The 108,019-nt window shown below is 71.4% G+C and carries 99 protein-coding genes, 2 pseudogenes and 1 riboswitch; of the genes and pseudogenes, 51 read left to right on the top strand and 50 right to left on the bottom strand.

Annotated elements, in window-relative coordinates:
• Positions 1 to 155 precede the first annotated feature (155 nt).
• From AB0C62_RS25805 to mgrA, 3 genes are all read right to left on the bottom strand, one after another.
• On the bottom strand, positions 156 to 833 hold the full coding sequence (locus AB0C62_RS25805; protein ID WP_362976906.1) for a DUF5134 domain-containing protein: 678 nt from the start codon (positions 831 to 833) through the stop codon (positions 156 to 158).
• A 58-nt stretch (positions 834 to 891) separates the two neighbouring features.
• Positions 892 to 2,373: a PepSY-associated TM helix domain-containing protein gene (locus AB0C62_RS25800; protein ID WP_362976904.1), complete on the bottom strand. Its 1,482-nt coding sequence runs from the start codon at positions 2,371 to 2,373 to the stop codon at positions 892 to 894.
• Between the two features lie 297 nt (positions 2,374 to 2,670).
• On the bottom strand, positions 2,671 to 3,720 hold the full coding sequence (gene mgrA, locus AB0C62_RS25795) for an L-glyceraldehyde 3-phosphate reductase (RefSeq protein ID WP_362976902.1): 1,050 nt from the start codon (positions 3,718 to 3,720) through the stop codon (positions 2,671 to 2,673).
• Positions 3,721 to 3,961: 241 nt separating this feature from the next.
• Here mgrA and AB0C62_RS25790 point away from each other — a divergent pair, with 241 nt between their 5' ends.
• From AB0C62_RS25790 to AB0C62_RS25775, 4 genes are all read left to right on the top strand, one after another.
• The gene (locus tag AB0C62_RS25790) at positions 3,962 to 4,681 is read left to right on the top strand and encodes a DinB family protein (protein WP_362976900.1); all 720 of its coding nucleotides are present in this window, start codon (positions 3,962 to 3,964) and stop codon (positions 4,679 to 4,681) included.
• Between the two features lie 92 nt (positions 4,682 to 4,773).
• On the top strand, positions 4,774 to 5,343 hold the full coding sequence (locus tag AB0C62_RS25785; RefSeq protein ID WP_362976898.1) for a hypothetical protein: 570 nt from the start codon (positions 4,774 to 4,776) through the stop codon (positions 5,341 to 5,343).
• A 205-nt stretch (positions 5,344 to 5,548) separates the two neighbouring features.
• Positions 5,549 to 6,550: a helix-turn-helix domain-containing protein gene (locus AB0C62_RS25780; RefSeq protein ID WP_362976896.1), complete on the top strand. Its 1,002-nt coding sequence runs from the start codon at positions 5,549 to 5,551 to the stop codon at positions 6,548 to 6,550.
• Positions 6,551 to 6,749: 199 nt separating this feature from the next.
• Positions 6,750 to 7,169, top strand: coding sequence for a CBS domain-containing protein (locus AB0C62_RS25775; RefSeq protein ID WP_362976894.1), 420 nt, complete (start codon positions 6,750 to 6,752; stop codon positions 7,167 to 7,169).
• A gap of 45 nt (positions 7,170 to 7,214) precedes the next feature.
• Here AB0C62_RS25775 and AB0C62_RS25770 read toward each other — a convergent pair whose 3' ends face one another.
• On the bottom strand, positions 7,215 to 7,841 hold the full coding sequence (locus AB0C62_RS25770; RefSeq protein ID WP_362976892.1) for a sugar O-acetyltransferase: 627 nt from the start codon (positions 7,839 to 7,841) through the stop codon (positions 7,215 to 7,217).
• A gap of 236 nt (positions 7,842 to 8,077) precedes the next feature.
• Between AB0C62_RS25770 and AB0C62_RS25765 the strand changes: the two genes are divergently transcribed.
• A complete protein-coding gene (locus tag AB0C62_RS25765; RefSeq protein ID WP_362976890.1) occupies positions 8,078 to 8,281 on the top strand; it encodes a hypothetical protein in 204 nt (67 codons plus the stop codon).
• A gap of 60 nt (positions 8,282 to 8,341) precedes the next feature.
• On the opposite strand, the gene AB0C62_RS25760 is transcribed toward AB0C62_RS25765, so the two are convergent.
• Positions 8,342 to 9,619: an MFS transporter gene (locus tag AB0C62_RS25760; protein ID WP_362976888.1), complete on the bottom strand. Its 1,278-nt coding sequence runs from the start codon at positions 9,617 to 9,619 to the stop codon at positions 8,342 to 8,344.
• A gap of 78 nt (positions 9,620 to 9,697) precedes the next feature.
• Between AB0C62_RS25760 and AB0C62_RS25755 the strand changes: the two genes are divergently transcribed.
• The 3 genes from AB0C62_RS25755 to AB0C62_RS25745 all read left to right on the top strand — a co-directional run bounded on the left by AB0C62_RS25755 (position 9,698) and on the right by AB0C62_RS25745 (position 11,735).
• Positions 9,698 to 10,255: a TetR/AcrR family transcriptional regulator gene (locus tag AB0C62_RS25755; protein WP_362976886.1), complete on the top strand. Its 558-nt coding sequence runs from the start codon at positions 9,698 to 9,700 to the stop codon at positions 10,253 to 10,255.
• A 176-nt stretch (positions 10,256 to 10,431) separates the two neighbouring features.
• Positions 10,432 to 10,803: a BlaI/MecI/CopY family transcriptional regulator gene (locus AB0C62_RS25750; RefSeq protein WP_362976884.1), complete on the top strand. Its 372-nt coding sequence runs from the start codon at positions 10,432 to 10,434 to the stop codon at positions 10,801 to 10,803.
• Positions 10,800 to 11,735, top strand: a complete 936-nt coding sequence (locus tag AB0C62_RS25745) for a M48 family metalloprotease (protein WP_362976882.1) — start codon at positions 10,800 to 10,802, stop codon at positions 11,733 to 11,735. The genes AB0C62_RS25750 and AB0C62_RS25745 overlap by 4 nt, the downstream gene beginning before the upstream one ends.
• A gap of 39 nt (positions 11,736 to 11,774) precedes the next feature.
• Here the strand turns inward: AB0C62_RS25745 and AB0C62_RS25740 are convergent, their stop codons facing one another.
• The 4 genes from AB0C62_RS25740 to AB0C62_RS25725 form a co-directional block, all read right to left on the bottom strand.
• A complete protein-coding gene (locus AB0C62_RS25740) occupies positions 11,775 to 12,704 on the bottom strand; it encodes a TauD/TfdA family dioxygenase (RefSeq protein ID WP_362976880.1) in 930 nt (309 codons plus the stop codon).
• Between the two features lie 86 nt (positions 12,705 to 12,790).
• Positions 12,791 to 13,546, bottom strand: coding sequence for an ABC transporter ATP-binding protein (locus tag AB0C62_RS25735; RefSeq protein ID WP_362976920.1), 756 nt, complete (start codon positions 13,544 to 13,546; stop codon positions 12,791 to 12,793).
• Positions 13,547 to 13,610: 64 nt separating this feature from the next.
• Complete coding sequence (locus AB0C62_RS25730) at positions 13,611 to 14,624, bottom strand: ABC transporter substrate-binding protein (protein WP_362976918.1); 1,014 nt, start codon at positions 14,622 to 14,624, stop codon at positions 13,611 to 13,613.
• A gap of 182 nt (positions 14,625 to 14,806) precedes the next feature.
• The gene (locus AB0C62_RS25725) at positions 14,807 to 15,682 is read right to left on the bottom strand and encodes an ABC transporter permease (protein ID WP_362976878.1); all 876 of its coding nucleotides are present in this window, start codon (positions 15,680 to 15,682) and stop codon (positions 14,807 to 14,809) included.
• A gap of 548 nt (positions 15,683 to 16,230) precedes the next feature.
• Between AB0C62_RS25725 and AB0C62_RS25720 the strand changes: the two genes are divergently transcribed.
• The 5 genes and pseudogenes from AB0C62_RS25720 (at position 16,231) to AB0C62_RS25700 (ending at position 22,867) form a co-directional block, all read left to right on the top strand.
• Entirely contained in the window at positions 16,231 to 16,719 is a 489-nt protein-coding gene (locus AB0C62_RS25720; protein ID WP_362976876.1) for a carbonic anhydrase, read from the top strand.
• Positions 16,720 to 17,028: 309 nt separating this feature from the next.
• Positions 17,029 to 18,012 (top strand): annotated as a pseudogene (locus AB0C62_RS25715) (ABC transporter permease).
• Between the two features lie 61 nt (positions 18,013 to 18,073).
• On the top strand, positions 18,074 to 18,964 hold the full coding sequence (locus tag AB0C62_RS25710; RefSeq protein ID WP_362976916.1) for an ABC transporter permease: 891 nt from the start codon (positions 18,074 to 18,076) through the stop codon (positions 18,962 to 18,964).
• Positions 18,961 to 21,045 carry an ABC transporter ATP-binding protein gene (locus AB0C62_RS25705; RefSeq protein ID WP_362976874.1) on the top strand — a complete coding sequence of 695 codons (2,085 nt, stop codon included), beginning with the start codon at positions 18,961 to 18,963 and terminating at the stop codon, positions 21,043 to 21,045. Before AB0C62_RS25710 ends, AB0C62_RS25705 begins: the two co-directional genes overlap by 4 nt.
• 139 nt (positions 21,046 to 21,184) lie before the next feature.
• Positions 21,185 to 22,867 (top strand): ABC transporter family substrate-binding protein, encoded by a 1,683-nt coding sequence (locus tag AB0C62_RS25700; RefSeq protein WP_362976872.1) that lies wholly within the window; start codon positions 21,185 to 21,187, stop codon positions 22,865 to 22,867.
• A gap of 64 nt (positions 22,868 to 22,931) precedes the next feature.
• On the opposite strand, the gene AB0C62_RS25695 is transcribed toward AB0C62_RS25700, so the two are convergent.
• The 5 genes and pseudogenes from AB0C62_RS25695 to AB0C62_RS25675 form a co-directional block, all read right to left on the bottom strand.
• Positions 22,932 to 23,303 (bottom strand): DUF2255 family protein, encoded by a 372-nt coding sequence (locus tag AB0C62_RS25695; RefSeq protein ID WP_362976870.1) that lies wholly within the window; start codon positions 23,301 to 23,303, stop codon positions 22,932 to 22,934.
• Positions 23,304 to 23,506: 203 nt separating this feature from the next.
• Positions 23,507 to 25,042, bottom strand: a complete 1,536-nt coding sequence (locus tag AB0C62_RS25690; RefSeq protein WP_362976868.1) for a CYTH and CHAD domain-containing protein — start codon at positions 25,040 to 25,042, stop codon at positions 23,507 to 23,509.
• A 113-nt stretch (positions 25,043 to 25,155) separates the two neighbouring features.
• On the bottom strand, positions 25,156 to 25,953 hold the full coding sequence (locus AB0C62_RS25685; RefSeq protein WP_362976866.1) for an SDR family oxidoreductase: 798 nt from the start codon (positions 25,951 to 25,953) through the stop codon (positions 25,156 to 25,158).
• A gap of 106 nt (positions 25,954 to 26,059) precedes the next feature.
• Positions 26,060 to 26,595: pseudogene (locus AB0C62_RS25680) on the bottom strand (VOC family protein).
• A 59-nt stretch (positions 26,596 to 26,654) separates the two neighbouring features.
• Positions 26,655 to 27,671 (bottom strand): phosphotransferase, encoded by a 1,017-nt coding sequence (locus AB0C62_RS25675; protein ID WP_362976864.1) that lies wholly within the window; start codon positions 27,669 to 27,671, stop codon positions 26,655 to 26,657.
• A 507-nt stretch (positions 27,672 to 28,178) separates the two neighbouring features.
• Between AB0C62_RS25675 and AB0C62_RS25670 the strand changes: the two genes are divergently transcribed.
• The gene (locus AB0C62_RS25670; protein ID WP_362976862.1) at positions 28,179 to 28,784 is read left to right on the top strand and encodes a hypothetical protein; all 606 of its coding nucleotides are present in this window, start codon (positions 28,179 to 28,181) and stop codon (positions 28,782 to 28,784) included.
• 99 nt (positions 28,785 to 28,883) lie between these two features.
• On the opposite strand, the gene AB0C62_RS25665 is transcribed toward AB0C62_RS25670, so the two are convergent.
• Together AB0C62_RS25665 and AB0C62_RS25660 are read right to left on the bottom strand one after the other, a co-directional pair.
• Positions 28,884 to 29,735 carry an aldo/keto reductase gene (locus tag AB0C62_RS25665; protein WP_362976860.1) on the bottom strand — a complete coding sequence of 284 codons (852 nt, stop codon included), beginning with the start codon at positions 29,733 to 29,735 and terminating at the stop codon, positions 28,884 to 28,886.
• Positions 29,736 to 29,967: 232 nt separating this feature from the next.
• Entirely contained in the window at positions 29,968 to 30,945 is a 978-nt protein-coding gene (locus AB0C62_RS25660) for an aldo/keto reductase (protein WP_362976858.1), read from the bottom strand.
• A 205-nt stretch (positions 30,946 to 31,150) separates the two neighbouring features.
• Here AB0C62_RS25660 and AB0C62_RS25655 point away from each other — a divergent pair, with 205 nt between their 5' ends.
• Positions 31,151 to 32,083: a helix-turn-helix transcriptional regulator gene (locus AB0C62_RS25655; RefSeq protein WP_362976856.1), complete on the top strand. Its 933-nt coding sequence runs from the start codon at positions 31,151 to 31,153 to the stop codon at positions 32,081 to 32,083.
• Positions 32,084 to 32,090: 7 nt separating this feature from the next.
• Here AB0C62_RS25655 and AB0C62_RS25650 read toward each other — a convergent pair whose 3' ends face one another.
• The gene (locus tag AB0C62_RS25650) at positions 32,091 to 32,894 is read right to left on the bottom strand and encodes a DUF427 domain-containing protein (protein WP_362976854.1); all 804 of its coding nucleotides are present in this window, start codon (positions 32,892 to 32,894) and stop codon (positions 32,091 to 32,093) included.
• Between the two features lie 172 nt (positions 32,895 to 33,066).
• Here AB0C62_RS25650 and AB0C62_RS25645 point away from each other — a divergent pair, with 172 nt between their 5' ends.
• The gene (locus tag AB0C62_RS25645; protein ID WP_362976852.1) at positions 33,067 to 33,840 is read left to right on the top strand and encodes a class I SAM-dependent methyltransferase; all 774 of its coding nucleotides are present in this window, start codon (positions 33,067 to 33,069) and stop codon (positions 33,838 to 33,840) included.
• Between the two features lie 55 nt (positions 33,841 to 33,895).
• Here the strand turns inward: AB0C62_RS25645 and AB0C62_RS25640 are convergent, their stop codons facing one another.
• The 4 genes from AB0C62_RS25640 to AB0C62_RS25625 form a co-directional block, all read right to left on the bottom strand.
• Entirely contained in the window at positions 33,896 to 34,828 is a 933-nt protein-coding gene (locus tag AB0C62_RS25640) for a hypothetical protein (protein ID WP_362976850.1), read from the bottom strand.
• A 221-nt stretch (positions 34,829 to 35,049) separates the two neighbouring features.
• Positions 35,050 to 35,499 (bottom strand): response regulator, encoded by a 450-nt coding sequence (locus AB0C62_RS25635; RefSeq protein WP_362976848.1) that lies wholly within the window; start codon positions 35,497 to 35,499, stop codon positions 35,050 to 35,052.
• Positions 35,496 to 37,115, bottom strand: a complete 1,620-nt coding sequence (locus AB0C62_RS25630; RefSeq protein WP_362976846.1) for a CHASE3 domain-containing protein — start codon at positions 37,113 to 37,115, stop codon at positions 35,496 to 35,498. The genes AB0C62_RS25635 and AB0C62_RS25630 overlap by 4 nt, the downstream gene beginning before the upstream one ends.
• A 44-nt stretch (positions 37,116 to 37,159) precedes the next feature.
• Positions 37,160 to 38,380 carry a fused response regulator/phosphatase gene (locus tag AB0C62_RS25625; protein WP_362976844.1) on the bottom strand — a complete coding sequence of 407 codons (1,221 nt, stop codon included), beginning with the start codon at positions 38,378 to 38,380 and terminating at the stop codon, positions 37,160 to 37,162.
• Between the two features lie 235 nt (positions 38,381 to 38,615).
• Between AB0C62_RS25625 and AB0C62_RS25620 the strand changes: the two genes are divergently transcribed.
• Positions 38,616 to 39,290, top strand: coding sequence for an alpha/beta fold hydrolase (locus AB0C62_RS25620; RefSeq protein ID WP_362976842.1), 675 nt, complete (start codon positions 38,616 to 38,618; stop codon positions 39,288 to 39,290).
• A 449-nt stretch (positions 39,291 to 39,739) separates the two neighbouring features.
• Positions 39,740 to 40,630, top strand: coding sequence for a glycoside hydrolase family 19 protein (locus AB0C62_RS25615; RefSeq protein WP_362976840.1), 891 nt, complete (start codon positions 39,740 to 39,742; stop codon positions 40,628 to 40,630).
• A 138-nt stretch (positions 40,631 to 40,768) separates the two neighbouring features.
• On the opposite strand, the gene AB0C62_RS25610 is transcribed toward AB0C62_RS25615, so the two are convergent.
• Positions 40,769 to 41,308, bottom strand: a complete 540-nt coding sequence (locus AB0C62_RS25610) for an HAD domain-containing protein (protein ID WP_362976838.1) — start codon at positions 41,306 to 41,308, stop codon at positions 40,769 to 40,771.
• 532 nt (positions 41,309 to 41,840) lie between these two features.
• Here AB0C62_RS25610 and AB0C62_RS25605 point away from each other — a divergent pair.
• Positions 41,841 to 42,260 (top strand): VOC family protein, encoded by a 420-nt coding sequence (locus AB0C62_RS25605; RefSeq protein ID WP_362976836.1) that lies wholly within the window; start codon positions 41,841 to 41,843, stop codon positions 42,258 to 42,260.
• A gap of 92 nt (positions 42,261 to 42,352) precedes the next feature.
• On the opposite strand, the gene AB0C62_RS25600 is transcribed toward AB0C62_RS25605, so the two are convergent.
• From AB0C62_RS25600 to AB0C62_RS25575, 6 genes are all read right to left on the bottom strand, one after another.
• On the bottom strand, positions 42,353 to 44,299 hold the full coding sequence (locus tag AB0C62_RS25600; protein WP_362976834.1) for a cellulase family glycosylhydrolase: 1,947 nt from the start codon (positions 44,297 to 44,299) through the stop codon (positions 42,353 to 42,355).
• 129 nt (positions 44,300 to 44,428) lie between these two features.
• Positions 44,429 to 45,010: a sugar O-acetyltransferase gene (locus tag AB0C62_RS25595; RefSeq protein WP_362976832.1), complete on the bottom strand. Its 582-nt coding sequence runs from the start codon at positions 45,008 to 45,010 to the stop codon at positions 44,429 to 44,431.
• Between the two features lie 75 nt (positions 45,011 to 45,085).
• Positions 45,086 to 45,706 (bottom strand): endonuclease, encoded by a 621-nt coding sequence (locus AB0C62_RS25590; protein WP_362976914.1) that lies wholly within the window; start codon positions 45,704 to 45,706, stop codon positions 45,086 to 45,088.
• Positions 45,707 to 45,950: 244 nt separating this feature from the next.
• Entirely contained in the window at positions 45,951 to 46,385 is a 435-nt protein-coding gene (locus tag AB0C62_RS25585) for a hypothetical protein (protein ID WP_362976830.1), read from the bottom strand.
• Between the two features lie 118 nt (positions 46,386 to 46,503).
• Positions 46,504 to 46,803 carry a DUF5133 domain-containing protein gene (locus AB0C62_RS25580; protein ID WP_362976828.1) on the bottom strand — a complete coding sequence of 100 codons (300 nt, stop codon included), beginning with the start codon at positions 46,801 to 46,803 and terminating at the stop codon, positions 46,504 to 46,506.
• A gap of 31 nt (positions 46,804 to 46,834) precedes the next feature.
• Entirely contained in the window at positions 46,835 to 47,689 is an 855-nt protein-coding gene (locus tag AB0C62_RS25575) for a SigB/SigF/SigG family RNA polymerase sigma factor (protein ID WP_362976826.1), read from the bottom strand.
• 376 nt (positions 47,690 to 48,065) lie between these two features.
• Here AB0C62_RS25575 and AB0C62_RS25570 point away from each other — a divergent pair, with 376 nt between their 5' ends.
• From AB0C62_RS25570 to AB0C62_RS25555, 4 genes are all read left to right on the top strand, one after another.
• Positions 48,066 to 48,683, top strand: a complete 618-nt coding sequence (locus tag AB0C62_RS25570) for a DNA polymerase ligase N-terminal domain-containing protein (RefSeq protein ID WP_362976824.1) — start codon at positions 48,066 to 48,068, stop codon at positions 48,681 to 48,683.
• A 184-nt stretch (positions 48,684 to 48,867) separates the two neighbouring features.
• Positions 48,868 to 49,428 (top strand): 2Fe-2S iron-sulfur cluster-binding protein, encoded by a 561-nt coding sequence (locus AB0C62_RS25565; RefSeq protein ID WP_362976822.1) that lies wholly within the window; start codon positions 48,868 to 48,870, stop codon positions 49,426 to 49,428.
• Positions 49,425 to 50,417, top strand: coding sequence for a xanthine dehydrogenase family protein subunit M (locus AB0C62_RS25560; RefSeq protein WP_362976820.1), 993 nt, complete (start codon positions 49,425 to 49,427; stop codon positions 50,415 to 50,417). The genes AB0C62_RS25565 and AB0C62_RS25560 overlap by 4 nt, the downstream gene beginning before the upstream one ends.
• 47 nt (positions 50,418 to 50,464) lie before the next feature.
• On the top strand, positions 50,465 to 52,561 hold the full coding sequence (locus AB0C62_RS25555) for a xanthine dehydrogenase family protein molybdopterin-binding subunit (protein WP_362976818.1): 2,097 nt from the start codon (positions 50,465 to 50,467) through the stop codon (positions 52,559 to 52,561).
• Between the two features lie 238 nt (positions 52,562 to 52,799).
• On the opposite strand, the gene AB0C62_RS25550 is transcribed toward AB0C62_RS25555, so the two are convergent.
• Positions 52,800 to 53,591 carry a SigB/SigF/SigG family RNA polymerase sigma factor gene (locus AB0C62_RS25550; protein WP_362976816.1) on the bottom strand — a complete coding sequence of 264 codons (792 nt, stop codon included), beginning with the start codon at positions 53,589 to 53,591 and terminating at the stop codon, positions 52,800 to 52,802.
• Between the two features lie 339 nt (positions 53,592 to 53,930).
• On the opposite strand from AB0C62_RS25550, the gene AB0C62_RS25545 reads away from it, so the two are divergent.
• Positions 53,931 to 54,119 (top strand): hypothetical protein, encoded by a 189-nt coding sequence (locus AB0C62_RS25545; RefSeq protein ID WP_358816011.1) that lies wholly within the window; start codon positions 53,931 to 53,933, stop codon positions 54,117 to 54,119.
• Entirely contained in the window at positions 54,116 to 54,385 is a 270-nt protein-coding gene (locus AB0C62_RS25540; protein ID WP_362976814.1) for a DUF4190 domain-containing protein, read from the top strand. Before AB0C62_RS25545 ends, AB0C62_RS25540 begins: the two co-directional genes overlap by 4 nt.
• 37 nt (positions 54,386 to 54,422) lie before the next feature.
• On the opposite strand, the gene AB0C62_RS25535 is transcribed toward AB0C62_RS25540, so the two are convergent.
• Together AB0C62_RS25535 and ligD are read right to left on the bottom strand one after the other, a co-directional pair.
• A complete protein-coding gene (locus tag AB0C62_RS25535; RefSeq protein WP_362976812.1) occupies positions 54,423 to 54,701 on the bottom strand; it encodes a hypothetical protein in 279 nt (92 codons plus the stop codon).
• 250 nt (positions 54,702 to 54,951) lie between these two features.
• Entirely contained in the window at positions 54,952 to 55,881 is a 930-nt protein-coding gene (gene ligD / locus AB0C62_RS25530; RefSeq protein WP_362976810.1) for a non-homologous end-joining DNA ligase, read from the bottom strand.
• 340 nt (positions 55,882 to 56,221) lie between these two features.
• On the opposite strand from ligD, the gene AB0C62_RS25525 reads away from it, so the two are divergent.
• The 8 genes from AB0C62_RS25525 (at position 56,222) to AB0C62_RS25490 (ending at position 64,674) form a co-directional block, all read left to right on the top strand.
• A complete protein-coding gene (locus AB0C62_RS25525) occupies positions 56,222 to 57,256 on the top strand; it encodes an NADP-dependent oxidoreductase (RefSeq protein WP_362976808.1) in 1,035 nt (344 codons plus the stop codon).
• Between the two features lie 77 nt (positions 57,257 to 57,333).
• A complete protein-coding gene (locus AB0C62_RS25520; RefSeq protein WP_362976912.1) occupies positions 57,334 to 57,705 on the top strand; it encodes a MerR family transcriptional regulator in 372 nt (123 codons plus the stop codon).
• A 232-nt stretch (positions 57,706 to 57,937) separates the two neighbouring features.
• Positions 57,938 to 58,048: riboswitch (SAM riboswitch) on the top strand.
• 31 nt (positions 58,049 to 58,079) lie between these two features.
• Positions 58,080 to 58,199, top strand: a complete 120-nt coding sequence (locus tag AB0C62_RS25515; RefSeq protein WP_362976806.1) for a putative leader peptide — start codon at positions 58,080 to 58,082, stop codon at positions 58,197 to 58,199.
• Positions 58,200 to 58,486: 287 nt separating this feature from the next.
• Positions 58,487 to 60,109, top strand: a complete 1,623-nt coding sequence (locus AB0C62_RS25510; RefSeq protein WP_362976804.1) for an ABC transporter substrate-binding protein — start codon at positions 58,487 to 58,489, stop codon at positions 60,107 to 60,109.
• 8 nt (positions 60,110 to 60,117) lie between these two features.
• Positions 60,118 to 61,077: an ABC transporter permease gene (locus AB0C62_RS25505; protein WP_362976802.1), complete on the top strand. Its 960-nt coding sequence runs from the start codon at positions 60,118 to 60,120 to the stop codon at positions 61,075 to 61,077.
• Entirely contained in the window at positions 61,074 to 62,021 is a 948-nt protein-coding gene (locus tag AB0C62_RS25500) for an ABC transporter permease (RefSeq protein ID WP_362976800.1), read from the top strand. The genes AB0C62_RS25505 and AB0C62_RS25500 overlap by 4 nt, the downstream gene beginning before the upstream one ends.
• Positions 62,022 to 62,146: 125 nt before the next feature.
• Positions 62,147 to 63,853 (top strand): ABC transporter ATP-binding protein, encoded by a 1,707-nt coding sequence (locus AB0C62_RS25495; protein ID WP_362976910.1) that lies wholly within the window; start codon positions 62,147 to 62,149, stop codon positions 63,851 to 63,853.
• Positions 63,850 to 64,674: a DUF1684 domain-containing protein gene (locus tag AB0C62_RS25490; RefSeq protein WP_362976798.1), complete on the top strand. Its 825-nt coding sequence runs from the start codon at positions 63,850 to 63,852 to the stop codon at positions 64,672 to 64,674. Before AB0C62_RS25495 ends, AB0C62_RS25490 begins: the two co-directional genes overlap by 4 nt.
• A 136-nt stretch (positions 64,675 to 64,810) precedes the next feature.
• On the opposite strand, the gene AB0C62_RS25485 is transcribed toward AB0C62_RS25490, so the two are convergent.
• The gene (locus AB0C62_RS25485) at positions 64,811 to 65,125 is read right to left on the bottom strand and encodes a WhiB family transcriptional regulator (RefSeq protein ID WP_362976796.1); all 315 of its coding nucleotides are present in this window, start codon (positions 65,123 to 65,125) and stop codon (positions 64,811 to 64,813) included.
• 270 nt (positions 65,126 to 65,395) lie between these two features.
• Positions 65,396 to 66,094, bottom strand: a complete 699-nt coding sequence (locus tag AB0C62_RS25480) for a YoaK family protein (protein ID WP_362976794.1) — start codon at positions 66,092 to 66,094, stop codon at positions 65,396 to 65,398.
• 323 nt (positions 66,095 to 66,417) lie between these two features.
• On the opposite strand from AB0C62_RS25480, the gene AB0C62_RS25475 reads away from it, so the two are divergent.
• Positions 66,418 to 67,650 (top strand): low temperature requirement protein A, encoded by a 1,233-nt coding sequence (locus tag AB0C62_RS25475; RefSeq protein WP_362976792.1) that lies wholly within the window; start codon positions 66,418 to 66,420, stop codon positions 67,648 to 67,650.
• Positions 67,651 to 67,744: 94 nt separating this feature from the next.
• Here the strand turns inward: AB0C62_RS25475 and AB0C62_RS25470 are convergent, their stop codons facing one another.
• The gene (locus AB0C62_RS25470; protein ID WP_362976790.1) at positions 67,745 to 69,016 is read right to left on the bottom strand and encodes a transposase; all 1,272 of its coding nucleotides are present in this window, start codon (positions 69,014 to 69,016) and stop codon (positions 67,745 to 67,747) included.
• 134 nt (positions 69,017 to 69,150) lie between these two features.
• Here AB0C62_RS25470 and AB0C62_RS25465 point away from each other — a divergent pair, with 134 nt between their 5' ends.
• The 3 genes from AB0C62_RS25465 to AB0C62_RS25455 all read left to right on the top strand — a co-directional run bounded on the left by AB0C62_RS25465 (position 69,151) and on the right by AB0C62_RS25455 (position 70,254).
• Positions 69,151 to 69,408 (top strand): hypothetical protein, encoded by a 258-nt coding sequence (locus tag AB0C62_RS25465; protein WP_362976788.1) that lies wholly within the window; start codon positions 69,151 to 69,153, stop codon positions 69,406 to 69,408.
• A 290-nt stretch (positions 69,409 to 69,698) separates the two neighbouring features.
• A complete protein-coding gene (locus AB0C62_RS25460; RefSeq protein WP_362976786.1) occupies positions 69,699 to 70,055 on the top strand; it encodes a PRC-barrel domain-containing protein in 357 nt (118 codons plus the stop codon).
• A 25-nt stretch (positions 70,056 to 70,080) separates the two neighbouring features.
• On the top strand, positions 70,081 to 70,254 hold the full coding sequence (locus AB0C62_RS25455; protein ID WP_362976784.1) for an HIG1 domain-containing protein: 174 nt from the start codon (positions 70,081 to 70,083) through the stop codon (positions 70,252 to 70,254).
• Between the two features lie 69 nt (positions 70,255 to 70,323).
• On the opposite strand, the gene AB0C62_RS25450 is transcribed toward AB0C62_RS25455, so the two are convergent.
• The 4 genes from AB0C62_RS25450 to AB0C62_RS25435 all read right to left on the bottom strand — a co-directional run bounded on the left by AB0C62_RS25450 (position 70,324) and on the right by AB0C62_RS25435 (position 75,294).
• Positions 70,324 to 71,826: an aspartate aminotransferase family protein gene (locus tag AB0C62_RS25450; RefSeq protein ID WP_362976782.1), complete on the bottom strand. Its 1,503-nt coding sequence runs from the start codon at positions 71,824 to 71,826 to the stop codon at positions 70,324 to 70,326.
• A complete protein-coding gene (locus tag AB0C62_RS25445; RefSeq protein ID WP_362976780.1) occupies positions 71,826 to 73,190 on the bottom strand; it encodes an MFS transporter in 1,365 nt (454 codons plus the stop codon). The genes AB0C62_RS25450 and AB0C62_RS25445 overlap by 1 nt, the downstream gene beginning before the upstream one ends.
• On the bottom strand, positions 73,187 to 73,846 hold the full coding sequence (locus AB0C62_RS25440; RefSeq protein ID WP_362976778.1) for a TetR/AcrR family transcriptional regulator: 660 nt from the start codon (positions 73,844 to 73,846) through the stop codon (positions 73,187 to 73,189). The genes AB0C62_RS25445 and AB0C62_RS25440 overlap by 4 nt, the downstream gene beginning before the upstream one ends.
• A gap of 224 nt (positions 73,847 to 74,070) precedes the next feature.
• On the bottom strand, positions 74,071 to 75,294 hold the full coding sequence (locus AB0C62_RS25435; protein ID WP_362976776.1) for a serine hydrolase domain-containing protein: 1,224 nt from the start codon (positions 75,292 to 75,294) through the stop codon (positions 74,071 to 74,073).
• Between the two features lie 316 nt (positions 75,295 to 75,610).
• Here AB0C62_RS25435 and AB0C62_RS25430 point away from each other — a divergent pair, with 316 nt between their 5' ends.
• On the top strand, positions 75,611 to 76,951 hold the full coding sequence (locus AB0C62_RS25430; RefSeq protein ID WP_362976774.1) for a GAF domain-containing SpoIIE family protein phosphatase: 1,341 nt from the start codon (positions 75,611 to 75,613) through the stop codon (positions 76,949 to 76,951).
• 175 nt (positions 76,952 to 77,126) lie between these two features.
• Positions 77,127 to 78,128 carry a zinc-binding dehydrogenase gene (locus tag AB0C62_RS25425; RefSeq protein WP_362976772.1) on the top strand — a complete coding sequence of 334 codons (1,002 nt, stop codon included), beginning with the start codon at positions 77,127 to 77,129 and terminating at the stop codon, positions 78,126 to 78,128.
• 15 nt (positions 78,129 to 78,143) lie between these two features.
• Here AB0C62_RS25425 and rox read toward each other — a convergent pair whose 3' ends face one another.
• The gene (gene rox, locus AB0C62_RS25420) at positions 78,144 to 79,568 is read right to left on the bottom strand and encodes a rifampin monooxygenase (protein ID WP_362976770.1); all 1,425 of its coding nucleotides are present in this window, start codon (positions 79,566 to 79,568) and stop codon (positions 78,144 to 78,146) included.
• Between the two features lie 524 nt (positions 79,569 to 80,092).
• Here rox and AB0C62_RS25415 point away from each other — a divergent pair.
• Together AB0C62_RS25415 and AB0C62_RS25410 are read left to right on the top strand one after the other, a co-directional pair.
• Positions 80,093 to 81,904, top strand: coding sequence for an arabinofuranosidase catalytic domain-containing protein (locus AB0C62_RS25415; RefSeq protein ID WP_362976908.1), 1,812 nt, complete (start codon positions 80,093 to 80,095; stop codon positions 81,902 to 81,904).
• Between the two features lie 265 nt (positions 81,905 to 82,169).
• Entirely contained in the window at positions 82,170 to 83,564 is a 1,395-nt protein-coding gene (locus AB0C62_RS25410) for a PhoX family protein (RefSeq protein ID WP_362976768.1), read from the top strand.
• A gap of 81 nt (positions 83,565 to 83,645) precedes the next feature.
• Here the strand turns inward: AB0C62_RS25410 and AB0C62_RS25405 are convergent, their stop codons facing one another.
• The 3 genes from AB0C62_RS25405 to AB0C62_RS25395 form a co-directional block, all read right to left on the bottom strand.
• A complete protein-coding gene (locus AB0C62_RS25405; RefSeq protein WP_362976766.1) occupies positions 83,646 to 84,383 on the bottom strand; it encodes a YoaK family protein in 738 nt (245 codons plus the stop codon).
• 257 nt (positions 84,384 to 84,640) lie between these two features.
• Positions 84,641 to 86,236, bottom strand: a complete 1,596-nt coding sequence (locus tag AB0C62_RS25400; protein ID WP_362976764.1) for a glycerol-3-phosphate dehydrogenase/oxidase — start codon at positions 86,234 to 86,236, stop codon at positions 84,641 to 84,643.
• Complete coding sequence (locus tag AB0C62_RS25395; protein WP_362976762.1) at positions 86,233 to 86,841, bottom strand: helix-turn-helix domain-containing protein; 609 nt, start codon at positions 86,839 to 86,841, stop codon at positions 86,233 to 86,235. Before AB0C62_RS25395 ends, AB0C62_RS25400 begins: the two co-directional genes overlap by 4 nt.
• Before the next feature lie 84 nt (positions 86,842 to 86,925).
• Between AB0C62_RS25395 and AB0C62_RS25390 the strand changes: the two genes are divergently transcribed.
• Together AB0C62_RS25390 and AB0C62_RS25385 are read left to right on the top strand one after the other, a co-directional pair.
• Entirely contained in the window at positions 86,926 to 88,515 is a 1,590-nt protein-coding gene (locus AB0C62_RS25390; protein WP_362976760.1) for an FAD-binding oxidoreductase, read from the top strand.
• Between the two features lie 69 nt (positions 88,516 to 88,584).
• Positions 88,585 to 89,466 carry a diacylglycerol kinase family protein gene (locus tag AB0C62_RS25385; RefSeq protein ID WP_362976758.1) on the top strand — a complete coding sequence of 294 codons (882 nt, stop codon included), beginning with the start codon at positions 88,585 to 88,587 and terminating at the stop codon, positions 89,464 to 89,466.
• A 34-nt stretch (positions 89,467 to 89,500) separates the two neighbouring features.
• On the opposite strand, the gene AB0C62_RS25380 is transcribed toward AB0C62_RS25385, so the two are convergent.
• Positions 89,501 to 90,454 (bottom strand): L,D-transpeptidase, encoded by a 954-nt coding sequence (locus AB0C62_RS25380; RefSeq protein WP_362976756.1) that lies wholly within the window; start codon positions 90,452 to 90,454, stop codon positions 89,501 to 89,503.
• 171 nt (positions 90,455 to 90,625) lie between these two features.
• Positions 90,626 to 90,892, bottom strand: coding sequence for a hypothetical protein (locus AB0C62_RS25375; RefSeq protein ID WP_362976754.1), 267 nt, complete (start codon positions 90,890 to 90,892; stop codon positions 90,626 to 90,628).
• 510 nt (positions 90,893 to 91,402) lie between these two features.
• Between AB0C62_RS25375 and AB0C62_RS25370 the strand changes: the two genes are divergently transcribed.
• Entirely contained in the window at positions 91,403 to 93,319 is a 1,917-nt protein-coding gene (locus AB0C62_RS25370; RefSeq protein ID WP_362976752.1) for an NAD-binding lipoprotein, read from the top strand.
• A 442-nt stretch (positions 93,320 to 93,761) separates the two neighbouring features.
• On the top strand, positions 93,762 to 94,550 hold the full coding sequence (locus tag AB0C62_RS25365) for an SAM-dependent methyltransferase (RefSeq protein WP_362976750.1): 789 nt from the start codon (positions 93,762 to 93,764) through the stop codon (positions 94,548 to 94,550).
• A 61-nt stretch (positions 94,551 to 94,611) separates the two neighbouring features.
• Here the strand turns inward: AB0C62_RS25365 and AB0C62_RS25360 are convergent, their stop codons facing one another.
• Positions 94,612 to 95,010: a DUF4440 domain-containing protein gene (locus AB0C62_RS25360; RefSeq protein ID WP_362976748.1), complete on the bottom strand. Its 399-nt coding sequence runs from the start codon at positions 95,008 to 95,010 to the stop codon at positions 94,612 to 94,614.
• Between the two features lie 83 nt (positions 95,011 to 95,093).
• Between AB0C62_RS25360 and AB0C62_RS25355 the strand changes: the two genes are divergently transcribed.
• Complete coding sequence (locus AB0C62_RS25355; RefSeq protein WP_362976746.1) at positions 95,094 to 95,444, top strand: hypothetical protein; 351 nt, start codon at positions 95,094 to 95,096, stop codon at positions 95,442 to 95,444.
• A 22-nt stretch (positions 95,445 to 95,466) separates the two neighbouring features.
• On the opposite strand, the gene AB0C62_RS25350 is transcribed toward AB0C62_RS25355, so the two are convergent.
• Positions 95,467 to 96,084 (bottom strand): AAA family ATPase, encoded by a 618-nt coding sequence (locus AB0C62_RS25350; protein ID WP_362976744.1) that lies wholly within the window; start codon positions 96,082 to 96,084, stop codon positions 95,467 to 95,469.
• Positions 96,085 to 96,202: 118 nt separating this feature from the next.
• Complete coding sequence (locus AB0C62_RS25345; RefSeq protein WP_362976742.1) at positions 96,203 to 97,132, bottom strand: alpha/beta fold hydrolase; 930 nt, start codon at positions 97,130 to 97,132, stop codon at positions 96,203 to 96,205.
• Between the two features lie 138 nt (positions 97,133 to 97,270).
• On the opposite strand from AB0C62_RS25345, the gene AB0C62_RS25340 reads away from it, so the two are divergent.
• Positions 97,271 to 98,302: an Lrp/AsnC family transcriptional regulator gene (locus AB0C62_RS25340; RefSeq protein ID WP_362976740.1), complete on the top strand. Its 1,032-nt coding sequence runs from the start codon at positions 97,271 to 97,273 to the stop codon at positions 98,300 to 98,302.
• Between the two features lie 666 nt (positions 98,303 to 98,968).
• Here AB0C62_RS25340 and AB0C62_RS25335 read toward each other — a convergent pair.
• Positions 98,969 to 99,673 carry a DUF2470 domain-containing protein gene (locus AB0C62_RS25335; protein WP_362976738.1) on the bottom strand — a complete coding sequence of 235 codons (705 nt, stop codon included), beginning with the start codon at positions 99,671 to 99,673 and terminating at the stop codon, positions 98,969 to 98,971.
• A gap of 153 nt (positions 99,674 to 99,826) precedes the next feature.
• Here AB0C62_RS25335 and AB0C62_RS25330 point away from each other — a divergent pair, with 153 nt between their 5' ends.
• On the top strand, positions 99,827 to 100,543 hold the full coding sequence (locus AB0C62_RS25330; RefSeq protein ID WP_362976736.1) for a hypothetical protein: 717 nt from the start codon (positions 99,827 to 99,829) through the stop codon (positions 100,541 to 100,543).
• 7 nt (positions 100,544 to 100,550) lie between these two features.
• Here the strand turns inward: AB0C62_RS25330 and AB0C62_RS25325 are convergent, their stop codons facing one another.
• On the bottom strand, positions 100,551 to 101,069 hold the full coding sequence (locus AB0C62_RS25325; RefSeq protein WP_362976734.1) for a DUF6328 family protein: 519 nt from the start codon (positions 101,067 to 101,069) through the stop codon (positions 100,551 to 100,553).
• 258 nt (positions 101,070 to 101,327) lie between these two features.
• On the opposite strand from AB0C62_RS25325, the gene AB0C62_RS25320 reads away from it, so the two are divergent.
• Together AB0C62_RS25320 and AB0C62_RS25315 are read left to right on the top strand one after the other, a co-directional pair.
• Positions 101,328 to 102,635, top strand: coding sequence for an ATP-grasp domain-containing protein (locus tag AB0C62_RS25320; RefSeq protein ID WP_362976732.1), 1,308 nt, complete (start codon positions 101,328 to 101,330; stop codon positions 102,633 to 102,635).
• A 71-nt stretch (positions 102,636 to 102,706) separates the two neighbouring features.
• The gene (locus tag AB0C62_RS25315) at positions 102,707 to 104,809 is read left to right on the top strand and encodes a CocE/NonD family hydrolase (protein ID WP_362976730.1); all 2,103 of its coding nucleotides are present in this window, start codon (positions 102,707 to 102,709) and stop codon (positions 104,807 to 104,809) included.
• A 3-nt stretch (positions 104,810 to 104,812) separates the two neighbouring features.
• Here the strand turns inward: AB0C62_RS25315 and AB0C62_RS25310 are convergent, their stop codons facing one another.
• Positions 104,813 to 106,975 carry a zinc ribbon domain-containing protein gene (locus AB0C62_RS25310; protein ID WP_362976728.1) on the bottom strand — a complete coding sequence of 721 codons (2,163 nt, stop codon included), beginning with the start codon at positions 106,973 to 106,975 and terminating at the stop codon, positions 104,813 to 104,815.
• Positions 106,976 to 107,295: 320 nt separating this feature from the next.
• Here AB0C62_RS25310 and AB0C62_RS25305 point away from each other — a divergent pair, with 320 nt between their 5' ends.
• Positions 107,296 to 107,475 (top strand): hypothetical protein, encoded by a 180-nt coding sequence (locus AB0C62_RS25305; protein ID WP_362976726.1) that lies wholly within the window; start codon positions 107,296 to 107,298, stop codon positions 107,473 to 107,475.
• Positions 107,476 to 108,019: the final 544 nt, after the last annotated feature.

Genomic DNA, 108,019 nt, shown 5'->3' with positions numbered 1-108,019 from the left:
CCCTGGCTGCGGCTGCGGAAGCGCGCCGCCGCGTACCGGACGAGGGAGAGGTTCATCTCGATGAGGGTGTTGCGCGGGCCGACTGCTCGGGGTGGTCGGGACGGTGCCCATCATCGTCCGCCGGCCGCGTCAACGCCCCCTGGCCGCAGGCCGGTTCAGAGGAGCAGGACGAACATCGCCGCCATCCCGAGTGCCATCGCGGCATGACACGCGGGGCCCAGCGCCGCTTCGCCGCCGCCCGGCGCCGGGCCGGTCGCAGTCACAGTCGCAGTCGCAGTCGCAGTCGCGGGAACGGCCCGGGCACGGTCGAAGGCCAGCGTCAGCCACCACAGCGCGAACCCCGTCGACGCGAGGGCGAGGAGTGCTGCCGCTGCCTTGGGACCGGCGTCGGTGAGCGTCATGGTGGCCGCCCCGGCGCTTCCCGACATGTCCATTCCCGGCATGCCCTGCATGGCGCCGCCTCCCCCGGCCCCGTCGCCCATGCCTCCGGAGTCCATCAGCGTCACCATCCATGCCATGGCCCCCATCAGGACGGCTTGGGCCAGCGCGCCGGGCATCCCCTTGAGTCGGGCCCCGTCGCGGCTCCGGAACGGCGCGGCGCACACGAACCAGAGGGCGCCGGCGCCGAAGACCGCGACCTGCGGTCCCGCCGCGAGGTCCATGCCCCACGGCCAGACCATCGCGATCATGGCGAGCCCCATGGCGGTGTGCAGCGCGTGGTCCACCCGATCGGCTCTGCCGGTCCTGGGCATGACGGCGCGCCAGAACCCGTGGGCCGTGGTCAGGGCGAACACCAGGGTGAGGGTCCAGCGCAGTCCGCTCGCCGCGATCACGAGTCCGCTCCTGACCGTCGTACGACGTCGGTGTTCCGGTCCGGTGCGGGATCGCTCGTCACGGTCGACCTCCGGAGGACGTCGGTGCGGTCGGCGTGGCCCGGCCGCGGCGTACGACCCCGGTGACGAGGTCGACCACGAGGAACGCTGCCAGCGGGATGCCGAACAGCGGCAGTGCCCAGCCGAGCGCCACGACGGCGACGACACCGACGGCCAGGCCCGCCGACGGCACACCGCGCCAGGCACCGCGGGCGGGCGGCGCGCCGAGGGGAGCACGGCGGTCGGCGCGGGTGGGACGGCGCTGCCACCACATGCGATAGCCCCAGATGATCACGGAGATCAGACCGGCGGCCAGGACGGCCAGCAGAACCTGGTTGGCGAGGCCGAAGAGGGTGCCCATGTGGACGTTGATGCCCCAGCGCGTCAGCTTGGACAGCAGTGGCCAGTCGGCGAAGTCCACCCGGTCGACGACCTGGTCGGTGGAGGCGTCGACCGCGAGGCTGTCGCGACCGACGGGCCAGAGGTCGCGGGTCTGCGAGACGGTCCACGCCGTGGCGCCGTCCTGCGGTACGGCGATCTCGACCGGGCCGGCCAGGCCGTCGTCGCGGGCCGCGTCGAGGACGCCGTCGACGGCGGCGGGGTCGACCCCGTTGGTCTTGTGGGGGTCCGTCCCGCCGCCGTCGTGGTCGTGGCCGCTCGTCGCACCGGCCGAGGAGCCGGACAGGGTGGTGGACACGCCGGGGGTGCCGGACCGCAGCGAGTCGAGCGCCTCGGAGAAGTGCTCGCCGGCGAAGCGCGACCAGGTCAAGCCGGTCGCGGAGAGGGCGAGCAGGCCGACCCCGAGCCACACACCCGTCACGGCGTGCAGGCTTCTGGTGCGCCGTACCCCCTGCTTCGCCGTCCGGTCCGGCAGCAGCAGTCGACGTGCCGTCCGGGTTCCGCGTTGCCTGCGCCACCACAGGACCAGCCCGCCGAGCACCAGGACCCACAGCCAACTGGCGGCGAACTCCGAGTAGTACCGGCCGGCCGTGCCCAGGTGCAGGTTCCGGTGGAGGTCGTCCAGCCACGTCGTCAGCGGAGTGCTGCCGTACCAAGTGGTCAGCTGCCCCGTCACCGCGTCCGTGTACGGGTCGACGTAGACCGTGTGCGCCTTCTCGCCCAGCTCGGGCAGTGCGAAGTCCACCTGCGTGGTCGCGTCGCCCGTTCCCGGCCGGACGGCGATCAGCGTGCCGGTGGGGTGCTCGGCCCGCGCGGCGGCCACCTGTCCGGCGAGCGGCCTGGTGCTGTCGCCGGTCTGGGCGACGCTCAACTCCTTGTCGTAGACGAACGCGTCGAGCTGCGGCGTGAAGGTGTACAGGAGGCCGGTCACCGCGGCGACGAGCAGGAACGGCGCCACCAGGACACCGGCATAGAAGTGGAGCCGCAGCAGGAGCGCGCCGAGGCCCGTCCGGCGCCCCGCCGGTGCGGGCGGTCGGACTCCGGTCTCCGGTCTTTCGGTGCCCGCGCCGGGCAGGTCGGGTATCTCGGAGCTGACGGACATGGTCGGACCTCGCTCTGTCGGCGGCGCACAAGGCGCCGTCAGCGTTCAGGCAGAGCGACGTCCGCGGAAGATCCGCCGCGACGACGCCCCGCACCGGCCGCACTTCGGCCGCTGCCCTCAGACAGTCGTCCGCAGACACGAGCGAGTTCCCGGGCAGGTCCACGTTCCTTTCCGATGGGCCACCACTGACGCGTGGTGCCCCCGTACGCGTGCGTACGGGGGCACCGGAGGCGGGCGGAGCGTCGGAGCCGTTCGGCCCGCCGTCGGCTCGTTCGACGACGGGGGGCGATCGGCGGGTCAGCTGTCGAGAGTGCCCTGGCGGGCGTCGCTCCACAGGTCGACGCTGAAGCTGCCGACGGTCAGCTCGTCGATCTCGCGCAGCTCTTCCTCGGAGAAGTCGAGGTTGTCGAGCGCCGCGACGTTCTGCTCCAGCTGTTCGGTACGGGAGGCGCCGATCACGAGGGAGGTGACCCGCTCGTCGCGCAGCGCCCAGGCGAGTGCCATCTGGGCGAGGCTCTGGCCCCGCCGCCCGGCGATGTCGTTGAGGGCCCGCAGACGGCGCAGGGTCTCCTCGGAGAGCCACCCCGTGTCGAAGGACTTGTCCTGGGCGGCCCGCGAGTCCTTCGGGACACCGTCGAGGTAGCGGCCGGTGAGGAGCCCCTGTGCGAGCGCGGTGAAGCCGATGACACCGAAGCCCTCGTCGTCGGCGGCGTCGAGGAGACCGTCGGTCTCGATCCACCGGTTGAGCATGTTGTACGAGGGCTGGTGGATCAGCAGGGGCGTGCCCAGTTCACGCAGGATGGCGGCCGCCTGGCGGCTGCGCTCCGTGTCGTAGGAGGAGATGCCGACGTAGAGGGCCTTGCCCTGGCGGACCGCGGTGTCGAGGGCGGTCATCGTCTCCTCCAGCGGCGTGGTGGGGTCCAGCCGGTGGGAGTAGAAGATGTCGACGTAGTCCAGGCCCATTCGGCTGAGGGACTGGTCCAGCGAGGCGAGCACGTACTTGCGGGAGCCGCCGCCCTGGCCGTACGGGCCGGGCCACATGTCCCAGCCGGCCTTCGTGGAGACGACCAGCTCGTCGCGGTACGGCTTCAGGTCCTGCCGCATCAGCCGGCCGAAGTTGATCTCCGCCGAGCCGTACGGCGGCCCGTAGTTGTTCGCCAGGTCGTGGTGCGTGATCCCGAGGTCGAACGCCCGCAGGGCGATCTCCCGTTGTGTCTCGAACGGCTTGTCGTCGCCGAAGTTGTGCCAGTACCCGAGGGACAGGAGCGGCAGGTCGAGTCCGGAGCGGCCGGTGCGCCGGTAGCGCATGGTGCCGTCGTAGCGCTTGGGATCAGGGACGTGGCTCATGGTGTGTTCTCCGCCGGCGACAGGTATCGGCCCTTTTCGCTGTTCGAAAGGGGTACGAGTCAACTCTGCGCCGCCTCCGGGGCGAAGTCCAACCGCTGGGTCCGCTGCGATTCAGCGGTGCGGGTCATGAATCGCGACGCCTGGCTCCGGGCGGGAAATGGGTCGCGTCCCCGCGCCGCGAGCCGTTAGGTTCCGCCCTGCCCTGTGTGGGGCACGACACGCGACCGCGGAAGGGCCGGACATGGGGACCGAGGGCACGCGCACGGATCGCTTGGGCCTGTTGCTGGAACAGTTCGACAAGGCGAGGGAGGCGGCCCAGGTTCGGCTCACGGGACTCGGTGACGAGGAGTACCTGTGGGAGCCGGTGCCGGGAAGCTGGTCGCTCCGCCCCCGTGCCGAGGCGACGACGCCCAGGGCGTTCGGGCCGGGCGCGTGGGTGATGGACCTGGGCGCCGCGGACATCCCGGCGAGCGAGTACGCCGAGGTCGCCCGGCAGGCGGCGGACGGCATGACGGTCGACAAGATCGCTGAGGACTGGAGTGTGAGCGTCGAGCGGGTGCGGGAGGTCCTCGCCCACACCGGCGAGCCGGAGCCCGACGAGACGCCGGTCACGACCATCGCGTGGCGCATCGCCCACCTGCACTTCCACTTCCAGGGCGGCTGGGAGTGGACCTTCGGCGAACGGCGCCGGGAGCCGAGGCAGCTGGTCGATTTCACTCCCTCGGCTGCCCTCGCCCTCGAACGGTTCTGGGCGCTGATCGACCGCTGGCGCGACAGCGTCGCCACGGTCACGGAGGAGCAGCTCGACACGGTCGGCTTCTCGCAGTACCCGTACGGCTCCGACCCCGACGATCCGTACGTCTCGGTCCTGGCCGGGGCCAACCTCGAGTTCATCCACCACATGGCCGAGATCGCCCTGCTCCGCGACCTGTGGCGGGCCCGCTCGACGACCACCGAGTAGGCCCTGCCCGAGTTGCGGTCGCGACCGCTCCGTGCTCTGCGTCACCCGTCCGGCGGTGCTGGGCGCGGGCGTCCGGCTGGAATCCATCCAGCATGCAGCTCTCTCCCTGCGCGACACCGGCCCCGGTCCCGACAGATCCGCCGAGCGGCGCCCCGCCGCCCCCCGACAAGAGCCCCGAACACAGCCGCCTCCACGGGCTGGAGGCACGGTTGGAGGCCGTGAAGCGGCATATGGACGCCCGGCTCACGGTGGCGGCGGTGGCCTACGAGGTCAACACCGCGCACATCGACACGGTGCCGGTCGACTGGTCCCGGATCGCACCCGCTCCCACCGCGCCGGCGTGGACCCCCGGTCCGTACGCGACGCCGGTCGCGGGGCTCCTGCACCGAGCCTCCCTGCGGCTGCGGGAGGCAGGCTGGTGCGCGGGAGCGCTGGTCGACGAGGACGGGGCCCTGTGCTCGCAGGGCGCGATCCGCAGGGAGTCCGGCGGCGACCGCCGTCTGGAGGCGCAGGCCATGGAGGTGCTGCTGGAGGCGATCCGCCGCAGGTTCGGTCCGTCGGTGGAGTCGGTGCCCACCTTCAACGACGCCTGGGCCGACGGCCGTGAACCGACCCGCATGATGGAGCAGGCGAGTGTCCTGGCGGACGCGCGGGGAATCTGAACGGACTTGGTGGGCAGGGGCGTTCACTGCCTACCGGGCCTCCACCATGCCCCCTGCGGGCACCGGCAGAGCCGACCACATCCGTGCGCCGGTCCCGGCGTCACTGGGACCGCCCCGGCATCTCTGGCCTGATTGATCGTTGCGCGGATCGCCACCCTGAACCGAGACTGCTGTGTGTACGACGGCACAGCGGACGGGGCACTCGGTGAAGCGGATCCATTTCACTGCCGAGGACCTCATGCGGACCCGGGTGGCCCCCACCATCGGTGTGGCTGCTGAGACGTTCGACAGCGTGCGGATGCTGATGGACCGCGGCGGCGGTCTCGCCTTCCGGCGCTGGCAGGTGGCGGTCCGGGGCCGGCTGGGCGAACAGGCCCTCCCACTGGCCGCGTTGATGCCGTCCCGAGGACCCCTGGTCGACGTCGTGAGTCTGGCGGGCCGTTCGTCGTCCATCGACGAGGCGGTGGAGCATCTGCTCGGAGCACCGCGCGAATTGGTGCGCATCGAGCTCGAGAACATCGACTTCCATCCCGCGTACCGGTCCTTCGCGCGGAACCTGGTGGACGGCGACCGTGAGGCCCGGCTCCAGGTCGCGTCGGCTCTGCGGGCCTGTCACGGCCTGACCGTCGCGCCGTACTGGGCCAAGGTGCGCGCCCATCTCACGGAGACCCGCGCGGGGTACGTGAGTTCCCTGGCCGAGGGGGGGGTCGACCGTCTCCTCGCGTCCCTCTGCGGGCCGCTTGTCCGCTGGCGGCCACCGGTGCTCGAAATACGGCATCCGCGGGACGCGGACGTGTACTTGGGCGGTCGGGGTCTCGTCATCGCACCGACCTTGTTCTCCTCCCAGGAGATCGAACTCCTCCAGGCGCCGCTGGACCCGGACCAGCCACCCGTCCTGGCCATCCCGAGCGTGCGGGACACGCTCGACGGCACCACCTTGTGGGAAGGGATCGGCGAACCCGGCGCCGACCCGCTCGACGACCTGCTGGGACGCACCCGGACCGCGGTCCTGCGCGCCACCGTCGGCGGCTGCGGAACGACGGACCTGGCCCGGCGCCTGAGGATCTCGCCGGCGACAGCGAGCCACCACACGTCCGTCCTGCGCAAGGCGGACCTGATCACCAGTCGGCGCGACGGGAAGACGGTCGTCCACACGGTCACTCCACTGGGCCTGGCACTGCTGGATCCGGGGGCGCGGCTGATCTGAGGGCGGTTGGGGGCCTCCGGCCGCGCGGAGCCGGGAACTCCGTCGCCGCCCGTCCCGACTGCCGACGCCGTCCGTGGGCACTTGTGCTTCTCGAGGCACAGGCCGACCGGGTCCAGGCGGAGCAGTGATCGACGAAGTCGAGGGGGCCGGACGGCTGTTGGAAGCGAAGAGAGCTGTCTTCATGGCGAAAGGCGATGCGATGACCGAGGCAGTGCGCGACGTGATGACCGGACCCCCGCGGTCGGTCTCGCCCCGGACTCCCGTCACCGAGGTCGCCCGGTACATGCGCGACGAGGACATCGGCGCCGTGCTGGTCACCGAGCGCGGGCGGCTCCGCGGTGTCGTCACCGACCGGGATCTGGTGGTCCGTGTGATGTGCCAGGGCGGGAACATCGACCAGGTGACGGCGGAGCAGGCCTGCAGTGACGTACTGGTCACCGTCTCCCCCGACGACGACCTCGACCGGGCGATCGGCCTCATGCGTCAACGCGCCGTCCGGCGCATCCCCGTCGTCGACGACGGGCTCCCTGTCGGCATCGTCACCCTCGGGGACATCGCCGTCGAGAGCGAGCCCGACTCCGTCCTCTCCGCGATCACCAACGCCGCGCCCAACGAATGACGGACGGGGCGCCGGTGACGCGTACGCGGGCCCCCGCCGCCCTTCTCAGCTGTCGAGGTCGCCGACGGCGCGTGTCCTCAAGTCCTCGTCCGTGACCTGACGGAGCACGCGGCACGGGGTTCCGACCGCGACGCTCATGGGCGGGATGTCGCGGCTGACGACACTGCCGGCGCCGACGACCGATCCGTATCCGACGCGGACGCCGGGCAGGACGACCGCGTTGCTGCCGATCCAGACCTTGTCCTCGATCACGATCGGCTCCGAGAACCTGGCGAAGTCCACACGTCGGGCGGGGTGTACGGGGTGTCCGGTCGTGGTCAGGGTGACGCTGGGCGCGATCATGACGCTGTCGCCGATGCGGATGCCCACGTCGTCGACGAACGTCAGGTTCACGTTGCCGAAGAAGTCGTCGCCGATGTGGACGTTGCTCCCGAACCCCGCGTGAAAGGGGGGCAGCAGGACCGTGCGCTCTCCCACGGACCCCAGGATGGCCAGGAGCAGGGCCCGCCGCTTCTCCGGCTCACTCGGCGGTGTGTGGTTGTAGGCGAAGATCTCGTCGGTGCGGCGCCGTGCGTTCTGGAACGCCGCTTCGGACTCCGTGTAGACAAGTCCCTTGGCGATGCGGGCCAGGACCTCTTCCTCGTCCGCCCGCGATCCAGCGGAACGCTCCATCGGTCCGACCTCCCCGGCGCAGGAACAGCGCACTTCTCGTCAACTCCGCCTGTGAGCCTACGCGTTGGACGGAGTCGGGCGCATCGGCGTTCCGGGCGACTGTCCGACGCGTTCGCCGCTGTGCCCCCTGCGCCCCGTCCGTCGGTCACCGAACCTCCACGCAATGGGTTCAGTGATAACGGCGACTCCGGGGCACCCGCCGGTCAACGTCGACCGAAGGGGGGATGGTGGTGATCGTGGTCGCTCTTCTGTTGCTGCCGGCCCAGGGAGCCCTGCTCTACGCGATGGACCGTCTCGAAGACCGGGTGCTGAACGACGCGCCGACGCACGCGGCACGGCACGCGCGCACTCGACATCTCCGCCTGATCAAGGGCGCCAAGGCGGACGCCGCCGTGCCCGAGCGGAACCGGCGGAGCGAGCGGCAGACCGACGCGGCCTGACACCCGCCGGGCAGGCGGACATCAGGCTGCGTGTCCCGCGTCAGGCCCCGCCGGGGTCCGTCACGCCTGCGGGCTGGTGCGCCGGGCCGGTGTGCGCTGCGAGCGGAGCCACTGGGCGATCAGGGCGAGGGCGGCCAGGAACGCGACCGTCCCGGCGTAGACGACAGAGGTCTCGTGCAAGCCGGTGTGGGTGACGGCGATCCCGGCGATCACGGCGGGCACGCTGAAGGACACGTACGAGATCACGAAGGCGACGGAGAGCAGTTCGCCGCGTTCGGCCGGGGCGGCTATCCGGGCCAGGGTGCCGAAGCTGGCCAGCGCCGAGGCGCCGAAGCCGACGCCCGCGATGACGGTGCCCAGCGCCGCCAGGGTCAGGGAGTGCTCCTCGACCCCGGACAGGGCGACGGCGGTGCCGGCGAGCAGGAGGCTCGCGCCGAGCGCCAGGGTGCGCCCGACGGGCCAGCCGCGCAGCGCCAGTGCGGTCAGGGACGCCGGCACGGTCAGGAGTGTGACGACCAGGCCGCCGACGACGTGGTTGGAGAGTCCGAACAGCCCGGCGGCGACGGACGGCCCCAGCGAGAGGTAGAGGCCACCGAGCGCCCAGCTCGCGACGAGGATCGGCACCAGCCCCAGCAGGTCGGCCCGCAGGTGCGTGGCGACCTTGAGGCGAGGCTGCAGGGAGCGGGCGGCACCGGGGCGGCGGAGCGAGGTCTCGGGAAGCGCCAGGAGCAGCGCCCCGGCGACGACCAGACCGGCCAGCAGCAGCGCGTACACGAGACGGGTGGGGTGCGGCCCGTACTGGACGAGGAATCCGCAGCCGAGCGCGCCCAGTCCGAGCCCGAAGGTGGGAGCGGCGCCGGTGACGACGCCGGCCCGGTGTGGCGCGTGGGCGGGGTTGAGGTCGGCGAGCGCGGCACCGAGGGCGGTCATGGCGGCGCCGGTCGCGATGCCCTGGACCAGTCGCGCGACCATCAGCGGGCCGATGTCGTCCGCGGTGAGGAACAGGACCATGGACACCGCTTCGAGGGCTATGGCGGACAGCAGCACTGGACGGCGGCCGAGGTGGTCGGAGAGGGCGCCCAGCACCAGGAGGGCCGCGATCATCCCCAGCACGTAGACCGCGAAGACGGTGGTGAGGGTGGTCGCGGAGAAGTGCCATTCCTGTTGGTAGACGACGTAGAGCGGGGACGGCGCACTGGACGCGGCCATGAAGAGGACGAAGACGACGGCCAGCGCGACGAAGGCGGCCGGGCGGCCGAGCTCGCGACGGCCACGGCCGGGCGGGGCGTCGACGGTGACCGGGGAGGTCGTGCTCTGGGGCGGGGCGGAACCGGGCATGGCGACTCTCTCCAAACGCAGCGATCAATGCGTTAACGACGCTAGCACTAACGCAGCGATCAGTGCGATAATTCCGTCATGGTTGACGTTTCAGCTCAGGTACGTCCCGGTGGCCGCTCCGCGAAGGTGCGGGCGGCCGTCCATCGCGCCGTCGGCGAACTCCTCGCGGAGGAGCCCTCCGAGGCCCTGACGATCCCGGCCGTCGCCGCCCGCGCGGGCGTGCACGCCACGACCGTCTACCGACGCTGGGGCTCGGCCGCGCAGCTGCTGAACGACGTCGCCACCAGCAGGTTCAGCGGTGACGTGGTCGTGCCGGACTCCGGTTCGCTCAGCGGCGACCTGGAGCGATGGATGGAGGACGTGGCGACCGACCTCACCGACCCGGACACACTCGCGCTCATGCGCGCCACGATCGGCTCCGGGCCGGAGGGCGGCTGTGCCTGCACGGCGGACCGGCACGAACAGCTCAGCGCCATCATCGAGCGCGAGCGTTCCCGGGGCGGTGACGCGCCGGACGTCGAGAGCGCCGTGGACTCCCTGCTCGGCCCGCTGTACTACCGGGCGATCTTCAGCGCCCGGCCCGCTTCGCCCGACTGGGCACGGCGGCTCGTGGACACGTTCCTCGCGGCGTCCTGACCGATCCCGGGCCCGCGGATCGAGTCGGGCGACCGCTCTCCGATTGACGCCTCGTAGGCCGTCGGCCCGGTGAAGCGGGGTGTTCCGCTCCTCCGCGGCCCGCCCGGCGAGCCGAGCGTCTACCATTTTGTAGTCGGCGCACGGTGCCGCAGGCGATATCGGGGAAGGACCAAGCGATGACGGACTCCGACGGTGAGCGCAGGCCGGCGGGCGAGCTGGAGGCCAGCGTGCTCGCGGCCCTGTGGGCCGCGGGGAAGCCGCTGTCGGCCGCGCAGGTCAGAGCCGCCATACCGCAGTCCCTGGCCCGCACGACGGTGGCCACCCTCCTCGTCCGTCTGTACGAGAAGGGCGCGGTGGGCCGCGACCCCGCCGCACGCGGGTACGCCTACTTCCCCGTCGCGGACTCCCACGGCCTGACCGCCCGGAGGATGCACCGCGAACTCGACCAGGACGGCGACCGGAGCATCGCGCTGGCCCGCTTCGTCGAGCGCCTCAGCCCCGACGACGAGGCGGAGCTGCGACGCCTTCTGGAGGGGGGCGGGCGGTGATCGCCCTCCTGCTCGTTCCGCTCGTCCTGCCCTTCGCGCTGCCGCCGCTGGCCCGGCGCGTCGTCGACCGGATCCGCCCGGAGACGGCCCTGTGGGCCCTTACCTCCGCATCCGCGGCGCTGGCCGTGGGAGTACTGGCCTGCCTGGGCGTCCTGCTGCTTCCCCTGGCCCTCTCGGTCCCGGCCGTCGCCGGCCTCGCGCATCTGGTCCACCCGCTCGACGCCGGACCCGCGGGCCCGGTCCTGGGCGTCTCGGTCCTCGCGGGCGCCGCCCTGGCCGTCCTGTGCGTCACCGGCGTACGCAGCGCCCTTTCGGAGGTACGTCGGCTGCGCGCGGCGCGCCTCGACATCGCCGGCGTCCCGGACGCCGGCGGTCTCTGTGTCATCGACGACGCCCGGCCCGACGCCTACGCCCTGCCCGGTGGCCGTCGCGGTGCCGACCGCATCGTGGTGACCACCGGCATGCTGCGCGCGCTGAACCCCGGCGAGCGAGGAGTCCTGTTCGCCCACGAGCGCGCCCACCTCGCCGGACGGCATCACCTCTTCCTCGCCGCCGCGCAGCTGGCCGGCCGGTGCCACCCGGCCCTCGCGGCCGTCACCCGTCACGTGTCCTTCGCCGCCGAGCGCGCGGCGGACGAGGCCGCGGCGCGCACCGCCGGTGACAGAACCCTGACCGCGCACGCCGTCGGACACGCGGCGCTGGCCACCACCCGCGCACGCACCGTGCGGCCCGGTTTCACCCCGGGCGCCGTCAGCGGACCGGTCCCCGCGCGTGTGAAGGCTCTCCTCACCCATGCACCCGCCCGCCGCCTGGTCCCTGCCCTGCTGATCGTCGCGACCGTGATCGGCCTGGCCGGCGGCTCCGCCCTGGCCGGGGCCGTCTCGGTGCACCGCGGCGTGGAGATCGCCCAGGGCGAGCTTCCGTCGGACTGACACCGGCGGCCCCTTCGGGGCGGGAGCACTCGGCCAGCCCTAGCCCCCGAAAGCCGGGGACGGTGTCGTCGTAGGACCGACGGGTACGTCGCCGCGCAGGGTGATGCGGTGCATGACCCGGTGCCGGTCGCCGTAGTCGCGGTTGGCGTAGTGGGAGGTGGCGCGGTTGTCCCAGATCGCCACGTCGCCGGGCTGCCAGCGGTGGCGGACGGTGTGCTCGGGCTTGGTGAGGTGGGCGTAGAGGATGTCGAGGATGCCGCGGCTCTCGTGCTCGGAGACCCCGGCGATGTGTGAGGTGAAGCCGGGGTTCACGAACAGACCCTTGCGTCCGCTCTCCGGATGCACGCGGACCACCGGGTGCTCCACCGGGACCAGGTCCGTGAACACCTCTCCCTCCCACAGGTTTCCGCGGCCCTTGCGCTGCTGGGCGAGGTAGTAGCCGAACTCGCGGCTGCCGTCGTGCACGGCGGTGAGCGGGTCGATCAGCGCGCGCACTCCGGGCGTCAGCGACTCGTAGGCCAGCTGGCTGTCGGCCCACGACGTGTCGCCGCCGCGGGGCGGAAGGACCACGGCGCGCAGGACGGAGACGGCCGGGGGGCGGCGTACGAACGTCACGTCGGTGTGCCAGACGTCGGCGAAGCCGTTGTCCTGGCTGTCGAGGGAGTACACCTCGTCGGGCACGTCGCCCGAGTCGTGGACCGGGTGGCCGACGGTCAGCTCGCCGAGTCGCCGTCCGAAGTCGATCTGCGCACGGTCGTCGATGTCCTGGCCGGGGAGGAAGAGCACCTTGTGCGTGACCAGTGCTGTCCGCAGCGCCGCGACCTGGTCGTCGTCCAGTCGGCCGAGGTCGACGTCGTGCACCTCGGCGCCGAAGCTCGGCCCGAGCGGGACGACGCGCAGTCCCGCGCTGTCGCTCCGGTGTGCCGGGATCGGCTCTGCCTCGTGCGTCTGCTCGCTGATGACGGTCATGCCGTCGCTCCTTCCATCGGGTTGGTACTCGTTCGGTTGGTACTCGTTCGGGTTGGTCACTCGTTCTCGTCGGCCGCCGGGTGGCCTCAGGCCGCGGCGGCCTTGACCTCGTGCGCGACGCGCTTGCGCAGTTCGGCGAACTCGCCGGAGGCGCGCAGTTCCTCGGTGTCGACATCGCCCCGCGGCAGGGGGACGGGCAGGTCGAGGACGACCGTGCCGGGACGCCTGCTGAGGACCACCACGCGGGATCCGAGGAAGACGGCCTCGTCCGCGGAGTGGGTGACGAACACCGCCGTACGGCCGGTCTGGGCCGTCACCCGGCGCACATCGTCCTGAAGGCGTTCGCGGGTCAGGGCGTCCAGCGCGCCGAAGGGTTCGTCCAGGAGGAAGAGCGGGTTCTCGGCGGCCAGGGCGCGGGCTATGGCGACGCGTTGCTGCTGACCGCCGGAGATCTCCCAGACCCGCCGTCTGTCGGTGCCTTCGAGCCCGACCCGTTCCAGCAGCTCGGCACGGCGCGGCCCCCACTGGTCCCTGGGCACTCGCGCGTACCGCAGCGCGAGGTCGACGTTGCCGCCGACCGTGCGCCACGGGAAGAGGCGTGGCTGCTGGAAGACGATGCCGGCGGCCCGGCCGGGCCGGGGCTCGGCGCCCGAGACGCGGACGGTGCCCTGTGTGGGCCGCTCGAACCCGGCGATCAGGCGCAGCAGCGTGCTCTTGCCGCAGCCCGACGCCCCGACGAGGACGAGGAACTCCCCCGGCGGGACGTCCAGTTCGACCGGGCCCACCGCGGTGACGGCCTCGGCTCCCCTGCCGTAGCGGTGGGTGACGTTCGTGAGCCGCACCCCGCCAGGACGTTCGCCGGCTCGCGGGACGTCGGTCTCCGTGGTCCGATCCTTGCGGCGGGCCTCACTTGACGCCATCGGGCAGCCCCTTGAGGTAGAACGCCTTGCGGACGGTGTCCGCGGAGGGCGCGGTGCCGATCTGCTTCTGACCGGCGAGGAACGCTCCCGTGTCGGTCAGGTAGGAGGCCAATCTGCCGGGGTTGCCGTCGGTGCCGAGCCAGTCGGCCGAGGCGACCTGGCGCGGGGTGAGGAAGACCCCTTGCGTCAGTTGGGCCTTGGCGTCGGCGAGGCTGATGCCGAGTTCGTTGGCGATGGCCTTGGCCGACCCCTCGGGGTCGGACTTCAGCCGGCGCAGGCCGTCGGCCTCGACACGACGCCACGTCTCGATGGCCCGGGGATCCTTCGCGATCAGCGCTTCTGACACCACGGCCAGGTCGAGTGTGGGCTTTCCGCGCGATCCGATCTCCTTGCTGCTCACCAACTGCACGCCGGTCTTGCGCAGTTCGTCGAGGGTCGGCAGCCACACGTAGGCCGCGTCGATGTCACCGCGCTGCCAGGCGGCGAGGATGGGCTGCGGCTGGAGGTCGATCAGTTTCACGTCGGAGGCCTTGAGACCGGCTTCGTCCAGCGCGGCCAGCAGGCTGTAGTGCGAGGTCGAGGCGAAGGGAGTGGCGATCGTCTTTCCCTTGAGACCCGCCACCTCGGTGATTCCGGCGTCCTTGCGGGCGACCAGTGCCTCGTTCTCGCCGGCCACGTCGAGGACGAACGCGACCTTGTACGGAATCGGTGCCGAGCCGGCGATGCCACGGGCGAACGGGCTCGACCCGAGGGCGGCTATGTCGAGGGAGCCGCCGATGAAGGCCTGGTTGACGCTGGCGCCCGAATCGAACTTGATCCAGCTGATCCTGTGGTCCGGCAGCGCCTTCTCCAGCAGCTTCTGGTTCTTGACCAGCAGGTCGCCGCTGGGGAAGGCGAAGTAGCCGATGCGCAGGCGCTTGGACGCGCCCGACGATCCGCCGTCGTCGGACGAGCAGCCGGCGACGGCGACGGAGGCCGCGCCGAGAGCGGCGGCGAGCAGGGCGCGGCGGGTCGGCCGGCCCGCAGAGGTGCCGTTGAGGGCTCTGGACGCCGAAGAACTCATGGGAAGCCGTTTCTGGGGAGGGGCGGTGCCGCGCCGGGCGGCGGGAGCGGACGGAGCTGCGGGTAGACACGGTGTCTGTGGGGGCGAGCGTCTTAGGGGGGAGCGCGGACGGGCGGCTGTCAGCCGTGGCCGCGCCAGGGCACGACGGTGCGTTCGAGCCACAGCAGCAGTCCGTCGATGACCAGGCCGGAGACACCGATGGCGGCGATCCCGACCAGGACGACGGGGGTGTTGTTGTAGTTGGCGGCGTCCTTGACCATGCCGCCGATGCCCGGCAGGCCGTTGACCAGTTCGGCGGCGACGAGGGACGAGTACGCCACCCCGACGGCGAGCCGGACGCCGGTGAAGATCTCCGGAAGGGCGGACGGCAGGACGACGTCCCTGACGACTTCTCCGCGCGAGGCACCGAGTGCACGGGCCGCCTCCTGGAGGTGGCGGGGCGCGGCGGCGACGGCCGTGGTGGTGGCGACCGCGACCGGAGGGAAGGCCGCCACGGCCAACAGCGTGATCTTCGGTTCCTCGTTGATGCCCAGCCAGACGATCAGGAGGGAGAAGTAGGCCAGCGGCGGCAGCGTACGCAGGAAGGTGATCCACGGCTCGAACAGCGAGCGCACCCAGCCGATCGTGCCCATGACCAACCCGAAGAGCACGCCGAGCACGATGCCGATGCCCGCTCCGAACGCGATGCGGCGCAGGCTGATGCCCAGATGCTCCACGAGGTAGGTGCCGTTGTAACCGCGCACCCCGTCGTGGGTCGTGGACACGTCGACGAACGCGGCCCACACCTTGGCCGGCGGAGGGACGAGTGTCTCGCTCCACGCGCCGCTCGCCGCGACCGCCTGCCAGCCGAGGAGGAACAGCAGGAGGGAGCCGACGGGCAGCGCGAGTCGACGGGACGTGGCGAACAGCCGGGACGGAGCGCGGCGGCGGACGCCGGGCGGCTCGGTCTCGGTGGTGTCGCGCAGGACTTCGGGCACAGCGGGTGCCGTGGGCACGGAGGACCTCCACGGGCCTCGGAAGGGGATGGGCGAACGCGCCCGCGCGCACGGCGGGGCGGAACCCGGGGACGGGCGATGCGGCCGGGCGACGGCAGCCGGAACGAGGCCTACCGCGCCGGGACGTGTCCCGGACGGTTGCGGTGCCTCAGGCGTGGAGGATCAACAACACGAAACAGCACGGCGGCACAGGTCGACGACCAGGCGGCGCACCAACGTTTCGTGGATCACGAGGAAAGTTGTACAGCAGCGGGACGGCATCGCACCAGGAGCTGTCCACGCTGTGGAACCGTGGCGTATCACGGCGTATCACGGCGTGTCCGGGTCGCCCGAACACGCATCGCATTGCCGATGCGGTCGCCGGGGAGTTCACTGGAGTGATGCATCCCTTTGCCACCACGCTGACGGGCTTCTGGCCCTCGCGTCGTGATGATCTCTACGACGGGCTGTGTCGCCGGGGAGTGTGACCACACCCCGCGGTCCGGGCGCCCCGGAGCCGCGGGTGCCCCCTCCCCGCCCGATCCGCATCACGAGAACCGAGGTCCGTCATGTCCGTGACCGATGAGCTCCTGGCCAACAACGCCCGCTACGCCGAGACCTTCTCCGGCCCCCTGCCCCTGCCGCCCGCCAAGCAACTCGCCGTCGTGGCGTGCATGGACGCCCGGCTGAACGTGTACGACATCCTCGGCCTCGGGGACGGCGAGGCCCACGTCATCCGCAACGCCGGAGGAGTGGTCACCCCGGACGAGATCCGCTCGCTCGCCATCAGCCAACGCCTCCTGGGAACCGAGGAGATCATCCTCATCCACCACACCGACTGCGGCATGCTGACCTTCACGGACGACGGGTTCAAGGACACCGTCCAGAAGGACACCGGCATCCGTCCGCCGTGGGCCGCGGAGGCCTTCGACGATCTGGACACCGACGTCCGGCAGTCGATCGCCCGGATCAAGGCGGACCCGTTCATCGTGCACAAGGACGGGATCCGGGGCTTCGTCTTCGACGTGGCCACCGGCAGGCTCGCCGAAGTCCTCTGACGCCGGGGGCCGTTCGCACGCCGCCGACCGAAGCGGCCCCGGCGTGCGAACGACCGTTCACCTGACGGCCGGACGTGTCAAGATCATCCAATGTGCGTTGTACGCCGGATTGTTTGCTACGGCAACATGACGGGCTCATGGCAGGACCTGCGAAAACCTGGTGGCCGCCACAAAGTACGGACCAAGGTGGAGCCCGCCCCCTCGTGGCTCCGATCCGTACGCGCAGAAAGCTCCACCACGCATGCACTCGTCCTGTCTCCCCAGCGCTCCCCAGGCGCACCTCTCGTGTGTGGTGAGGGGGTGCCGCCCGTGCTGCGCCATGTGACGCGCAAAGCGGCCGGCTGGCTCCTGATGATCGTGGTCGCCACCAACGCGACCTACTTCCTGGCCAGTTGGTTCCTCGACCCACGGTCCAACTTCAAGGAGCTGCGCCCCGTGCGCAGCGAAGCCCAGATCGACCGCGCCCTCGCGCCGTACAACCTGGATCCGCGCGTGCCGCTGATCCACCGCTGGTGGGACTGGCTCACCTCGGTGACCCTGCACTTCGACTGGGGCAGGTCCCCCACCGGCGTCTCCGTCAACGGCGAGGTCGGCTACCGCTCCCTCGTCAGCGCGGAGTTGGTCGTCGTCGCGACCGTCCTGTCCGTGGTGATCGGCGTCGCGCTCGGGGTCCACACCGCCGCACGCCAGTACGGCTGGGCGGACCGGATCTCGCAGGCGGTGTCCATCGCGGTGTTCAACGTCCCGACGTCCGTCGCCGCGCTCGCCGTCGTCTTCGTCGCCATCTGGCTGAACCAGCACGCAGGGCTGCACTTCCTCTACGTCGCGGGCGAGAACTCCCCCGACGTCCATGGACTCCTCCCGACGATCGGGGACCGGCTCCTGCACCTGATCCTGCCGACCCTGACGCTCACGCTGATGGGGTACGTCGGCTACCACCTGACGCAGCGGTCCCTGCTGTTGGACACGATCAACGCCGACTTCGTGCGCACCGCGCAGGCCACGGGGCTCACGCGGACCAAGGCGATCCGCAGGCACGCGCTGAGGACCGCGCTCATCCCCACCGCGGCCTCCGTGGCGTTCAGCGTCCCCGCCATCTTCACGGGCGCCATCATCACCGAGACGATCTTCGGCTGGAACGGCATGGGCCGCTAGTTCATCCAGACCATCAGCAAGAACGACGTACACGGCACGGTCGCGACGGCCGCGTTCGCCGCGGCGCTCACCGCGGTCGGCGCGATCCTCGCCGACATCGCCACCGTCTTCCTCGACCCGAGAGTGCGGGTGAGCTGACGTGGCCGCGAACACGGCGACGAACTCGTCAACCCGCGCGGCAGGCACGCCGATCGAGGAGATGCCCCGCCCTGCGGGCAGGCGCACCGACCTCGGTCTCGGCCGGCTCTACGCGCGGCGGTTCCTGCGCAACCGTCTCGCGGTCGCGGGCGTGGTGATCCTCTTCCTGCTGGTGCTGTTCAGTGCCGTAGGGGGACTGTTGACCTCCTACGCCCATACCGATGCCGACTTCACCGCGCTCACCCAACCACCGAGCGCCCGGCACTGGTTCGGTACCAACCAGGGCGGCAACGACATGTACGCGTGCGCCGTGCACGGTCTCCGGCGCTCCCTGACGATCGCCGTGAGCGTCTCCGTGCTCACGATCGTCGTGGCCGCGGTCATCGGCTCGGGTGCCGCGTACTTCGGGGGCCGCGTCGAAAGGGTGACGCTCGCCGTCATCCACTTCCTGCTGATCGTGCCCTCGTTCCTCATCCTCGCTCTCGTCTCGCACCGCCTGGCCGGCGACTGGCGCGTCCTCATCGTCGTCCTGACCGTGTTCGGGTGGATGTCGACGGCGCGCGTGATCTGGTCCGTGTCGACCTCACTGCGGGAACGGGACTATGTCACGGCGGCGGAGTTCATGGGCGTCCGCCCGATGCGCGTCATCCTCCGTCACATCATTCCGAACCTGGGATCGCTCCTGATCGTCAATCTGACGCTCGGTGTCGTCGCGACCGTGCTGAGCGAAACCGCCCTGTCCTTCCTCGGGTTCGGGGTCCAGACCCCGGACGTGTCGCTCGGCACGATGCTCGCGGACGGGGCGAGCTCCGTCACCAGCGCTCCCTGGCTCTTCGCCTTCCCCGCGGGGTTGGTCGTCCTGCTCACCGTGTCGATGACGTTCATCGGCGACGGCCTGCCCGACGCCCTCGACCCCACCGCGGTGACCGGCTCGGCAGGAGGCCGACGATGACGCTCGCGACCCCTCTGCTCGACCCGGTGCCGCCGGCCGACGCCACCCCCGTGCTGTCCGTACGAGACCTGCGGATCTCCTTCCCGTCCGAGGCCGGGACCGTCGAGGCGGTACGCGGCGTGAGCTTCGACCTGCTGCCCGGCCGGACCCTCTGCATCGTGGGCGAGTCCGGCTCGGGCAAGTCCGCGACCGCGATGGGCATCATGGGCCTCCTGCCGCCCTCGGCCGCTCTGAGCGGCCGGGTACTGCTCGACGGGCGCGACCTGGTCGGCCTCGGCGACAAGGCGCTGTCGGAGGTACGGGGCGACTCCATCGGCATGGTGTTCCAGGACCCCCTGTCCGCGCTCACTCCCATCTACTCCGTGGGCCGGCTCCTCTCCGACGCCCTGCGGGTCCATCAGAGCCTGACGAAACGGGCGGCCTGGGAACAGGCGGTGGCGCTGCTCGACCTCGTCGGCATCCCCGACGCGCGGGGCCGGGCCGCCTCCTTCCCGCACGAGTTCTCCGGCGGCATGCGGCAGCGCGTGGTCATCGCCATGGCGATCGCCAACAAGCCGTCCGTGCTGGTGGCCGACGAACCCACCACGGCGCTCGACGTCACCGTGCAGGCGCAGATCCTGGACGTACTGCGCCTGGCCCAGCGGGAGACGGGAGCCGGGCTCGTCCTGATCACCCACGACCTCGGGGTCGTCGCCGGTCACGCGGACGACGTCGCGGTCATGTACGCGGGCCGCTTCGTGGAGCGGGCCGGCGTCGAGGAGTTGTTCCGCCGCCCCACGATGCCCTACACCGCGCGGTTGCTCGGCGCGGTTCCGACCGTGGACGGCGGCGTCCGTCGGCCGCTGGTCCCCATCGGCGGGGAGCCGCCCGCCCTGGTGGGCCTCCCGGACGGCTGCGCCTTCGCCAGGCGCTGCGCGGTCGCCGTCGACGCGTGCCGCTCCGGCGAACCGGAACTGCGGCACGTCACCGGACACGGACACGTGGCCTGTCTGCGGGCCACGGACATCGCCGAGGGCACCCTCGATCCCACGGGCGGCGTGGCACCCGTCGAGTCGCCCGAGGGCTCGGGCGGTCCGCAGGTGGGCGAGGTCGTGCTCCGTGTCGAGGACCTCGTCAAGACCTTCCCGGTCACCAAGGGTGCCCTCCTCAAGCGCCGCGTCGGAACGCTGCAGGCGGTCAACCGGGTCGGTTTCGAGCTGCGTGCCGGGGAGACCCTGGGCCTGGTCGGCGAGTCCGGCAGCGGCAAGACGACGACTCTGCTGGAGATCCTCCGGCTGAGGCGACCGGAGGGCGGCCGGATCGAGATCGCGGGCACCGATGTCGGCAGCCTCCGTTCCGCCGCAGGGGTAAGGGAGTTGCGCCAGGACGTACAGATCGTGATGCAGGACCCCCTCGGAGCCCTGGATCCGCGGCTGCCCGTCTTCCAGTTGCTCGCCGAGCCGCTGCGAGCCGTCGGGCGGGACCGCGCGTCGATCCGCTCGCGGGTCCGTGAACTGCTGCGTCTCGTCGGTCTGGACGACACGGTGAGCGACCGCTTCCCGGCCGCGCTGTCCGGCGGACAGCGCCAACGGGTCGGCATCGCCCGCGCCCTGGCCACAGAGCCGAAACTGCTCGCCCTCGACGAGCCGCTCTCGGCACTGGACGTATCGGTGCAGGCCGGCGTGATCAACCTGCTGGCCCGCCTCAAGCGCGAACTCGGCCTGGCCTACCTCGTGGTCGCGCACGACCTGGCCGTGGTCCGGTACATCTCGGACCGTATCGCGGTGATGTACCTGGGCCACATCGTCGAGACGGGCGAAACCGAGACGATCTTCTCCGATCCGCGGCACCCCTACACCCGGGCACTGCTGTCGGCGATCCCCGTGCCCGACCCGGTGCGCGAACGCACCCGCGAACGTGTGGTGTTGGAGGGCGAGCAGCCGAACGCGGCGCGCCTTCCCGCCGGATGCGTCTTCGTCGACCGCTGTCCGCTGTACCGCGTCGCCGAGGACGACGTACGCCAACGCTGCCGTACGGAACGCCCGTCGCCGACGCGGGTGACCGGGCAACCCCACCACGAGTACGCCTGTCACGGCGCCTGAACTGCCTTCACCCGTCCTGCGGCCGCCCACCACCCCGGCCCAGGCGGACTTGACCGTCCATCACCGCACCCGGGGCCCCCTCCTGGGCCACCGGGTCCCGCCCGCACCCCCTTCACCGACCAAGAAGGAACGATCCCCCATGCGCACCAGACTGGGCCTGCCCGTCGCTCTCGTCGCCGCCGTCTCCGTCGCCGCCACCGCGTGCCAGTCCTCGTCCGGCGAGGGCTCCACGGGCCCGGACGCGAAGCACGCACCGTCGGCCGCCTCGGCCGCCGCCGACTACAACCCCACGCCCTACGACAGGATCAAGGACGGCGGGACGTACACCACGGTCGGTACCTTCGACGACCAGGGCAACCCGTTCAACGTCAACGCCACCCTGACCGCGGCACGCGTCTGGGCCTGGTACAACGCCGACGCGATCACCTACACGCCGACCGGCGAGGTGAAGTACAACCCGGACTACTACAGCGACGTGAAGGTGTCCGTCACGGGCGGCCGTCAGAAGGTGACGATCACGATCAACCCGAAGGCCGCGTTCAACGACGGCACACCGATCGACTGGACCGCGATCAGGGCGACCTGGAAGGCCAACAACGGTTCCGACAAGGACTACGCCGCGTCGTCCACGGATGGCTACGACCGGATCACCTCGGTCGAGAAGGGCGCGGACGCCAAGCAGGCCGTCATCACCTTCAAGGGTGTCGACGCGTCCTGGTCCAGCCTGTTCACCACCTTCCTGCATCCCAAGGCGGCCACGGTGGGCAACTTCAACAAGGCGTACGTCAAGAAGGCCCACCCGGAGTGGGGCGCGGGACCGTACACGGTCGGCACCTGGGACACCCACTCGGGGAACATCACCTTCGTCCGCAACCCGAAGTGGTGGGGCAGGAAGGGCAAGCTCGACAAGCGCGTCTACGTCAACCTGGAGTCGACCGCGGCGGTCAACGCCTTCAAGAACGGCCAGTTGGACTACGTCTCCGCTGTCGACGCCGAAAGCCTGAAGCAGGTCAAGGGGCTCAAGGGTACGGAGATCCGCAGCGGCGGAAGCCCCTTCGAGTACTCGCTCTACTTCAACACCGAGTCCCCCGTCCTCGCGGACAAGGACGTGCGCAAGGCGCTGGAGCAGAGCATCGACCGCGCGCAGATCGCGAAGATCCAGTTCCAGGGACTCGACTACACGGAGCCGCTGCCCGGCTCGGCGGTGCTGTACAGCTTCCAGAAGGGCTACGAGGACAACGTCTCGTCCGTCCTGAAGTACGCGCCGGACAAGGCCGAGAAGGCGCTCGACGCGGCGGGTTGGAAGCCCGGCGGTGACGGCGTCCGGGTCAAGGACGGCAAGCGGCTCGAGGTCGGCTACACGCTCCTCGGCGACGACCCGCTGGACAACGCCACCGCGGGCGCCTTCGCCGCGATGCTGAAGCCGGTCGGCGTCCGCCTCGCCATCAAGAAGGCCGACGAGGCCGATTTCTCGAACATCCTCAGCGAGCGCAAGTTCGACCTCTTCCTCTCGGGTAACCGCTCCATGGACCCGTTCGGCGCCCGCTACCTGTGCGACTTCTACTGCTCCGACCGTGACTCCAACATCACCGGCGCGGGTTCGCCCGAGCTGGACAGGAGGATCCGCGCGACCACCGACATCGCCGACCTCGCCGAACAGGCCGAGGCGGCCAACAAGGTCGAGCGCACGGCACTCCAGGAGTACGCCTTCCTTCCGCTGTTCAGCGGACCGTCGACCTACGCAGTCAAGAAGGGCCTCGCCAACGTCGGCGCGACCATCTTCTACAACCCGCTTCCGGAGACGGTCGGCTGGGAGAAGTAACCCCGTCTCCCGTCGCGCGCCGATCCGCCGGTGTCCGTCGGCCAGGAGGCCGGCGGACAGGCCGTCAGCGGGGAGCCAGCCGTAGCGTGGAGGTGCGGGCCTGCTCGGTGAGGACGTTCTCGATGATCGTCGTGTAGTGCCCGTACTTGGCGCGGTAGGCGGCGTCCACATCGGCGTACTCGCCGGACCCGGCGTCGACGAAGGTGACGTCCTTCCGGACACCGCCCGCCTCGACGACGCCCTCGTGGCGGGACTGCGTCCCTCGGTACCAGGGGCCGTCGGTGCCCTTGACCGAGCGGACGTAGAGCTGGTCGCCGACACGGACCACCCACATGGTCACCGGGGTGCGCAGCGTGCCGTCGGCGCGTTCGGACCGCAGGTCGAGTTCCTCGGCGGCGCCGATCTTCCCCAGCTCGCTGTCGTTCCACTTCGTCATGCTGGTTCCTTCCGAGTCGTACGCGGTCTCACGGACGGCGTCCCAGCCCCGGCGGCGACACCTGTGCCGCCCGCCTCTGCCCGTCAGCCCCACCGTCACCCGTGGCCGCCGGGCTCGCCAGCGGAAGGCGCACCGTGCGACGCGGCCCGGCCTGCGATCTCGCGTCCGCGCTGACCGACCGGGCCGCAGGGAAGAGCACGGGGTCAGCCGCGCAGGTTCTTGGGGCGGGCCGCCCCGCGCACCCGGGCCCACGCCTCGGGAAGCCGGCGTTCACGGGACCTCGCCGAGCCCCGCTCCTGGCCGTACAGGAGGCCCCACGTGAACCCCGGTTCCCCGGCCGCGTGCGCCGCGACAGCCAGGTCTCGCAGTACGCCGCAGGTCACCACACTGTCGTGCTGGGCACCGCTGACCTGCTGCACGACCTTGGCACGCTTGCCCAGACGTGCGGCAGGCTTCCCCAGGGCGGGGCGGGCCGCTTCCGCCGCGTAGCGCAGCCTCTTGGCGGCCTTGCGGGCGTCGTGGATCGCGGCGTCCCGCTTCGGGCCGGGCGTCATGTCGAGAGCGGGCTCCATGCGGGCCGCGAGCCGCTCGTACTCCTTCAGGAGTGCCTTGACCAGGACCTTCTCGGGTTCACCGGCCGCCTTGGCGCGCAGCGGCGGGGCGTCGGTCAGGGCCCGCAGGTTCTCCAGGAGGTTCAGGTAGCGGGGCGAGGCGAGCGTGTCGAGGGTGCGGCGACGGGCCTCGGTCCGTTGCGCCGCGTCCCAGGCCTGCAGGCGCGCCTCGACCGGGCCGAGGACCAGTTCCCCGGGTAGTTCGCCCACTCCGGTGGTCAGCCGCTCGCGGAGCACCTCGTGGTCGCGTTCCACACCGAGTTCGTTGGCGAGCCATTTGAGGTCCTGCCGGACGGGTTCGGTGGCCTCGCGGTCGAGGACGGAACGGTAGGAGCGCAGGCAGCCTCGCAGGCGGCGAGCCGTGGTCCGCATCTGGTGGACGGAGTCGGGCAGCTCGCGCCGCACGGCCGGATCTAGGTCCCTGAGGATCCCGGCCAGGCGGTCCATGTAGGCGAGTACGTGGTCACCGGCCGATCCCGGGGTGACGGCGCCGCGCGGGTCCGTCGTGTCGTTCAGCAGGGACGTGGTCTCGCGCAGTCCGCGGGCCACCTTGGACGGGCTCTGGGCGCGGTCGACCCCGTGCTCGCGCAGCGCCTTCTCGACCGTGTCCAGAAGGGCGGGATCGCCGTCCTCGGCCAGTTCGACCTCCATCTCCCTCCACGTCGCGTGCCCGCCGTCGTCGAGCAGCGCCTCGGCGGACACCTCGTCCACGCTGAGTTCGGCGAGGACCTCGCCCTCGGCGTCGAGCAGGTGGTGCAGGGAGCGGGTCGAGCGGATCCTGATCACCGGGCGGAGCGGTGCGCCGCGGGTGCGGGAGAACGCGAGGTCGCGCAGTTCCTCCGGGACCTCCTCCGAGGACAGGGGCGCCTGGATCTCCTCGCGGCTGTCGCCCGGCAGCGGCAGCTTCAGATGCCAGCCGGCGTCGGTGCCGCCCGTCCTGCGCCGCAGGGACGCGCGGCTGCGGGAGAGGCGCAGGTCCTCGGTGTCGTAGTACACGGCGTCCAGGTCCTGCACCCCCTGGTCCACGAGCTCGACGACGGGGCCCACGCCCGCCAGGTCGGGCAGCCAGGCCATGCCCTCGGCGGGCGGCGCGTACTTGCGTTCTGTCTCGCGGGTCGAATGGGCCATACCCATCGCGTAGACCTGTGGGCGCGGATCAAACCCGTACGTACGTCCGTTTCTGGACGGCGACGCACGCGCAGCCGCTTCGTCAGGGCGTACGGGGCCTCGTCCCGCGCCGGCTACCCGATGCCGCCGTTGCTCTGAACGAGCTGGCCGTTGATCCATCCTCCGTCGGGCGAGCAGAGGAACGTCACGAGACGCGCGCAGTCCTGCGGCAGTCCGAGGCGCCCCAGCGGTGTCGCGGCGATCAGGTCGGCCTTCTGGGCGTCGGTCATCCACCCCGTGTCCGTCGGCCCCGGATTGATCGCGTTGCAGGTGACGCCGAGGTGGGCGAGTTCGCGGGCGGCGGCCAGGGTGATCCGGTCCATCGCACCCTTGCTCGCTCCGTACGGCAGGTTGCCGGCGGTGTGGTCGCTGGTCAGGCCTATGATCCGACCGCTTCCGTGCCGTCCCCGGAAGCGAAGCCCGTACTCCCGGATCAGCAGCCATGTGGCCCGCGCGTTGACGGCGAAGTGCCGGTCGAAGCTCTCCACGGTGGTGTCGAGGAGCCCGGAGTCGACGGACTCGCAGTGGCAGAGGATCAGCGCGGTCACGTTCCCACGCTCGCGCTCGACGGTGTCGAAGAGGTGGGCGGGGGCGGCCGGGTCGGACAGGTCCGCCTCGACCGCCAGGGTGCGCGCGCCGAGTGCGGTCGCCGTTTTCTCCAGCTCCCCGGGCGCATCGCCCTCCACGCCCCACTCCATCCGGGCGTCGTACGGAGCCCAGTACGTGAAGGCGACGTCCCAGCCGGCCCGCGCGAGATCGAGCACCACGGAGGCGGCGATGCCCGCGGAACGGCTCGCGCCGGTGACCAGAGCCAGCGGGCGCCCGGACTCCGCCCCGCCCTGGCGACTCTGCTCGTGCGTCCCGTCGGTCATGATCTCCATGGTGGCAGGCACGGCTGCTCCGATCACCCGGATTCGTCAGGGAACCCGACCGGATCGAGGCGCCAGGAGAGCGCCGGGCCCGGTCGGGACCACGGCCTCAGTCCCTCGGTCTGACCGGTGCGCTGCCCCGCCCCTGGGCCCGGCCGCCGAGTTCAGCGTCGAGGGTTTCTCCTGGGCCACGCGCATTGCGTCGGCGTAGGCAGGTTCCCGCAGCCGCTTCCACATCACGTCCTCAGGGACGTCCTCGATGTGGCCGACCACCCACCAGATGTTGCCGAAGGGGTCCTTCACGCGTCCGCCGCGCTGTCCGAAGGCGTCGTCGGACAGCGGCGTGACGACCTCGCCGCCGGCTGACACGGCCCGTGTCATCGCCGTGTCCGCGTCGGCGACGAAGACGCGCAGCAGGCTCGGCAGGGTGGGCCAGTCGCTGTGCCGGTCGAAGGCCAGGACGACGGTGTCCCCGATCCGGATCTCGCCGTGGCCGATCAGGCCGTCCTCGGTCGTCACCCGGCCGAGTTCCTCGCCGCCGAACGCCTGGGTGACGAAGTCCAGGAACGCGCCCGTGTCGTCGGTGACGACCCAGGGGGCCACGGTGGTGTAGCCCGTCGGAGCGGCGCTGCTGTGCTCGGACATCACGGTCGTCTCCCAGCTGTCGGTCACGGCTTCAGCGGCGACGACAGACGCGCACTGGGTCAGAAGCTGTCCGCCTTGGCGGCGGGCAGGAACGTCAGTGCCTCCCGGAGGTTGTGCTCGGCGATTCCCCGCATGAAGTCGCGGTCGGGAAAATCCCCGTCCAGGAGGCGCAGCGGCCCGGCGACGAGGGACAGGTGCATCGCCAGGGTGTAGAAGGTCATGCGGTGTTCGTCCAGGTCGCCGCTGCCCAGCCCGGCGTAGTGCTCGCCGAAGCGCAGGCGGAGGAAGGCGTGTTCCCACTCGACATCGAAGAACATCAGACCTTCGATGTCGATGAGGACGGGTTGCCCGTTCGCGTCCACCAGCACGTGGTCCGGGCCGAGTTCGCCGTGGACGAGCCCGTAGCGCGAGCGCGTACGTATCCTCGCCGCCAGATCGCCGACGACGGAGCGCAGTTGGTCGTGGGACGCTGCCATACGCGGGTCGCGGGCGGCCGCTTCGGACAGGTCGTCGAGGGCTCGGTCCAGAACGACCTGTTCGCAGGAGGCGCCATCGGAGGAGCCGCCTCCGTCGATCAGGGCGACCTTCCCGAAGCGTGACCCGCGATGCCGCCCCATCGCGCTCAGAGCCTCGGCCAGTCGGGCCATCGCGGGGGCAGCCCCGTCCGGGTCCTGACGAAGCAGAGACTCCAAGTTGTCCCCGGGCACGTCCTCGACCACCGCGACGTCCGCCGGGTAGCGGCTCCCGCTCCGGTCGGCCAGCAGCAACCGAGGTGTCCGGATGCCGAGTTGACGCAGATGCCGGTGGGCGGCCTCGAAGAGGTCGAGGCCGGAGGCCGGCGAGAACGGGTCCCCGAGGTGGTCGCTCTTTGCTCCTGTGGTGGGCCAGTAGTTCTCGGACGCGTCCCAGATGTAGGCGACGGCGGTGGAGTCGTCGTCGAAGGCGAGGCGGTACACGCCCTTCTTGCTGCCGCCCCGCAGGCGCGAAACGCCGGTCAGGTGTAGCCCGTTCCCGAAGACCGCGCGTGCGACGCCGTCCAGGTCGTCCCGGGTCACCACCCTGCGTACGGTGTCCATGTCCCGCCTCCCCCGCCGGCCGTCGTCGGCGCTCGGGGCAGCCTACTGACCCCGACGGGCGAACGGGCCGACCGCCGGACACGTACGTACCGGCCGACCCGCGGCACGATCGGAGCCGGCGCCACGAACGGGACGGGTACCGGGGCCGCGACCGGGCACACTCTTCCCGACAGGCGCACGGGACCGGGCGGGAGCGGCGGGACATCACGGTGAGAACAGCTCGGTCCACCGGGTACGGCACCGCCCCCGAGGGGGTCCGTCGATGTGGTCGGGCGCGGGGCATCGGGGCCTTCTCCCTGGACGCCGGTCGGCCGGCGGATGCCCGTGTCGGCCCGTCGGTGGAGGACCCGACCGGTCCTGGGCGCGCGTACCCCGATATCGTCCGCGCGTCCCACGTACCGTCAAGCCACCCGCCGATCCTCGCCGTCACCCCCGCAGGCACGACTTCCGTGCCACCGGGCCGGAGTCGGCCTTCCTCGATGTCACCGTCGGAACAGGAGCACGTCCATGCGTCTCTACGCCCAGACCCCAGCGCGCCGGGGTCGTCAGCTGATCGCGGATCTGATCGCTCTGCTCCTGATCGCGATCACGGTGCAGTTCGCCCTGGTCGTCCGTGACGCGATCCTGACGCTGGCCGAGCCCGGGCGGAAGGCCGAGAGCGCGGGCGACAGTCTTGCCTCCGGTCTCGACGACGCCGGCGACGCGGCCTCGAAGGTCCCGTTCGTCGGGGACTCGTTGAAGAAGCCGCTCAAGTCCGCGGCCGACGCCGGCACCAGCCTCGCCGATGCCGGGCAGTCCTTGCAGGACACCGTGGGCCATGTCGCCACCCTCACGACGATCGCCCTGATCGTCCTCCCGACCGCCGTCATCCTGGTGTTGTGGCTCCTTCCACGGCTGCGGTGGATCCGGCGTTCCGCCACCACTCGTCGCCTTCTCGACGCCCCCGGTGGCGCCGACCTCCTCGCGCTGCGTGCGCTCACCGGGCCGCAGCGGCCGCTGGCCGCGATTCCCACGCCGCCGGGCGGCCTGGCCGACGCCTGGCGTCGTGGGGATCCGGACGTCATCGCCGACCTGTCGACGCTGACGCTCCGACGCGCGGGTCTTCGGCCCTGACGGGGGGCGAGCAGGCGGCGAGCCGGGGGCGCCTTTGAACCCGGACCGGTCAGGCCGCGCGCAGCCATCAGGCGGCCCGGGCCGGTCAGGTGCTCCGGCTCAGGCGTCCAGGCGTCGTTCGGCGAGCCACCCCACGGCCTCGGGGTCGCGGTGGTCGAAGAACAGTGACGTGCCGTTGTCCAACGTGGCGATCGCGGCCATCTGGTCGTCGGTGAGTTCGAAGTCGAAGACGGCGATGTTCTCCGCCATGCGCTCGGCGCGGACCGACTTGGGGATCGCGACGACACCGCGCTGGACGAGCCAGCGCAGCACGACCTGCGCCACGGACTTGCCGTGGTCGGCGCCGATCTCGCTCAGCAGAGCGTTGGTGAAGAGGTCGTTCCTGCCCTCGGCGAAGCCTCCCCACGACTGGATCTGAACGCCGTGCTCCCGCATGAGGTCCTGGTCGGCGACGCGCTGGAAGAACGGGTGGGTCTCGATCTGGTTGACGGCGGGGGTGACGTCGTTGTTGACGACGAGGTCGAGAAGCCGGTCGGGGTAGAAGTTGGCGACGCCGATGGCCCTGGCCAGGCCTTCACGGTTCACTGCCTCCATGCCGCGCCACTGTCCGTAGACGTCACCGAAGGGCTGGTGCATCAGGTACAGGTCGACGTGGTCCAGGCCGAGCTTGGCCAGGGACGTCTCGATGGCGCGCCGTGTGTTCTCCTCGGCGGGGGCGTCCTGGATCCACAGTTTGGTGGTGACGAACAGCTCCTGCCGCGGGACGCCGCTGCTCTTGATGGCGCGGCCCACGGCCTCCTCGTTGCCGTAGGCCGCCGCGGTGTCGAGCAGCCGGTAGCCGGCGGCGAGGGCGTCGGAGACCGCCTGTTCGGTCTCCTCCGGCGGGATCTGGTAGACGCCGAAGCCGAGGATCGGCATCTCGACGCCGTTGTTCAGGGTGACGTGCTGCATGGCGGTACCTCTTCTTCGTGCGGATTCATCGCGGGAGGGGGTGGGGGTCGAGGCCGTCGACCCGTGCTTCAGGGCTGCTGGGCCCTCGGATCAGGACGGTCCTCGACGCGGACGTCTCCGGCTCCGTGCATGAGTGCTGCGCGCATGGAAGGTGCTCCTGCTTCTGGACCGGAAGGGGCCACCGGTCGCGGCGGCCGCGCGGGCCCGGTTGCCCGCCCCCTCCGAGGGGGCGTCAGCGTTCGAGCATCCGCGCCTGCTCCTCGGTGTGGGTGTCGCCGGCCGCGGGAGGCAGGCTGCTGAGCTTGTCGACCTGCTCGGGGGTGAGCGTGACGCGGTCGGCCGCGGTGTTCTCCTCGACGCGGTGGACCCGCTTGGTGCCGGGGATCGGCGCGATGTCGTCACCCTGGGCGAGCAGCCAGGCCAGCGCGACCTGTGCAGGAGTCGTCCCCGCCTCGGTGGCGATCGCCTTGACCTCGTCGGCCAGCCGCAGGTTCCGTTCGAAGTTCTCGCCCGTGAAGCGGGGGTTGCCGCGCCGGAAGTCGGAGGCGTCGAACTCGTCCGCCGAGCGGATCGTGCCCGTGAGGAACCCGCGTCCGAGCGGGGAGAAGGGCACCAGACCGATGTTCAGTTCCCGCAGCACCGGCAGCACCCGGTCCTCGACGCCGCGCGTCCACAGGGAGTACTCGGACTGGACGGCGGTGACGGGGTGGACCGCGTGGGCGCGGCGGATGGTGTCGGGCCCCGCCTCGGAGAGGCCGAACGCGCGGACCTTCCCCTCCGCGACCAGGTCTCCCACCGCGCCCGCGGTCTCCTCGACGGGCGTGTTCGGGTCGACTCGGTGCTGGTAGTACAGGTCGATGTGGTCGGTGCCCAGCCGCTTCAGCGAGCCTTCGACCGCGGCACGAATGTTGGCCGGGCCGCTGTCGAGGTTCCAGGGACCGTCACCGGCGTGCGAGACCAGGCCGAACTTCGTCGCCAGCACGACGTCGTCGCGGCGGCCCTTCAGCGCCCGGCCGAGCAGTTCCTCGTTGGTGTAGGGGCCGTAGATCTCGGCGGTGTCGATCAACGTGACGCCCAGTTCAAGGGCCCGGTGCACGGTCCGGACGGACTCGGCGTCATCGGTGCCGGAGCCGGTGTAGCCGTGGGACATCCCCATCGCACCGAGCCCGATCCGGGAGACCTCCAGGTCACGCAGCTTGATGTACCGCATCAGCTCTCTTCTCTCCGGGTTCATCACCGCACGGCGTTCTCCACTGTGGCCCGGTCGTCCCCGGACCGCTCGCGGGGAGCCGCGTGGTGTCGTGCCTCCACCCTCGCGCTCTTTCGTCGACGGCGGCAGGGCGGGCTCTTCGGGGGTCATGACAGGGCCCCCCACCGCGCTCCCGGCCAGGTCACGGCGGGGTGACACTGAAGCCATGGCATCTGAGCGCACGCGCGGCAGTGGCGGAAGCGAGGGAATGGAGCTGGGCCTGTTCCTACGGGCCCGGCGCACCCAGACCACGCCGGAACAGGTCGGCCTCACGGTCGGCGGCGGTCTGCGCCGCACTCCAGGACTGCGCCGGGAGGAGCTGGCCACCCTGTCGGGGATCAGCATCGACTACTACGTACGTCTGGAGCGCGGCAAGGAGACCCGGCCCAGCCCCTCCGTCGTGGACGCGCTGGCCCGTGCCCTCCAGCTCGACGACCAGGAGCACCACCACCTGCGGGAGCTGGCCGCCCGCGCCGCGCGCTACGCGCCCGAACCGCCGCCCGCGCCGAGCAGGACCATCCGGCCGCACGTGCACCAGTTGCTGGAGACCCTGCGGCCCCATCCGGCGTACGTCCTGAGCCGCAGCATGGAGTTCCTCGCGTCGAACCGGAGCGGGCTCGCGCTGTACGCCGGGCTCGGCGACTGGCCCGCGAAGCAGCGCAACCTCGCGCGCTACCTCTTCCTGCACCCCACCGCCCGCGCGTTGTTCCCCGACTGGGACAACCAGGTCCGCGGTTGCGTCGCCCGCCTGCGCGCGGTCGCCGGGACCGCGCCCGACGCGCCCGACCTCACCAACCTCGTCGGCGAACTCGTCCTGAAGAGCCCGGACTTCGCCAGGCTGTGGGAGCGCTACGACGTCACGGGCCGCAAACCCGCGCACAAGACGTTCCACCACCCGCACGTCGGCACGATCACCCTCACCGCCCAGGCCATGCATCTGGAGGGCACCCCCGGCCAGCGCCTCGGCGTCTACCTCGCCGAACCGGGCACCCCCGACCACGACGCGCTGCTCCTGCTCGACCTGACGGCACCGCAGTCCGCCCAGCCGCCGGCCGCTCAGGATGTGCGGGACGCGCGGCAGTCGGGCCCGGACCTCTGACCTCGGCCTAGCCGGGGCGCTTCGACGTGAACGGGGTGACGGGCCGGTCCTGCCGTTCGCCGTCCACGGTGATGTCGACCGCCTCGTTGTAGAAGGCGAGGAGGTCCTTGACGGCGGCCACCGCGGGCAGGGGCTCCGGGTAGCTCCACACGAGGTTCGCGGGCTCGTCGCCGTCGCCCTGCCACGCCCAGTACGTGGCGGTGCCCTTGTACGGGCATCCCGTGCTCAGCTCGCTCGGCTGGAGCAGGTCGAGCCGGACGTCCTCGCGCGGCATGTAGTAGCGGGTCGGCAGGCCGGTCTCGAAGAGGAGGACCGGACGGCGGGTGTCGGCGACGAGGGTGCCGTCGATCTCGACCTGGACATGGCGGCTGCTGGGGACTGCGTCCACGCGCTTGTACGGGTCGCGGGGGTGGATGAAGATCTCCTCGTCCTCCTCGTACCAGTGCTCCAGCCCCCGGCCGGCCCGCCGGAACCATTCGAACGCGATGTGTCCGGCAAGGTCGTCTGCGGGGAACGTCCAGGCGGCGTTCTCCAGCAGCTCGCCGTCCAGTTCGACGTCGTAGAAGATCCGCGATCCGGTGTGGGTGCCCGTGCGGGGGTTCTTCGCCGGGCGGAGGAGGTCCTCTCGGACGTCTCCGCGAGGGAAGGCGTAGAGCGGGACCGGCACCCCGGGCTCCCAGACGAGGGCGGGGTGTCTGCTGTCCACGACGGTGATCTCACCGGTGCGGCCCCGCACCCAGCGCTCGCTCGGCGCCCACAGAAGGCCTTCCGGGGTGGTCCTGACGTCACGGGCGGCGGGAATCGTGGTCATGAGCGGCTCTCCTTCGGACGGCTCACCGGCTCACTACCACCCTGCCACGGGTCGGTGATCGGAGCAGGGCGTTACCGGACCGCGCCCGGAGGCCGTCCGGTTCGCTTGGCGCGTCGCTCGCGGCACCAACTGAGGCCTGTCATGCGGATCATGTGACTACTAGGCTGCGTCGATGGAACCCGCAACCGACGTGCCCGAGAGCCTCCCCCGGTCCGTGGATCGGGACCCGGTGAACGACTACGACCGTTTCGCCGCGGCGTACGCGGCGGAGAACGAGAACAGCCTCGTCAACGCCTACTACGAGCGCCCGGCGATGCTGGCCCTGGCCGGAGACGTGGCCGGCCGTCGGATCCTGGACGCCGGCTGCGGCTCGGGCCCGCTGTCCGCCGCGCTCCGCGACCGCGGTGCCGTCGTCACCGGCATCGACGTCAGCGCCGGAATGCCGGCGCTGGCCGGACGGCGGCTCGGTGACGACGTGGACCTGCACGTGGCCGACCTGAGCGAACATCTTCCGTTCGGCGACGGTGCGTTCGACGACGTGGTCGCCTCGCTCGTGCTGCACTACCTGGAGGACTGGGCGCCGGCGCTGGCCGAACTGCGGCGCGTGCTCAGGCCGGGCGGTCGGCTGATCGCGTCGGTGGAGCACCCCTTCGTGGCCTACACGTTCCAGGAACCTCGGCCCGACTACTTCGCGACCACCAGCTACACCTTCACCTGGACGTTCGACGGGCAGTCCGCGCCGATGAGGTTCTGGCGCAAGCCGTTGCACGCGATGACGGAGGCTTTCACCGCCGCGGGCTTCCGTCTGACCGCCATCGACGAACCGCAGCCCGACCCGGCCGCCCGAGAGCTGTTCCCCGACGCCTTCCACGACCTCGCGACCAGGGCCACCTTCCTGTTCTTCGTCCTGGAGGTCCCCCTGTCGACCGACGGCTCGGACGACTGACGGGCGCTGGGCTGCTCTCCCTGAATGAGCTGACGAACGCCGCGTACCGAGCGGGTCAGGCTCCCGACAGCGTCACCGTCCCCGACGCCACGTCCCGCCCTTCGGCCGTGACGAGGAACCGTGCCCCGTTCTCCTCCGGCGCCACGTCGATCACCGCTCCCCGGCACGGCACCGGGCCACGGAGCTGGGCGGCGAGCCCGACCACGGCAGAGGCGGGGCGTCCCTGGTAGAGCAGGGTCGCCTGCCGGCCGGCTTCGAGCACCGCGTGCAGGGGCAGCTCGCGTGGGTTGCCGTGGAGCAGCACCGGGTGGGTGGGGTCACGGGGAACAATCACCAGGCGCCCCTGCGGTGCTCGCGCCAGCAGCACGTCGGGGTCGGCTGCCGCACCCACCGCCGGGGCCGCCGGATGCAGCAGGCTCGTGAGCGTCCCCGCCCCGGGTTCCTGGACGGCGTGCGAGGTGGTGGCGAAGACCATGGAGCACACCCCGAATCGCCGGCCCGCGTGGAAGTACTCGGCCGTGATCCGGTAGCCGGTCAGCCGGCCCGAGCGCACGGCGAGGTCGCTCGTCGTGACCCGCACGGCGACGTCGGTGGCACCGCCCGTCTCGACCGGCTGCGTCTCCGGATCCGTTCCCAGGGCGACCGACGTGGGCCGCAGGGGGGTGGTGTCGGTGGCCGGCAGATACCGGCTCTCGGCCAGCGCGGCGAGCTGGCGGGTCGACTCCACGATGATCAACGGGTGGTGCGTCACCGCGAGGGAGTGTTCGTTGAGGGGATGCCAGCGCGGCCACTGGCAGACGGCCTGGAACGAGCGGCTTCCCGCGCGGCTCAGAGAGACGACGAGCATCGCGGACATGGACGACAGCCCGAGGTCACGCCACTGCGGCGGGGCGTCCGGCGCCTGGACAGGCTCTGGGGGGCCCTCGGTGCGGGGCAGGGCGTACGACTGTTGCGCCGGGCCCGCCTCGATCGTCGCGGTGGCCTGCATCAGTGCCTCCTCGATGAGGACGAGGCAGGACGCCGTGGTCGGCGTCTCCGCCCTTCGCGTGGTGGTCCACTGACCACCTTTTCCGCGACGGGCGGCCGACCGGATGCGGGGTGCGCCGACGGGTCACCGCCACCGGCAGGCCGCGCGACCACCTGGAGGACCTGGCCCGGGCGAGCGGGCGGTCGGCTGATCGACGCCGGCTGATCCGGCGTACGCCTGTGTCAGCCGTTGTGCCGCGGCAGGCGGACCACCTGGACGAAGAAGTCGTCGATCTGGCGTACGGCGGCGATGAACTGGTCCAGGTCGACCGGCTTGGTGACGTAGGCGTTGGCGTGGAGCTTGTAGCTGCGCAGGATGTCCTCCTCCGCCGCCGAGGTGGTGAGCACCACGACCGGGATGTGCGACAGCGCCGGGTCCGACTTGATCTGCTCAAGGACCTGCCGGCCGTCGTACTTGGGCAGGTTCAGGTCAAGGAGGATCAGGTCGGGCTGCGGGGCGCCGGTGTGGGCGCCCCGCTTGTAGAGGAAGTCGAGCGCCTCCTCGCCGTCCCGGACGACGTGCAGGGTGTTGCCGATCTTGTTGTCCTCGAACGCCTCCCGGGTCATCAGCTCGTCGCCCGGGTCGTCCTCGACGAGGAGGACGTCGATAGGGGTGCCGGAGGAGGTCGTCATGTCAGGGCCTTGTCCTCGGAGTGCGCGGGAGTGCTGTCCGCCATCTCGGCGGCCGGCAGGGTGAAGCAGAAGCGTGTGCCATCGGTGTGACTGGTGTCGAGCCAGATGCGGCCGCCGTGGTACTCGACGATCTTCTTGCACAGCGCGAGGCCGATGCCGGTGCCGCCGTACGAGTCGCGGCTGTGCAGGCGCTGGAAGATCACGAAGACCTTCTCCTCGAACTCGCCGGGGATGCCGATCCCGTTGTCCGTGACGCACAGCCGCCAGGCACCGGAGTCGTCCGGATCGCGTTCGCAGGTGATCCGGACGTGCGGTGCCCGGTCGGGGTGACGGAACTTGACGGCGTTGCCGATGAGGTTCTGCCAGAGCATCGCCAGGAGGGTCGGGTCGCCGACGATCTCGGGCAGTTCGTCCGGCCGGTCGACGCGCGCCCCGCTCTCGGTGACGGCGCTGTCCAGGTTGGCCAGCGCCTTGGTGAGCCCGAGGCCCAGGTCGACCGGGAGGCGGGCGTCGTTGACCCGGCCCACCCGGGAGAACGTGAGCAGGTCGTTGATGAGGACCTGCATGCGTTTGGCACCGTCGACGGCGAAGTCGATGTACTGCTTGGCGCGGTCGTCGAGCTGGTCCCCGTAGCGCCGCTCCAGCAGCTGGCAGAAGGAGGCCACCTTGCGCAGTGGCTCCTGGAGGTCGTGCGAGGCGACGTAGGCGAACTGTTCGAGTTCCGCGTTGGAGCGGCGCAGTTCCACGGCCTGGGCGTCGAGATCCGCGGTCTGTCGGGCCAGGATGTCGCGCTGTTCGCGCGAGGAGTCCAGTTCGTCGACGATCCGCTGGCGCATGCCCTCGACGTCCGCCGCCACCGCCCGCAGGTCCACCGGTCCGGCGCCGGTGATGGCATGGTCGAACTCGCCGCGTGCCACCCTGCGGGTGGCGGTCTGCAGGGCTTCCAGCGGCCGCGCGACCAGGAGGCGTACGAGGAACGTCAGGGCCACCCCGGCCAGCAGGAAGGCCACGACCATGGCGACGAGTACGGCGTCGCGGACCTTCCGGGAATGGTCGAGTCGTCTCTGGCCGTCGTCGACCGCTGCCGTGAGTCCGGCGTTCTGCTTGGCCGCTGCCTTGCGGATCTCGTCGAAGGCATTCTTGCCGCGTTCGGCGGACGCCCGGTCGACGGTGCGCGGCTCGCCCGGTGTGACGCGGGCCACGAGGGGCTCAGCGTAGGTGCGCCGCCACGCCTCGGCGCGCTTCTCGACCGTGGCGAGGTCGGCGACGAGTGCGGGACGGCCGCCGATCAGGGCGCGGATGCTGCCGGCGGCGCGCGCCTCGTCCTTCTTGCCCTGCTCGTAGGGGTCGAGGAACTGGCGGTCGGCCGCGATGGCGTAGCCGCGGACACCCGTCTCCTGGTTGACGAGGGAAGCCTGCAGCCGGTACGCCTCGGTCTGCGCGGGCTTGACGTCCCGCAGCATCTGGTCGGTGACCGTGGCCGTCTGCTGCAGCATCACCGCGCCGATCACGGCGCCCACCAGCACCAGCAGGGCCATGAGGCCGAGCACGAGCCGGAACCAGCCCTGCACCGTCAGCCGGTGTCCGGCCCACCGCTCGCCGGTCATCTTCGCCATCCCATCCTCGGAAACACTCTGCTGTCGCACGCTCTCCACGTCGGTCACCGCCAGCGCAGGTAGAGCACGGCGACGTCGTCGGCCAGGCCGCCCTGCTGCTCGGCGAGCAGCTCGGCCCGCTCGATCAGCCCGTCGACGAACGGGGCGGGCGCCAGGGCGGCCAGCTCGCGGGCGACACCCAGCAGCCCCTCCTCGCCCAGGCGCTCGATGCCGCGCCCGACACGCCCTTCGAACAGCCCGTCGGTGAACAGGACGATCGCGGCGCCCTCCGGGACGGTCAGCTCCTCCACGGGCCAGGACGCCCCGCCGGGAACGATCCCGAGGGCGGGCCCGCCCCGGACCTCCACCCACTCGACGTCGTCCTCGCCGACCAGCAGCGCGCCGGGATGACCTGCCCGCACCATGCGGACGCGTCGCTCACCGGGACCGATCGAGAGGATGACCAGGGTGGCGAAGACTCCCGCCTTGGCCCGCTCCGCCAGGAGGATCTCCTCCAGCCGGCCCACCTGGTCGGCGCCGGTGACGCCGCTGAGCACGAGGGTGCGCCACGCTATTCGCAGTGCGACCCCGAGTGCGGCCTCGTCCGGACCGTGTCCGGAGACGTCACCGATCATCGCGTGCACGGTGCCGTCGGCGCTCTGCACGATGTCGTAGAAGTCACCGCCGAGCAGGGCGTGCGCGCGGCCGGGACGGTAGCGGGTGACGACTTCGACGTCGTCGCCGCGCAGCAGCGGGCGCGGCAGCAGCCCACGCTCCAGGCGTGCGTTCTCCCGCGCCTGCATCAGGCTCGCCTGCAGCGCCACGGCGTTCTGCTCGGCCTGCTTGCGCTGGATCGCGTAGCGGACCGCCCGTCCGAACAGTTCCGGCTCGACGCGACCCTTGACCAGGTAGTCCTGCGCACCCGCGGCGACAGCGGCGAGCCCGGTCCCCTCCTCGGCGAGACCGGTGAGGACCACGATGGCGACGTTCTCGGCACGCTCACGGATCCGGGACACCGCCTCGAGACCCTGGGCGTCCGGCAGGTGCAGGTCGAGCAGCACACAGTCCGGCACCTCCGAGGCGAGCACGTCACAGGCCTCGGCCATCGATCGCACCCAGCGCAGCCGCATCCCGAGCGCGCTGTCGGCGACCAGTTCCTCCACGAGCAGGGCGTCACCGGCGTCGTCCTCGACGAGGAGGACAGACGGCTGCTCGACCCCCCAGGCCGCTGCACGGTCCAGCGCGGGAGAAGCCACGCCGGCAGCCCCTGGCTGCGACGTCATCATTGAGAGAACCCCCCACCCACCACCATTCCGCCGCTGCCTGACGGATAACTCCGCGAGCATACTCAGGCTCGCCGTGAAGCACCTCATGGGGAGAGTCACTGACGTCGGACGGGTGCGTGCGAGGGTCCGGGACACGGTGTGAGGTGTGTCTCGGGCAGGTCGGTGTCGGGCACCGATGAGTCGCGTCGTCCGCGAGGGTCCGAGGAGTGCGAGAGTGAAGCGGACGGAAGCGAGGGTGACCGTGTTTGTCCTGATTCCCGGTGCCGGCGGCGCGGCCTGGTACTGGCACCGTGTGGTGTCCGAACTGCGCGTCCGGGGGCACGAGGCCCTGGCTGTCGATCTGGACGGCGCGGACGAGTCCTCGGGACTGCCCGAGTACACCGACGCCGTGGTGGCCGCGATCGGCGGTCATGACGGGGTCGTCCTGGTGGCCCAGTCCATGGGCGGCTTCACCGCACCGATGGTCTGCGCCCGCGCCTCCGTCGGCGAGCTGGTGTTCGTCAACGCGATGATCCCGCTGCCGGGCGAGACACCCGGGCAGTGGTGGGGTGCCACGGGATCGGAGGCGGCCCGGGTCGCGGCGGCCGAGGCGGGCGGGTACACGACCGAGATCGACCTCGACACCTATTTCCTGCACGACGTCCCGGCTGAGGTCGCCGCGGGCGGCGCCGAGCACGAGCGGCCCGAGGCCGAGATCGCGTTCGGCCAGCCCTGTGCCGTCGAGCGGTGGCCCGAGGCGCCGACCCGGGTGCTCGCCGGAGCCGAGGACCGGTTCTTCCCGGCGGAGTTCCAGCGCCGAGTGGCCCGCGAGCGTCTCGGGGTCGACGCCGAGATCGTCCCCGGTGGCCATCTGGCCGCACTCTCGCACCCGGGGCCTCTCGTCGACCGCCTGCTCGACCGGACGCCCTGAGGGACGGACCGCGCCCGAGCGATCCTCGGCTTTCCCACCGCGGAGTACCACGGCCTCTGCCGGAGGGCGGTCCGGTGGCCCGGGCGTAGCGATTCGTATCCATCCCGCGCGAACGTCGTTGAAGTGGTCGTCGCGCTGCCACCCCCGAGGACGCGCGACACGTGAGGGCCCGACATCCCCGCCCGGTCTCGGGCCCTCACTCCCCTGCCCCGAGCGGGCTTCGCAGGTCGCGGCGGTCTCCTCGCCGCGCTTCCGCGCCTGGCTTGCCAACGTTGTCGTGGATGACTGGTCTACACCCTTGACTGGTACAGACCAAAGCGGTTGAGTGTGGCAGCACACCCCCCACCGCGGCCGCTCCGGAGACCGTGACGTCGGTCAACACCGGCGTGTGCACGCAAGGTCGTGCCTTGCCTTCCGGTGCGGCCCCGCCGTGCAAAGGAATTGATCCTGTGTCAAAACGACGCGTCTCTTCCCTCCTCGCCGCCCTGCTGATCGGAACCGCGGCGCCGGTGCTCCTGCCGACCGCCGACGCCTCCGCCGCATCCTGTTCGAGCTACCCGAGTTGGGTGGCCGGGAAGTCGTACGTCACCGGCAACATCGTCCGGTACACCGACGGCAAGGCCTACATAGCCGAGCATGACAACCCGGGCTACGACCCCGTCATCAGCACCTGGTTCTGGGAGCCCTACGCCTGCGACAGCGGTCCGACCAACCCCTCCGAGGGCTTCGTCGTGAACGAGTCGCAGTTCAACCAGATGTTCCCGAACCGGAATTCGTTCTACACCTACAACGGGCTCAAGGCCGCGCTGAGCGCCTACCCCGGCTTTACCAACACCGGCAGCGACACGGTCAAGAAGCAGGAGGCCGCGGCCTTCCTCGCCAACGTGAACCACGAAACCGGCGGTCTCGTCTACGTGGTGGAGCAGAACACCGCCAACTACCCCACGTACTGCGACTGGAGTCAGTCGTACGGCTGCCCGGCGGGCCAGTCGGCGTACTACGGGCGCGGCCCGATCCAGCTCAGCTGGAACTTCAACTACAAGGCCGCGGGCGACGCCCTCGGCATCGACCTGCTGGGCAACCCCTGGCTGGTCCAGAACGACTCGGCCGTGGCCTGGAAGACCGGCCTCTGGTACTGGAACACGCAGTCGGGCCCCGGCAGCATGACCCCGCACAACGCGATGGTCAACGGAGCCGGCTTCGGCCAGACCATCCGCAGCATCAACGGGTCGCTGGAGTGCGACGGCAGGAACCCCGCACAGGTGCAGAGCCGCGTGGACGCCTACCAGCGCTTCACCTCGATCCTCGGGGTGACGCCGGGAGGCAACCTCTACTGCTGACCCGGCACGCCGGACCGGTCCGGCGTCACGCTTGACCCACCTCTTCGGCGCCTGCCGACCTCGACGAAGGTCGGCAGGCGCCGTCGCGTGGGCGCGCGGCGCGCGGGCCCTTCACCGGACGACGAGACCGTCAGAGGCCTACTGCCCGCCCCTCCAGTCCGCTTCCCCCCGCAGCCAGCCCTCAAGGGCGACGAAGTCCCCCTCGGTGAGGCCCCGTCGGGGATCGACGCGGAGGAGCAGGGCCGCCCCTCGGTGGTGCTCGGCGACCCAGGCCCGGTCGGTGTCCGTGATCTCGTCGTCGACCCAGGCGAAAGCTCGTCCGGCCGCCCGGCCCACGAGGGTGCGCGTCTTCCAGTGCAGCCCCCTCCGCTCGTCCTGTTCGTCGACGGCGGACGGCTCCGGCCAGGCCACCACGGGCAGCTCCGGCAGGCTGAGCACCGGGGCCACGCACGCGTTCGCGTCGTCCATCCAGGTCGTCGCCCAGATCAGTTCGCACGGAAGGGCGGCCGGCCGACGACCGAGTTCGGGATCGATCCGGGCGAGCAGCGGGTTCGGGTGTCCCCCCTCGTACGTGCTGCCGTGCTCGTAGGTCCGATACGCCGAGGACGCGGCGCCGAAGGGGATGAGAGGTCCGTCGACGTCGAGGAAGAGGAGCGGGCGGGGCGGGGAACCGGGCATGGCCGCAGGCTAGCGGTGTGTCCGGTGCACAGCGACGTGGCCCGTCGTTCGGGGGATGTCGACGGGCCACGCCTTCTTTCACGGTCCCACGGACAGGACGAAGATGCGCGCATTGCGGGCAAACCGGCTATCCGGCCCGGCGCTGAACGCCGCGAGGCCCAGGCTGCGGGGTGGGGTCAGGAACTCCGCGCGAAACGCCAAGAGTGATCTCTTCCGTCAGAGCATCGATCACCGCCGCCGCGAGCCGGCAAGGGGCTCCCTGGTCAGCGGCACGTGCTCGCCCCCCCCTTCGCCGGCCCCAATCCCTCGGGTCCTCGTGAACACGGCGTGCGAGGACACGCCCGCCCACCCGTCGCGGTTCGCGGGGCAAGCCGTCACCGGCGGGTTCGTGGCAGACGTCGGACGGGCAGCCCGCAGGCCGTGAGGGAGACGGCACTTCCTGATGAGGGCGGGGCTCGGCGCGGATGCCCGTCGGGCGGGAGATCCGGGGCTAGTGTGCGGTCCTGACGAACCGTCACGAAAGGATCTTGCTGTGGGCTCTCGCCTCAACCCCTACATCAGCTTCTCCGGTGATGCCAGGCAGGCCATGACCTTCTACCAGGACGTCTTCGGCGGCGAACTGACGGTGCACGAGTTCGGCGCCTTCGGCTCCGACGCGCCTCCCGGGTACGCCGACAAGGTCATGCACGGCATGCTGGAGGCCCCGAACGGTTTCGTCCTCATGGGCGCCGACGTCCCGCCCGGCATGGAGCGACGCACCGGCAACAACTTCGCGGTGAGCCTGAGCGGCGACGACACCGACGAGCTGAGCGGCTACTGGGAGAAGCTGTCCGCGGGCGGCACGGTGGCGGTCCCGCTGGAGAAGCAGATGTGGGGCGACACGTTCGGCATGTGCACGGACCGGTTCGGTGTCGACTGGATGGTCAACATCGCGGGGGCGTCAGGGGCCTGACGCGTCCCTGCGGAGTCGACTCGGGGTGTGCGGTGCGGCAGGCGAAGTCCGCACCGCACACCCCGTCGTTCCGACCGTCGACGGGCGGGTGATCAGTTCAGCGTGCGGCACAGCAGCGCGGCCGGGCCCGGGCGGGATCCCAGGCGCGTGGTGAAGGCGATTCCGGCCGCGTACTCGTCGTCCGCGCACTGGCCCTTGTAGTCGCCGGAGGCGAAGTCACCGCCGGAGGCACCGACGGGCCGGTTGTCGGAACGGTCGAACCACACCGTTCGCCCGGCTCCCGCCGGCGCGTGGGCCGCCGGTACGCAGAGCGCGGCCGACGTCCGGCCACCACGACGGCTGTGGCCGACGAGGAAGTCGCCCGCCGGACACTGCAGTTTGGTGTAACCGGACGCCCAGTCACCGCCCGGGGGAACATGGCGCTCGTCGGTGACGACGGTCCGGGTGTCGCCAGCCGCGCGGAGGTCGCCGGTGGACACGTCGGTGCACAGCGTGCGCACCCCGCTGTGGCCGAGTCCGATCAGCCGCTCTCCGTCGGGACAGACGGCCTTGGTCGCGCCGGCGTCCCAGTCGCCGCCCGCCCGTACTCGGAGGGACTGCACCTGGTCGCCGTGGTCGGTGGCGAGCATGTCCCATTCGGGCACCGGGTCGACGGAACCGGTACGCGACGGGGCGCTCATGAGCCTGTTCCACGCGGCTGCCCGCCAGTCGGCCTGGTCGAGGACGCCGTGGCGGTCGCCCGCAGTGTCGTAGCGCAGGAGTGACCAGTCGTCGTGTCCGTCCCAGCCGACGAGGGGCCAGTAGGCGAAGTCGGCGTCGTGGTCCGCGAAGTAGTCGGTGATGTTGCCGGACCATGCGCGGGCCGCGGTTCCGGTCTCGCCGGCGCCGATCCCGAACTCGCTGATCCACACGGGTGCGCTGAAGTGCTGGTTCGCTTCGTCGGAGACGAAGAACGCCTGGTCGTGCAGCACTTGGGCGAGCTGGTCGCGGGTGAGGTCCTGGTAGCGGGCGTCGTGGGTCTCGCCGATCCCGGTGGCGCCGCTGTGCCGGGGACCGGTGTATCCGTAGAAGTGGGCCGAGTACACCAGTTTGTGCGCGGCGACGAGGGTGTGGGACAGCGTGTGGGCGGGGGTGAGGGTGGGCCGGCCGTGCGGGAGTCCGTCGACCGGCAGGCCGGTCCAGTTGATCCCTTCGATGACGATGAGGAGGTCGGGGTCGGCCTCGGTGAGGATGCGGTCGGCGGCGAGCTGTGCCGCCGCGTACCAGTCGTGGGCGTCACCGAGGCCCCAGTTGGGGTCGTCCAGGACGTCACGGCGTACCTCGTTATAGAGGTCGGCGCCCACCACGCGTGGGTCGTCGGCGTAGCGGCGGGCCATGAAGACCCAGTCGTCGGCCCACTGCTGGGTGGACTGGCCGCTGTTCCACCGTTCGTTGCCGTCGATGCCGCAGCACCAACGCGACGTGTTGGTGTGGTTGTTGAGGATGACCGCGAACCCGCTCCGGGTGAGGGCGGTGACGACGGCGTCGTAGACCTGCAGAGGCGTCTTTCCGCGCAGCTCCGGGTTGGCCGTGACGGCGGCGGCGGGGACGCCTGCGGTCGCGTGGATCATCTCGTTGGAGAACGGCAACCGGATGCTGTTGATCCCGAGTTGGTGAAAGTCGCTCAGCAACTGGGGCAGGGGGACGCGGTCCAGCCCGAGGGGGATGCCGTGGGAGTTCTGGCCCGCGTGATGGTTGGCCGGGTCGTCGATGCTGCCACTTCCGGTCCAGGAGCCTTGCGCGCCGTCCCAGTTGGCGGACTTCAGACGGAAGCGGTTCCCGTCGGCGTCGACGACGTAGCGCCCCCGCGTGGACAGCGGCGGCTGCCATGTGTCGGCCGTCGCCTCGACGGCCGAGGCCGCCGACGTGCCCGAGGAGGCAGCGGGGGCGGCGACCGCCCCGGGAACGATGGGCGTGGCGACCGCCCCGGGAGCGGTGGCTAACAGCAGGAGGATCGCGCTCGCTAATGTCAGGTACTTGCCAAGCCTGCGAGTGGGCATCGGACCTCGGGGTGCGTGGAGAGGGGTGGGCGCCCGAGCCTAGCGGGACGACCCGGCCGGCAGCGATGGTGCGGACCCGACGCCGGGACCGCACCGCCGAAACGCCTCCGGGCCCGCGCACATCAGGCCCTAGAGCTCGCGTACCGGGCGTGCCGGGTTGCCGACGGCCACGACGCCGGAAGGGATGTCCCTGGTGACCACCGCTCCGGCGCCGATGACGCTGTTGTCGCCGATGGTCACGCCCGGGCACACGATGGCTCCGCCGCCGAGCCACACGTTGTTCCCGATGGTGATGGGGCGGGCGGCTTCGAGCTTGTCCCGGCGCGGCTCCGGCTCCAAGGGGTGCGTGGGGGTGAGGAGTTGGACGTTCGGCCCGAGCTGGCAGTCCTCTCCGATGGTGATCGCCGCTACGTCCAGCGCGGTGAGGTTGTAGTTGACGAAGGTGCGCGCCCCGACGGTGATGTTGCTGCCGTAGTCGACGTACAGCGGTGGCCGCAGGTCGACGTCCTCACCGACGGAGCCGAGCAGTTCGGCCAGGAGCGGCCGGGAGCCGACGGTGTCCTCCAGGTAGGCGGCCTGATAGCGGGCGGCCAGGCGCATGGCGCGTTGCTGTCGCTTCGCGATCTCGGGGTCGTCGGCGATGTACAGGTCGCCCGCGAGCATGCGCTCCAGGTTCGAGCGCGGGTCGTCGGCGAAGTAGTCGGGCGGCATGCGGACGAACGTACACGCCGGGGACCCTGGCGAAGGAGAGCGCCTCGGGCCCTCCCGGCGCCGGTGCGGGCTCTGTCAGGCCGCCTCGGCCGCCGCGCGCACCTCGTCGGCCACCGCCTTGTCCAGGGCGGCGTGCACGAGTCCGTCGGCGAACCGCGGCAACTCGTCTGCGGTGACGAGACCGCTCAGTCTTCGGGGCGAGACGGGCAGCCCGAGCCTGCGTGCCCCGTCCTGGGCCTTGCCGTCGATGTACGGCGCGAACTCCGGCCACACGCCCTGCACGGCACGCAGGAAGATGTCGGCTCCCGTGGGACCGATCCCGGGGACGTCCAGCAGGGCCTTGTTCGGGTCCGTCTCCTCGCGCAGTCGGCGCAGGTCCCCTCCGTAGCGCTCCAGCAGCAGTTCGGCTCCCTCCCCGAGCTGCGTCGAGGTCCGCTCGTCGTAGCGCCGGTAGCCGCCCTGCCCGAGGGCGTCGACGCGCTGCTGCCAGGACGCCTTCGCCATGGACCGCGCGTCGCGCAGACCGGCGTCGAACAAGGCCCTGGCCGCCGCCACCGCGATGTCGGTCCGGATGCGCGCGCTGAGCAGGAGGGCGAGGACGAGGGTCTGGTAGAGGGGCGCCGGGGTGTCGCGCAGCCGGATGCCCGCCTGCGCCGCGTAGGTGCGCCGCTGCCGTTCGAGCAGGGCGGCCACCAGGGCTCGGTCCGTCGGACCGGTCGCCCGCTTGCGGGACCTCCGCTCGGTCCGGTCCGTGCCGTCGGTCCGGGGCTTGCCGGTGGTCCTGGCCTTGCCGGCGGTCCCGGTGTCGGCCTTCGCGCTCGTCGCCTGATGCGGCACGGCGCACCTCCCTCGGGGAAACAAGTGGCGTCGCTGACGCGGTGCACAGAGGTCGCGTAGCCCTCACCGGCCACGCCAAACAGGACCCGGCCCGACGCTTTCCTTACGAGGCGGCGTGATCGGGGTGGCCGCCGGTCCGGCGCTTCTCCTTCAGCTCGGCCTCGAACAGGTGATCCACCCCGGCCGCCAGCTCCCCGCGGATCTCGGCCTCTACGTCCTTGAACGGTTCGTAGTACGTGGCGTTGTACGCCTCGACGATCTGGAACGTCCAGTGGCCGGGGATGACGTTGCGTCCCACGATCTCCCGCTCGACACGGTCGGCCCACGCGGCGTGGCCCGCCTCACGGAGCAGCCTCACCACACGGTCCAGTTCGAAGTCGGCGCCGCCCGTCAGCTGATGGAACTCGTACAGGTGCCCGCGGGCCCGTTCGGTCGTCTCCAGCGCCTTCGACAGCGCCCCGAGTGCCTCCACCGTGGCATCGGAGACGCCACTGGGGCGCTGGTGCACCGGGGTGGCGCCTGTGTCGTGTTCGTTCATGGATCCATGGTGTCCCGATCGGCGCGATCCTCACCTGTCGACGCCCGATCGGGCCCATATGCCCTTCCCCTACGACCCGGCGGACCACCGCTCGGTCCCGGTGAACCGTCGAACGCGCTCACAGGGGTGTGCGCTCGGTCTCCCGCGGAAGGGCCGCCGCCCGCAGGGCGGGATCCGCCGCCCCGGCCGTCACCGTGCGGCGGACGTGGACCGGCGGGGCGTCCGCCGTCGCCAGGTAGGCGTGCGCCCGAGTGAGCGCGTCGGCGATCTCGCGGGTCCCCGTGGACACGCAGAGCGTGTAGGCGAGATCCCGCAGCCGGGCTCCGGGCACCGTGACCCCGGCGAGCGTCTCCTCGGCCAGGAGCGTTTCGTACTCCTCGACAAGCCGGTGCAGGGTGGTGGGGAGGGGCATCAGCATCGGTGCGACTCCTTGCATGCGGACGACGGTGTCATGAGGTGGAACGGCCGTGGGAGAACTGCCCCAGGGCCTCGTTGCGCACCTGGGCGCAGCTGCGGCTGATGAGCCGCGACACGTGCATCTGCGAGATGCCGAGGCGGTCGGCTATCCCACTCTGCGTCATGTCCTCGAAGAAGCGCATGTACAGGATGGCCCGCTCCCGCTCCGGCAGCCTGCGCAGTTCGTTCTTGGCGGCCTCGCGGTCCACGACGATGTCGTACGAGGAGTCGGACTCGCCCAGCGTGTCGCCGAGGCTGTAGCCGTCGTCGCCGGCGGCGAGTTCGGCGTCCAGCGAGAGCGTGCTGAAGCTCTCCAGTGCTTCGAGGCCGGCGGCGACCTCCTCCTCGGTGAGTCCCGTGTGGGCGGCGAGGTCCGCGGGGGTGGGTTCGCGGGTACCGGGGCGCTCCAGAAGGTCGCGGCGCGCCACACGGACCCGGTTGCGCAGTTCCTGCACCCGGCGCGGTACGCGTAGGGCCCACATCCGGTCCCGGAAGTGCCGCTTCACCTCGCCGGTGATGGTGGGCACCGCGTAGCTCTCGAAGGCGCCCCGGACCGGGTCGAACCGGTCCACCGCCTTGACCAGCCCGAGCGCCGCGACCTGGCGCAGGTCCTCCATGGCCTCGCCGCGATCGCGGAAGCGACCGGCGATCCGATGGGCCATGGGCAGCCAGAGGGCCACGACCTCGTCGCGGAGGGCGTCCCGCTCGGGGCCGTCGTCCAGTTCCACCAGCCGCTCGAAGAGCGCGGTGGCCTCGGGGGAATCATCATGGGTACGCCGCGCCGGCGAGGAGGGCGAGGCGGAGGCGTCGTGGGTGTCCGGACGGGCTGTGGTCAGATGAGCAGGCACGCGGATTCGCTCCTGAACGGGAGTCTCAGGACGCGCCCGGGACGTACTCCGGACACGACCCGAACGGAAGGTCTGGGTCACCGCGCGAGGAGTTGTCCGGCCCACGACGAGGTCGCAGCCAGCCAGGGGGATCCCCGCTCGGCTTGCGCCTCCAGTCCGAAGCACGAACTTCCGGGTGCCCCGTCGTCCCACCCGCAAACGCCGCGTTCGCCGCCGAAGGCGAGCCGCACACCGTGGGGCGCGTTCCGCGAACGGGTCACGGCGACTCCCCCACCCGGTTCCACACCGGCTCATGGGCAGGCCGTGGGGTACTCCGTAGGGGACAGCGTGGGTGCCTTCGGACCGTGGAGTCCGTCCGCCGGGAAAGGAGCGAGGGATGGCTGACCAGGACGCCTTGGGGCGCTATCGCGGCAAACGCGACTTCACTCGGACCGGGGAGCCCCGGGGCGGCGGAGAGGGCGGGGACGAGGAGCCGCACTTCGTCGTGCAGATCCACGACGCCCGCCGCATGCATTTCGACTTCCGCCTCCAGGTCGGGGACGTGCTGAAGTCCTGGGCCGTCCCGAAGGGGCCTTCCACGGATCCGAGGGACAAGCGGCTCGCCGTGCCCACCGAGGACCATCCGCTGGAGTACGAGGACTTCGAGGGCGTGATCGCCCGGGGCGAGTACGGCGGCGGAACGGTCATCGTCTGGGATCACGGCACCTACCAGCCGCGAAGCCACGACCGCCGCGGAACGCCCGTACCGTTCGACGAGTCCCTCGACCACGGGCACGCCACCTTCTGGCTCAACGGTTCGAAGCTGCGCGGCGAGTACGCCCTGACCCGGTTCCGCAGTGGCGAGGACGGCGGGGACGAGGAGGCCTGGCTGCTGGTGAAGGCGAAGGACGACCACGCCGGGACCGGGCACGGGACACCCGATCCGCACCGCGCCCGCTCGGCACGCTCCGGACGCACGCTGCGCCAGGTCGCGGACGAGGCCGCGGAGTCATGAGGCACCTCTGTGCCGCCTCGGAAGCACGGGCCGCCGCCGTCCGGGTCGGTTTCTGAGCGGCGCAGCCTGTTCGGCCGTACGCCAAAAGCCGGAAAGTGTGGTTTGTGCCAGCCTGGTCGCAGTACCGACCGGGTGAACGGCACGGGCCGTCGTCCGAACGTCCCTCACAGAGGCGAGGCCTGACATGAATTCCGGCTCGGCACGCGGCTCGTCCCTTCCCCCCGACCGTCATGAATCGGAAATCACCCTGCGGGTGAACGGCGCACCGCACGCCCTCACCGTCGACCACCGTTCGGTTCTCCTGGACGTCCTCCGCGAGCGTCTCGGTCTCGTCGGCGCGAAGAAGGGCTGCGATCACGGCCAGTGCGGGGCCTGTACGGTCCTGGTCGACGACCGGCGGGCCAACAGCTGTCTGCTGCCCGCGGTGGCCCTGGACGGATGCCGGATCACGACCGTCGAGGGGCTGTCCGGGGACTCCGAGGACCTGCATCCGCTTCAGCGCGCCTTCGTCGACCGCGACGCCCTGCAGTGCGGATACTGCACCCCGGGCCAGATCTGCAGTGCCGTGGGCGCGCTCGGCGAGGCGGAGAAGGGGCATCCCTCGCACGTCACGGACCCGGCCTCGCCCTCCGGCCGTTCGGTCCCCATGAGCCGGGACGAGATCCGCGAGCGGATGAGCGGCAACCTCTGCCGGTGCGGTGCCTATCCGCACATCGTCGAAGCCATCGAGGACGTGACCCGGTGAATCCTCTCGGATACGTACGTGCGGGCAGTGTCGAGGAGGCCGTCGCGGAGTACACCGCACGTCCGGGCGCGCGCTACCTCGGCGGCGGCACCAACCTCGTGGACCTGATGAAGCTGGGCGTGGAGCGCCCCACCGCCCTCGTCGACATCAGCAGACTGCGGCTCGACACGGTGGAGGAGACCGCCGACGGCGCGCTCCGCGTCGGGGCCACCGTCCGCAACAGCGATCTCGCGGCTCATCCCCTGGTCCGCGACCGCTACCCGGTGCTTTCGCAGGCGATCCTGGCAGGCGCCTCCGGGCAACTGCGCAACATCGCCACCACCGGGGGCAACCTCCTCCAGCGCACCCGCTGTTCGTACTTCCAGGACACGAGCAAGCCGTGCAACAAGCGCGAACCCGGCAGCGGCTGCGGGGCCCGGGAGGGCGTCCACCGCGAGCACGCGGTGCTCGGCCACTCCCCCGAATGCATCGCCACGCACCCCTCGGACATGGCCGTCGCGCTGGCCGCCCTCGACGCGCGCGTCGAGCTCTTCGGAGCCGATGGTGCCCGCACGCTCCCGGCCGCCGAATTCCACCGGCTGCCCGGCGACCACCCGGAGCGGGACACCGAGATCCGGCCCGGCGAACTCATCACCGGCGTGGTGCTCCCCGGCGGCAGGGCCGGGGTGCCGTCCCTGTACCGCAAGGCCCGCGACCGGGCGTCGTACGCCTTCGCTCTCGCGTCCGTCGCCGCCGTGCTCCGGGTGGAGGACGGCATCGTCCAGGAGGCCGCATTCGCCTTCGGTGCCCTGGCCCACCGCCCCTGGCGTGCCCGACGCGCCGAGGAGGCGCTGCTCGGCGCCGCCGCCACGGAGGCCGCCTTCGGGCGGGCCGTGGACCTCGAACTCGAAGCGGCCCAGCCCCTGCGCGACAACGCCCACAAGGTGCGTCTGGCCCGCAACCTCGCCGTGGACGTCCTGACCCGGCTCGCCGCGCCCGCCATCGCCTGAACCGGCTTCCGGAGCATTCCCGGCCCGGCATCACAAGGAGGACGTCCATGGCCCACACCGAGACCGTGCTCGGCACGGCAGCCGAGCGCCGGGAGGGTCCCGACAAGGTGAGGGGCCGGGCCCGTTACGCGGCCGAGCACACCGTCGCCGGCCGCGCGTTCGGCCGCCCGGTGCCCGCCACCGTCGCGAGCGGCTCGGTCCGCGCGATCGACACGTCGCCGGCCCTGGCCGTTCCCGGCGTACTCGCCGTCCTCACTCCCGAGGACGCGCCCCGGCTCGCCGAGGCGGACGACCCCACCCTCGCCGTCCTGCAGAACTCCGACGTACCGCACCGCGGCTGGCCGGTCGCCCTGGTCGTCGCGGAGACGATCGAGGCCGCCCGGGCCGGCGCCGCGGCGGTGCGGGTCGAGTACGCGACGCGCGACCACGACGTCACGCTCACCGACGGCCACCCCAAGGGGTACTTCCCCGAGGAGGCGAACGGCGGCTATCCGGGGCAGCGCGAACAGGGCGATCCCGAGGGCGCGTTCGCGTCCGCCGCCGTCCGTGTCGACGCGGCCTACCGGGTGTCGCCGCTGCACAACCACCCCATGGAACCCCACGCGGCCACCGCGCGTTGGGACGACGACCGCCTCGTCGTGCACGACTCCAGCCAGGGCTCAACGGCCGTACGCGCCACGCTGGCGGGACTGTTCGGGCTCCCCGAGGAGCGGATCACCGTCATGGCCGAGCACGTCGGCGGCGGCTTCGGGTCCAAGGGCACGGCACGCCCGCACGTCGTGCTCGCCGTGATGGCCGCGCAGCGGACCGGACGGCCTGTCACCGTCTCCCTGCCCCGCCGCATGATGCCCGCCCTGGTCGGCCACCGCGCCCCCACCCTGCACCGCCTGCGCCTCGGCGCCACCGAGGACGGCACGCTCACCTCGCTCACCCACGAGGTCACCACCCACACCTCGCGCATCAAGGAGTTCGTGGAACAGGCGGCCGTGCCGGCGCGCATCATGTACGCCTCGCCCAACAGCCGCACCACGCATCGCGTCGTGCCGCTGGACGTTCCGAGCCCGTCCTGGATGCGCGCCCCCGGAGAGGCGCCGGGCATGTTCGCCCTGGAATCGGCCATGGACGAACTCGCGGTGGCCCTCGGCATGGACCCTGTCGAACTGCGGATCGTGAACGAGCCGGACACCGAACCCGACAGCGGCAATCCCTTCAGCAGCCGGCATCTCGTCGAGTGTCTGCGGGACGGCGCCGAGCGCTTCGGCTGGTCACGGCGCGATCCTCGGCCCGGCTCCCGTTCCGAAGGTGCCCTGCTGCTGGGCTCAGGCGTGGCCGCCGCCACCTATCCGGTGCTCGTGTCGCCCTCCACCGCCGTCGCGCGAGCACTGCCCGACGGAACCTTCTCGGTCCGTGTCAACGCGACCGACATCGGTACCGGGGCCCGGACCGTGCTCGCGCAGATCGCGGCCGACGCGCTCGGCGTCCCGCCGGCCCGGGTCACCACCGAGATCGGCAGCAGCGACCTGCCGTCGGCCCCGCTGGCCGGCGGCTCCTCGGGCACCGCGTCCTGGGGCTGGGCCGTCCACGAGGCCTGCACCCGACTGCGCGCGTCCCTGGCGGAACGGTCGGGACAGGTGCCCGACGAGGGTCTCTCGGCGAGCGCCGACACAGCGGGAAGCGCGGACGCGGAGAGCGCCTACTCGCGCCATGCCTTCGGCGCCCACTTCGCCGACGTCGCCGTCGACACGGTCACCGGCGAGGTCCGGGTGCGCAGGCTGCTCGGTGTGTACGCGGCCGGACGCATCCTGAACGCCCGTACCGCCCGCTCCCAGTTCATCGGCGGCATGACCATGGGGCTCGGCATGGCGCTGACGGAAGGCAGCACCATGGACCCGGCGTTCGGCGACTTCGTCGAGTCGGACCTGGCCGCGTATCACGTCCCCGCCCACGCGGACGTGCCAGCGATCGAGGCACACTGGATCGACGAGGAGGACCCGCACCTCAATCCGATGGGCAGCAAGGGCATCGGGGAGATCGGGATCGTCGGTACCGCGGCGGCCATCGGCAACGCCGTCCACCACGCCACCGGAACCCGGTACCGCGAACTGCCGCTCACCCCGGACCGGGTGCTGGCCGGTCTGAGCTGAGGGAACCCTCCCGTGCCCACTCCGTGCGGACCCGGTGTTCACACCGTGCAGGACCGGACATCTGGCGCGCCGGGACACATCCTGATCGCCAGGACTGGTTTGGACGGGGCTCAGCCCGGTAGACCGCAGTGAGGTGGGTTGCTGGCCAACCGCTCCCGGGAGGGTTCGGCAGTGAGCCCGCCACCGGCCGCCCGATCGGCACCACTGGCGGGCGGCCGGCCACCTTCACGGAGCGGACTCAGGCGGCGTCCGACATGACCTGGTCGCGCAGCGAGGCACAGCTGTTGCTGATCAGGCGTGAGACGTGCATCTGCGAGACGCCGAGCTCCTCCGCTATGCCGCTCTGCGTCATACCGCGGAAGAACCGCAGGTAGAGGATGGTCTGCTCGCGTTCGGGGAGCCTGCGCAGGGCCGGTTTCACGGCTTCGCGGTCGACGACCAGGTCGTAACCGGCGTCGGTCTCCCCCAGCGCGTCCGCCAGCGAGTATCCGTCGTCGCTGTCGGTCAGTTCCGCGTCCAGGGACAGCGTCGCGAAACTGTCCAGAGCCTCCAGGCCGCTACGGACCTGCTCCTCGCTCAGCCGCGCGTAAGTGGCTATGTCGGCCACGGAGGGCTGTCGGCCGGATTCCGCGGCCAGGTCCTTGATGGCCGTACGGACCCGGTTGCGCGCCTCCTGCACCCGTCGTGGCACGTGCAGCACCCACATGTGGTCGCGGAAGTGGCGCTTGATCTCACCGGCGATCGTCGGAACCGCGTAGCTCTCGAACGCGTTGCCCCGGTCCGGGTTGTACCGGTCGACCGCTTTCACCAGGCCCAGCGCGGCCACCTGGGTCAGGTCCTCCAGCGCCTCGCCCCGCCCGCGGTACCGACCGGCGATGCGCTCCGCCATGGGCATCCAGGCCTGGACCACCTGGTCCCGCAGGGCATGCCGCTCGATTCCGTCCGGAAGCCGGGCGAGCCGCTCGAACGCGGCGTCGGTGTCGGGGGCGTCGTCATGCGGACGACGCTTCACAGTGCTTGCGGTGTGCATGTGCTGACAGCTCCCTCAGAGGTTGCTGACGGACGGGGACAGACCACCATGGGAGCCCATCTCGCAGCACTCTCGGGACACACCCGCACTGTGGAGCCGACCGCTCCCACGGACGTGCCTCCTGTCCGAAGCACTGGTGTCCAACTTACATCTTTTACGACCTATAAAACCGATTCGGTATGGCCATTACGAAGCGTGACGATCCAGTGGGCGGGGGCCGTCGGTTCAAGTCACTCCTCGGCCGACAGGCGGGGCAGGCGTTTCCCCGTCGGAGCCCCGGGCACCCGGGGCTCCGGCGATCACTCGTCCGTGATGCCCCGCGAATCCAGAAGGAGACACATGCTCTTCCTCGTCGCCGCGCTGCTTCTCCTCGGTGTTGTGGTGGGTGCCGCCGCCCATCTGCCGCTACCGGTCACACTGGTGGCCGCCGTGGCCATCGGCTGCTGGCTGCTCTTCTACGGGCTGCGCAAGCACCGGATCGGCACGTCGCAGAAGACGACCTCCTACCGGGGCGGGGAGGCACGATGAGCCGGTCCACCCAGGAGGCGACGCGGACGCCGTCCCGGCGCGACCCGTACAGCCTCGCCGTGGCGTCCTTCATCCTCGGCCTCGTCGGGCTGCTGGTCTTCAACATCGTCCTCGGGCCGACCGCCGTCGTCCTCGGCCTCGTCGCCCTGCACCGTGGCACGCTGCATCGCCACCGGGCCTACCTGGGGATCCTGCTCGGGGTCGCCGACCTGGTCGTGCTCGCCGTCGTCACGGCGGCCGACAACAGCGTCGCCTGGCACCTCTGAGCCGGACGCCCGGCGCGGCCGGTCCGCCGGTCACGCCTCAGGGGGCGTCCCCCGCCCAGTCGAAGAACATCGGGTCCCCGGGACGCGGGTCGTACAAGGCGCGCGCTCCGGGGCCGAACTGGCCCAGCTCCGTCTCCAGCGCCACACCGCCGGATATCTCCTCCGGCGTGCGGCCGGTGATGTCGAGCAGCAGACCGTCCAGCGGTCCACCCACCAGTTCGGCATAGTCCCGGCCGCGCTGCGGGCCCTGATGGGGGTCGTCGTGGTCCGCGCCGTAGACCCGGCCGCGCAGCAGCTGTTCGTCGTCCTTGTCCATGCCCCCCACCATCCCAGCCGCCACTGACATCGCGAGTCGTACGGGCGACGCCGCGACCTGTCCCTGCCCGCGCCCCGACGACACCGGCGGCACGCCCCCGCGCTGCTCTCCGCACGGGACGGGGCCGTCCGCGTCCGCGCCTTCGCTGCGCCGATCGGGTGAAGCGCGGGCGTTCCCGGTTCGAGGTCTCCTTCCGGGGCGACGGAGCCGTCCGGATGAAGCCGTCCGCCCACCGATCCCGTCGGGGACCTCAACCACGCAGTGCCGCGAGGCGGCGCCCGGCGGGGACGAGGCTCCGGCCGCGGTCCAGCAATCCGTCCCAGGGTCTGGTCCGTGCCTGCTCGACGGCGTCGGCAACGGTCCAGCGGCGGGCGTCCAGGTCCGGATCGTCGAGTTGGCCCCAGGAGATCGGAACGGCGACCGGCGCTCCGGGCTTCGGGCGGACGGTGAAGGGCACCACGACGGTCTGCGCGTACGCGTTGCGCTGTACGTCGAGATAGAGCCGGTCGCCGCGGTCCTTCTTGCGGGCGGCGGTGGTGAGCCGGTCGGGGTGCGCCTTCGCGAGGGTCTCGGCGATGTCCTTGGCGAACGCGCGCACCTCGTCGAAGTCCTGGCGCCCGTCGAGCGGCACGACGACGTGCAGGCCGCGCGATCCCGTGGTCATCGGCGCCGAGGGGAGGCTCAGCGCGTCGAGGAGTTCGTGCACCGACCGGGCCGCTTCGCGTACGGAGGTGAAGTCGTCGCCCGTAGCCGGGTCGAGGTCGATGACGAGCCGGTCGGGCCGTTCGACGTCGCCCACCTTCGACAGCCATCGGTGCAGGGTGAGGCATGCCTGGTCGGCGAGGTAGACGAGCGTCGCGGTGTCCCGGCAGACGGGGTGCAGGACCGTACCGCCCTCCTTGTGGACCTCGACCCGCTCGATCCAGTCCGGGTAGTGGTCCGGGGTGTTCTTCTGCATGAAGCGGGGGCCGGCGATCCCGTCCGGGTACCGCTCCAGCATCAACGGGCGGCCCCGCAGGTGGGGCAGCATGAAGGGGGCGACAGCGCGGTAGTACGCGACAAGGTCCCGCTTCGTGTACTCCTTGCCGCTCCCGCTCGCCGGGAAGAGCACCTTGTCCGGCCGGTGCAGGTCGAGCGTGCGGCGACCGACCCGCACGGTGTGGGTGCTGGAGTCGGCCATCGGACAACCCTTCCGTCGACGTTCGGGCGGGGCGGGAAACCGCCGTACCCGCGTTCCACGCAACACCGCGGACGGACGTCCTGCCACAGGAACGGGCGGACGACCCCGCGCCCCCGCCCCCGCCGACGGCCCGTTCCCGAGCGAGCGGTCCGGCCGTCCGTGCGCGCGGGTACCCGGCTGCCACGCCGCGTAACGCGCGCACCTCGGCCAGGGACCCGCGCCTTCGGGCTTGCCCTTGACCCGCACGTCAGGGTTTAGCGTGCCTCGGCCGGTGGGTCGACGGTCCGCCCGAAGACGCACCGCTTCGCCTCTCTCCTTCGTCCGAACCCGGAGTCGCCCCATGGCCGTTCAACCGCCGCCCACCACCCGCGAGATCCATCTGGTCGGCGCGCCCGTGGGGTTGCCGGGGCCGGAACACTTCGCCGTCGTCGAGACAGCGCTGCCCACACCACGGGCGGGCCAAGTCCTCGTCCGCAACCGGCACTTCCTCGTCTTTCCAGGGCTGCGTACGCTCATCGGGGGCGAGGTCGAGGGGGTCCCGTTGCCGCCCGTCCATGTCGGCGACGCCCTGTTCGGACCCGCCGTCGGAGAGGTCGTCACCGCGGGCCCCGGCAGCGCACTGCGCCCCGGCGACCTGGTCTCTCACCTGCACGGCTGGCGCGAGCACGCCCTTCTGAGCGACGACGACTGCGTGCCGCTGAGTGACGTGCTGCCCGACCCCGTCGCGTTCCTGTCGTCCGGGGCCGCCGCGTACGCCGCGCTCACCCGGCTCGCCGGCGTGCGCCCCGGCGACACCGTCCTCGTCACCGGAGCCGCGGGAGCCGTCGGGAGTCTCGCGGGCCAGGTGGCCCGACTCCTCGGCGCGGAGCGGGTCGTGGGCAGTACCCGTTCGCCGCGCAAGGCCGAACGCCTCAAGGCCGAACTCGGCTACGACGCGGTGGTGGTCCCCGGCACGGCACCGCTCGCCGAACAGCTCGCCGCCGCGGCGCCCGACGGCATCGACGTGCTCCTCGACACCGTCGGCGGCGAACAGTTGACCGCGGCCGTCGGCGCGGCACGGCGGGGGGCGCGGTTCGCGTTGGTGGGCGCGCTCTCCGGGCAGCTGTCGGCCGAACACGACCGCGACGGCACCACCTCGCCCGCGGAGATCGACACGTTCCGTGTCATCACGCTGGGGATCACGCTGCGCGGATTCAGCAGCTCGGACCTCGGTGAAGCGGCCGAGGAGTGGAACAAACGCTTCGGGGACTGGCTGCGCTCCGGTGAGATCGTCTTCCCTCACGTCCGGATCGCGGGCATTGACCGCGCACCCTGGGCGTTGCAGGAACTGTTCGAGGGGCGGCACACCGGCACCGTCGTCGTGGACCTTACGTAGCGGTCGGCTCAGCGGTGCCGTGGACTCCCGCGTCCTCGAAGATCATCGACGCGGCACCGGGTGAAGGCGGGGAGCGGATGCGGATCGGGGATGCGGCGGCGGCGGCCGGTACGACAGCACGCGCGCTGAGGTTCTACGAGGAGCGCGGATTGCTGCCACCACCGCGGCGCACCGCGGCCGGGCAGCGCGAGTACGGTCCCGGCGACGTCGCCCGGGTGAGGGTGATCCGGGACCTGCTCGCCCTCGGCCTGACGGTGGAGGACCTGTGCGGCCTGGCCGACCGCATCCCCCTGCTCATGGACGACCCGCGCAGACGGTGTTCCGGCGGCACGGACGGTCCCGGCGCCGGCGTCGTGCACCGCCGACTGGCCGCGCTCGACGCCGAGATCGACCGTCTCACCCGGCTGCGCACGCGCCTGGCCGCTCAGACGGGCCGCACGACCGACTGATCCTGAGGGGCACGTCGGTCGGGGGCGGCACAGCAGGCTCCGCCATCACGGTCGATCACGACGGCCGGTGTCCGGCACCCCTTGAGGACCGCACCAAGGTCCGCGCGATCAGGGCCAGTTGTTGCAGACACATGAATTCCCGCGACTCGACGTGCTGTGGCTCCTGGTCCGACGCCCTTCCACGCGATCTCGTCATTGACGGATCGGAGCATCGATTCGTACGATCGCGACCGGCATTGAGTGTCAGCGTCAAGCCCTGGCTCGCTGACCGGCAACCCTCCTCCGCGGTGGGGTGCTCCAGGTGAAAGCCCGGCGGGGTCGCCCGACCCCGCAAGCGCGAACCCCCGGCAGGGGGACGAGATGGGAGGCCCGTCGTGCGGAACAGCAGCAGCGACCTGAGCGCCTCGATCGCGGCCGCGGCGATGTTCTCCGGCTTCTCGCGCCGCCGCCACATCGACCTGGAGCGCTCCGCCAGCTGTCTGTGTAGCGGCTGACCACACGCCCTGCCGACCGACGCCCTCCGTCGGTCCGTTCGTACGGCGGCGAACAACAGCTCCCGGTCCTCCCGGCGTCATGAGGTCGGCGTGCGCGCGTCGCACGCCATCGCCGACGCACCCCTTCCTGCCCGGCTCGGGCCCGGCCCTTCGTCCGGGACCCGCGCCTGAGTGTCTGTTCCGACTTTCTCGTCCGAACGGTGCCGCCCGTCCACGGCTGCGCCGTCCCGCTTCGCCATGTCCGCTCCGGACAGGCGCGGCGACTCTGGAGTAGGAGAACCCCTTCCGTGACATCCCATCCGGACACCCGATCCGCCCGATGGACAGCAGCCGCCGCTGTCGTGACGAGCGGCATCCTGCTGAGCGGCTGCTCGTCGAGCGACGGCACCGGTTCGACCGACACCGACGCCCGGGCCAGGTCCGGTGGCACGCTGACCTTCGCGGTGGGATCCGACGCCGGCTGCGTGGACCCGCAGCAGGTGGGCAGCAACGACAGCATCTACTCGCTGCGCCAGGTCGTGGACTCCCTGACCGACCAGGACCCCAGGACCGGCAAGATCGTGCCCTGGCTGGCGAAGAGCTGGGACATCAGCTCGGACACGAAGACGTTCACCTTCCACCTGCGGTCGGGTGTGACGTTCAGCGACGGCTCGCCGCTGACCGCCCAGGTGGTCAAGGACAACTTCGACGCCGTACCGAAGCTCGGCGCCCTGGCCACCCTCGCCCAGGGTTACCTGAGCGGGGTGCAGAGCACCACCGTGGTCGACTCCAGCACCGTCCGGGTGACGTTCAAGCAGCCCAACGCGCAGTTCCTGCAGGCCACTTCGACCCACTCGCTGGGTATCGAGTCGTCGGCGAGCGTGAAGCGGAGCCCGCAGGAGAAGTGCAGCAAGGGAGTGGTCGGCTCCGGGCCGTTCACGCTGGCGAACTACGTGCAGAACCGCTCGGTCACCTTGAGCAAGCGCGCCAAGTACGCCTGGGGTTCCTCGCTGTGGGCCAAGAAGGGCGAGGCGTACCTCGACAAGCTGGTGTTCAAGGTCGTGCCCGAGGCCGGCGTGCGCAGCGGGAGTCTGCAGTCCGGTCAGGTCGACGCGGTCGGCAGCGTGGGCAAGGCCGACGAGACCGCGCTCAAGGGCGGTGCGGTGAACCTGCAACGCCGAGCCAACCCCGGCGTCGTGTTCAACCTCGGCCTGAACAACGCCCGCCCCCTGCTCAAGGACGCGAAGGTGCGGCAGGCCCTGCGGCTCGCCGTCGACCGGCAGCAGATCGTCGACGCCGTCTTCCCGACGGGCACCGAGCCGGCCACCAGCGTGCTGGCCCACACAACACCGAACTACGCGGACCTCGGGTCGGACCTGTCCTTCGACGCGGCGAAGGCCAGGTCCCTGCTGGACGCCGCCGGGTGGAAGACCGGCGGTGACGGCGTCCGGTCGAAGGGCGGAAAGAAGCTGCGCCTGACCGTCAAGTGGTTCGCCAACGCGGCCACCAACCAGCCCGCGCTGGAGCTGATCCAGCAGCAGCTGAAGGCGGTCGGCGTGGACGTCGTGCTCAAGCAGCTCCAGATCACCCAGTTCGCCCCGACGCTCCAGTCGGGCGACTTCGACGCGGTGTGGGGCAACGTCACACGGGCCGACCCGGACATCCTGCGCAGCTCGTACTCCACCGAGCTGGCCAACTTCTACCACCTGCCCGCGAGTCCGCTGGACGCCGCGCTGAACCAGCAGGCGGCGACGGCTGATCCGGGCAAGCGCGGCCAACTGGTCAAGAAGGCACAGGAGTTGCTCGTGCAGAAGGCGTACGTCATCCCCGTGGTGGAGCTGGAGACCCAGCTGGGTGTGGCGAAGAAGGTGCACAACCTGGACTTCGACGCCTCCAGTCGCATCCAGCTGCACGACACGTGGATCGGCTAGCGGCCGGCATGCGTCGCTATGTGATCAAACGCATCGCTCAGGCCGTCGGTGTGCTGTGGGCGGCCTACACGGTGTCGTTCCTGGTGCTGGACTACCTGCCCGGCGACCCGGTCTCGGCGATGGCCGGTGCCGGAGCCGACTCGGGGCAGGTCGATCCGGCGCAACTCGCCGCGCTCCGCCACCAGTACGGCTTCGACAAGCCCGTGCTGGTCCAGTACGCCGAGGCGCTCGGCCGCGCGGTGCGCGGGGACTTCGGGGACTCCGTGTCCACGGGCCGCCCGGTCACCTCCTCCCTCGCCGACGCGCTCCCGCAGACCCTGCAGCTGACCGGCGCGGCCCTGCTGCTGGCCGTGGTGCTCGGGGGCGGCGTCGCCCTGCTCGCGACGTACACCACTCGACGATGGCTGCGGCAGCTCCTGTTGTCGCTGCCTCCGCTGGGTGTGTCGGTCCCGACGTTCTGGGTGGGGCTGCTGCTGGTCGAGGTCTTCTCGTTCCGGGCGAGGCTCTTCCCGGCGTTCGGCAACGACGGGCTGCGCGGTCTCGTGCTGCCCGCGGTGACGCTGGCCATCCCGACCGGCGCCCTGGTCGCGCAGGTGCTGGCGAAGAGCCTCCTCACGGCGCTGGACCAGGCCTACGTGGAGACCGCGCGGGCCAAAGGCGCGGGCAGAGTACGGATTCATCTGCGACACGCGCTGCGCAACGCGTCGCTGCCCGCGCTGACGGTCGTGGGACTGCTGGCCGGACAGCTGATCGCCGGTTCGGTGGTGGTCGAGACGGTGTTCTCCCGGGACGGCCTGGGGCGGGTGACCGCCGCCGCGGTCGCGGCCCAGGACATCCCGCTGGTCCAGGGGGTCGTGGTGTTCGGGGCGCTGATCTTCGTGTCCGCCAACCTGATCGTCGACCTCGTTTATCCCGTGCTGGACCCGCGGATCGTGGTCCATTCGAGGAGGAAGGTGAGTCCGGCATGAGTCAGACCCTTGCCGAGGACGTGGCCTCGGGGGCGGCCACCGGCCTCGCCCGAGCGGTCGATCCGAGTCCGGGAGCGGGTACCGAACCGGGCCCGGAGGGTCCCAGGTCCGGCGCCGGACGTCGGCGGCTCCTGCGCTTCCTGCTGCGCCGGCCCGGGCTGCTGGCGTCGGCCCTGGTGGTGGTGCTGATCGTGCTCGCCGCCTTCTGGCCCGAACTGTTCACCTCACGGGACCCGCTGCACGGGGTGCCGTCGGAGAACTTCCGCGCCCCTGACGGCGCGCACTGGTTCGGCACCGACGAACTGGGGCGCGACGTGTTCTCCCGGGTCGTGCACGGCGCCCAGCTGTCCTTGAAGGCGACGCTGCTCGCGGTGGCCGTCGCGTTCGTCGTCGGCGGGCTGATCGGCCTGGTCGCCGGGTTCGTGGGCGGCTGGGTCGAGGACGTGCTGATGCGCGTCGTGGACGTCCTGCTCTCGATCCCCTCACTGTTCCTCTCCCTCGCGCTGGTCACGGCGCTGGGCTACGGGACGGTGAAGGTCGCCGTCGCCGTCGGGATCGCGAGTGTCGCCGGGTTCGCACGGGTGACCCGGGCCGAGGTGCTCCGTGTCCGGCAGGCGGTCTTCGTCGAGGCGTCGCGGTCGTGCGGCGCCCGCTGGTACACGGTGCTGGGCCGGCACGTACTGCCCAACGCGGTCGGCCCGGTGATCGTGCTGGCGACGCTCGACTTCGGTGCCGCGGTCCTGGCCGTCTCCTCGCTGAGTTTCCTCGGCTACGGAGCGCCGCCACCCGCGCCGGAATGGGGCACTCTGATCGCCGACGGCCGCAACTACATGGCCAACGCCTGGTGGCTCACCGCGTTGCCCGGTCTGGCGATCGCGGCCACCGGGCTGGCCGCCAACCGCATCGCGCGGGCGCTGGACGGCGAATGGTCCCGGCAGCGATGAACGCCCCCTGGAACGCACGGACAAACGACGCCGAGACGAGAACTGCCGTGACGAACACGCCCCCGACCGACGCGGCCCGGACAAGGGAACGGCCGGCCGACGAAGCGGAGGCCGAAGGCACCCCCCTGCTCCAGGTGCGGGGCCTGTCGGTGTCGTACCGAACCCGCGGAGGCACCGTACGAGCGGTGAGCGGGGTCGATCTCGACGTGTGGCCGGGCCAGGTGACGGCGGTCGTCGGGGAGTCGGGCTCGGGAAAGAGCACGACGGCGCACGCGGTCACCCGGCTACTGGCGGCGAACGGGAGCATCGACGCCGGGACGATCCGCTTCGGCCGCCACGACAACCTCGCCGCGCTCTCGGAGCGCGAACTACGGGCCGTACGCGGGACGAGCATCGGGCTGGTGCCCCAGGATCCGACGGTGTCCCTGAACCCGGTCAAGCGCATCGGCGAGCAGGTCGCGGAGGTGCTGCGCATCCACGGCCTGGCGTCACGACGCTCCGCCGCGTCGGAGGCGGTCGGCGTCCTGGAGCGTGCCGGGATGCCCGACGCGGCCACCCGCGCCCGGCAGTACCCGCACGAACTGTCCGGCGGGATGCGGCAACGCGCCCTGATCGCCATCGCCATCGCGGGAAGGCCCCGGCTGATCATCGCCGACGAGCCGACCAGCGCCCTGGACGTCACCGTGCAACGCGTCATCCTCGACCATCTGGAGCACCTCGCGCAGGAGTCGGACACCGCGGTCCTGCTGGTGACGCACGACCTGGGTGTCGCCGCCGACCGGGCGCGGCGGATCGTCGTCATGTCCCAGGGCCGCGTCGTCGAGGCCGGCCGCACCTCCGACGTACTGGAGAACCCGCAACACGCCTACACCAGGCACCTGTTGGCCGGTGCCCCCAGCCTGAACACCGCCCGCCCCCGCGCCTTGGTCACCGAGTCCACCCCGACCGCGGGCCCGCACGACACACCCTTGCTCGAACTCCGCAACATCGTGAAGGAGTTCCGGCTGCCCGCGACCGCCGGGTCGGCGCGCACCCTGCGCGCGGTCGACGACGTCAGCCTCACCCTCCATCGAGGCCGCACGCTGGCCCTGGTCGGCGAGTCCGGCTCCGGGAAGTCCACCACCGCCCGCGTGGCGCTCCGGCTGACCGATCCGACCGACGGGCGGGTCCTGTTCGACGGCGAGGATGTCACCACCGCCCGCGGTTCGCACGCCAGGCAACTGCGCAGGCGAGCCCAGCTCGTCTACCAGAACCCGTACGCCTCCCTGGATCCCCGGTTCTCCGTCGGCGAAGTGATCACCGAGCCGCTGCGTGCCTTCAAGGTGGGCGATCGTGCCTCCCGCCTGGCCCGGGCGCGCGACCTGCTCGACCGGGTCGCCCTCCCCGCCTCGATGCTCGGCCGCCGTCCGGCGGAGCTGTCCGGCGGGCAGCGCCAGCGCGTGGCGATCGCCCGCGCGCTCGCCCTCTCGCCCGACCTGGTCGTGTGCGACGAGCCGGTGTCCGCGCTCGACGTGTCCGTCCAGGCCCAGGTCCTCGACCTGCTCGCGGAACTGCAGGCCGACACCTCGGTGGCGTACCTCTTCATCTCGCACGACCTGGCCGTCGTACGGCAGATCGCGCACCAGGTCGCCGTCATGCGGGCCGGCCGTATCGTCGAGACCGGCACCACCGACGAGCTGTTCACCGCCCCCCGGCACGACTACACCCGCGAGCTGCTGGCCGCGATCCCCGGCGGCCGTCATTCCTTCCCCGCCGCCCAAGCCGCCCCCTCCGTCGTCGAACAAGCCCCGCCCGCGGGCGATTCCGTCGACCTGATCAAGGAGCGAACATGACCGTGCAGGACAGTCCGGCAGACCTCCACGCCTTCACCGAGGCCTGGCAGGAGTGGCACAGGAGTCAGGAGGCGCGGCTCGCGGATCCCCACGGTTTTCTGGCGATCACCGGCCTGCACTGGCTCAGCGAGGAGCCGCAGCGCTTCCCCGACGCTCCCGGCACCTGGCGGACCGGCGCCGACGGAGTGACGGTGGTCCTCGACGAGGGCGAGGAACTCGTGCTCGGGGACGCGACCGTCCGGGGCGAACACCACTTCGGGGTGCTGCCGGAGCGCAGCAGCGTCAACGCCGTCTGGGGCGACGCGGTGATCGAGGTGGCCAAGCGCGGCGGGCACGACATCATCCGCCCCCGGCACCCCGACACACCCCTGCGGGCGGCGTTCACCGGCACGCCCGCCTACGCGCCGCATCCGCGCTGGACGGTGACCGGGCGCTACGAGCCCTTCGACACACCCCGTCCGACGACGGTGGGGGCCGCGGTCGAGGGCCTCGAGCACGTCTACGACGCGCCCGGAAGGATCAGGTTCGAGCTGGACGGGCAGGAGTTGGCGCTCACGGCGTTCCCCGGCCACGGGGCCGGCAGTCTGCTGGTGCTGTTCACCGACGCCACCTCGGGCGTCACCACCTACGCCGCGAACCGCGCCCTCGCCCTGGAGCCCCCGGCCGAGGACGGCACCGTCGCCCTGGACTTCAACCGGGCCACGAACCTGCCCTGCGCCTACACCGACCTGGCCACCTGCCCGCTGCCCCCGGCGGAGAACCGGCTGCCGCTGGCGATCGACGCCGGGGAGAAGATCCCCTACGAGCGCGGCGGGTCATGAGCCGCGTCTGACCACCGGGTGCCGGTGCCGCTCCGACAGCGGGGCCGGCGCCGGGCGTCCCGCACGGGAGACGGCCACGCACCGTGCGGGCATCAGGGCCCCGCCTGGGTGGTCTCCGCGCGGAGGGGCGCGGACCTCAACTCGCCCTGGAGCCCGCGAGCGCGACGTCCCGCCCTGTCCGCTCGTGTTCCACCCGCGCCGTCTCCAGGAGGCGGCGCCATGAGGTGACCGTGGGGCGGCGCCGGAGCAGCGCCCGGCGTTCGCGTTCGGTCATGCCGCCCCACACGCCGTGCTCGATGCGCTGGTCCAGCGCGTAGGAAAGGCACTCGGTGAGAACAGGACAGCCGCTGCACAAGGCTTTGGCGCGGTTCTGCGCCGCACCCTCGACGAACAGCTCGTCAGGGTCGGCCTTGCGGCACAGCCCTCGGTCGCTCCAGTCGGTGCTCGCCATCTCGTGATGCCGTCCTCTCCCCTGGCCCCGCGCCTGCGAGTTGCCCCCTTGCCGTGAGCAACAGGCATATGACACTACGCCTTTCGAGGATCGTCACTCTATCTGCGGTCCGTCACCACACCTTCGGGTGATCGAAGCTTGCCACCAGCACGCGAAAGCGCTAAAGAAGCGCATCCCGGATCAAACAAGGCCGGAAGATCGGCAGAGGACGACACCTCGGGGTGCCGGATTCGATTGATCCCGATCCTGAGCGGCCCGTTTCCGACGGCCTCAGCGGCCGGAACCGAGCTTCTTCCCCGAGGCGGCACGCACCACGACCATCAGAGACGTCGTCACCAGCACGGCGGGAACCGCCGGGGCTCCTAGACGGGCCCAGTGGACGGTCAGGCCGCCGAGGGCCGCGCCGACGGGAATGAGGGCGACGATCAGGGCGACGTGCCGGTCGAACGTCCTGCGCTGCACGGCCTCCGCGACCAGACCGGTGATCGCCCCGGTCATGTACGCCGTCGTCTCGGCGCCGCCGGTCACGATCCGGACGCCGCCGTTCTGGCATCCCATGGCCAGCGAACTGGCCGCCAGCAGCGCCGCCCGTTGCGCCGCTCCCGGCTCGCCGCCCACACCGAGCCAGAGGATCCACACCCCCCACAACAGGACGCACTCGGCCATGAGGGCGGCCCTCACTCCCCCGGTCCGGTGACGCCGCCGCCCGAACCCCACCGCCGCCTTGCTGCCGAGCACCACACCCACCACGTAGGCGACGATCGCCAGCGCCGCGAGGCGGGCCGTTCCGGGATGTCCGCCGCCGAGGCCCAGCCCGAGCAGGGCGAGGTTGGCGGTCATGACACTGGTGAACACGCCGCCGAGAACCAGGAACCCCACGGCGTTGACGCAGCCGGCGGCCGCGGTCAGCAGGTACTGGGCCCTCCGGTCCAGCGCGGCGGCGGAGGTGTGGCCGCGATCGGCGGGCATGGCTCCTCCGTTCACCGCGGCGTGTGCCGTCGTACGACGCCGGGGCGGGTCCGCGCACGTCCGAGAGCGGTGCGGCGGGAGCCGCCGGGCCTCCCACGGTATAGCCGCCCCCGGCAGGCTGCCCCGCCGACGCCGGCACCGCGCGGCGGAAGTTCCCGAAGCGGGCGTCGGCGCCACGTCCGCCCGGAGGGACCGCGCGCGGTGCGGCCTGGCTAGGGTTGGGTTCCCCTCGGCACGCTGGGCCCGCCGGGGCGGGCGTGCGCGCGGACGCGGTGTACTCCATCCGGCCGACCGGACGTTGTCGTGAGAGCGCAGGGAGCGTTGTGGACGAGGTATCGACCGCCCGGCCGGAGCCCGAGGCCGAACGGCACGCCAGTTGGTTGGAGTTGTTCTTCGACCTCGTCGCCGTGGCGGGCGTGGCCCAGATCGCGCACCTGCTGCACGGCGAACCGGGTCTGCCGGACCTCGGCATGTACGCCCTGCTGTTCCTGGCGCTGTGGACCGCGTGGATCTGCTTCACCCTCTACGGGAACGTGGCCGGGGAAGGCACCCATGCCCGCACGGTGTTGGCCGCCATGTTCGGCATGGCCGTGATGGCGGCCGCGGTGTCCGGCGTCCACGACGGTGACCACGGACAGGCCAGGGCCTTCGCCCTCGCGTACGTCCTCATCCGGCTCCTGGCCAACCGGGCGTGGGAGTTCCGCCGCGAGATCCTCGTCGACTGGCCCGCCGCCCAGATGTCGCTCGGCGTCATCCCGTGGATCGTCTCGCTGTGGGTGCACGAGCCAGCCCGGTACTGGCTGTGGGCGCTGGGCATCGCCCTCGACCTGTACGTCACCTTCAGCGTCTCCGCGCGGGACATCGTGCAGAGCCGCGAGGCCCACCGGCGCCGGGAGACCCGGCGCTCGCGCCGCCGGGACGAGAACCACGCCCCGCGCCGCGACGACGGGCCCGTGTCGCTCGCCGCGGCGCAGTCCGACCACCTGAGCGAACGGCTCGGCCTGTTCGTGATCATCGTGCTCGGCGAGGGGGTGGCACAGATGATCGACGCCGCCTCCGAAGCCGAGTGGACCAGGAAGCTCTACGCCTTCGCCGTCGCCGGCTTCTTCCTCCTGGTCGCTCTGTGGTCGTTGTCCTTCCGGCACGGCTACGCGGGGGTGCCGCACCTGACCGCGCGGTCGTTGCCCGCCCGGGCGGCACTACCGCTGCACTGCTTCGTGTCCGGTTGTCTGGCCGCCCTGGCGGCCGGTCTGGGTGCGGCGGTCGAGCATCTGCACTCCCTTCCCACCAGCACGCGATGGCTGCTGTGCACGTCGCTGGCCGGGTACTTCCTGCTCAGTGGGCTCGCCTCGCTGCGGCACGCGGCCCGGGAGCGCCGCTGGCTGCTGACCGTCGCGCTGCCGTGCACCGTGCTGCCCCTGCTGGTCGCCACCTTCGGCGCGCGCCTGGCGACGGTGACCGTGGTCTGGCTGCTCGTGGCGGTCACGATCTGGCCGACGTACTACGAGAGCCGGCGGGCGAAGAGCGCGCGGGCCGCGACCGCCCCGACGCCATGAGGAGCGGCCCGGGCACGGGAGGACACCGGACTCCAGGCAGGTATCTGCCGTGCGCCTCTCCCACGGCCGGTGCCGGGAATGAACTTGAATACCGTCACTTGGCATCCTCCCTGCCCCAATGGGTGGGGGTTCCCGTCTGGCTGCCGGTGGTGGCCGGCTTGGCCTTCGGGTGGGTTCCCCGTTCGACGGGCCGTGCCTGGTGTGGGATTGCCACACCGGGTCTGACCGGCCCTCCAGGGGCGTTTAGCCTCTCCGCCTGCCCGGCGGCGAGGATCACTCGCGACGCATTGAGGTCACGATCATGTTCAGTACCGCACGATCCGCACCGCCAAGTGCGCACGTGCAGCGGCTTCTTCCCGTCCACGACCCAGCACACATGACAGGTCTGGGAGGAGGGAAGCCACCGCGACACGACGCCGACATGCCGCCCGTACCGTGCGGCCTTTTCCTCCAGCACGCGGCGGAACGTACCCCATGCGGCGTCGTGGACGGACTTGGCCAGGCGGGTGCGTGCGAGACCGGAGACCGCCAGGTCTTCGAGGTAGACCGCTTGGTTGTCGCGGACCAGCCTCGAAGCCGTCTGGTGGCACCAGTCCCGGCGCGCATCGGCCACCCGGGCATGCGCCCGCGCGACCTTGATGCGGGCCTTGGCCCGGTTCTTGGACCCCTTCGCCTTCCGGCTGAGGACCTGCTGCGCCTTGCGCAGTCTGCGCTCTGCCCGGCGCAGGAAGCGGGGGTTTTCGATCGTCCTGCCGTCGGACAGGACCGCATAGGTGGTCAACCCCAGGTCGATGCCGACCTCGGAATCGGACGGCGGCAAGGTGTCGGTGCCGGGTTCGATTTCGACGACGAACGAGGCGAAGTACCGACCGCAGGCGTCCTTGATCACGGTCACCGACGACGGGGCGGACGGCAACGTCCTGGACCAGCGGACGCGGACGTCTCCGATCTTCGCCAGGTTCAGCCGGCCATTGGGCCGCAGGCGGAAGCCGTTCCTGGAGAAGCGGGCCGTATGCCGGTTGTCCTTCTTCGACTTGAACCGGGGCAACCCCACACGGCGCCCGCGCCGCTTGCCCATCACCGAAGCGAAGAAGTTGCTGTACGCGGTGTCGAGATCGCGCAGCGAGGACTGCAACGCGTCCACCGACACCTCCCCCAGCCACGCCCGCTCGGGAGTCTTCTTCGCCTCCGTGATCACCTGCTTCGCCAGGGCACCGACCGGGATACGGGACTTGTCCGCCTGAAAGGCGGCCTTCCGGACGGCAAGCGCATCGTTGTAGACCACCCGGACACAGCCGAACGTACGGGCCAACGCGACACGCTGCCCCTGCGTCGGCTCAATCCGAAAGGAATACTGCAGGTACATGCGAGCAAGCTAGCGGCCGCCACTGACAACACAGTCCCGACCGACAGGAGCTGACCAGCTCTCCCCGCCCCAGCTCCGCAGGAGCTTCGCTTCATCCCCGGGCTGACGCCCGGGGTTTCCACGAAGGAGGTCCGATGACTACCGAACCGCAGAGCTTCACGATCCTGCTGGTCCCCGAGCATTTGGCGGACGGGGGTGGTACAGCCCCCGAAGAGGCCGCCGTGCGTTCGGCGGTCGTCGAGGCGACCGGTGAGATGGGCGAGACGGGCTATCCCCGTTACGCGGGAGAGGGCTTCGTCGCCGAGATCGACCCCCGTACACGCGTCGTGGAGGGCGTCCTGGTCGACGGCTCGGAGCTGGACTACGGAATGGCCGCCGTGGTCGCGTCCTGAGCGATGCCGCGGCGGCCGACGACCACCGGGCGAGACCGTTCTGAACGACCCGCCCGCCAGACCGTTCCCGTACCGCTCGATGCATGGCCCGGCGCCCCGCGCAACCGGAGAACCGCCCCGGTGAACCGCACGCGACTCCGCCCCGGCGACCCGTCCCCGGCCGTACCGACCGGGGATACCGGCCCGCCGGACGTCCCAGCACGTCAGCACCTGCGTACCGGCAGGAGTACAGAGGCGACGCAAGGGCATCAGGCCTACGATCGGGGGTACTCCGACTGTGGAGGTTCAAGATGTTCGAGGCAGGTGACATCCGCGAATGGCGTGGCCACGACGTGGTGGATTCCGGTGGCCACAAGATCGGCATGCTGGAGTCGGTCTATGTGGACACGGCGACCGATGATCCGTCCTTCGCCACGGTGACGGTGGGCATGCCCACACGCCGCCGTCTGGTGTTCGTTCCGCTCGACGGCGCGACCGTCGGCCCCGGGTATCTGAAGGTCGTTCACGACAAGAACCTGGTGAAGAGTGCTCCCTCGATCGACACGGACGGCGTACTGCCCGCCGAGGACGAGCCGGGAGTCTTCGCGCACTACAAGCTCGACTACACACCGGGCGCGACGGGCGAGCGGCGCCTCGCCCGTCGGTGAACCGCCGAAGCCGCCTGGAGACCCGATGAGCCTGTTCCTTTTCCTGATCCTCGTAGCCGTCGTGCTGGGCATCATCGGCGTGGCCGTCCACGGCCTGTTCTATCTGCTGGTCGTCGGGTGCGTCGTGCTGGTCGCCGCGCTCGTCTACGGTGCGATGCGCTTCCGCCGCGGCGGGCGGAAGCAGCGCATCGCCCGCTGACCGGTCACCTCGCGCTCCCGCGTCCACCCCGGCTGCGACCGACCCCGGTCGGCGCGGCCCGAGTTGCGTTCACCCGCCCAGGTACGGGCTGTACAGCGCGGACAGGAAGCGGGTGACGATCACCTCGCGGGTGGCCGGCGGAAGAGCGTCCAGGAGACGGTTGACGGGGGCCATGCGGGCCGAGTCGTTGCCCGTGAGGTCGACGCCGGCGGCGGGCAGGAGCGCCGCGAAGGACGCGTTGTCCAGTTCGGTCAGATCCACCTGCCGGAGCAGGTCGACGATGTCGGCGGGAGGTGTCGGGGGGCCGAGGGGACGGACGACGTCGACGCACTCGCGCAGGACGGCGAGGAGCCCGTCGACACCGTTCTCGCTGACTCCGGTGAGGGTCAGGTGCAGGTTGGCGGGGAGGCCGTCGAGGCTGAGTTGGGGCTGCAGGAAGTAGCCCCGGGCACGGGTCTCGTCGGCGAGGGCGAACAGGTCGAGCGGGGCGTCGGCGGCCGGGTCGGTGCCGATCGCGACGAGGGTGGCGTCCGGCGTGCCGAGGACGGTGAGGCCGTCGATGGCCTCGACTCCGGCGATCAGCCGGCGGGTCGCGGAGAGGGCGGCGCGGCCGAGTTCGCGGTAGCCGTCGACGCCGAGCGACTGCAGTGTGGCCCAGGCTCCGGCGAGCGGTCCCGCCCCCTTGCTGCTCTGGATGGTGGAGTTGACGACCGTGTAGCCGGGCCAGGTGGCGCAGGCGTAGTAGGCGCCCAGGCGCATCGCCTCGTCGCGGAACAGCAGGACCGAGGCCCCCTTGGGCGCGTAGCCGAACTTGTGCAGGTCGCACGAGAGCGAGGTGACGCCCGGGACGGACAGGTCGAAGGCGGGGATCGCCGCACCGGCGTCCGCGAGCCAGGGCAGCAGCCAGCCGCCGACGCACGCGTCGACGTGACAGGGGATGCCCCGGGCGGCGGCGTCGGCGGCTATCTCGGTGACCGGGTCGATGACGCCGTGGGCGTAGGACGGCGCTGAGGCGACGACGAGGACGGTGTTCTCGTTGCACAGGGCGGCAGTTGCCGTGGGGTCGGCCCGGTACGTCGACGGGTCGACGGATGCGCTGCGTACGGCGACCCGCAGGTAGCTGCCCGCCTTGTGGAAGGCGGCGTGGGCGGTGACGGGGACGACGATCTCCGGGGCGAGGATGTCGGGGCGGGCGTCCCGTGCGGCTTTCACGGCCAGCATGATCGACTCGGTGCCGCCGCTGGTGAAGATCCCCGGGGTGGTGTCGTCGCCGCCGAGACGGGAGGCCGTCGCGCCGACCACCTGGCGTTCCAGGGCGACGATGCTCGGGAACGCCGTCGGGTCGAGGCCGTTGACCTCCATCATCGCCACGTAGGCCTGCTCGGCGGTGTCGCGGACCTCGGGGCGCCCGCTGTCGTAGACGTACGCGGTGGTGTGGCCGCCGCGGGTGGGCAGGTCGGCGGCGGTGAGGACGGCGAGTTCGGCGAGGAGGTCGGCACCGGGGCGACCCGTCGCGGGCAGGCCGGGGTGGGCGGACCGCGGGGTGGTGGCGGCCTGCTGAGGAGTCGTCATCAGGGGGTTTCCGTTTCTTGCGGGGCGCGACGGCGGCCGTAGGCGCGCAGGGCCGGCAGGGAGAGCAGCATGAGCAGGGCGGGGACCAGGCTGAAGCCGAGCAGGATGCCGGTCCGTGCGGTGGCGGTCTGGGCGACCGGGTGGTCCAGGGTGGAGGAGACGAAGCCGGTGGCGGCGAGGGCGATCGAATAGGCGCCGGGTCCGGCGGCCAGGCCGAAGGTCTCTCCGGCCGTCCAGAGCCCGGTGAACGCGCCGGACTGCACCTGGCCGGTCCTGGCGCTGTCGGCGTGCACGGTGTCGGGCAGCAGGGCGAGCGGCAGGACCTGGAGGGCCGCGTAGCAGATGCCGAGCAGCGCGCACAGTGCGAGTGTCGTGGCGACCGCCACGGTGCCGCTTCCGCTGCCGGCGGCCGGCAGGAGGGCTGCCGCGCCGAGGGCGTAGCCGCAGGTGGCGACCGTGAGGCAGCGCAGTCGGCCCCAGCGCCCGGCGGCCTTGGCCCACAGGGGGACTGCGACGGCGCTCGGCGCGACCAGGCAGACGAAGAGCACCGAGGTGAGGCCGTAGCCGCCGAGCCGGTAGGTGGCGACGTACGGTGCGGCGGCCAGCATGATCGCGACGGCGGCGGCCTGGAGGACGAACGAGGCCAGCAGCGCGAAGAAGGCGCGGTTTCCGCGTGCGGTGCGGAACGCCGCGATCAGGCCGAGGGGTTCGGGTCCGGGGTGTGAGCGCACCCAGCGGGTCCCGAGGGCGGGAACGAGCAGGACGGCCGTGATGACCAGGCCCACGGTCAGCGCCATCACGGCGTAGCCGGTCCGGCCGCCGCCGGCGGCGCCGACCAGGACGGGGGCGGCGCCGCCGGCTATCAGAATGCCCAGGGTCAGGAACACGATCCGCCACACCATGATCCGGGTGCGGGCCGCCGGGACGGAGGACATCTCGGTGGGCAGGGCGACGTAGGGCACCTGGAACAGGGCGAAGGCGCTGGCGGCCAGGACGAAGGTGACGGCGACCCAGATCGCCGCGCCGCCGCCGGTCGTCGGTGACAGGAACATCGCGGCGAAGGCCGCGGGAAGGGCGAGTGCGCCGGCGACGAGGAGCCGGGTCCGTCTTCCGGTGCGGACGGCTTCCCGGTCGCTCGCCGCTCCGACGAGGGGGTTGAAGACGGCGTCCCACGCCTTGGGCAGCGCGACGACCAGGCCGGCGACTCCGGCGGGAACGCCGAGTGCGTCGGTCATGAAGTAGAGCAGCAGCAGTCCGGGGACGGTGGCGAACAGGCCGGTGCCGACCGAGCCGAGGCCGTAGACGAAGAGGCGTCGCCGGGTGAGCTCGCCGGTGGCGGCCGCCGGGAGCGCGGTGGTCGTCATCCGTGCTCCCGGTCGCTCGGTGCCGGGGTGTCGAGGGCCAGATCGCGCAGGACGAGACCGCGTAGGTGGGCGCGGAAGCGCGGGACCTCGGCGCGGACGGCGGAGCGGCAGAATCCGTGCGTGGTCCAGAGCACGGTCCATACGGTCATCTCGACGTCGGCGGGCACGGCGGGCCCGCCCGGCAGCGCGGCCAGCGCCTCGGCCACCGTCTCGCGGACCGAGTCGATGAGGGGGCGCGCGTAGGACGCCTCCAGGTCGGCGAACTCGGCGGCGTCCGCCAGCCAGCGGCGCATCCACAGGGCGGGGATGTGCGGCTGGTCGAGGCAGAAGTCCAGGTAACGATCGACGAGTCCGGTGACGGCCGCGGCCGGATCGGTGGGCGCGAGCGTGCGGAAGGTCCGCAGCGCGTCCGCCAGCACCCGTTGTTCGGCGAGGTGGGCGCGCAGCATGACCTCGCGGTACAGGTCCGGCTTTCCGCCGACGTGGTAGGCGACGGTGGCCATGTTCAGGCCGGCCTCCGCGGCGATCCGCCGGGTGCTGGTGCCGTCGTATCCGTGGTCGGCGAAGAGTGCGGTGGCGGCGGCGATGATGCGTTCGCGGCTGGCGTCGGAGGGCGCCTGCGCGGCGGCCGGTGAGGCGGGTGGCGACTCGGGCATGGCGGGGAGACTACGCGGCCGGGACGTCTCAATCAATCGATTGATGGAGACCGGTTCGACGGCCGCTCCCGGCGTCCGCACGGACGACTGCCCCTGTCGGGCGGAGCGGCTGTGGGCCGTCCGCCCGACATGGGCAGTTCCGGGTCGAACTCACCCGCCTGGTGCGCGATCCCGAGCCGGGGCCGGCCGCGCGGGGTGCGCGGGCCGGCCTGGGCTCGTCCGCGTCACCGGCTCTGCGGGGACAGCGGCTTCAGTGCGACCGAACCGTCGTAGACGTTCTTCGGGGTGATGACGCTCGTGACGGCCCGGGCGAGCAGGGTGGACGGCTCCTGGCCCTGGTAGGTGATGTCGGTGTTGATCAGGATGACCAGGGTGGCCTTCTGCGAGGGCAGGTAGACGGTCACGCTCTCGTAGCCGGGGATGGAACCGTTGTGCCCGATCCAGCCGTTGGCGTTGAAGATGCCGAGGCCGTAGCTCAGGCCCGGGAAACCGGTCGGCAGCGTCTTCAGCCGCTGCGCCTGGGTCTTCGGGCTGAGCAGCTCGCCGGTGGCGACGATCTTCGCCCAGCGCCGCAGGTCGTGCAGGTTCGAGATCATCGCCCCGGCGGTCCAGCCCCAACTGGGGTTCCAGTTCGTGGAGTTGGTCACCTCGCCGTTCAGCGTCTGGTTGGTGTAGCCCTGCGCGTGGGGCTTGGGGAACCAGGCGTTGCTCGGGAGCAGCGTGTGGTGCAGGTGGGACGGGTGGAGCACCTGCTTGTCGATGAAGTCGACGGCGCTGGTGCGGGCGACCTTCTCGATCACGAGCCCGAGCAGGATCAGGTTGGTGTTGGAGTACTGGAACTGTGTGCCGGGCGCGAAGGTGTTCTTGTGCTTGAAGCCGTACGCGAGCACCTGGCGCGGGGTGAACGAACGGTTCGGGTCGCTGAGCAGGGTGTGGATGAAGTCCGCGTCGGCGGTGTAGGGGAACAGGCCGCTGCGCATCTCGGCGAGTTGGCGCAGGGTGATGTGACGGCCGTTCGGAACGCCCCGTACGTACTTGGAGATCGGGTCGTCCAGGCCGATGCGGTGGTCGTCGACGAGCTTGAGCAGCGCGGTGACCGTGAAGGTCTTCGTCTCGCTGCCGATCCGCGAGTAGAAGTCGGTCCTCATCGGCTTGCGCGTGGCGGTGTCGGCGACGCCGGTCGCGCGGACGTAGCAGCCCTTGCCGGGCATCCACACCCCGACGACGACGCCGGGGATGGAGGCCTGCTTGCGGACGTCCGCGATGGCCTTGTCCAGCCGGGCGTTCGTCTTCCGGCCGAGACCGCCCTGCGGGCAGTCGACGCCGTCCGGCCGGTCGACGGCCACGGTGCGGGGCGCCGCCGTGGCGGGCACCACCGCCATGGGGGCCAGCGCCGACGCCGCGAGCACTGTTGCGGCGACGAGTCGGCGGGAGGGGGTACGTCGCATGTCGGGGCACCTCTTCCAGTTCAGGGGTGAGAGCTGTGGGGGCAAGCGTCACCATCCGGCCCGTGGGTGGAGGCACCGCCCGGTCCGGGTGCCGCCGAGTCCACTCGTTCGGAGCCAGGCGGACTCCCGATCGCGGGCTCCGTCGGCGGGCCCACATCTCGGGACGGCCACAGCTTCCGCTTCTTCGGGCGGGGGGCCGATAGCGGTGTGCGCGGAGCGATACTGTTGCCGTGCGTCAAATGTCTTGGCGCCCGGCGGTCCGATCGCCGTCATCGCGCTTGTGGGACACGGGCGCGGGGGGACAGGGGAACGCCGGATGCAGGATGTCGAATTCGCCGCGGGGCTGCGCCCCGACGGTCTGCCGGCGGCGTTGTCCGATCCGAGGCGGCTCGCCGCGGTGCAGGCGACCGGCCTGCTGGGCACCGGTCCCGAGGAGGCCTTCGAGGACCTCGCGCGGCTCGCCGGCGCGGTGACCGGCTGCGGACGGGCCTTCATCACGCTCGTCGACGACCACCGCTCCTTCTGGAAGTCCTGCGTCGGCGTGCCGGCCCAACGCGTGGACGAGCGGCAGAGTTCGGTGCGGGACAGCTTCTGCTACTTCCTCGTCGGGCTGGCCGGGGACCCGTTCGTCGTCGAGGACGCCGCGTCGGATCCACGCACCCGCGATCATCCGGCGGTCGTCCCGATGAAGATCGGCGCCTGGGCGGGTTACCCCATCCTCGGGCCGGGCGGGCACGTGCTGGGCAGCCTGTGCGTGATCGACGACAGTCCGCACGTCTGGCGGCCCTCGGAGCTCAGTTCGCTCGCGACCATGGCCCGCGCGGTGAGCAACGAGATCAACATGCGCACCTCGCTGGCGACCGTGCAGGACGCCCTCGCCACCGCCCAGGAAGCGCTGGAGCAGTCCAACACGCTCGCCCGCAGCCTGCAGGACAGCCTGCTGCCCCCGACCCTCCAGCAGGTGCCCGGGCTGGAGGCGGCGGCGTCCTACCTACCCGCCGCCGGCGGCACGACCGTGATCGGTGACTTCTTCGACCTCTTCCACACGAAGGGGCCCTGGTGGTCCACGGTGATGGGCGACGTGTGCGGCAAGGGCGTCGAGGCAGCGAAGGTCACCGCCCTCGCCCGCTACACCCTGCGCGCCGAGGCGAGCCGGCACCTGTCGCCGGCCACCGTCTTCGAGCATCTGAACTCGGCGCTCATCGAACAGCGCAAGGGCGAACGCTTCCTGACCGCCGTGTACGCCACCTTCCGCCTCACGCCGGGCGGCCTCTCCGGCCGGCTCTGCACCGCCGGCCATCCCCCGGCCCTGATCCGCCGGGCGAACGGACGCGTGCAGGAGATCGGCCGGCACGGCAGCCTGCTCGGTGTCCTGCCCCATGTCGCTTTGGCCGACGTGCGGTTCCGCCTGGGTCCCGGCGACGCCCTGCTGCTCTACACCGACGGCGCCACCGACGCCCGCGCCCGCCGCACCGCGGCCCCGCGCGCGCGCCCGATGTTCGGGGAGGACGCGCTGGCCGCGGCCCTGGCCGACTGTCACGACCTCGACGCGCAGGGCATCATCGCCCGCCTCGGTTCGCTGCTCGCCGAGCACAGCGGCAACTGGGCGAGCGACGACACCGCCCTGCTGGTGCTGCGGGTGCCCGAGAGGGACTGACCGCCGCCTCGCGGGAGCCTCCTGTCGACCCGTCGGCTCCGGGCGGTCGGCGAGGCCCGCGGCGGGGTGCGCCCCAACGGGCCGGATCTCGTAGCGGGTCGGGAATGAAGTCGCCGTCGCCGGGTGTTGACCACCGCCGTCCGACTCTCCTGCCTCCGGGAAGAAGGCCAGGCCCATGACGTACTCGCCGACCACGATGCGCGCCGTCCGACTCACCGGCCCCGGTCCCGTGGACAACCTGCGCCTCACCACCCTGCCGCTCCCTCCCGAGCGGGACGGCTGGGTGCGGATCCGGGTCGAGGCGTTCGGGCTCAACCGCTCGGAGCTGAAGCTTCGGCTGGGCGTGAGCGTGGGGGTCAGTTTTCCCCGCGTACCGGGTATCGAGGCCGTGGGCACCGTCGACTCCGCTCCGGACGGCTGCGGGCTGGTGCCGGGCCAGAAGGTCGTCGCGATGATGGGCGACATGGGGCGCACCTACGACGGCGGCTACGCCGAGTACACGTCGGTGCCGCTGTCCCAGGTCATCCCCGTCGACACCGATCTGCCGTGGGAGGTGCTGGGCGCACTGCCGGAGATGGTGCAGACCGCGTACGGCTCGCTGACCGTCGGGCTGGATCTGCGGCCCGGCCAGTCCGTGCTGATCCGCGGCGGCACCTCGTCGGTCGGCCTGGCGGCCGCCGCGCTGGCCGGCTGGCGGGGCGCCACCGTGCTGTCCACGACCCGGCGCTCCGACCGTCTTGCCCTGCTGAAGGAGCACGGCGTCGACCATCCCCTTCTGGACACCGGCGAGGTCGCGCCGGCGGTGCGCGGGCTGTACCCGGACGGTGTCGACGCGGCCCTCGATCTCGTCGGCACGCCTACCCTGCCCGACACGCTGCGGGCGGTGCGCGTGCACGGGACGGGCTGCTTCGGTGGCAGCCTCTCGAACCAGTGGACGGTGCGGGACTTCTCCCCGAACGAGTACCTGCCGAAGGGGGTACGTCTGTCGGGCTACTTCGGCGATGCCGCGGACCTGCCGCGGGAGGCGTTCCAGGAGATCCTCGACGCGGTCGCGGCCGGCCGGCTGGCCTTCCCGGTGGACCGCGTCTACGACGGACTGGAGGAGGTGGCGCGGGCCCACGACGACATGGAGCACGACCGCGCCACCGGCAAGCTCGTGGTCCGCGTCCGGCACTGAACGCGGCGGGTCCGCTCAACCGGCGGCCGCGCCGAACCACTTGGGCAGGTGGTCGACCAGGTCCCGCTGGTCCTCACCCGCCCATGCCACATGGCCGTCCGGCCGCAACAGCACGGCGGGCACGTCCAGTTCCTCACTGACGTCGACGACGTGGTCGACGCGGTCCGCCCAACCCTCCACGGAGAGACGGCCGGTCTGGTCGAGCAGCAGGCCGCGCCCGTCGTGCGTCAGGGAGTAGAGACGCCCCCGCTTCAGTTCCAGGTCCTTCATCCGCCGGCCGAGCAGCGCGTGCCCCTCTCCGAAGTCGTACCGGACGTCGACGGCGGTGATCATCCCGGTCACGTACCGGTTGACCTCCTCGAAGTCCATCAGCCGGTCGAACAGGGCCCGCAGCGCCGTCGCGCCGGCGTCCGTGCCGAGGAGGGTGATCTGGGCGCGGGTGTTGTCCAGCACGCGCGCTCCCACCGGGTGCCGTTCGTCGTGGTAGCTGTCGAGCAGTCCTTCGGGCGCCCAGCCGTCGACGGTGGCGGCCAGCTTCCAGCCGAGGTTGAACGCGTCCTGGACGCCGAGGTTGAGCCCCTGTCCGCCGGTCGGCGGGTGGATGTGCGCGGCGTCGCCGGCCAGCATCACCCGGCCGACCCGATAGCGCTCCGCCTGCCGGGTCGCGTCGCCGAACCGGGACAGCCAGACCGGCGAGTGCACACCGAAGTCGGTGCCCGCGACGGCCCGCAGCCGTTCCTTGAACTCCTCCAGGGTCGGCGCCGTGGCGCGGTCGGACACGCCCGCGGCGGGCACGACGACGCGGAACGTGCCGTCGCCGTTGGGGATGGTGCCGAACCTCAGCTGGGTCCTGCGGACTTCGGTGACGACGGCGGCGACCGTCGCCGGGTCCTCGGCCATCTCCATGTCACCGAGGAGCGTCTCGACCGTCGCGGGCTCGCCGGGGAAGCCGACGCCGAGAAGCTTGCGCACGACGCTCCGGCCGCCGTCGCACCCGACCAGGTAGCGCGAGCGCAGCCGCGTGCCGTCCACCAGATCGACGGTCACGCGGTCCGAGTCCTGGCTCAGTCCGACCACGTCACTGCCGCGCCGGATCTCCGCGCCGAGTTCGAGGGCCCTTTCGTGGAGCAGCCGCTCGGTGACCGGTTGCAGGGTGGACAGACCGTAGGGGTGGGCGGTGTCCAGCCGCTCCGGCCACGGCTTCGCGATGCCGCCGAAGAGCCCACCGGCCTGGAACCTCTCACTGACCGCGAGGAACCGGTCCAGCAGTCCGCGCTGGTCCATCACCTCGACGCTGCGGGCGTGCAGCCCGCGTCCACGGGACTCCCTGGTCGGCGCGGTCAGCCTCTCGAGCACGACCACCCCCACGTCGTGCAGTCGCAGCTCCGCGGCCAGCATGAGGCCGGTCGGCCCGGCACCGACCACGATCACGTCCGTCATCAAATTCGCGCACACCTCTGACTCCGACAATGAGTTGCATATCCGACCGAGCACTCAAACCGACACGTTCCGGCTTCGGTGGAGGATTGTGCCGCAGGTGGGGGGCCTTACCGCAAGGCCCCCCGTGCGCTATACGTTGAGAGTGGAAAGGGGTGAACACGCCCCCGTTCCCTCGGGTGACCACTCCCCCGCTTCTCCTCCCCGGACGACCACCACCGAGCTGTCCGCCGCCACTCCCTCCGGCATGCCCGGAAACCGGTCGACGGGCCGACCGCCCCGTAAAACCACAGGTTCAGACACCGAGAAAAGGTCGACCAAAAAGAAAAGCAACAAATATTGACGCAATCGACCAGCGCGCGTAACTTCCGACCCAGTCGTCAGGCAGCCCGAACTCCGCTGCCCCGAGGGCGAGTTGTAGCTCCATCCTCCACCTGGGAGCACATATGCGCAGAAAAAGATCTGCCCTCTCGCGTCTCTTCCCCTGGTCGGCGGCCTCGCCGACGTCTCGACTGCGCCGGGCCCTGATGTCCGTCGCCGCCGCCATCGGTCTCCTGGTCACCGTGATCGTCGGCCTTCCCGGCGTCGCCCAGGCCGCGGGATCACAGCCCTGCGACATCTACGCCGGGGCGGGCACTCCCTGCGTCGCGGCACACAGCACGACCCGGGCCCTGTTCTCCGCGTACAACGGCCCGCTCTACCAGGTCACCCGCGCCTCCGACGGTGCCACCGCCGACATCGGGCTGCTGTCGGCGGGCGGCTACGCCAACGCCGGTCAGCAGGACACCTTCTGCGCCTCCACCACGTGCAGCATCTCGAAGGTGTACGACCAGACGTCCCGCCACAACGACCTGTTCCCGGGTCCGGCGGGCACCGCCGGGATGGGCGCCGACCGGGGCGCCGACGCGAGCGAACTGTCCGTCACCGCGGGCGGCCACAAGGTGTACGGCATCTGGATCTCCCCCGGCGTCGGCTACCGCTCGCACGGCGCCGCGTCCGGCACCGCCGTGAACGGCCAGGCCGAGGGCGCCTACATGGTGGCGAGCGGCACCCACGTCGGGTCCGCCTGCTGCTTCGACTACGGCAACGCGGAGGAGACCCCGGCCGACACCGGCAACGGTCACATGGACGCCGTGTCCATCGCGACCACCTGCTACTTCGCCCCGTGCAGCGGTTCCGGACCGTGGATCGAGGCCGACCTGGAGAACGGCATGTTCCAGGGCGACAACGGGTCCAACACCGCGAACAAGGGCAACAGCAGCGCGTACGTGACGGCCGTCCTCAAGAACAACGGGCAGACGACGTACGCCCTGAAGGGCGGCAACTCCCAGTCGGGCGGCCTGACCACGTGGTGGGACGGGGCCCTGCCCTCGCGGGGCGGCTATCGGCCGATGCACCAGGAGGGCGGCATCATCCTGGGCACCGGCGGTGACAACAGCAACTGGAACATGGGGACGTTCTTCGAGGGCGTGATGGTCTCCGGCTATCCGAGCGACGCCGCCGAGAACGCCGTGCAGGCGAACATCGTCTCCGTCGGCTACGCCGGCCAGACCAATGTGCCGAACGGCCCGCAGGGAACCATCACGGGCCCGGGCAACCAGTGCGTCGACGTCGCCGCGGACGACACCGGGGTGAACGGCGCCGCCGTCGCCCTGTGGAACTGCCAGACGTACGCCGAGGACCAGCACTGGACGCACTTCGCCAACGGCTCCCTCGTGACCATCGGCCGCTGCCTGGACATCGTCGGGAACGGCACCGCCAACGGCGCCCAGGTCGAACTCTGGGACTGCAACGGGGTGGGCGGCCAGAAGTGGGTGCAGCGCGCCGACGGCTCCCTGTTCAACCCCCAGTCCGGGCGCTGCCTGGACTCACCCGACGGCTCCACGGCCAACGGCACGCGGCTGCGGATCTGGGACTGCAACGGGTCCGCCGCCCAGCGGTTCACCGTCAACGCGGGCGCGCCCGTCGTGGGTCCGGGAGCCACCTGCGCCGACGTGGCCGGTGACGACAACGGGTCCAACGGCACGGCCGTACAACTGTGGGGCTGCCAGTCGTACGCGGTCGACCAGCACTGGTTCCACAGCTCGGACGGCCGGCTGCACACGCTGGGCCGCTGCCTGGACATCGTCGGGAACGGCACCGCCAACGGCACCCAGGTCGAACTCTGGGACTGCAACGCGGCCGGCGGTCAGGTCTGGCAGCAACAGACGGACGGATCGCTGCGCAACCCGCAGTCGGGCCGCTGCCTGGACTCACCCAACGGCACCACGGCGAACGGCACCCGCCTGCAGATCTGGGACTGCAACGGAGCCGCCGCCCAGAAGTTCGCACTGGGCTGACCGGCGTCGACGCACCGCGGCCCGGCCGGACCTCTTCTGTCCGGCCGGGCCGCGGCGCGTCCCCCACGAGATGGCCTCCGGCCGTCCGCCGACGCGACCAGGCCGTGCGGAGCGACCGTCAGGGCCGACGCCTCGGTGCCCCATGTGATCGCCCCGTGTTCCTGGGAAGCGAGTGACACGGAGGGCCGGAGTGGTTCCGGCGGCCTGCGCCTCGTGCTACACACAGCGGGGTCACAGTCCTGTCCGCCAACAGGAAGGTCGCACCATGCCGGAAGACAGCCGTTCCACGACACGACGTCAGGTGATGGCCCGCACAGCCGCGTTGGGCGGCGCCCTCGCCTTCGCCGGGAACCTCACCGAACTGTTCGCGGGCACCGCCGCCGCGCAGCCCCTCGGCCACAAGAGCTACGGCCCGCTGATCCCCGACCCCGCGGGGCTCCTCGACCTCCCCGCGGGATTCCGCTACCGCGTGCTCTCCCGCGAGGGTGACCGACTCCGCTCCGGCGAGGGCCTGGTGCCCAGCAACCACGACGGCATGGCCGCCTTCGCCTCGCGGTCCCGAGGCAGCCGGGACCGCGTCCACCTGGTCCGCAACCACGAGAACCGTGTCACGGCGAAGATCCCGGTCCCGACAGTCGAGGGCCTCACGTACGACCCCATGGGCAAGGGAGGCTGCACGGCCCTGGCGCTGGACGCGCGAGGACAGGTCCTCTCGGAGCGTGTCGCCATCGCCGGCACGGCCGTCAACTGCGCCGGTGGGCCCACTCCCTGGGGCACCTGGTTGACCTGTGAGGAGACCGAGGACCAGGCCGGCACGAACGGCTACACCAAGGATCACGGATTCATCTTCGAGGTCGATCCGGCCGACCCGCACCGCACGGGAGCCGTACCGCTCACCGCGATGGGCCGCTTCCAGCACGAGGCCATCGCCGTCGATCCGCGGCGCGGCGTGGTGTACGAGACCGAGGACGCGTTCCTCAAGCCGTTCGGCCTCTTCTACCGTTTTCTGCCCAACAGGCCGCAGGGCGGGACCGGTTCGCTGCGTGCGGGAGGCCGACTGCAGGCGATGCGCGTCCCGGGCGTGGCGGACCTCTCCACGATCCAGGAGACCGGTGCCACCTTCCGTGACGTCGAGTGGGTGGACGTACCGGATCCGCTGGCCGCCCAAACACCCATCCGGCTGCAGGACTTCGGGCCCAAGGGCATCACGCACGCGCAGAAGCTGGAGGGCTGCTACTGGGGCGGGACCTGTGTGTACTTCGTGTCGTCCTTCGCCCACAGCGCGGAGGGCTCGGCGGCCGACCACTACGGGCAGATCTGGCGCTACGATCCGGCGGCGCGACGCCTCACTCTTGTGATCGTCTTCGGCCCCGGCACGGATGTCCAGCTCCCCGGTGAGTCACCCGACAACATCTGTCTGGCGCCGAGCGGAGGCCTCATGGTCTGCGAGGACGGCAACGGCGCGCAGCACGTCTTCGGGGTGACCCGGCGCGGGGAGGTGTACGCCATGGCACGCGGCGCCCAGAACATCGGCACTCCCGAGTCACCGGAGTGGGGCGAGTTCGCGGGCGTCACGTTCTCCCCGGACGGCAGGACGATGTTCGTGAACTGCTACACGCCCGGGACGACCTTCGCGGTGACGGGTCCCTGGCACGACTGAGACACCTTGCGTCGCCTCGGCGGCCCGCCTCGCGGCCGTGCACGGTGCACGGCCGCGAGGTGGGCCGTCCGGCACCCATGGTCAGCCGACCAGTTCCGGGGCGAGCAGGCCCTGTCGTGCGAGCACCACGTTGAGCCCGGCGACGACGAGCACGGCCGCCGCGAGGGCGAGCAGGGCGTGTCCCGTCCCCCAGGGCGTGATCAGGGCACCGAGGACGCCGCCCGCGAAGATGCCGACGACGGTCGCGAGGAGCCGGACGCGGATCGTGCCCCGGAGCGGAGTCGAGGGGACGGCACCGGCGAGTCCGTGGATGAGGCGGACCAGGGACATCTGGGCCAGTTGGGTGGGCATTCCGGGGACGGCGGCGCGCAGCGCGGTGTCGGCGCGCAGTCCCATGGCGAAGGCGACGATGGCGATGACCAGGTAGTCCGGGTCGTCGGTGAGGGAGCCGGAACCGTGCCTCCAGAGGGCTGTCGCGCCCGCGAGGGCGAGGAGCACCCCTTCGATGGCGAGGGCGGCGGCGAACCAGTGCCGGCGCCGGGCGACCAGACCGGTGGTGACCAGGGCCCCGGCGGCGGCGCCCAGGACGAAGGCGGCCAGCGCGGAGGCGGTGCGGCCGACGGTCACCTGTCCCTCGCCCGCGACGGCGAAGGCCAGGAACAGCACGTTGCCCGTGGCCAGCGCGGTGAAGACGTGTCCCATGGTCAGAAAGCTGACGGCGTCGACCGCGCCCGCGAGGACGGTGAGGGTGGTCATCACGACGGTCTGCTGCCGTTCGCGGTGATCGGCCGACAGCGGTGGTCCGGATTCTTCACGCATGCGGTCAGTCTCGGCACACGGCCCCCTCCGCCGACCGGTGTCGGCCCCGACACGCGAGGGGTGTGCCGCCAATGGTGGGCGACCGTGCAGCCCCGCCCCGCTCCCCGCGGGCCCGACCGACACTCGGCGGACGCCTCACGGGGACACGGTCCTGTACGCGGGTGGCCAGCCGACGTGCGTCGGCTATTGGGGAGTGACGGCTGACCGACCCTCCGGGCGGGTATGAGGGAACGCCGCGGGAGGGTCTCGACCGCGGGTCAGGCCGGCTGCGCCGCTGCTTCAAGTGCCTCTCGGGCAGCGGCCGTTGCGGCTTCACGGTCCTGGGGCACGAGTCCGATGCGGGTCCGGCGGTCCAGCAGGTCCGCCTCGTCGAGGGCGCCCTCGTGCCGGGCGGCCCAGAGCAGTGCGGCGTGGGTGACGGGGTTGCCGGGCACCACGGGCTCGTTCAGGCGGGGGTCGTGGGCGCCCAGGGCGTGGACGGCGGGGGCCTCGGTGCCGTAGCGGCGGATGAGGTGGCCGGGGGCCGCCAGGGAGCCGAGGCGGTGCGGTGCCGCCGCCCCGACGAGGGGCAGTGATGCGGTCGTCGAGGGGCCGGCGCGGAGGCTGCGGGCCTCGACGGCGGCGTCGACGGCGTCCTGTGCCATGCGCCGGTAGGTCGTGAGCTTCCCGCCGACCACGGTGACGACGCCGTCGTCCGAGGTGAGCACGGCGTGGCGGCGCGAGATGTCGGACGTGCGCGCGGTCTCGCCCGACCGCGTCGGCGCGGTGTCGAGCAGGGGGCGCAGTCCCGCGAAGGCGCCGACGACGTCGTGGCGCCTGACCGGGGTGTCCAGGGCGGAGCCGAGGACGTCCAGCAGGAAGCCGATGTCCGACTCGGGGACCTCCGGCACATCCGGTATGGCGCCGTCGACGGGTTCGTCGGTCAGGCCGACGTACACCCGGCCGTCGTCCTGGGGCAGGACGAGGACGAACCGGTTGGTCTCGCCGGGGATCGGGATGTGCAGACCGGCGGGGAGCGGCCCGAACAGGTCGGAGCGCAGGACGAGATGGGTTCCGCGCGAGGGGCGGATGCGGATGCCCTCGACCAGTTCGCCGGCCCAGACGCCGGACGCGTTGATCACGGCGCGAGCCCTGATCTCGCCCTGTTCTCCGGTGAGTTCGTCGCGGACGCGGGCGCCGGTCCCGCCGATCTCCAAGGCCCGCACCCGGGTGAGGACGCGTGCCCCGTGGGCGGCGGCGCTGCGGGCGAGGGCGGTGACGAGGCGGGCGTCGTCGGTGACCCGGCCGTCCCAGGACAACAGTCCGCCGCGCAGTCCCGCGGGGCGGACGGACGGCGCCAGGTGGCGGGCCTCGACGGCGGAGAGCCGGCGCGGTGCGGGCAGCGTGGCCCGGGCGGTGCGTGCCGCGAGCCGCAGGGTGTCGCCGGCCCGGAAACCGGCCCAGGCCAGGGAAGCCTGACCGCGTGACACCAGCGGAGTGAGGGGCAGCACGAAGGGCTGGGCGCGCACCAGGTGGGGCGCGGTGCGTTCCATCAGGACCCCGCGCTCGACCGCGCTCTCGTGGGCGACGTCGAACTGTGCGGAGGCCAGGTAGCGCAGGCCGCCGTGGATGAGCTTGGAACTCCAGCGGGAGGTGCCGAAGGCGAGGTCGTGGGCGTCGACGGCGACCACGCTGAGGCCGCGGGCCGCCGCGTCGAGGGCGACCCCGGCGCCGGTGGCTCCGAGTCCGACGACCAGGACGTCGACCGCGTCGCCGTTGACCGTCTCGGCCAGCTCACGACGGCGGCGGGCGGCGGAGAGGGACGATCCGGGAGCGGGGACAGCCGGGCCGGACGGGCTGCTTGCGGGGCTCATGGCGTGAGGGTCCTCTCCAGAAGGGTGCGCAGTTCGCCGAGGAAAGCGGCGCTGGTCAGCTCGGGGTCGTCCTCGTCCGTCATGGTCCGCAGGGACAGGGTGAAGGACTGGACCACGAGGAGCACCGCGCGGGCCTGCCGTTCGACCGGGGCGCGCCGCACCGATCCGTCGGCGTGGCCTTCCTTCAGGGCGTCGGCCAGGAGACCGAGCAGGGCCTCCTGGCTGGCTCCGCGGCGGTCCAGTACGTAGGGCAGGAGGAGTTCGGGGTCGACGTCGATGATCTTCCGGAAGAGCGGGTGGGCACGGAAGGCCTCGATGCCCGCGACCAGCCCGTCGACGATCAGTGTGCGTGTCCGCCCGTCCGACCGCGGCTCCGGCATGGCGCCGGTCGCCACGTCGATCCACTCACGGGTCATCAGATCGCCGACCAGGGACCGCACGTCGGGCCAGCGGCGGTAGAGCGTCATGCGGGAGACGCCCGCGCGGCGGGCTACGTCCGTCAGCGTCGTGCGCCGCACCCCGACAGCCAGCACGCAGTCGCGTACGGCGTCGAGGACAGGGTCGCTGTCCGACCGGTCCGAGTGGTTGTGACGAATAGGCGCCATGTGTAACAGTGTAACGCCCTGGGCGGCCGTGCGGGAGACGGCGCGTAGCGAACCGACCGATGACGACCGATGAGGACGACGTTCATGGACATGCTGTGGAGTGGCTGGGGCGACCCCGCCAAGGCGGCGCCGCTGCCCGACTCGGTGACCGGCCTGCTGCGGGACCTGCTCGGCGTCAAGCCGCGTGACACCGGCACCCGCGTACTGGCGGAGATGTCCGTCGCCGAGCCCCCGCCGGCTCCCGCGCTGCGCGCACTGGCGGACGCGGTGGGCGGCGAGGAACACGTGCTCACCGACACGGAGAGCCGGATCCGGCACACCCGCGGAAAGTCCACGCCGGACCTGCTGAGGATCCGCGAGGGCGACACCGAGGACGCGCCCGGGGCGGTGGTCCTGCCGGGCAGCCACGACGAGGTCCTCGCCGTACTGCGCGTGTGCGCCGAACACGGCCTCGCCGCCGTCCCGTTCGGCGGCGGCACCTCCGTCGTCGGCGGCCTCGCCCCCGAGCGGAGCGCCTTCGTCGCCGTCGACCTGCGCCGTATGAACGGCCTGGTCGACCTCGACCCCGTCTCCCGCACCGCCACGCTCCAGCCCGGTCTGCGCGCCCCCGACGCGGAGGCCCTGCTGGCCGAGCACGGATTCACCCTCGGGCACTTCCCGCAGTCCTACGAGTGGGCCACCATCGGCGGATTCGCCGCGGCCCGCTCCAGCGGTCAGGCGTCCGCCGGATACGGCCGCTTCGACGAGATGGTCCTCGGCCTCACCGTCGCCACCCCCGAAGGCACCCTGGAGGCGGGCCGCGCACCCCGCTCGGCGGCCGGGCCCGACCTGCGCCAGCTGATCCTCGGCTCGGAAGGCGCGTTCGGCGTCATCACCGCCGTGACCGTGCGGGTCAGGCCGCTGCCGCGGACCCGGATCTACGAGGGATGGCGCTTCGCCTCCTTCGCGGAGGGCGCCACCGCCCTGCGCCGTCTCGCGCAGGACGGACCGCGCCCCACGGTGCTGCGGCTGTCCGACGAGACCGAGACCTTCGTCGGTCTCGCGCAGCCGGACGCCATCGGTTCGGCCGGGGCCCCGGCTGACGCCGGGTGCACGGCGATCGCCGGGTACGAGGGGACCGAGGCCGACACGGCGTACCGCCGCGAGCAGGCGGCCGAGGTCCTGCGCGCGGCCGGGGGCACCTACCTGGGAGCCGAACCAGGCGAACGCTGGGCCCACGGCCGCTACTCGGCGCCCTACCTGCGGGACTCCCTGCTCGACGCCGGCGCCTTCGCCGAGACCCTGGAGACCGCGACCTTCTGGTCACGCGTCCCCGCGCTGTACGCGGCCGTCCGCACCGCGCTGACCGACACCCTCACGGCGGCGGGAACCCCGCCCCTGGTCATGTGCCACATCTCGCACGTGTACGAGAACGGCGCCTCCCTCTACTTCACCGTGGTCTCCGCCCAGGGCGAGGACGCCGTGGCGCACTGGGCACCGGCCAAGGAAGCCGCCAACGAGGCGGTGCTGAACGCGGGCGGCACGATCAGCCACCACCACGGGGTCGGCACCGACCACCGCGACGCGTACGTCCGGGAGGCCGGCCCCCTGGGCATCGAGGCGCTGCGGGCCGTCAAGCGGCGCCTGGACCCCGACGGCGTCTGCAACCCCGGGATCCTGCTGCCGGTGGACTGACGACAAGAGCTCCGCCCCTCCCCCGACTCCCCTGCTCCGTCCCACTCTTCACCGCCCGGAGGCACACCGATGCGACAGTTCACCGCCGTCGTCAATCCCACTGCGGGCGGCTCCACGGGGGCGGCGGCACTGCTCCGGCTGGCCCGCCTCCTCCGGGAGGCCGGCGCCGGGCTCGACACCGAGTACAGCCGCAGCCTGACCCACGCCCAGGATCTCGCGCGCGCCGCCGGTGAACGGGGCCGGATCGTGCTCGCCGTCGGCGGCGACGGGATCGCCGGGGGTATAGGGGGCGCGCTCAGCGGGACGGACACGGTCCTGGGGCTGGTGCCGGCGGGGCGCGGCAACGACTTCGCGCGGGCGCTCCAACTACCTACCAGCGCCGACGAGTTGGCGCGCGTGCTGCTCGACAACGAGCCCCGACGCGTGGACACCATCGAGGTGGAGTCGGCGGTGCACGCCCGCACGGTGGTCCTGGGCAGCGTGTACGCGGGCGTCGACGCGCTCGCCAACCGGCACGCCAACCAGGCCCGGTTGCTGCGCGGCGCGGCCTCGTACTACGCCGGCGGCCTGCGCGCGGTGACGGGGTGGCGCCCCGCCTCGTACCGGGTCACCGTCGACGGGGTGGAGCACCCGCACCGCGGCTACACCGTCGTCGCGGCGAACTCCGCGTACTACGGCTCGGGACGTGTCATCGCCCCGGCCGCGCGCGTCGACGACGGCCTGCTGGACGTCGTCATGATCCGGGAGGCGCCGCGGCGCCTGTTCTTCACCCTGATGAACGAGCTGAAGACCGGCGCCCATGTCGACCGGCCCGAAGTGGTGATCCTGCGGGGCCGGGAGATCCGTATCGAGGCCGACCGGCCGGTGCCCTACGGCGCCGACGGGGAGGTCGAAGCAGTCCTCCCCGTCACCGCCCGGGTGCTGCCCGGCGCTCTGGCCATGCTGTTCTGACCGGCCCCGCGACACGGAGCCGGTCAGCCGCGCGTCATCCGGCGGTGACGGCTCCGGTCGCGCTGCCGGCCAGCCACTGGTCCCAGCTGAGGTTGAAGGAGGCGTAGCCGTTGTCCGCCGGGGCCTTCGCCCGCGGGGATCCCGTCACGGTGATCGGGTCGCCCTGCTTGACCTGGCCGTAGAACCACTTGGCGTCCGAGATCGAGAGGTGGACGCAGCCGTGCGAGCCGCGGGCACTGCCGCTGCCCGGGTTCGGGTCACCGGTGGAGTAGTGGACGTACGTGCCGGACTGGGTGAGGTGGACGTCCCAGGGGAGGGTCAGGTCGTAGTAGTCGGGACTGCCCTTCGTGCAGCTGATGCCGACGCTGCACGAGGTCATGTGGACCTTCTCCTGCTTGTCGATCACCGCCATCGTGCCGTTCCACGTGGGGTACTGGGGGCTCCCCGCGTTGATCGACAGGGTCCGCACGGCCTGCCCGTTCTTCGTGACCTTCATGGTGTGGCCGGTGGCGGAGACGTCCGCGCGGACGTCGTCGCCGACCGTGAAGTCGTGCACGTAGGACCGTGTGCCGTAGCGGCCGTTGCCGTTGGCGACACCCTTCAGCTCGGCGTCGATCTTGATCTTCGTCCCGGAGGCCCAGTACGTCTTGGGCCGGAAGTCGGCGCGCCGGTCTCCGAACCAGTGCCAGGCGCCCTCCATCGGCTGGGACGCGGTCACCTTCATGTGCTTCTCGATGCCGGCCCGGGCCTTCTGGGCCACCGGGTTCGTGAAGATCACCGAGATCGGCATGGCGACGCCGACGGTGGTGCCGGACTGCGGCGTGATCGTGTCCAGCAGCATCGGTGGGCCCGCGGGCTTCGTCGGCGACGGCTTCGCGCTCACCGAGGGTTTCCCGGTCGCGCCCTTCCCGTCGTCGGAACTCGCCTTCGGAGACCCACCGCCACAGGCGCTGGTGCCCGCCAGCACCGCCACCGTGACGAGTGCCATCGTTATTCCGCTGCGTCGCTTCACTTCTACCCCGGCTCGTGGTCGTGCTTGCCTCACTGCTCTCTTGGACCCTGTCCGCCTGCCCACGGTTGCAGTCCGCATGTAAAGCGTGATTCAAAACAGGCCACGCCCGTTCACGCCGGTCGCCTCCGGCCTCGTCGGCAGGGGGAGTTACGCGTCCTCGTGGCGGCGCACTCGGTCGATCACCTGGCGCGGCAGCTCTCTCGCGGCGACGATGTCGCCAGGCGCGATGCCGGCGGAGAGTGTCCGGTGGACCTCGGCCGCCCGGTCCGTGATCCCGCCCGGCACCCGGTGGCCCTCGGGGGTCGGTTCGAGGAGGAGGGAACCGCGGTGGTCGGGGTTCGGCCTGAAGTCGGCCGGTCCATCGCGCACGAGGTCGTCGGCAAGGCGCTGCACGCCTTGCGGTGTGGAGCGCATGAGCGGTACGAGGAGTCCGGCGCCTGCCACCGCCGGTACGGCGGCGGACCTCAGGACACTCTCGATCGCCGAGCCGCCCGCCGCCCCCGGCGACGGACCCGTTGAGCGCTTCCAGGACGGTCGCCGCCACCGCCACGGCCGCCGCTCCCCACAGCACCAGCGACGTCAGGACGAGCCCCGGCGCCGGCGCGAGCCGCCCGGCGGGTGAGGGCGCCCAGGTCGTACGACGTGCTGCCCGGCCTCCGGAACCGTGGGCCCGCGGTTCACGCGCGGCTGCCCGAAAGAATGAATCAGTTCCGGATTCCAGCGTGTCCCGCCCGCGAAGACCGCACTGTGCAGATGCGGCCCGCCGGCATCCCGTGCCCGCGGGCCGGGGAGCGGCCGGGACGGGCCGCGTTCCGGTGCGATGTGGGGGTGGGAGTGGAGCGGGAAGGGCGGCGGCCGGTGCCGTTACCTGGCCGGTTGCGGTATCGGTTCGACCGTACGCTGGCGCGCAGTACGGCCAGGTTGATGGGCTGGCTGGTGGTCTCCTGTCTGGCCGTCGTCATCCCGGTGAGCGCACTGCTCGTGTGGACGGACCCCGCCGCGCCACGGTCGCTCGTGGAGCGGCTGGAAGCGGTGTGGCGGACGAGTGCACAGACCCTGCGGCTGGGTGAGGCGAGCGGCACTCCGCTGCGGATGGCGCTGTCGGCGGTGCTCGGCCTGGTGGCGTTGTTGTGCGTGTCGACGCTCGTCGGCGTGATCACCACGGGCCTCGAGAAGCGGCTGGCGGAGCTGAGCCGTGGCCGGTCGACGGTGCTGGAGCAGGGCCATGCCGTGGTCCTCGGCTGGTCGGACCAGGTGTTCACGGTGGTGGCCGAGCTGCTGGCCGCGCAGAGCGCGCGGTCCGGGCAGCGGCCGCAGCCGGTCGTCCTGCTCGCCGACCGGGACAAGACGGAGATGGAGCGGGCGCTGGCGACCCACGTCGGTGCTGCGGCCCGTGGCAGGGTCATCTGCCGCAGCGGACCGGCCAGCGATCCCGCCGTCCTCGCGCTGGTCAGCCCGCAGACGGCCCGTACGGTGCTGGTGCTGCCCTCCGGTGAGGCCACCGGCGACGCCGAGGTGCTGCGGATGCTGCTGGCCCTGCGCACCGTCCTCGGGGAGGACGCGCAGGGACCGCCGGTCCTGGCCGCGGTGAGCGACGACCGGTTCCGGGAACCGGCCCGGCTGGCCGCGGGCCGGCACGGAACGGTACTGGAGGCCGACACCGTCACCGCCCGGCTGATCGCTCACTGCGTCGGCCGACCGGGTCTCTCCCTCGTCCTGCGCGACCTCCTCGACTTCGCCGGCGACGAGTTCCACCTCGCCGACGCCGGCGCCTTCGACGGGCGGCCTTTCGGCGCGGCGCTCCTGGGCCACGCGAACGCGTGCGTGGTCGGGCTGTTCACCGCGGACGGGCGCACGGTGCTCAATCCCGCGCCCGAGACCGTCATCGAGGCGGGAAGCCGCCTGATCGTCGTCGCACGGGACGAGGACTCCACCCGGACCGAGGATTGCAGACGGCTCGTGGACCCCTCGGCCCGCGCCGTCGCGGCGGCACCCGCCGTGGACGCGGCCCGGCTGCTCCTGCTCGGCTGGAACCGCCGTGCGCCGCTGGTCATCGCCCAGCTGCGGGACACCGCGCGCTCCGGTTCGGTGCTGGACGTGGTCACGGAAGGGGCCGTGCCCGGAGCCGAGCGGACCGTGCCGGGCCCCAGCCGGGACGGCGGGCCCGACGCGCCGGACACCACCCGGCTGGAGGTGCGGTTCCGGTCGGCCGCGCTGTCACGGCCCGAGACCCTTCTCGGTCTCGACCTCGCCCCGTACGACGCGGTGATGGTCCTCGGGCCCGACGCGGGCAGCGGACCCGACCGGCCCGACGACTGGACGCTGGTCACGCTGCTCGGCCTCCGGCTGGTGGAGCAGCGCACCGGACGGGACGTACGGGTGGTCACGGAGCTGACCGACGACCGCAACCGGCCGCTGGCGCCGCTCAACCCCGGCTCCGACGTCATCGTCAGCGGTGAACTGACCGGCCTACTCATGGCGCAGATCGCGCAGAACCCCCATCTGGCCGCCGTCTTCGAGGAGTTGTTCTCGGCGGAGGGCAACACCATCTGCCTGCGGCCGGCCGGGCACTACGTCCGGGTGGGCACCACGGCCACCTTCGCGACCGTGGTCGCCGCCGCGCGCGACCGCGGCGAGTGCGCCATCGGCTACCGGCGCCGTGACCAGTGGGCGCTCTCCCCGGCCCACGGCGTGTGTCTCAACCCGCACAAGAGCGAACGGCGCGAGTGGGGGGCGGAGGACCAAGTGGTGCTCCTGGCAACCGAGTTCGTCGGCGCCCCGGCCGACGGCGTCGGTCTCGGGGCCCAGGAGGAGCGCGTCGGGCGGCAGCGGATGCCGTGAACGGTCCGGGACGGGCGTGACCGGGGGCCCGCGTCACCTTGGAGGTCGCGCGGTTCCCGGCGCGCGGGCGGCGGGCCTCCGGTCACACACCACTCCTATCCCGCCGCGCGGGCGAGGACGGCGCGGCATCCGCGCTTTCACACAAGAGGGCGCGCCCCTTCACCCGCGGGGCACACCGAAGCCGAGGGCCCGGACGGGAGACGTCCGGGCCCTCGGCCCTTCAGGCGGAGCTGCCGGTGACCTACCAGCGCTACCAGCGGCCGAGTCCGCCGCTCGAACCCGCGGACGGACACCCGGCGCGGGACGACCGGCCGCCGCAACGGACACGTTTCGGAGTTCGCTGCCGGGGCTCAACTCCCCTTGCGCACCGAACACATGGCTTACCCGAGTAGGATGATCGAACATTCGACCTGCCCTGCTCACTGGTGCGATGGGAGCTACCATGACGATCGATCCGCAGCCGTTCCCGCCGATCGACACCAGCAAGGCCCACCCCGCGCGGGTCTACGACTGGCTGCTGGGCGGCAAGGACAACTACCCGGTCGACGAGGCCGTCGGAGAGAAGTTGCCGCCGGAGGCGAGGGACGCCGCCCGGCAGAACCGCCAGTTCATGCACCGCGCGTCCGCCTGGCTCGCCCAGCAGGGCATCGACCAGTTCCTGGACATCGGCACGGGCATCCCCACCGAGCCCAACCTGCACCAGATCGTCCAGGGCATCGTGCCGAAGGCGAGCGTCGTCTACACCGACAACGACCCGATCGTGCTGCGTCACGCCGAGGCACTCCTCGTCAGCAAGCCCGAGGGCGCCACCGACTACATCCAGGCCGATGTGCGGCAGCCGCAGGACATCGTCCAGCACGCCCGGCACATACTGGACTTCACGCGTCCGGTCGCGATGTCCCTGATCGCGCTGATGCACTTCATCCCCGACGAGCAAGACGCCCACGGCATCGTCCGCAACCTGATCGCCACGCTCCCCTCGGGAAGCTACCTGGTGCTGTCCCACGCGTCCTCCGACCTGTACCCGGAGCTTTCCGCGCAGGTCACCGCCGAGTACGCCAAGGGCGGCATCAAGCTCGGCTTCCGTACCCGGTCAGAAGTGGAGCGCTTCTTCGACGGCCTCGACCTCGTGTCGCCGGGCCTGGTGACGGCCACCGAGTGGAACGCGACGAACGAGGCCGTGACGCCCGAGGGCAGCGGTATCTACGCGGCGGTCGCCCGCGTTCGCTGAACCGCCGAGGAGACGTTCGGCCGCCCACCGCGCGAGCGGTGGGCGGCTCCTCACCACCTGATCAGGGCGCGTCGTACCAGGCGAACGCGGCGATCCGCCAGCCCTCCGGGGTGCGGACGAACTGGATCGTCTTGGTGCCGCCGCCCTCGAAGGGCTCGCCGTCCAGGATCCCGGCCTTCCGGTACTCCCCGAACCGCGCGGCGACGTCCCCCGCGATGTCGGTCCGTTCGGAGGTCTCCCACTCGTGGAACTCGATCAGCCGGCCGTCGGTCAGCAGCCGTTCACGCGGTTCGACGAACTCGTCCACGGTGTAGGCCGTGAACTCCGGCCCGGTCTTGACGATCACCCCGCCCGGGATGACCAGGCGACGGATCCGGGCGACATCGGCGGCCGTCCCGCCCCGGTTGTCGAAGGCCCCGAAGAACTCGGCGGTCAGCGCGTCTATCTCCTTCTTGGACATGACGGGACAGTACAGCGAGGGCGCCTGGACCAGGGGGCCGGTGCGGCACATCGCCCGCACGAACGCCCCGATAGGTTGCCCGTATGCCTTCTGTACTCGTCATCGGTTACGACCCGCACGCGATCCCCGGCATCGACGCGGATGCTCTTCGTCAGTCACTCGACGCGGAGTTGGCCCGGTTCGGCGAGCACGGCGTGGCCGCGGCCATGACGCTGATGGTGTTCGACGAGACGGCCGAGCCCACGCTGGTCGCCTCCCTGACGAGCAGACCGTGGGACGTCGTGGTCGTCGGCGGCGGGATCCGCAAGGCCGAACCCCTGCTCCCCCTCTTCGAGTTGACCGTGAACCTGATCCGGCGCCACGCACCCCAGGCGGCCATCGCGTTCAACACCAGCGGCGGCGACAGCGTCGAGGCGGCCCGCCGCTGGCTGTGAGGGACGGCCCGTCCGACGCCGATCAGTCCTGCCGGGGCCGGGTCCGTCTCAGCGTCTCGAATGCCGTCGGGCGAGGTCGGTGCGGCAGGAACTCGTGGATGTGACGGGCGCACTCCGAGGGCGTGCGCACACTGGTGTCGACGTCGATGTCGTGCAGTCCGTGCGCGTGCACCTGGGCGTACTGCAGGGCGGCGAGACCCGGCGAGCGGTCACCGCGTTCGGCCTCCCGGCGGTTCAGCTCGGGCAGGGGGCAGCGGACCGCGACCAGGACGGTGTCCTCGGGCACGAGCAGGTCCAGGAGGTCGAGCAGACGCCAGCGGCGGCTCAGGGGGTAGTCGACGACGAGGTTGTTGCCGCCCGCGGCCATCCCGGCCACGGCGCGGTGAAATCCCTTGGCCGTGCGGTCGATCTCGGCCTGGAGGTCGTCGTCGGCGATCTCCTGGCCGCCGCGCAGGGCGTGGAAGGCGTCCACCGGCATGTGGAACCACGTTCCGTCCAACCGGTCGAGCAGCGCCCGGGCGATGCTGGTCTTGCCGGAACTGGACGTGCCGTTGAGCAGGATGACCGTGCCTCCGGCCGGGGTGTCGGGGATGCGCGCGTGCAGCGCGTCCGCGATCTCCGGAACCGCCTCGCTCGCCATAGGTCGTCCTCCCCGTCCGGCGGCAGGCATTCGCACCGCCTCAACTGGCGGCCCGATCATCTCAGCCCGGTCGACGGGCACGCGCGGCGCCCACCTCCGCGGGCGCTTCACCCCCACCTCACGAGCGGTCCCTTCCCTCCCGTACGACGTCCGCGCGGGCGAGGTGTTTCCGCAGGAACGCGATCTCCGCCTCGACGGCCTCCTCATGCGCCTCCAGGAAGGGGGCGTAGTGGCGGCCTTCGAGGTGCAGCACCTCGGAGTGCGGGGCGTTGCGGGCCGCTTCGACGGCGGGGCCGGGAAGAGCACTCCGGTCCTGGTCGCAGACGACCATGAGCAGCGGGCTCCGGATCCGGGAGGCGTGGAGGCCGGGCCGGTATCCGCCCATCTGGAGCGCGATCCGTGCGGCGACCGTCTGCTCCCAGTCCGTGTGGCGGTGCTCGGGGTCGAGGGCGCGGTCTCCGTCCATGGCGTCGGGCGTGGTGAGCGAGGCGACGGCGCCGCGCACGCCGGCGGTGGGGACCAGCAGCGGGGGCCGGCCGAGGAGGCTGCCGAGCGCGTCCGCGACGGCGCGGCCGGTGAGGCGCAGCAGCGCGAGGGGGGTCATGGCGCGCAGCGCGTTGGGCGCCAGCGCGCGGCCGTCGACGACGGGCGACTGTGCGATCACCGAGGCCAGCCCCGGATTGTCGGCCGCCACGTGAAGGATGTGGCCGCCCCCCAGGGAGAAGCCCCAGAGCGAGATCCCGCCGGGGTCGACGCGGGGCAGACCGGCCGCGAAGTCGATGGCGGCCTGCCAGTCGGCGCGCTGCTCACCGAAGCGGACGACCTGGCGCGGGGTGCCGCCGCTCTCCCCGAAGTGCCGGTGGTCGAAGGCCAGGACGGCGAACCCGGCGTCGTTGAACCGTCGGGCGAAGAGGTCCGACGCGGGTTCCTTCGTCACGGCGGTCCCTCCAGCCATGATCACGCAGCCGCCGTTGGTCCCCGGGTAGTACCAGGCGGCGCACGAGGTGTCGCCGCTGGCGAAGCGTACTTTTTCGCGTTGACCGGACATGGGCACGGGGGCCTCCGTGGGTGAGGGATGAGTCGATCGCGGGGCTTTCGGTTCGAGCGAGGTGCGTGACATCCATGCTTGGGGTGAGGTCCCCGGGACGGGCGGCGCGCGGCGGCGGAATGAGCGAAACTTGCCTTCATGGCACCCGTATCGGCGGATTCCGTACTGAGCATCACCGACCGGCGGCTGGTGGCCGCGCTGCAGTGGGACGGTCGCCTCACGGCGGAGCGGGCTGCCCAGGTGCTGGACCTCAGCCCCGCCACGGTGCGCCGGCGTCTGCACGCCCTCACCGCGGACGGCACCGTGCGCGTCGTCATCTCACCGGTCGCGCGACCGCGCAACGGGGGTTCGGCCGGGGCTCTGTTCCTGCGGATCAGGGTGCTGCGGGGAAAGCTCGACACGATCGTGGCCGCGCTCGCGGCGCGCGAGGACATCCCGTTCATCGATGTCACCACCACGGGCGACGAGATCTTCGCGGTGGCCCGTACGGAACCGGGTTCGCGCGACCCGCTGGTCTTCCGGCAGTTGCCGTCCACGCAGGCGGTCACGTCCCTGGAGAGTGCCACCATCCTGCACGTCTTCCGGCTCACCTCGGAGTGGCGTCACGCCGTCCTGACACCGGACGAGCGCGCGGCGCTCAGCTCGGTCGCACCCGACCCCGGACCGACGCCCGCCGGGTCCCCGGGTCCGTACGGCGTCGACACCGACCCCCTGGAGCAGTCCCTCCTCGACGCCCTGACGCCCGACGCGCGCCTCTCCGCCGCGGCCCTGGCCGCGCGTACCGGTCACCCGGAGACGACTGTCCGTCGACGGATCGCCCAACTGGCCCTGCAGGGGCGGCTGGTGACGCAGGTCCTGGTCGACCCCCGCCGTATCGGTCTGCCCATCGAGGCGAAGCTCCTGCTGCACGTGGCCCCGGATCATCTGGCCGCCGCGGGACAGGCGCTGGCCGACCATCCAGCGGTGCACGGGGCGTTCGCGACCTCCGGGCTCTCGAACCTGCACGCGGCGGCCTACTTCCCCGACCTCGCCGCCCTCTACGCCTTCCTCTCCCGTGACCTGGTGGGTCTGGGGATCACACACGTCGAGACGGCCCTCGTCGGCCGCGCGGCCAAACGGACGCCTCCACTGGGCCCCGTACAGCCCTCACCCGCCCTCACTCGGCGCTGACGACCGGCCCCCGCGGGACAGGGCAAGGGCTGAGGACCGGCACGCGGAAAGCGTCCTTCCAGGGGAAGGTGTCGCCCCGCGATGGCGTCCATGCGGGTGGCGTATGGCCCGTTGGCGACCCCCCGAGGGCAGGAGCCGCGTTGTTCAACGTACCTGTCCACGATCACCCCCGAGAGGACGTCCCGTGCGCCGAACCCTGTTCCTGTCCGTCTGCGCTCTCGTCGTCGCCGCGGCGACCGGATTCTTCACCACCAGCGCCATCCGCAACCGCTGACGCCGAGGCGCATCCCGCTCTCGACGTCGTCCCCACAGCCACCGCCACCGGGTGACACCTGGGTGGGACAGCCCCCGGCCGTCCCACCCGGCCCCGAACGCGACGGTCCAGGTGACGCCCGTTCTTACCGCAGTCCCGCCCCCGGCCCTCGGGCAGGCCTGCCCCCTGGAAGCGTCGGTCCACCTGCGTGAAGCCGTCGCCCCACTCCGTGTTCGTGAGCCGGACGGCGCGGCTCGCGCATCCGACGGCAGCAGCTACTACACGAACAACGACGGCTCCCCCGCGAACACCGTCCAGAAGCTCTTCGACCTGAAGGCGCGAACCGTCGACGACGTCTCGCGGGCCCCGGCCGACCGGTCGGGGACAGGAAGGCTTCCGCGCTCGCACACGTCTCAGGTCAGCAGGCGGCCCGTGTGGGCGAGGCGGCGGGCCTCGGACAGGAGCGCGTGGATCTGCGGTCCGACGTGGTCGATGTGCTGGACCGGCGTCTTGAAGGGGAGGCGGACGTCGCGGTGGGTGCGCCGGTACTCGAGACGCAGGGTCAACCCGTAGCGGTCGACGCCGGCCGGGAGCGCGCGCAGCACACCGCCCTCCGGAAGCGGTCGCACCAGGCGCAGGAGCAGGGGTACGAGTTCGGCGTGCTCGTCGACGAGGTGCGTCAGCATGCCGGCCTCACTCGTCGCCAGCGGGTCGAGTTCCGTCGCCTCCAGTTCATGGAGGGTCACGTACGAGCGCCCCGAGCCGTCCTCCAGGACGCCCTGCCCGAACTCCATGCACGTGCTCTCCGCGGAGTCGGGGTCGTACGGTTCGGCCAGCAGGCCGGTCAGGGTGACGCGGGCGCGCAGCCGGTCGCGTACGGGCGTGGGGGCGATGTCGGTGAGTTCCAGCCGGACCGGGACCCGTCCGCCCGTCCGAGCACCGGCGCCCTCGAACGGGGCGTGCAGGTGGAAGTGGCCCATGGCACCGGACCCGTCGAGCCGCCGGACCTCCGTGTGCCGCCCGTCGCAGACCACCGTCATGGAGTGGGCGGCGGCCAGGATCGAGCGGACGCGCTCGACGGCGGTCGGCGCACTGGCACGGGTAGGGGTACGACGCATCCGGGCCTCCGGGATGAGCGGGTAACTTAGGTTTGCCTAACCTAACCTATCGGGAGATCCAATCGACTACCGGGGAACGCCTCGATTCACCCCCGCGGAGGCCTCCGGCTAGACTCCGCGCGAGATCATCACGGGCGACGGGGAGACCGGATCATGCCGCAGAGGCGCGCGAACGCCCGGACCCGGCACCCCCGGCACGAACGGCGGGGCGAGGCCCGGCTGCCCGGGGTGCTCGCCACCCTCACCGCCATCACCCTCTACCTGGCGCTGCCGCAGCAGTTGCTCGTCACACCCCGCTACGTGCTGCCGACGCTGGAGATCCTGCTGTTGATCCCGCTCATCGCGATCAACCCCCGCCGGCTCACCCGGCAGACCCGCGTGTTCCGCGTCCTGTCGCTGACCCTCGTCGGCATCATCGCCGTGAGCAATCTCGTCGCCCTCGGCATCCTCATCAACGAGTTGGTGTACGCCGGGGTGAAGGACGGTCGCGAGCTGCTGGTGGCCGCGCTGCAGGTGTGGCTGACCAACATCATCGTGTTCGGCCTGGCGTTCTGGGAGCTGGACCGCGGCGGACCCGTCAGCCGCACCCAGGCACTCCGGTCCGAACTCCCCCTGGCGGACTTCCGTTTCTCCCAGGACGAGAACGACGACGCCGTCGAGGAGGTCGCCGACGGCGCCAGCGGCTCCTCCGACTGGGTCCCCACCCTGGTCGACTACCTCTACGTGTCCGTCACCAACTCGACGGCGTTCAGCCCCACCGACACGATGCCGCTCACCACCCGCGCGAAACTCATGATGAGCGTCGAGAGCGTCTCCGCCCTCCTCACCTCGCTCCTCGTGATCGCCCGGGCCGTGAGCATCCTGCACTGACGCCTCGTCAGTCCTCCTTCTCGGCTTCCCTCTTCGCCGACTTGCTCATCCGGAGGGCCAGCGGGATGACGAGCCACCACAGGATGTAGAGCGCGGCGACGCCCGCGACGATCCAGGGGACGTAACCGTCGTCGTGCGTGGCCGTGCGCAGCACCAGCAGGAGGGAGGAGACCATCGTGAGCAGCAGCAGGGAGAGGCCGAGCAGCGTCATGCGCGAGGCCCAGACCACCGCTTCCGGCTTGACGAGCCGGCCGGACACGATCCGGTGGAACGCCACGGGTCCGATCAGGGCCCCCGTCGCGGTGGCCCCCAGGACGATCGTGACCATGTAGAGCGTCTGGTCCTGTCCCGAGAGCTGCCGGTAGGTCGGCTGGAACACCACGGTCAGCAGGAAGCCGAACAGGATCTGCACGCCGGTCTGCGCGACACGGATCTCCTGCAGCAGGTCTCCCCACTTGCGGTCGGCCCGCTCCTGAGCCGTCTCGTCCCGCCCGTCGTCCGGTCTGTCGTCCTGCTTCTCGCTCATCGTTCCCCTCACCTCGTGGCCCCGACCGTGCGCGCCGCACCCCTGATGTGCCGCGCGGATGGACCTTCGAGTACCCCGACCGTGCCGCTACTCACCAGGCCACCGGGATATGCGTCCCCATGGGCCGTGTGCCGGGCCCGTCCGCCTCAGCGGACGTGATGAGTGCCTCAGAACAGGCCCGGAGACGGATCCGCCGCATGGGCGAGATCTGCATGGGTACCCCGAGGCCTTCACGAACTGCCTGCTGAGAGGAACGACGTGCCGAAGAAGAACATATTCGTGATCGGTCTGGACGAGGCGAACCTGCCCACCCTGGGCGAGGTGCCGAACGCCCGGGAGCTGACGTTCCATCCCCTGCTGACCATCGAGGAGTTGCAGGGCGGCGAGGTATCGGTGGCCGAACTGCTGGAGAAGGCGGAGAAGCTGCTCGACGCGTTCGACGGGACGATCGACGCGATCGTCGGCTACTGGGACTTCCCCGTCAGCACCCTCGTGCCGATGCTCAGCGAGCGGTACGGCACGCGCAGCACCAGCCTGGAATCGGTGGTCAAGTGCGAGCACAAGTACTGGAGCCGGCTCGAGCAGGAGAAGGTGACCGACCGGCACCCGCGCTTCGGCCGGGTCGACCTGAGCGCCGAGAAGCCGTCTCCGCCGGAGGGCATGAGCTTCCCGATGTGGCTGAAGCCCGCGCTGTCCTACTCGTCGGAACTCGCCTTCGGTGTCCACGACATGACCGAGTTCGGTGAGGCGGTGGCGGACATCCGCGACGGCATCTCGCGAGTCGGCCGCCCCTTCGAGTACGTACTCGACCGCCTCGCACTGCCGCCGGAGATGGACGGAGTGGGCGGCGAGGTGTGTCTGGCCGAGGAGGAGATGTCAGGCATCCAGGTGGCGGTCGAGGGCTACGTCGACCAAGGCGAGGTCACCGTTTACGGCGCGCTGGACTCGATCAACTACCCCGACTCCTCGTGCTTCCTGCGCCACCAGTACCCCTCGACGCTCCCCGATCCGGCGATCAAGGAGCTGCACGAGGTCACCCGGCGCGTGATGGAGCAGATCGGAATGGAGGGGGCGACCTTCAGCGTCGAGTACTTCTACGACCCGCACACCGGCCGGATCAGCCTGCTGGAGATCAACCCGCGTCACTCGCAGTCACACGCCGAACTCTTCCAGTACGTGGACGGCGTACCCAACCACCACTGCATGGTCAGCCTGGCCCTCGGCCGCGACCCCCGGATGCCGCACCGGGCCGGCCGCTACGCCATGGCCGCGAAGTGGTACCACCGCTGGTTCGCCGACGGCGTCGTGCACAACGTCCCCACCCCGGACGACCTGCGCCGCATCGAGCGGGAGATACCGGGTACGCGCATCGACATCGTGCCCTCGGAGGGCTCGCGCCTGTCCGACCTGCCCGGTCAGGACAGCTACAGCTACGAGCTGGCCCACATCTTCACCGGTGGTGACACCGAGGAGGAGCTCCGGGAGAAGTACGACCGGTGCGTGGCCGCTCTGGGGCTGACGTTCGACGAGACGGCGCCCGGCGGCCGTGACGAGAAGAACGTCTGACCGTCGGCCGCGGTCACCACGACCGGCCCGACGAGCCCCGGGCACGGCGAGGAAAGGAGCAACACCAGCACATGCGTTTCGTGACCCAACTGCCGTATGCAACCAAGGAAGAGGAGCACGTCGCCATCCCCATGTCCGACGGCGTGGAGCTGTCGGCGCGGATCTGGCGCCCCACCTCCTCGGACAGCGAACCGGTGCCGGCGGTGCTCGAGTACATCCCGTACCGCAAGCGCGATCTCAGCGCCGTACGCGACTCGATCCACCACCCGTACATCGCGGGCCACGGATACGCCTGCGTCCGCGTGGACATCCGCGGCACCGGCGAGTCCGAGGGGGTGCTGAGGGACGAGTACCTGGAGCAGGAACAGAGGGACGCCGAGGAGGTCCTCGCCTGGCTGGCCGAGCAGCCCTGGTGCGACGGCAGCACGGGCATGATGGGCATCTCGTGGGGCGCCTTCGCCGCGCTCCAGGTCGCGGCACGGCAGCCGCCGAGCCTGCGCGGCATCGTCATCGCGTCGTTCACCGACGACCGGCACGCGGACGACATGCACTACATGGGCGGGGCCCTGCTCTCGGACAACCTGGCCGAGGCCGGCACGATGTTCGCGTACGGCACCTGCCCGCCCGACCCGGCGATCGTCGGGGACCGCTGGCGCGCGATGTGGCACGAACGGATGGAGCACACCCGCCCGTGGGTTCTCGAATGGCTGCGCCACCAGCGCCGTGACGACTACTGGCGGCACGCGTCGGTCTGCGAGGACTACGGGGCGGTCCGATGCCCGGTCCTCGCCTCCAGCGGATGGGCCGACGGGTACTCGAACGCCGTGACCCGTCTGCTGGGCAATCTGGACGTGCCGCGCAAGGGGCTGATCGGCCCCTGGTCCCACAAGTTCCCCCACCTGGGTGAGCCGGGACCGGCCATCGGCTACCTCCAGGAGGTCGTCCGCTGGTGGGACCACTGGCTCAAGGGCGTGGACAACGGCGTGATGGACGGCCCGATGCTGCGGACGTGGATGCAGGAGAGCGTGCCGCCGTCCACGTCCTACGAGGAACGGCCCGGCCGCTGGGTCGGCGAACCCACCTGGCCGTCCCCGCACATCCAGGAGGTCACACACCCGCTCGCGCCCCATCGCATCGGCCGCCCCCTCGAAAGCTACGAGAACGGCCGGAGCTGCGCGCCGGGCGAGTCCGGCGCGGTCGGCGACCTTGCCGGCGCGGAACCGACCGGGGGCGTCGAGCCCGCACCCGTGACCGTGCAGTCCCCGCTCTCGGTGGGCCAGTTCGCGGGCAAGTGGGCCTCCTACAACGCGCCGCCGGACCTGCCGTACGACCAGCGTGAGGAGGACGGCGGCTCACTCGTCTTCGACAGCGACCCGCTGACCGAGCGCCTGGAGATCCTCGGATCCCCCACCGTCGAACTCGACCTCACGGTCAGTGAACCCGTCGGCATGGTGGCGGCGCGACTGTCCGACGTGAGTCCCGACGGAAGCGCCACCCGTGTCTCCTACGGCATCCTGAACCTCACCCGGCTCGGCGGCACGGACACTCCCGAGGCCGTCGAGCCCGGACGCCGCTACCGGGCGAAGGTCCAGCTGAACGGTGTCGGCCAGGCGTTTCCGCCCGGTCACCGGATCCGGCTGTCGCTGTCGACCTCGTACTGGCCGATGGCCTGGCCGCCGCCGAAGCCGGCCCTGCTCAGCGTGTACGCGCACGCCAGCACCCTGAGTCTGCCGGTGCGGCCGACGGACGAACCCGACGAGATGCCGGTCAGTCCGTTCGGCGAACCCGAGGGGGCCCCGCCGATCGCGTCGACCCAGCTGTCGCCGCGGGAGGAACGCTGGGAGGTCAAGCGCGATCTCGTCGGCTACAACGCGGAGTTGGAGATCGTGAAGGACCGGGGCCTGGTCCGGATCGAGGACATCGGTCTCGACGTCGGCCTGCGGGCCGAGGAGCGCTACCGGTCCGTCGCCGAGGACTTCACCTCGGTGAGCGGCGAATCCGCGTGGACCATGAGGTTCCGCCGGGACGAGTGGGACGTCCGCGTGGAGACCCGTACCCGGCTCACCTCGGACGAGGGCGAGTTCTTCGTCGACGCGACCCTGGACGGCTACGAGGGCGACAAGCGCGTCTTCTCCCGGACGTGGAACGAACGCGTACCGAGGGATCTGCTCTAAGAGTCATCCCGTGATGGGGATGCCGTCCGTCCAGTTTCCGTTCGGGGTGTCGCCGTGTGAGGCGTTCCCTTTGTGGGCGGCTGTTCCGACGTGGGCCTTGTGCCGCTCGAGCGCGGGTCGGGTCTCATTCGGGGTGGGCCGGTTCTGGTCGGTGGTGTTGTGCCGAGCAGAGGCCCGCTGCCGGGGGATTCCCGGCCGCCGGGCTGCCGCCTGGGTGCGGCCCCGTCGGGGGCTGGCACCGCGCTGCGGTTGACTCGACAGGGCCTCTTGCAGCCCCGTTGCGAAAAGAATCTGTGTACTGCGCGCCTGGACTGTGTCCAGGCGCGCAGTACTGGGATCGTCCGGGTCGGCGAGCCGAACGTGTGCGTTGAGGGCTGCGGAGACGATGTCCCGGTCGCCGACCAGACCGCAGGTGGGGCAGGCGTGGACCCGGTCGGCGAGCGTCTTGGACACGCGGTTGCCGCACATGCATGTCTGGGACAGCTTCGTGGTGAAGGTGGAGGCGCGCAGAAGCCGGCCGCCTGTCTTCTCGCATTCGCGACCTGTGGCGGTTATGAGTCTGCCGGGTGTGGTGGCTTGCAGCGCACGGCCCCACCGGCGGTACCACGTGCTGATGTTGCAGTCCTCGACTGTCAGTTCGGCGCCGTGGGCTGCGACGATGTGTTCGGCGATGCGGCGGGCCCGGTGGTCCTTCGCCGCAGCCTCGGTCGCCGCAGCTTCAGCGAGGCGGGTCCGAGTGTGGCGGTAGCCGGCGGACAGGTCGTCGCGCCGGTATGCCTGCTTCGGGATTCCGGCCTTGTTCGCTGCGCGCGGTCCGCCGGGGACGTGGACGTGGCGTTCGGGGAGGTCGTCCTGCTTGCGGCGTTCAGTGCGGGCCTGTTGCCGCTTCGAAGGCCCGTACTGGACAGGGTTGGTGGCCCGGCGGGACCGGTCCAAGGCACGTTTGCGGCCGCGTTCCTTGCGGCGGGCTTTGGCGAGTGCGGCGTGTTCTTCGTCGGTTAGCTCGATCCAGGAACTTTCGACGGGTCCATCTGAGGGGTCGAACGTGCTGGGAAAGGAGACGACGGACACGTTGGAGACGTTGCCGTCAATGCCTCCGACCCGGTCGAGTTCTGCTGCAGCTCGGCGGCGTGAGCGAGTGGTCGGGGATGCGTAACCACCGGCCAGGACCATCAGGTGTGCCTCGTAGACCCAGCCGTCGGGCGCCGAGACATCCTGACGACGGACGAGGTCGACTTTGTGCCATGTGCCGGAATCGTTCAGAAAATGCAGCAGGCGCGGCCAGCGTCCCGCGCCGGAAGGCAGCCGGACGGGCAGGACGAGGTCACCGCGCTCGGAGCCGGAGCCGCCGGTGAAGACGACAGCCAGCGGCCCGGTGTGATCCCACCAGGTCGCTGCCCGGGTCTTCGGTGTGCCCTTCGACGTCACGCCGGCGGTAGGGACACGGCCCGGAGTCCGGGCCGGCACTGGTAGACGCCGCGGCTGCTCGAGAATACTGGTGCCGGGCGGCAGTTGGGCGGCCTGATCCGGCGAAGTCACCGACGAGTCGAGGTCGCGGTGCCGGTAGGTGTCCATGTGCCCGGCGAGGGTGCCGTGCAGTCGGAACGTCTCCCATTTCCGGGCCGTGGTGTGCGACCGGGCGCGGCCGGGGATCCGGGTGTACTTCCACCAGGTCCCGGTCTTCGGTCGGCCGAACCGGCGTCCGGCCGCATCGGGGAACAGGTGCCTGCAGACGGCAGTCTCGAACACCTCGTCGGCCTGATGCATCACCAGCGCCTTCGTGACGTAATGCCCCAAGTGCAAGGCGCGTTCGATGTGCCGGTACGCACGACGTTCCATGCCCTCACGCGACAGGCCGAGTTCTGCTCGCCAGGCTTTCGCACCGCTCTCACGGCGCACATCGCCGGCCCAGTAGGCATCGACCGCGGCCCGCGCATCACGCTGCAGAGCACGCTTCACCGACCACATCGCCGAGTACAACTGCTCGACGCGCCGCAGATCCTGATGATTGTTGACGTCTAGTGGCAGGCGGATCACCGCAATTTCGGTGTCTTCACCCCGTTTCCAGCGTCGGCTCTTGTTCTTCCCACGGAACCGGCGAGCTGCAGCTCCCGCAGCGTCAGGCGTACTGGAGGCGGGGCTCCCATCGGACAGTGCGCTGCTCACTGACCTTGCCACACTCCTCTTGTTCTGCCGACGACGGGGCTGGTCCGGCAACGCGCTGGTTTGGCGACCGACTCCCAAGCTATAGGCCACCACTGACAACGCCCGTTCCATCGTCGAATGCCGGCAGTCCACGACCTCGACCAAGCGTCTGCCTCTTGCCCACCGCACCACCGATGACGTGCGTGCCTGGTCCGGACTGGCCTGGCAGCAGATGTTCAGCTGCCGGACCGAAAGGCGGACAAGGGCCGCGGTCGGCCCTGCACTCTCCCGTTCGCCGAACGGGACCAGCTCCTCGTGTGGCCTACCGCACTAACCCCACCATGCTGCAGTTCGGCTCGTTGCCCGGGATCCCCGATCCCGCCATAACTCGTGTGTGGCCCGCTTCAACCGAACTGTTGGCTGAGATCCTGCGCCGGCCGACCACCGACCCGCGTGAACGCTGGTTAGTCGACAGAACGTTGATTACCATCCGCGGCAAGACGAAGACTGCAGAACCTTGAACTACCGGCGCACCGTGCAAGAAGTTTGCACGGTTGGGACCTGAGGATCGTCGCGGCAGGCGACGCCCGGCCCGGGAGCCACAACGACGTCGTCGTGTCCCATTGAAACGGTCGGCATATCCCTGCCGGCGCATCCTCGGCTCTCAGGCGACAGAGCCAACCCGCGACAGCGACCCTGCCGAGGACCCGACGGCCACATCGCCAAAGACCGCGACTCAGCAAATGCCGAGCGGTCGCCAAACACGCCATCGCCCGACCGAAAGACCACCAGATCCTCCACCAATGCCGACGCCGCGGCGTCGGCACCAAGCCACGCTGCTGGGCTCGTAGCGCTGCACAACCTCAAGCTCGACATCCGGTAACCCCCAACACCCGGCCCAGCCAGACTCGACCCACTCCGCATCCTGGGATATCTCTTAGGTCCGACAACTCCGGTGCCGGCCCGGGGCCCCGGACATTGAGGGGCTTGGGTCCGTCCTTGACGCCGCAGGTCGAGCAGGTCTGGGAGGTCGGTGTGAACCGGCCGATCGTGACCAGGGTGCGG

It is taken from the genome of Streptomyces sp. NPDC048643 (assembly GCF_040650615.1).
GTDB lineage: Bacteria > Actinomycetota > Actinomycetes > Streptomycetales > Streptomycetaceae > Streptomyces.
This window is presented reverse-complemented; position numbering and strand designations above follow the sequence as displayed.

Bases quoted from the DNA above. Each gene is read 5' to 3' on its own strand.
- AB0C62_RS25800 (WP_362976904.1), bottom strand. From the start codon at position 2,373: ATGTCCGTCAGCTCCGAGATACCCGACCTGCCCGGCGCGGGCACCGAA.
- mgrA (WP_362976902.1), bottom strand. From the start codon at position 3,720: ATGAGCCACGTCCCTGATCCCAAGCGCTACGACGGCACCATGCGCTAC.
- AB0C62_RS25790 (WP_362976900.1), top strand. From the start codon at position 3,962: ATGGGGACCGAGGGCACGCGCACGGATCGCTTGGGCCTGTTGCTGGAA.
- AB0C62_RS25785 (WP_362976898.1), top strand. From the start codon at position 4,774: ATGCAGCTCTCTCCCTGCGCGACACCGGCCCCGGTCCCGACAGATCCG.
- AB0C62_RS25775 (WP_362976894.1), top strand. From the start codon at position 6,750: ATGACCGAGGCAGTGCGCGACGTGATGACCGGACCCCCGCGGTCGGTC.
- AB0C62_RS25770 (WP_362976892.1), bottom strand. From the start codon at position 7,841: ATGGAGCGTTCCGCTGGATCGCGGGCGGACGAGGAAGAGGTCCTGGCC.
- AB0C62_RS25760 (WP_362976888.1), bottom strand. From the start codon at position 9,619: ATGCCCGGTTCCGCCCCGCCCCAGAGCACGACCTCCCCGGTCACCGTC.
- AB0C62_RS25755 (WP_362976886.1), top strand. From the start codon at position 9,698: ATGGTTGACGTTTCAGCTCAGGTACGTCCCGGTGGCCGCTCCGCGAAG.
- AB0C62_RS25750 (WP_362976884.1), top strand. From the start codon at position 10,432: ATGACGGACTCCGACGGTGAGCGCAGGCCGGCGGGCGAGCTGGAGGCC.
- AB0C62_RS25740 (WP_362976880.1), bottom strand. From the start codon at position 12,704: ATGACCGTCATCAGCGAGCAGACGCACGAGGCAGAGCCGATCCCGGCA.
- AB0C62_RS25720 (WP_362976876.1), top strand. From the start codon at position 16,231: ATGTCCGTGACCGATGAGCTCCTGGCCAACAACGCCCGCTACGCCGAG.
- AB0C62_RS25710 (WP_362976916.1), top strand. From the start codon at position 18,074: ATGCCCCGCCCTGCGGGCAGGCGCACCGACCTCGGTCTCGGCCGGCTC.
- AB0C62_RS25705 (WP_362976874.1), top strand. From the start codon at position 18,961: ATGACGCTCGCGACCCCTCTGCTCGACCCGGTGCCGCCGGCCGACGCC.
- AB0C62_RS25700 (WP_362976872.1), top strand. From the start codon at position 21,185: ATGCGCACCAGACTGGGCCTGCCCGTCGCTCTCGTCGCCGCCGTCTCC.
- AB0C62_RS25695 (WP_362976870.1), bottom strand. From the start codon at position 23,303: ATGACGAAGTGGAACGACAGCGAGCTGGGGAAGATCGGCGCCGCCGAG.
- AB0C62_RS25690 (WP_362976868.1), bottom strand. From the start codon at position 25,042: ATGGCCCATTCGACCCGCGAGACAGAACGCAAGTACGCGCCGCCCGCC.
- AB0C62_RS25685 (WP_362976866.1), bottom strand. From the start codon at position 25,953: ATGACCGACGGGACGCACGAGCAGAGTCGCCAGGGCGGGGCGGAGTCC.
- AB0C62_RS25675 (WP_362976864.1), bottom strand. From the start codon at position 27,671: ATGGACACCGTACGCAGGGTGGTGACCCGGGACGACCTGGACGGCGTC.
- AB0C62_RS25670 (WP_362976862.1), top strand. From the start codon at position 28,179: ATGCGTCTCTACGCCCAGACCCCAGCGCGCCGGGGTCGTCAGCTGATC.
- AB0C62_RS25665 (WP_362976860.1), bottom strand. From the start codon at position 29,735: ATGCAGCACGTCACCCTGAACAACGGCGTCGAGATGCCGATCCTCGGC.
- AB0C62_RS25660 (WP_362976858.1), bottom strand. From the start codon at position 30,945: ATGCGGTACATCAAGCTGCGTGACCTGGAGGTCTCCCGGATCGGGCTC.
- AB0C62_RS25655 (WP_362976856.1), top strand. From the start codon at position 31,151: ATGGCATCTGAGCGCACGCGCGGCAGTGGCGGAAGCGAGGGAATGGAG.
- AB0C62_RS25650 (WP_362976854.1), bottom strand. From the start codon at position 32,894: ATGACCACGATTCCCGCCGCCCGTGACGTCAGGACCACCCCGGAAGGC.
- AB0C62_RS25645 (WP_362976852.1), top strand. From the start codon at position 33,067: ATGGAACCCGCAACCGACGTGCCCGAGAGCCTCCCCCGGTCCGTGGAT.
- AB0C62_RS25640 (WP_362976850.1), bottom strand. From the start codon at position 34,828: ATGCAGGCCACCGCGACGATCGAGGCGGGCCCGGCGCAACAGTCGTAC.
- AB0C62_RS25635 (WP_362976848.1), bottom strand. From the start codon at position 35,499: ATGACGACCTCCTCCGGCACCCCTATCGACGTCCTCCTCGTCGAGGAC.
- AB0C62_RS25630 (WP_362976846.1), bottom strand. From the start codon at position 37,115: ATGGCGAAGATGACCGGCGAGCGGTGGGCCGGACACCGGCTGACGGTG.
- AB0C62_RS25625 (WP_362976844.1), bottom strand. From the start codon at position 38,380: ATGATGACGTCGCAGCCAGGGGCTGCCGGCGTGGCTTCTCCCGCGCTG.
- AB0C62_RS25610 (WP_362976838.1), bottom strand. From the start codon at position 41,308: ATGCCCGGTTCCCCGCCCCGCCCGCTCCTCTTCCTCGACGTCGACGGA.
- AB0C62_RS25600 (WP_362976834.1), bottom strand. From the start codon at position 44,299: ATGCCCACTCGCAGGCTTGGCAAGTACCTGACATTAGCGAGCGCGATC.
- AB0C62_RS25595 (WP_362976832.1), bottom strand. From the start codon at position 45,010: ATGCCGCCCGACTACTTCGCCGACGACCCGCGCTCGAACCTGGAGCGC.
- AB0C62_RS25585 (WP_362976830.1), bottom strand. From the start codon at position 46,385: ATGAACGAACACGACACAGGCGCCACCCCGGTGCACCAGCGCCCCAGT.
- AB0C62_RS25580 (WP_362976828.1), bottom strand. From the start codon at position 46,803: ATGCTGATGCCCCTCCCCACCACCCTGCACCGGCTTGTCGAGGAGTAC.
- AB0C62_RS25570 (WP_362976824.1), top strand. From the start codon at position 48,066: ATGGCTGACCAGGACGCCTTGGGGCGCTATCGCGGCAAACGCGACTTC.
- AB0C62_RS25565 (WP_362976822.1), top strand. From the start codon at position 48,868: ATGAATTCCGGCTCGGCACGCGGCTCGTCCCTTCCCCCCGACCGTCAT.
- AB0C62_RS25555 (WP_362976818.1), top strand. From the start codon at position 50,465: ATGGCCCACACCGAGACCGTGCTCGGCACGGCAGCCGAGCGCCGGGAG.
- AB0C62_RS25550 (WP_362976816.1), bottom strand. From the start codon at position 53,591: ATGCACACCGCAAGCACTGTGAAGCGTCGTCCGCATGACGACGCCCCC.
- AB0C62_RS25545 (WP_358816011.1), top strand. From the start codon at position 53,931: ATGCTCTTCCTCGTCGCCGCGCTGCTTCTCCTCGGTGTTGTGGTGGGT.
- AB0C62_RS25540 (WP_362976814.1), top strand. From the start codon at position 54,116: ATGAGCCGGTCCACCCAGGAGGCGACGCGGACGCCGTCCCGGCGCGAC.
- AB0C62_RS25535 (WP_362976812.1), bottom strand. From the start codon at position 54,701: ATGGACAAGGACGACGAACAGCTGCTGCGCGGCCGGGTCTACGGCGCG.
- ligD (WP_362976810.1), bottom strand. From the start codon at position 55,881: ATGGCCGACTCCAGCACCCACACCGTGCGGGTCGGTCGCCGCACGCTC.
- AB0C62_RS25525 (WP_362976808.1), top strand. From the start codon at position 56,222: ATGGCCGTTCAACCGCCGCCCACCACCCGCGAGATCCATCTGGTCGGC.
- AB0C62_RS25520 (WP_362976912.1), top strand. From the start codon at position 57,334: ATGCGGATCGGGGATGCGGCGGCGGCGGCCGGTACGACAGCACGCGCG.
- AB0C62_RS25505 (WP_362976802.1), top strand. From the start codon at position 60,118: ATGCGTCGCTATGTGATCAAACGCATCGCTCAGGCCGTCGGTGTGCTG.
- AB0C62_RS25500 (WP_362976800.1), top strand. From the start codon at position 61,074: ATGAGTCAGACCCTTGCCGAGGACGTGGCCTCGGGGGCGGCCACCGGC.
- AB0C62_RS25490 (WP_362976798.1), top strand. From the start codon at position 63,850: ATGACCGTGCAGGACAGTCCGGCAGACCTCCACGCCTTCACCGAGGCC.
- AB0C62_RS25485 (WP_362976796.1), bottom strand. From the start codon at position 65,125: ATGGCGAGCACCGACTGGAGCGACCGAGGGCTGTGCCGCAAGGCCGAC.
- AB0C62_RS25480 (WP_362976794.1), bottom strand. From the start codon at position 66,094: ATGCCCGCCGATCGCGGCCACACCTCCGCCGCCGCGCTGGACCGGAGG.
- AB0C62_RS25470 (WP_362976790.1), bottom strand. From the start codon at position 69,016: ATGTACCTGCAGTATTCCTTTCGGATTGAGCCGACGCAGGGGCAGCGT.
- AB0C62_RS25465 (WP_362976788.1), top strand. From the start codon at position 69,151: ATGACTACCGAACCGCAGAGCTTCACGATCCTGCTGGTCCCCGAGCAT.
- AB0C62_RS25460 (WP_362976786.1), top strand. From the start codon at position 69,699: ATGTTCGAGGCAGGTGACATCCGCGAATGGCGTGGCCACGACGTGGTG.
- AB0C62_RS25455 (WP_362976784.1), top strand. From the start codon at position 70,081: ATGAGCCTGTTCCTTTTCCTGATCCTCGTAGCCGTCGTGCTGGGCATC.
- AB0C62_RS25450 (WP_362976782.1), bottom strand. From the start codon at position 71,826: ATGACGACTCCTCAGCAGGCCGCCACCACCCCGCGGTCCGCCCACCCC.
- AB0C62_RS25445 (WP_362976780.1), bottom strand. From the start codon at position 73,190: ATGACGACCACCGCGCTCCCGGCGGCCGCCACCGGCGAGCTCACCCGG.
- AB0C62_RS25440 (WP_362976778.1), bottom strand. From the start codon at position 73,846: ATGCCCGAGTCGCCACCCGCCTCACCGGCCGCCGCGCAGGCGCCCTCC.
- AB0C62_RS25435 (WP_362976776.1), bottom strand. From the start codon at position 75,294: ATGCGACGTACCCCCTCCCGCCGACTCGTCGCCGCAACAGTGCTCGCG.
- AB0C62_RS25430 (WP_362976774.1), top strand. From the start codon at position 75,611: ATGCAGGATGTCGAATTCGCCGCGGGGCTGCGCCCCGACGGTCTGCCG.
- AB0C62_RS25425 (WP_362976772.1), top strand. From the start codon at position 77,127: ATGACGTACTCGCCGACCACGATGCGCGCCGTCCGACTCACCGGCCCC.
- rox (WP_362976770.1), bottom strand. From the start codon at position 79,568: ATGACGGACGTGATCGTGGTCGGTGCCGGGCCGACCGGCCTCATGCTG.
- AB0C62_RS25415 (WP_362976908.1), top strand. From the start codon at position 80,093: ATGTCCGTCGCCGCCGCCATCGGTCTCCTGGTCACCGTGATCGTCGGC.
- AB0C62_RS25410 (WP_362976768.1), top strand. From the start codon at position 82,170: ATGCCGGAAGACAGCCGTTCCACGACACGACGTCAGGTGATGGCCCGC.
- AB0C62_RS25405 (WP_362976766.1), bottom strand. From the start codon at position 84,383: ATGCGTGAAGAATCCGGACCACCGCTGTCGGCCGATCACCGCGAACGG.
- AB0C62_RS25400 (WP_362976764.1), bottom strand. From the start codon at position 86,236: ATGAGCCCCGCAAGCAGCCCGTCCGGCCCGGCTGTCCCCGCTCCCGGA.
- AB0C62_RS25395 (WP_362976762.1), bottom strand. From the start codon at position 86,841: ATGGCGCCTATTCGTCACAACCACTCGGACCGGTCGGACAGCGACCCT.
- AB0C62_RS25390 (WP_362976760.1), top strand. From the start codon at position 86,926: ATGGACATGCTGTGGAGTGGCTGGGGCGACCCCGCCAAGGCGGCGCCG.
- AB0C62_RS25385 (WP_362976758.1), top strand. From the start codon at position 88,585: ATGCGACAGTTCACCGCCGTCGTCAATCCCACTGCGGGCGGCTCCACG.
- AB0C62_RS25380 (WP_362976756.1), bottom strand. From the start codon at position 90,454: ATGGCACTCGTCACGGTGGCGGTGCTGGCGGGCACCAGCGCCTGTGGC.
- AB0C62_RS25375 (WP_362976754.1), bottom strand. From the start codon at position 90,892: ATGCGCTCCACACCGCAAGGCGTGCAGCGCCTTGCCGACGACCTCGTG.
- AB0C62_RS25370 (WP_362976752.1), top strand. From the start codon at position 91,403: ATGGGCTGGCTGGTGGTCTCCTGTCTGGCCGTCGTCATCCCGGTGAGC.
- AB0C62_RS25365 (WP_362976750.1), top strand. From the start codon at position 93,762: ATGACGATCGATCCGCAGCCGTTCCCGCCGATCGACACCAGCAAGGCC.
- AB0C62_RS25360 (WP_362976748.1), bottom strand. From the start codon at position 95,010: ATGTCCAAGAAGGAGATAGACGCGCTGACCGCCGAGTTCTTCGGGGCC.
- AB0C62_RS25355 (WP_362976746.1), top strand. From the start codon at position 95,094: ATGCCTTCTGTACTCGTCATCGGTTACGACCCGCACGCGATCCCCGGC.
- AB0C62_RS25350 (WP_362976744.1), bottom strand. From the start codon at position 96,084: ATGGCGAGCGAGGCGGTTCCGGAGATCGCGGACGCGCTGCACGCGCGC.
- AB0C62_RS25345 (WP_362976742.1), bottom strand. From the start codon at position 97,132: ATGTCCGGTCAACGCGAAAAAGTACGCTTCGCCAGCGGCGACACCTCG.
- AB0C62_RS25340 (WP_362976740.1), top strand. From the start codon at position 97,271: ATGGCACCCGTATCGGCGGATTCCGTACTGAGCATCACCGACCGGCGG.
- AB0C62_RS25335 (WP_362976738.1), bottom strand. From the start codon at position 99,673: ATGCGTCGTACCCCTACCCGTGCCAGTGCGCCGACCGCCGTCGAGCGC.
- AB0C62_RS25330 (WP_362976736.1), top strand. From the start codon at position 99,827: ATGCCGCAGAGGCGCGCGAACGCCCGGACCCGGCACCCCCGGCACGAA.
- AB0C62_RS25325 (WP_362976734.1), bottom strand. From the start codon at position 101,069: ATGAGCGAGAAGCAGGACGACAGACCGGACGACGGGCGGGACGAGACG.
- AB0C62_RS25315 (WP_362976730.1), top strand. From the start codon at position 102,707: ATGCGTTTCGTGACCCAACTGCCGTATGCAACCAAGGAAGAGGAGCAC.
- AB0C62_RS25305 (WP_362976726.1), top strand. From the start codon at position 107,296: ATGCTGCAGTTCGGCTCGTTGCCCGGGATCCCCGATCCCGCCATAACT.